This is a genomic window from Rhodoferax ferrireducens, from assembly GCF_031458075.1.
Lineage (GTDB): Bacteria > Pseudomonadota > Gammaproteobacteria > Burkholderiales > Burkholderiaceae_C > Rhodoferax_B > Rhodoferax_B ferrireducens_A.
In genome coordinates, this window is record NZ_JAVDXT010000005.1 from 168,796 (window position 1) to 278,827 (window position 110,032).

At 64.3% G+C, this 110,032-nt stretch carries 111 protein-coding genes and 1 tRNA gene (2 of these 112 running past the window's edge); 48 read left to right on the forward strand and 64 right to left on the reverse strand.

The features are described from left to right. The 4 genes from slmA to J2X19_RS21800 form a co-directional block, all read right to left on the reverse strand. A protein-coding gene (gene slmA / locus J2X19_RS21785) for a nucleoid occlusion factor SlmA (protein ID WP_116606831.1) crosses the window boundary here: on the reverse strand, nucleotides 1-310 show its beginning. 317 nt of this gene lie to the left of the window's left edge; the window shows 310 of its 627 coding nt (coding positions 1-310); its start codon is at nucleotides 308-310; the stop codon falls past the left edge of the window. A gap of 6 nt (nucleotides 311-316) precedes the next feature. After that, nucleotides 317-1,201, reverse strand: coding sequence for an acetylglutamate kinase (argB, locus tag J2X19_RS21790; RefSeq protein WP_310376470.1), 885 nt, complete (start codon nucleotides 1,199-1,201; stop codon nucleotides 317-319). A 53-nt stretch (nucleotides 1,202-1,254) separates the two neighbouring features. Further along, entirely contained in the window at nucleotides 1,255-1,731 is a 477-nt protein-coding gene (locus tag J2X19_RS21795; protein ID WP_116606829.1) for an FKBP-type peptidyl-prolyl cis-trans isomerase, read from the reverse strand. Nucleotides 1,732-1,869: 138 nt separating this feature from the next. Beyond that, nucleotides 1,870-2,892, reverse strand: a complete 1,023-nt coding sequence (locus tag J2X19_RS21800) for a pirin family protein (RefSeq protein WP_310376884.1) — start codon at nucleotides 2,890-2,892, stop codon at nucleotides 1,870-1,872. A 134-nt stretch (nucleotides 2,893-3,026) separates the two neighbouring features. Between J2X19_RS21800 and J2X19_RS21805 the strand changes: the two genes are divergently transcribed. From J2X19_RS21805 to J2X19_RS21820, 4 genes are all read left to right on the forward strand, one after another. Then, nucleotides 3,027-3,497, forward strand: coding sequence for a DUF4126 domain-containing protein (locus tag J2X19_RS21805; protein ID WP_310376473.1), 471 nt, complete (start codon nucleotides 3,027-3,029; stop codon nucleotides 3,495-3,497). Then, nucleotides 3,494-4,858, forward strand: coding sequence for an FAD-containing oxidoreductase (locus tag J2X19_RS21810; protein ID WP_310376475.1), 1,365 nt, complete (start codon nucleotides 3,494-3,496; stop codon nucleotides 4,856-4,858). Before J2X19_RS21805 ends, J2X19_RS21810 begins: the two co-directional genes overlap by 4 nt. 165 nt (nucleotides 4,859-5,023) lie before the next feature. Then, nucleotides 5,024-5,893, forward strand: coding sequence for an alpha/beta hydrolase (locus J2X19_RS21815; protein WP_310376476.1), 870 nt, complete (start codon nucleotides 5,024-5,026; stop codon nucleotides 5,891-5,893). A gap of 48 nt (nucleotides 5,894-5,941) precedes the next feature. Beyond that, nucleotides 5,942-6,463 carry a GFA family protein gene (locus J2X19_RS21820; RefSeq protein ID WP_310376478.1) on the forward strand — a complete coding sequence of 174 codons (522 nt, stop codon included), beginning with the start codon at nucleotides 5,942-5,944 and terminating at the stop codon, nucleotides 6,461-6,463. A 43-nt stretch (nucleotides 6,464-6,506) separates the two neighbouring features. Here the strand turns inward: J2X19_RS21820 and J2X19_RS21825 are convergent, their stop codons facing one another. Further along, nucleotides 6,507-7,379, reverse strand: a complete 873-nt coding sequence (locus J2X19_RS21825) for an oxidoreductase (protein WP_310376480.1) — start codon at nucleotides 7,377-7,379, stop codon at nucleotides 6,507-6,509. A 114-nt stretch (nucleotides 7,380-7,493) separates the two neighbouring features. Between J2X19_RS21825 and J2X19_RS21830 the strand changes: the two genes are divergently transcribed. Continuing rightward, nucleotides 7,494-8,486, forward strand: coding sequence for a LysR family transcriptional regulator (locus J2X19_RS21830; RefSeq protein ID WP_310376482.1), 993 nt, complete (start codon nucleotides 7,494-7,496; stop codon nucleotides 8,484-8,486). Here J2X19_RS21830 and msrA read toward each other — a convergent pair. Both msrA and J2X19_RS21840 read right to left on the reverse strand, forming a co-directional pair. After that, nucleotides 8,431-9,174 carry a peptide-methionine (S)-S-oxide reductase MsrA gene (gene msrA / locus J2X19_RS21835; protein WP_310376484.1) on the reverse strand — a complete coding sequence of 248 codons (744 nt, stop codon included), beginning with the start codon at nucleotides 9,172-9,174 and terminating at the stop codon, nucleotides 8,431-8,433. The two genes, J2X19_RS21830 and msrA, sit on opposite strands and share 56 nt — an antisense overlap. Nucleotides 9,175-9,280: 106 nt before the next feature. After that, entirely contained in the window at nucleotides 9,281-10,159 is an 879-nt protein-coding gene (locus J2X19_RS21840; RefSeq protein WP_310376486.1) for a LysR family transcriptional regulator, read from the reverse strand. 77 nt (nucleotides 10,160-10,236) lie between these two features. Here J2X19_RS21840 and J2X19_RS21845 point away from each other — a divergent pair, with 77 nt between their 5' ends. Further along, nucleotides 10,237-10,905: a glutathione S-transferase family protein gene (locus J2X19_RS21845; RefSeq protein ID WP_310376488.1), complete on the forward strand. Its 669-nt coding sequence runs from the start codon at nucleotides 10,237-10,239 to the stop codon at nucleotides 10,903-10,905. 3 nt (nucleotides 10,906-10,908) lie between these two features. Here the strand turns inward: J2X19_RS21845 and J2X19_RS21850 are convergent, their stop codons facing one another. Beyond that, nucleotides 10,909-11,475, reverse strand: a complete 567-nt coding sequence (locus J2X19_RS21850) for a DUF1439 domain-containing protein (RefSeq protein WP_310376490.1) — start codon at nucleotides 11,473-11,475, stop codon at nucleotides 10,909-10,911. A 463-nt stretch (nucleotides 11,476-11,938) separates the two neighbouring features. On the opposite strand from J2X19_RS21850, the gene J2X19_RS21855 reads away from it, so the two are divergent. Further along, on the forward strand, nucleotides 11,939-12,847 hold the full coding sequence (locus tag J2X19_RS21855; protein WP_310376492.1) for a proline dehydrogenase family protein: 909 nt from the start codon (nucleotides 11,939-11,941) through the stop codon (nucleotides 12,845-12,847). Nucleotides 12,848-12,858: 11 nt separating this feature from the next. Here J2X19_RS21855 and J2X19_RS21860 read toward each other — a convergent pair whose 3' ends face one another. The 5 genes from J2X19_RS21860 to J2X19_RS21880 form a co-directional block, all read right to left on the reverse strand. Further along, the gene (locus J2X19_RS21860; RefSeq protein ID WP_310376494.1) at nucleotides 12,859-13,692 is read right to left on the reverse strand and encodes a transglutaminase-like domain-containing protein; all 834 of its coding nucleotides are present in this window, start codon (nucleotides 13,690-13,692) and stop codon (nucleotides 12,859-12,861) included. Nucleotides 13,693-13,846: 154 nt separating this feature from the next. Then, nucleotides 13,847-14,551 (reverse strand): glutathione S-transferase N-terminal domain-containing protein, encoded by a 705-nt coding sequence (locus tag J2X19_RS21865; RefSeq protein WP_310376495.1) that lies wholly within the window; start codon nucleotides 14,549-14,551, stop codon nucleotides 13,847-13,849. Nucleotides 14,552-14,719: 168 nt separating this feature from the next. Continuing rightward, a complete protein-coding gene (locus J2X19_RS21870; protein WP_310376497.1) occupies nucleotides 14,720-15,337 on the reverse strand; it encodes a hypothetical protein in 618 nt (205 codons plus the stop codon). A 146-nt stretch (nucleotides 15,338-15,483) separates the two neighbouring features. Continuing rightward, nucleotides 15,484-16,236: a tRNA-uridine aminocarboxypropyltransferase gene (locus tag J2X19_RS21875; protein ID WP_310376499.1), complete on the reverse strand. Its 753-nt coding sequence runs from the start codon at nucleotides 16,234-16,236 to the stop codon at nucleotides 15,484-15,486. Between the two features lie 100 nt (nucleotides 16,237-16,336). Continuing rightward, a complete protein-coding gene (locus J2X19_RS21880; RefSeq protein WP_310376501.1) occupies nucleotides 16,337-16,579 on the reverse strand; it encodes a CDGSH iron-sulfur domain-containing protein in 243 nt (80 codons plus the stop codon). A gap of 286 nt (nucleotides 16,580-16,865) precedes the next feature. On the opposite strand from J2X19_RS21880, the gene J2X19_RS21885 reads away from it, so the two are divergent. The 4 genes from J2X19_RS21885 to J2X19_RS21900 all read left to right on the forward strand — a co-directional run bounded on the left by J2X19_RS21885 (nucleotide 16,866) and on the right by J2X19_RS21900 (nucleotide 20,326). Beyond that, entirely contained in the window at nucleotides 16,866-17,996 is a 1,131-nt protein-coding gene (locus J2X19_RS21885; protein ID WP_310376503.1) for a Fic family protein, read from the forward strand. Between the two features lie 177 nt (nucleotides 17,997-18,173). Further along, complete coding sequence (locus tag J2X19_RS21890; RefSeq protein ID WP_310376505.1) at nucleotides 18,174-18,860, forward strand: dienelactone hydrolase family protein; 687 nt, start codon at nucleotides 18,174-18,176, stop codon at nucleotides 18,858-18,860. A gap of 117 nt (nucleotides 18,861-18,977) precedes the next feature. After that, nucleotides 18,978-19,682 (forward strand): esterase, encoded by a 705-nt coding sequence (ypfH, locus tag J2X19_RS21895; protein ID WP_310376507.1) that lies wholly within the window; start codon nucleotides 18,978-18,980, stop codon nucleotides 19,680-19,682. A gap of 77 nt (nucleotides 19,683-19,759) precedes the next feature. Beyond that, the gene (locus J2X19_RS21900) at nucleotides 19,760-20,326 is read left to right on the forward strand and encodes a YdeI/OmpD-associated family protein (protein WP_310376509.1); all 567 of its coding nucleotides are present in this window, start codon (nucleotides 19,760-19,762) and stop codon (nucleotides 20,324-20,326) included. 484 nt (nucleotides 20,327-20,810) lie between these two features. Here J2X19_RS21900 and J2X19_RS21905 read toward each other — a convergent pair whose 3' ends face one another. Then, a complete protein-coding gene (locus J2X19_RS21905) occupies nucleotides 20,811-22,454 on the reverse strand; it encodes a TIGR02391 family protein (protein ID WP_310376512.1) in 1,644 nt (547 codons plus the stop codon). Next, the gene (locus J2X19_RS21910) at nucleotides 22,432-23,496 is read right to left on the reverse strand and encodes a DNA cytosine methyltransferase (protein WP_310376514.1); all 1,065 of its coding nucleotides are present in this window, start codon (nucleotides 23,494-23,496) and stop codon (nucleotides 22,432-22,434) included. The genes J2X19_RS21905 and J2X19_RS21910 overlap by 23 nt, the downstream gene beginning before the upstream one ends. Nucleotides 23,497-23,767: 271 nt before the next feature. Between J2X19_RS21910 and J2X19_RS21915 the strand changes: the two genes are divergently transcribed. From J2X19_RS21915 to J2X19_RS21940, 6 genes are all read left to right on the forward strand, one after another. Then, nucleotides 23,768-26,044 carry an FUSC family protein gene (locus J2X19_RS21915; protein ID WP_310376516.1) on the forward strand — a complete coding sequence of 759 codons (2,277 nt, stop codon included), beginning with the start codon at nucleotides 23,768-23,770 and terminating at the stop codon, nucleotides 26,042-26,044. Nucleotides 26,045-26,117: 73 nt separating this feature from the next. Beyond that, nucleotides 26,118-27,314, forward strand: coding sequence for an MFS transporter (locus J2X19_RS21920; protein ID WP_310376518.1), 1,197 nt, complete (start codon nucleotides 26,118-26,120; stop codon nucleotides 27,312-27,314). Between the two features lie 8 nt (nucleotides 27,315-27,322). After that, nucleotides 27,323-27,814, forward strand: coding sequence for a hypothetical protein (locus tag J2X19_RS21925; protein WP_310376521.1), 492 nt, complete (start codon nucleotides 27,323-27,325; stop codon nucleotides 27,812-27,814). A gap of 140 nt (nucleotides 27,815-27,954) precedes the next feature. Continuing rightward, nucleotides 27,955-30,051, forward strand: a complete 2,097-nt coding sequence (locus tag J2X19_RS21930; RefSeq protein ID WP_310376523.1) for an ATP-dependent helicase — start codon at nucleotides 27,955-27,957, stop codon at nucleotides 30,049-30,051. Continuing rightward, the gene (locus J2X19_RS21935) at nucleotides 30,048-30,521 is read left to right on the forward strand and encodes a hypothetical protein (protein ID WP_310376525.1); all 474 of its coding nucleotides are present in this window, start codon (nucleotides 30,048-30,050) and stop codon (nucleotides 30,519-30,521) included. Before J2X19_RS21930 ends, J2X19_RS21935 begins: the two co-directional genes overlap by 4 nt. Beyond that, on the forward strand, nucleotides 30,518-31,708 hold the full coding sequence (locus J2X19_RS21940; protein ID WP_310376526.1) for a phospholipase A: 1,191 nt from the start codon (nucleotides 30,518-30,520) through the stop codon (nucleotides 31,706-31,708). The genes J2X19_RS21935 and J2X19_RS21940 overlap by 4 nt, the downstream gene beginning before the upstream one ends. Before the next feature lie 120 nt (nucleotides 31,709-31,828). On the opposite strand, the gene J2X19_RS21945 is transcribed toward J2X19_RS21940, so the two are convergent. Continuing rightward, the gene (locus J2X19_RS21945) at nucleotides 31,829-32,230 is read right to left on the reverse strand and encodes a hypothetical protein (RefSeq protein WP_116606792.1); all 402 of its coding nucleotides are present in this window, start codon (nucleotides 32,228-32,230) and stop codon (nucleotides 31,829-31,831) included. A gap of 186 nt (nucleotides 32,231-32,416) precedes the next feature. Here J2X19_RS21945 and dbpA point away from each other — a divergent pair, with 186 nt between their 5' ends. Beyond that, entirely contained in the window at nucleotides 32,417-33,823 is a 1,407-nt protein-coding gene (gene dbpA / locus J2X19_RS21950) for an ATP-dependent RNA helicase DbpA (protein WP_310376529.1), read from the forward strand. A 217-nt stretch (nucleotides 33,824-34,040) separates the two neighbouring features. Further along, nucleotides 34,041-34,544: a PEP-CTERM sorting domain-containing protein gene (locus tag J2X19_RS21955; RefSeq protein ID WP_310376531.1), complete on the forward strand. Its 504-nt coding sequence runs from the start codon at nucleotides 34,041-34,043 to the stop codon at nucleotides 34,542-34,544. 73 nt (nucleotides 34,545-34,617) lie between these two features. Here J2X19_RS21955 and J2X19_RS21960 read toward each other — a convergent pair whose 3' ends face one another. From J2X19_RS21960 to J2X19_RS21970, 3 genes are read right to left on the reverse strand one after another with little or no spacing between them, the layout of a single operon-like run. Further along, nucleotides 34,618-35,079 carry a GNAT family N-acetyltransferase gene (locus tag J2X19_RS21960; protein WP_310376533.1) on the reverse strand — a complete coding sequence of 154 codons (462 nt, stop codon included), beginning with the start codon at nucleotides 35,077-35,079 and terminating at the stop codon, nucleotides 34,618-34,620. Continuing rightward, a complete protein-coding gene (gene htpX / locus J2X19_RS21965; RefSeq protein WP_116606788.1) occupies nucleotides 35,066-35,941 on the reverse strand; it encodes a protease HtpX in 876 nt (291 codons plus the stop codon). The genes J2X19_RS21960 and htpX overlap by 14 nt, the downstream gene beginning before the upstream one ends. 51 nt (nucleotides 35,942-35,992) lie before the next feature. Then, complete coding sequence (locus J2X19_RS21970) at nucleotides 35,993-36,745, reverse strand: DUF3025 domain-containing protein (RefSeq protein ID WP_310376536.1); 753 nt, start codon at nucleotides 36,743-36,745, stop codon at nucleotides 35,993-35,995. Nucleotides 36,746-36,827: 82 nt separating this feature from the next. Between J2X19_RS21970 and J2X19_RS21975 the strand changes: the two genes are divergently transcribed. The 3 genes from J2X19_RS21975 to J2X19_RS21985 are packed head-to-tail and all read left to right on the forward strand — an operon-like array spanning nucleotide 36,828 to nucleotide 38,855. Further along, nucleotides 36,828-37,532: a GntR family transcriptional regulator gene (locus J2X19_RS21975; protein WP_310376538.1), complete on the forward strand. Its 705-nt coding sequence runs from the start codon at nucleotides 36,828-36,830 to the stop codon at nucleotides 37,530-37,532. 23 nt (nucleotides 37,533-37,555) lie between these two features. Next, nucleotides 37,556-38,419, forward strand: coding sequence for an isocitrate lyase/PEP mutase family protein (locus tag J2X19_RS21980; protein ID WP_310376540.1), 864 nt, complete (start codon nucleotides 37,556-37,558; stop codon nucleotides 38,417-38,419). A 1-nt stretch (nucleotide 38,420) separates the two neighbouring features. Continuing rightward, entirely contained in the window at nucleotides 38,421-38,855 is a 435-nt protein-coding gene (locus tag J2X19_RS21985; RefSeq protein WP_310376542.1) for an HIT family protein, read from the forward strand. A 27-nt stretch (nucleotides 38,856-38,882) separates the two neighbouring features. Here J2X19_RS21985 and J2X19_RS21990 read toward each other — a convergent pair whose 3' ends face one another. Continuing rightward, complete coding sequence (locus tag J2X19_RS21990; RefSeq protein WP_310376545.1) at nucleotides 38,883-40,037, reverse strand: ABC transporter substrate-binding protein; 1,155 nt, start codon at nucleotides 40,035-40,037, stop codon at nucleotides 38,883-38,885. Between the two features lie 133 nt (nucleotides 40,038-40,170). On the opposite strand from J2X19_RS21990, the gene J2X19_RS21995 reads away from it, so the two are divergent. After that, nucleotides 40,171-41,577, forward strand: a complete 1,407-nt coding sequence (locus tag J2X19_RS21995) for an FAD-binding oxidoreductase (RefSeq protein ID WP_310376547.1) — start codon at nucleotides 40,171-40,173, stop codon at nucleotides 41,575-41,577. A 24-nt stretch (nucleotides 41,578-41,601) separates the two neighbouring features. Here the strand turns inward: J2X19_RS21995 and pyrC are convergent, their stop codons facing one another. The 11 genes from pyrC to J2X19_RS22050 all read right to left on the reverse strand — a co-directional run bounded on the left by pyrC (nucleotide 41,602) and on the right by J2X19_RS22050 (nucleotide 53,941). Next, nucleotides 41,602-42,645, reverse strand: a complete 1,044-nt coding sequence (pyrC, locus tag J2X19_RS22000) for a dihydroorotase (protein WP_310376549.1) — start codon at nucleotides 42,643-42,645, stop codon at nucleotides 41,602-41,604. 77 nt (nucleotides 42,646-42,722) lie between these two features. Beyond that, the gene (locus J2X19_RS22005; protein ID WP_092760389.1) at nucleotides 42,723-43,460 is read right to left on the reverse strand and encodes an amino acid ABC transporter ATP-binding protein; all 738 of its coding nucleotides are present in this window, start codon (nucleotides 43,458-43,460) and stop codon (nucleotides 42,723-42,725) included. Between the two features lie 21 nt (nucleotides 43,461-43,481). Continuing rightward, nucleotides 43,482-44,150, reverse strand: coding sequence for an amino acid ABC transporter permease (locus tag J2X19_RS22010; protein ID WP_092760387.1), 669 nt, complete (start codon nucleotides 44,148-44,150; stop codon nucleotides 43,482-43,484). Nucleotide 44,151: 1 nt separating this feature from the next. Beyond that, complete coding sequence (locus J2X19_RS22015; protein ID WP_310376554.1) at nucleotides 44,152-44,868, reverse strand: amino acid ABC transporter permease; 717 nt, start codon at nucleotides 44,866-44,868, stop codon at nucleotides 44,152-44,154. A gap of 126 nt (nucleotides 44,869-44,994) precedes the next feature. Then, on the reverse strand, nucleotides 44,995-45,894 hold the full coding sequence (locus J2X19_RS22020; protein WP_116606779.1) for a transporter substrate-binding domain-containing protein: 900 nt from the start codon (nucleotides 45,892-45,894) through the stop codon (nucleotides 44,995-44,997). Nucleotides 45,895-46,081: 187 nt separating this feature from the next. After that, nucleotides 46,082-46,975, reverse strand: a complete 894-nt coding sequence (locus J2X19_RS22025) for an amino acid ABC transporter substrate-binding protein (protein ID WP_310376556.1) — start codon at nucleotides 46,973-46,975, stop codon at nucleotides 46,082-46,084. A gap of 11 nt (nucleotides 46,976-46,986) precedes the next feature. Next, nucleotides 46,987-48,282, reverse strand: coding sequence for a dicarboxylate/amino acid:cation symporter (locus J2X19_RS22030; RefSeq protein WP_310376558.1), 1,296 nt, complete (start codon nucleotides 48,280-48,282; stop codon nucleotides 46,987-46,989). A gap of 109 nt (nucleotides 48,283-48,391) precedes the next feature. Continuing rightward, a complete protein-coding gene (locus tag J2X19_RS22035) occupies nucleotides 48,392-49,810 on the reverse strand; it encodes an aspartate ammonia-lyase (RefSeq protein ID WP_116606776.1) in 1,419 nt (472 codons plus the stop codon). A 156-nt stretch (nucleotides 49,811-49,966) separates the two neighbouring features. After that, nucleotides 49,967-50,899, reverse strand: coding sequence for a LysR substrate-binding domain-containing protein (locus tag J2X19_RS22040; protein ID WP_092760375.1), 933 nt, complete (start codon nucleotides 50,897-50,899; stop codon nucleotides 49,967-49,969). A gap of 21 nt (nucleotides 50,900-50,920) precedes the next feature. Further along, nucleotides 50,921-51,853: a 2-hydroxyacid dehydrogenase gene (locus tag J2X19_RS22045; protein WP_310376885.1), complete on the reverse strand. Its 933-nt coding sequence runs from the start codon at nucleotides 51,851-51,853 to the stop codon at nucleotides 50,921-50,923. 234 nt (nucleotides 51,854-52,087) lie between these two features. After that, nucleotides 52,088-53,941, reverse strand: a complete 1,854-nt coding sequence (locus tag J2X19_RS22050; RefSeq protein ID WP_310376562.1) for an ABCB family ABC transporter ATP-binding protein/permease — start codon at nucleotides 53,939-53,941, stop codon at nucleotides 52,088-52,090. Nucleotides 53,942-54,015: 74 nt separating this feature from the next. Here J2X19_RS22050 and J2X19_RS22055 point away from each other — a divergent pair, with 74 nt between their 5' ends. Both J2X19_RS22055 and J2X19_RS22060 read left to right on the forward strand, forming a co-directional pair. After that, nucleotides 54,016-54,426 carry an acyl-CoA thioesterase gene (locus J2X19_RS22055; protein WP_116606774.1) on the forward strand — a complete coding sequence of 137 codons (411 nt, stop codon included), beginning with the start codon at nucleotides 54,016-54,018 and terminating at the stop codon, nucleotides 54,424-54,426. 23 nt (nucleotides 54,427-54,449) lie between these two features. After that, entirely contained in the window at nucleotides 54,450-54,869 is a 420-nt protein-coding gene (locus J2X19_RS22060) for a hypothetical protein (RefSeq protein WP_116606773.1), read from the forward strand. Nucleotides 54,870-54,895: 26 nt separating this feature from the next. Here J2X19_RS22060 and J2X19_RS22065 read toward each other — a convergent pair whose 3' ends face one another. After that, entirely contained in the window at nucleotides 54,896-55,852 is a 957-nt protein-coding gene (locus J2X19_RS22065) for a chemotaxis protein (RefSeq protein ID WP_116606772.1), read from the reverse strand. A 153-nt stretch (nucleotides 55,853-56,005) separates the two neighbouring features. Continuing rightward, nucleotides 56,006-56,590: a chalcone isomerase family protein gene (locus J2X19_RS22070; RefSeq protein ID WP_116606771.1), complete on the reverse strand. Its 585-nt coding sequence runs from the start codon at nucleotides 56,588-56,590 to the stop codon at nucleotides 56,006-56,008. Between the two features lie 357 nt (nucleotides 56,591-56,947). Here J2X19_RS22070 and trpE point away from each other — a divergent pair, with 357 nt between their 5' ends. The 6 genes from trpE (at nucleotide 56,948) to J2X19_RS22100 (ending at nucleotide 61,969) form a co-directional block, all read left to right on the forward strand. Next, the gene (gene trpE / locus J2X19_RS22075) at nucleotides 56,948-58,450 is read left to right on the forward strand and encodes an anthranilate synthase component I (protein ID WP_310376566.1); all 1,503 of its coding nucleotides are present in this window, start codon (nucleotides 56,948-56,950) and stop codon (nucleotides 58,448-58,450) included. Between the two features lie 139 nt (nucleotides 58,451-58,589). Continuing rightward, nucleotides 58,590-58,913, forward strand: a complete 324-nt coding sequence (locus J2X19_RS22080) for a chorismate mutase (RefSeq protein ID WP_116606769.1) — start codon at nucleotides 58,590-58,592, stop codon at nucleotides 58,911-58,913. Beyond that, nucleotides 58,910-59,485, forward strand: coding sequence for an anthranilate synthase component II (locus tag J2X19_RS22085; RefSeq protein WP_116606768.1), 576 nt, complete (start codon nucleotides 58,910-58,912; stop codon nucleotides 59,483-59,485). The genes J2X19_RS22080 and J2X19_RS22085 overlap by 4 nt, the downstream gene beginning before the upstream one ends. Beyond that, complete coding sequence (locus J2X19_RS22090; RefSeq protein ID WP_116606767.1) at nucleotides 59,482-60,159, forward strand: LysE family translocator; 678 nt, start codon at nucleotides 59,482-59,484, stop codon at nucleotides 60,157-60,159. Before J2X19_RS22085 ends, J2X19_RS22090 begins: the two co-directional genes overlap by 4 nt. A 13-nt stretch (nucleotides 60,160-60,172) precedes the next feature. Then, a complete protein-coding gene (gene trpD / locus J2X19_RS22095) occupies nucleotides 60,173-61,192 on the forward strand; it encodes an anthranilate phosphoribosyltransferase (protein WP_116606766.1) in 1,020 nt (339 codons plus the stop codon). Nucleotides 61,193-61,255: 63 nt separating this feature from the next. Continuing rightward, complete coding sequence (locus tag J2X19_RS22100; RefSeq protein ID WP_116606765.1) at nucleotides 61,256-61,969, forward strand: class I SAM-dependent methyltransferase; 714 nt, start codon at nucleotides 61,256-61,258, stop codon at nucleotides 61,967-61,969. A gap of 78 nt (nucleotides 61,970-62,047) precedes the next feature. On the opposite strand, the gene J2X19_RS22105 is transcribed toward J2X19_RS22100, so the two are convergent. Beyond that, nucleotides 62,048-64,045 carry a methyl-accepting chemotaxis protein gene (locus tag J2X19_RS22105; protein WP_310376572.1) on the reverse strand — a complete coding sequence of 666 codons (1,998 nt, stop codon included), beginning with the start codon at nucleotides 64,043-64,045 and terminating at the stop codon, nucleotides 62,048-62,050. Here J2X19_RS22105 and J2X19_RS22110 point away from each other — a divergent pair. After that, on the forward strand, nucleotides 64,044-64,304 hold the full coding sequence (locus J2X19_RS22110) for a hypothetical protein (RefSeq protein WP_310376573.1): 261 nt from the start codon (nucleotides 64,044-64,046) through the stop codon (nucleotides 64,302-64,304). The two genes, J2X19_RS22105 and J2X19_RS22110, sit on opposite strands and share 2 nt — an antisense overlap. A 2-nt stretch (nucleotides 64,305-64,306) precedes the next feature. Here the strand turns inward: J2X19_RS22110 and J2X19_RS22115 are convergent, their stop codons facing one another. The 4 genes from J2X19_RS22115 to J2X19_RS22130 all read right to left on the reverse strand — a co-directional run bounded on the left by J2X19_RS22115 (nucleotide 64,307) and on the right by J2X19_RS22130 (nucleotide 66,871). Then, nucleotides 64,307-64,786, reverse strand: coding sequence for a DoxX family protein (locus J2X19_RS22115; RefSeq protein WP_310376575.1), 480 nt, complete (start codon nucleotides 64,784-64,786; stop codon nucleotides 64,307-64,309). Nucleotides 64,787-64,799: 13 nt separating this feature from the next. After that, nucleotides 64,800-65,549, reverse strand: coding sequence for an HvfC/BufC N-terminal domain-containing protein (locus J2X19_RS22120; protein WP_310376577.1), 750 nt, complete (start codon nucleotides 65,547-65,549; stop codon nucleotides 64,800-64,802). Next, the gene (bufB, locus tag J2X19_RS22125) at nucleotides 65,546-66,400 is read right to left on the reverse strand and encodes an MNIO family bufferin maturase (RefSeq protein WP_310376579.1); all 855 of its coding nucleotides are present in this window, start codon (nucleotides 66,398-66,400) and stop codon (nucleotides 65,546-65,548) included. The genes J2X19_RS22120 and bufB overlap by 4 nt, the downstream gene beginning before the upstream one ends. Before the next feature lie 165 nt (nucleotides 66,401-66,565). Next, nucleotides 66,566-66,871 (reverse strand): BufA1 family periplasmic bufferin-type metallophore, encoded by a 306-nt coding sequence (locus tag J2X19_RS22130; RefSeq protein ID WP_116606760.1) that lies wholly within the window; start codon nucleotides 66,869-66,871, stop codon nucleotides 66,566-66,568. A gap of 133 nt (nucleotides 66,872-67,004) precedes the next feature. Between J2X19_RS22130 and J2X19_RS22135 the strand changes: the two genes are divergently transcribed. The 4 genes from J2X19_RS22135 to J2X19_RS22150 all read left to right on the forward strand — a co-directional run bounded on the left by J2X19_RS22135 (nucleotide 67,005) and on the right by J2X19_RS22150 (nucleotide 73,223). Continuing rightward, entirely contained in the window at nucleotides 67,005-68,042 is a 1,038-nt protein-coding gene (locus tag J2X19_RS22135; protein WP_310376582.1) for an NAD(P)H-dependent flavin oxidoreductase, read from the forward strand. 261 nt (nucleotides 68,043-68,303) lie between these two features. Next, complete coding sequence (locus J2X19_RS22140; protein ID WP_310376584.1) at nucleotides 68,304-71,438, forward strand: glycoside hydrolase family 3 protein; 3,135 nt, start codon at nucleotides 68,304-68,306, stop codon at nucleotides 71,436-71,438. Nucleotides 71,439-71,456: 18 nt separating this feature from the next. Beyond that, entirely contained in the window at nucleotides 71,457-72,131 is a 675-nt protein-coding gene (locus J2X19_RS22145; protein WP_310376586.1) for a PEP-CTERM sorting domain-containing protein, read from the forward strand. A gap of 90 nt (nucleotides 72,132-72,221) precedes the next feature. Further along, on the forward strand, nucleotides 72,222-73,223 hold the full coding sequence (locus J2X19_RS22150; protein WP_310376588.1) for a LacI family DNA-binding transcriptional regulator: 1,002 nt from the start codon (nucleotides 72,222-72,224) through the stop codon (nucleotides 73,221-73,223). A 15-nt stretch (nucleotides 73,224-73,238) separates the two neighbouring features. Here the strand turns inward: J2X19_RS22150 and J2X19_RS22155 are convergent, their stop codons facing one another. From J2X19_RS22155 to J2X19_RS22210, 12 genes are all read right to left on the reverse strand, one after another. Next, nucleotides 73,239-74,384 carry a patatin-like phospholipase family protein gene (locus J2X19_RS22155; protein WP_310376590.1) on the reverse strand — a complete coding sequence of 382 codons (1,146 nt, stop codon included), beginning with the start codon at nucleotides 74,382-74,384 and terminating at the stop codon, nucleotides 73,239-73,241. Nucleotides 74,385-74,515: 131 nt separating this feature from the next. Next, the gene (locus J2X19_RS22160; RefSeq protein WP_310376591.1) at nucleotides 74,516-75,055 is read right to left on the reverse strand and encodes a pseudouridine synthase; all 540 of its coding nucleotides are present in this window, start codon (nucleotides 75,053-75,055) and stop codon (nucleotides 74,516-74,518) included. Nucleotides 75,056-75,153: 98 nt separating this feature from the next. Continuing rightward, nucleotides 75,154-76,401 carry an enolase C-terminal domain-like protein gene (locus J2X19_RS22165; RefSeq protein ID WP_310376592.1) on the reverse strand — a complete coding sequence of 416 codons (1,248 nt, stop codon included), beginning with the start codon at nucleotides 76,399-76,401 and terminating at the stop codon, nucleotides 75,154-75,156. Between the two features lie 12 nt (nucleotides 76,402-76,413). Continuing rightward, complete coding sequence (locus tag J2X19_RS22170) at nucleotides 76,414-77,448, reverse strand: L-idonate 5-dehydrogenase (RefSeq protein ID WP_310376593.1); 1,035 nt, start codon at nucleotides 77,446-77,448, stop codon at nucleotides 76,414-76,416. Nucleotides 77,449-77,472: 24 nt separating this feature from the next. Beyond that, nucleotides 77,473-78,441, reverse strand: a complete 969-nt coding sequence (locus J2X19_RS22175) for a Bug family tripartite tricarboxylate transporter substrate binding protein (protein ID WP_310376594.1) — start codon at nucleotides 78,439-78,441, stop codon at nucleotides 77,473-77,475. Between the two features lie 33 nt (nucleotides 78,442-78,474). Beyond that, nucleotides 78,475-79,242, reverse strand: coding sequence for an SDR family oxidoreductase (locus J2X19_RS22180; protein ID WP_310376597.1), 768 nt, complete (start codon nucleotides 79,240-79,242; stop codon nucleotides 78,475-78,477). Nucleotides 79,243-79,263: 21 nt separating this feature from the next. Continuing rightward, nucleotides 79,264-80,091, reverse strand: a complete 828-nt coding sequence (locus J2X19_RS22185; protein ID WP_310376599.1) for a 2-keto-4-pentenoate hydratase — start codon at nucleotides 80,089-80,091, stop codon at nucleotides 79,264-79,266. Then, nucleotides 80,088-81,071: a 2-hydroxyacid dehydrogenase gene (locus J2X19_RS22190; RefSeq protein WP_310376601.1), complete on the reverse strand. Its 984-nt coding sequence runs from the start codon at nucleotides 81,069-81,071 to the stop codon at nucleotides 80,088-80,090. Before J2X19_RS22190 ends, J2X19_RS22185 begins: the two co-directional genes overlap by 4 nt. 31 nt (nucleotides 81,072-81,102) lie before the next feature. Beyond that, a complete protein-coding gene (locus J2X19_RS22195) occupies nucleotides 81,103-82,275 on the reverse strand; it encodes an ABC transporter ATP-binding protein (RefSeq protein ID WP_310376602.1) in 1,173 nt (390 codons plus the stop codon). A gap of 19 nt (nucleotides 82,276-82,294) precedes the next feature. Beyond that, nucleotides 82,295-83,128 carry a carbohydrate ABC transporter permease gene (locus tag J2X19_RS22200; RefSeq protein ID WP_310376605.1) on the reverse strand — a complete coding sequence of 278 codons (834 nt, stop codon included), beginning with the start codon at nucleotides 83,126-83,128 and terminating at the stop codon, nucleotides 82,295-82,297. Next, nucleotides 83,125-84,051 carry a carbohydrate ABC transporter permease gene (locus tag J2X19_RS22205; RefSeq protein ID WP_310376607.1) on the reverse strand — a complete coding sequence of 309 codons (927 nt, stop codon included), beginning with the start codon at nucleotides 84,049-84,051 and terminating at the stop codon, nucleotides 83,125-83,127. Before J2X19_RS22205 ends, J2X19_RS22200 begins: the two co-directional genes overlap by 4 nt. Before the next feature lie 24 nt (nucleotides 84,052-84,075). After that, entirely contained in the window at nucleotides 84,076-85,320 is a 1,245-nt protein-coding gene (locus J2X19_RS22210; protein ID WP_310376609.1) for an ABC transporter substrate-binding protein, read from the reverse strand. A 280-nt stretch (nucleotides 85,321-85,600) separates the two neighbouring features. On the opposite strand from J2X19_RS22210, the gene J2X19_RS22215 reads away from it, so the two are divergent. The 3 genes from J2X19_RS22215 (at nucleotide 85,601) to J2X19_RS22225 (ending at nucleotide 88,273) form a co-directional block, all read left to right on the forward strand. Next, nucleotides 85,601-86,392, forward strand: coding sequence for a GntR family transcriptional regulator (locus J2X19_RS22215; RefSeq protein WP_310376611.1), 792 nt, complete (start codon nucleotides 85,601-85,603; stop codon nucleotides 86,390-86,392). Between the two features lie 88 nt (nucleotides 86,393-86,480). Beyond that, a complete protein-coding gene (locus J2X19_RS22220; protein WP_310376613.1) occupies nucleotides 86,481-87,413 on the forward strand; it encodes a DnaJ domain-containing protein in 933 nt (310 codons plus the stop codon). Next, a complete protein-coding gene (locus J2X19_RS22225) occupies nucleotides 87,389-88,273 on the forward strand; it encodes a J domain-containing protein (protein ID WP_310376615.1) in 885 nt (294 codons plus the stop codon). The genes J2X19_RS22220 and J2X19_RS22225 overlap by 25 nt, the downstream gene beginning before the upstream one ends. Nucleotides 88,274-88,340: 67 nt before the next feature. Here J2X19_RS22225 and putA read toward each other — a convergent pair whose 3' ends face one another. From putA to J2X19_RS22250, 5 genes are all read right to left on the reverse strand, one after another. After that, nucleotides 88,341-91,322, reverse strand: a complete 2,982-nt coding sequence (putA, locus tag J2X19_RS22230; RefSeq protein WP_310376617.1) for a bifunctional proline dehydrogenase/L-glutamate gamma-semialdehyde dehydrogenase PutA — start codon at nucleotides 91,320-91,322, stop codon at nucleotides 88,341-88,343. Between the two features lie 121 nt (nucleotides 91,323-91,443). Beyond that, complete coding sequence (locus tag J2X19_RS22235) at nucleotides 91,444-92,049, reverse strand: MarC family protein (protein WP_310376619.1); 606 nt, start codon at nucleotides 92,047-92,049, stop codon at nucleotides 91,444-91,446. Then, nucleotides 92,039-92,977, reverse strand: a complete 939-nt coding sequence (rocF, locus tag J2X19_RS22240) for an arginase (protein ID WP_116606738.1) — start codon at nucleotides 92,975-92,977, stop codon at nucleotides 92,039-92,041. The genes J2X19_RS22235 and rocF overlap by 11 nt, the downstream gene beginning before the upstream one ends. Beyond that, nucleotides 92,974-94,065 carry an ornithine cyclodeaminase gene (locus tag J2X19_RS22245; RefSeq protein ID WP_310376621.1) on the reverse strand — a complete coding sequence of 364 codons (1,092 nt, stop codon included), beginning with the start codon at nucleotides 94,063-94,065 and terminating at the stop codon, nucleotides 92,974-92,976. The genes rocF and J2X19_RS22245 overlap by 4 nt, the downstream gene beginning before the upstream one ends. A 282-nt stretch (nucleotides 94,066-94,347) precedes the next feature. Then, a complete protein-coding gene (locus J2X19_RS22250; protein ID WP_310376622.1) occupies nucleotides 94,348-95,358 on the reverse strand; it encodes a porin in 1,011 nt (336 codons plus the stop codon). A gap of 231 nt (nucleotides 95,359-95,589) precedes the next feature. Here J2X19_RS22250 and J2X19_RS22255 point away from each other — a divergent pair, with 231 nt between their 5' ends. The 3 genes from J2X19_RS22255 (at nucleotide 95,590) to dgcN (ending at nucleotide 97,881) form a co-directional block, all read left to right on the forward strand. Beyond that, nucleotides 95,590-96,015, forward strand: a complete 426-nt coding sequence (locus tag J2X19_RS22255; RefSeq protein WP_092760290.1) for an Lrp/AsnC family transcriptional regulator — start codon at nucleotides 95,590-95,592, stop codon at nucleotides 96,013-96,015. Between the two features lie 8 nt (nucleotides 96,016-96,023). Next, complete coding sequence (locus tag J2X19_RS22260; protein WP_092760288.1) at nucleotides 96,024-96,488, forward strand: Lrp/AsnC ligand binding domain-containing protein; 465 nt, start codon at nucleotides 96,024-96,026, stop codon at nucleotides 96,486-96,488. A gap of 88 nt (nucleotides 96,489-96,576) precedes the next feature. Further along, nucleotides 96,577-97,881 (forward strand): diguanylate cyclase DgcN/YfiN, encoded by a 1,305-nt coding sequence (gene dgcN / locus J2X19_RS22265; protein ID WP_310376623.1) that lies wholly within the window; start codon nucleotides 96,577-96,579, stop codon nucleotides 97,879-97,881. On the opposite strand, the gene J2X19_RS22270 is transcribed toward dgcN, so the two are convergent. Further along, the gene (locus J2X19_RS22270; protein ID WP_310376624.1) at nucleotides 97,838-98,551 is read right to left on the reverse strand and encodes a YggS family pyridoxal phosphate-dependent enzyme; all 714 of its coding nucleotides are present in this window, start codon (nucleotides 98,549-98,551) and stop codon (nucleotides 97,838-97,840) included. The genes dgcN and J2X19_RS22270 overlap by 44 nt on opposite strands. Before the next feature lie 36 nt (nucleotides 98,552-98,587). On the opposite strand from J2X19_RS22270, the gene J2X19_RS22275 reads away from it, so the two are divergent. From J2X19_RS22275 to J2X19_RS22290, 4 genes are all read left to right on the forward strand, one after another. Next, entirely contained in the window at nucleotides 98,588-99,631 is a 1,044-nt protein-coding gene (locus tag J2X19_RS22275; RefSeq protein ID WP_092760282.1) for a type IV pilus twitching motility protein PilT, read from the forward strand. 25 nt (nucleotides 99,632-99,656) lie between these two features. Continuing rightward, entirely contained in the window at nucleotides 99,657-100,289 is a 633-nt protein-coding gene (locus J2X19_RS22280; RefSeq protein WP_310376625.1) for a cyclic nucleotide-binding domain-containing protein, read from the forward strand. 13 nt (nucleotides 100,290-100,302) lie between these two features. Then, nucleotides 100,303-101,439 carry a PilT/PilU family type 4a pilus ATPase gene (locus tag J2X19_RS22285; RefSeq protein WP_116606732.1) on the forward strand — a complete coding sequence of 379 codons (1,137 nt, stop codon included), beginning with the start codon at nucleotides 100,303-100,305 and terminating at the stop codon, nucleotides 101,437-101,439. A 135-nt stretch (nucleotides 101,440-101,574) separates the two neighbouring features. Continuing rightward, nucleotides 101,575-102,489, forward strand: a complete 915-nt coding sequence (locus J2X19_RS22290) for an NAD(P)-dependent oxidoreductase (RefSeq protein ID WP_310376626.1) — start codon at nucleotides 101,575-101,577, stop codon at nucleotides 102,487-102,489. Nucleotides 102,490-102,553: 64 nt separating this feature from the next. Here J2X19_RS22290 and J2X19_RS22295 read toward each other — a convergent pair whose 3' ends face one another. Genes J2X19_RS22295 through J2X19_RS22305 form a run of 3 tightly spaced genes read right to left on the reverse strand, consistent with a single transcriptional unit; the run spans nucleotide 102,554 to nucleotide 104,247 of the window. Continuing rightward, a complete protein-coding gene (locus tag J2X19_RS22295; protein WP_310376627.1) occupies nucleotides 102,554-103,213 on the reverse strand; it encodes a BON domain-containing protein in 660 nt (219 codons plus the stop codon). Next, the gene (locus tag J2X19_RS22300) at nucleotides 103,210-103,809 is read right to left on the reverse strand and encodes a phosphoheptose isomerase (RefSeq protein WP_116606729.1); all 600 of its coding nucleotides are present in this window, start codon (nucleotides 103,807-103,809) and stop codon (nucleotides 103,210-103,212) included. The genes J2X19_RS22295 and J2X19_RS22300 overlap by 4 nt, the downstream gene beginning before the upstream one ends. 48 nt (nucleotides 103,810-103,857) lie before the next feature. Then, nucleotides 103,858-104,247: a YraN family protein gene (locus tag J2X19_RS22305; RefSeq protein ID WP_310376628.1), complete on the reverse strand. Its 390-nt coding sequence runs from the start codon at nucleotides 104,245-104,247 to the stop codon at nucleotides 103,858-103,860. Between J2X19_RS22305 and rsmI the strand changes: the two genes are divergently transcribed. Next, nucleotides 104,247-105,161, forward strand: a complete 915-nt coding sequence (rsmI, locus tag J2X19_RS22310; RefSeq protein WP_310376629.1) for a 16S rRNA (cytidine(1402)-2'-O)-methyltransferase — start codon at nucleotides 104,247-104,249, stop codon at nucleotides 105,159-105,161. The two genes, J2X19_RS22305 and rsmI, sit on opposite strands and share 1 nt — an antisense overlap. Nucleotides 105,162-105,216: 55 nt before the next feature. Here the strand turns inward: rsmI and J2X19_RS22315 are convergent, their stop codons facing one another. After that, complete coding sequence (locus J2X19_RS22315) at nucleotides 105,217-107,193, reverse strand: site-specific recombinase (protein ID WP_405048731.1); 1,977 nt, start codon at nucleotides 107,191-107,193, stop codon at nucleotides 105,217-105,219. A 37-nt stretch (nucleotides 107,194-107,230) separates the two neighbouring features. After that, nucleotides 107,231-107,306 (reverse strand) — tRNA-Arg (locus J2X19_RS22320). 131 nt (nucleotides 107,307-107,437) lie between these two features. On the opposite strand from J2X19_RS22320, the gene J2X19_RS22325 reads away from it, so the two are divergent. Beyond that, nucleotides 107,438-108,022, forward strand: coding sequence for a c-type cytochrome (locus tag J2X19_RS22325; RefSeq protein ID WP_310376631.1), 585 nt, complete (start codon nucleotides 107,438-107,440; stop codon nucleotides 108,020-108,022). A 99-nt stretch (nucleotides 108,023-108,121) separates the two neighbouring features. Here the strand turns inward: J2X19_RS22325 and J2X19_RS22330 are convergent, their stop codons facing one another. The 3 genes in view from J2X19_RS22330 to J2X19_RS22340 are tightly spaced (at most 53 nt apart) and all read right to left on the reverse strand, a layout consistent with a single transcriptional unit that may run on beyond the window. Beyond that, a complete protein-coding gene (locus tag J2X19_RS22330) occupies nucleotides 108,122-108,670 on the reverse strand; it encodes a DUF2946 family protein (RefSeq protein ID WP_310376632.1) in 549 nt (182 codons plus the stop codon). A 3-nt stretch (nucleotides 108,671-108,673) separates the two neighbouring features. Continuing rightward, complete coding sequence (locus J2X19_RS22335; protein WP_116606723.1) at nucleotides 108,674-109,669, reverse strand: YheT family hydrolase; 996 nt, start codon at nucleotides 109,667-109,669, stop codon at nucleotides 108,674-108,676. Between the two features lie 53 nt (nucleotides 109,670-109,722). Continuing rightward, nucleotides 109,723-110,032 carry the 3' portion of a YybH family protein gene (locus J2X19_RS22340; protein WP_116606722.1) on the reverse strand. The gene runs 140 nt beyond the window's last position, so only the last 310 of its 450 coding nucleotides appear in the window; its start codon lies beyond the right edge, outside the window — the gene reads right to left on this strand; the stop codon is at nucleotides 109,723-109,725.

The window sequence follows — 110,032 nt, forward strand, 5'->3', positions numbered from 1 at the left end:
AGACGATGCGGCTGGCCTGGCGCAGGCCGTTGCCGTCGTCGTTCGCCATGATCTGGTTGACCAGCGAGAACACCGACTGCTCGATGAACTCGATCAGGCCTTCGAACATCTGCGCCTTGCTGGCGAAATGCCGGTACAGCGCGGCTTCGCTGACCTCCAGCCGGGCGGCCAGCGCGGCGGTGGTGATGCGCTCGGCTCCCGGCTGCTGCAGCATGGCGGCCAGGGTTTGCAGAATCTGCACCCGGCGCTCGCCGGGCTTGGGCCGCTTGCGCGGCGCAGCGGTGTCCAGCAGCTCGGCGTCGTGCTCCACGGCGGCCTAGCTCGAACGGATCATGGTGCCGAAGGCCTGGTCGCTCAGGATCTCCAGCAGCAGCGCATGCGGCACCCGGCCGTCGATGATGTGCACCGCCTTGACGCCGCTCTTGGCCGCGTCCAGCGCGCCGGCGATCTTGGGCAGCATGCCGCCCGACAGGGTGCCGTCGGCAAACAGGCCGTCGATGTCGGCCGCGGTCAGGTCGGTCAGCAGCTCGCCGGCCTTGTTCAGCACGCCGGGAATGTTGCTCAGCATCAGCAGCTTCTCGGCCTGCAGCTGGATCGCCAGCTTGCCGGCCACCACGTCGGCGTTGATGTTGTAGCTCTCGTTGTTCTCGCCAAAGCCGATCGGGCTGACCACCGGGATGAAGGCATCGTCCTGCAGCGACTTGACCACGCTGGCGTCTATCGATTCGATGTCGCCGACCTGGCCGATGTCGTGCTCTACGCTGGGGTCGGTGTTATCCGCCATGCGCAGCTTCTTGGCGCGGATCATCGCGCCGTCGCGGCCAGTCAGGCCCACGGCCTTGCCGCCGGCCTGGTTGATCAGGCCCACGATGTCCTGCTGCACCTGGCCGGCCAGCACCCATTCGACCACTTCCATGGTTTCTTCGTCGGTGACGCGCATGCCCTGGATGAACTGGCCCTTCTTGCCGAGTCGCCCCAGCGCGGCCTCAATCTGCGGGCCGCCGCCGTGCACCACCACCGGGTTGATGCCGACCAGCTTGAGCAGCACCACGTCTTCGGCAAAAGCCTTTTGCAGCGCTGGCTCGGTCATGGCGTTGCCGCCGTATTTGATGACCATGGTCTTGCCGTGGTACTTGCGGATGTACGGCAGGGCCTGGGCCAGGATGTCGGCCTTGTCACGCGGGGCGATGGGGGTGGTCATGGTGCGGTTTCCCAAAAAAAGCGGATTAAAGCAGGGCTGGATGACGGAACAGCTCAGTGGTGGTGGCCGTGCTCGCCGTGTACATGCTGGTGCGCCACCTCTTCATCCGACGCGGCACGCACGCTGACCACCGTCACGGTGAACTGCAGGGCCTGGCCGGCCAGGGCGTGGTTGCCGTCCAGCAATACCTCGGGGCCTTTGATCTTGACCACGTTGTAGATGTGCTCGCGGCCGTCGTCGCTGCGGCCCTTGAGCTGGCCTCCGACCTTTACGCCGGGCGGGAATTCGCTCTTGGGGATGCTGCGCACCAGGGTTTCGTCGCGCAGGCCGAAGGCGTCTTCAGGTTGCAGGTTCAAGGTGACCTGGTAGCCGGCCACACGGCCCTCCAGGGCTTCTTCGATCTTCGGCAAGGTGTTGTTGTAGCCGCCGTGCAGGTAGACCATCGGGTCTTTGGGTGCTTCAATCAGCTTGCCCTTGGCGTCCGCGACTTTGTAGCGCAGGGTGACGGCGGTGTTTTTTTCGATTTTCATGGAGGACTCGGTAAATAGCTCGATAAGGGGTTGCGTGGCTTATTTTCGCGCACGCCGCCCACTGCCCGAATTTTTACGCAAAATCGGCCACCAGCGCATATTCCACCTGCGCTAGCAGCTATCAAAAGTATTGCAGACTCAGGCCAAGACCTTGTCGCCACCCAGCATCTGGGTAAAGCGCGCGGGGTCACTGCCGTGCACCGGCGCTGCGTCGCCCCAGGGCCAGCCGCCGAACTGGGTACGCCGGTAATCGGCCATGGCCTGCTCGATCTCGGCCCGGGTGTTCATCACGAAGGGGCCGTACTGCGCCACCGGCTCGCCCAGCGGCCGGCCTTGCAGCAGCAGGAATTCGCTGAGCTCGGGGCCGTTGACCAGCTCCACATCCACGCCGGCGTCCAGGCCGACGACGGCATGGCTGGCCAGCGCCTGGCCGGCGATCTGCACCGACCCGCCCTTGAAGAAGTACAGCTGGCGCCGGGTCTGCGCGCCCGCGGCGGCCGGCAGGGTCCAGCGCGCGCCGGGCTCCATGCTGATGGTCCAGATGGCGATGTCGGCATCGGCCTGGGCCGCAAAGGAATCGGGTGGCGGCGCCAGTGGTTTGACATCGCCCAGCTGGCCGGCGGTGACCAGCACCTGGGTGCTGCGGCCCTGGGCATCGGTATGGCTGTAGCGCGGCACGTCCTGCTGCCAGAACATGGTGAAGTGCGGCTCCACCATCTTGTTGCGCGCCGGCAGGTTCAGCCAGATCTGGAACAGCTCCAGCGGGTTCGGCTGGGCTTGGTCGAGCAGCGGGAACATCTCAGCATGCACGATGCCGCGGCCGGTGGTCAGCCACTGCACATCGCCGGCGCCGTAGCGGGCGCTGGCGCCCAGCGAATCCGCATGGTCGACCAGGCCCTTGCGCACCACGGTCACGGTCTCGAAGCCGCGGTGCGGGTGCGGCGGAAAGCCGGGCACGGTTTCACCGTGGTACATGCTCCAGCCGTCCTTGCGGCTGAAATCCTGGCCGATGGCGCGGCCAGCCAGCGAGGTGGCCGGGCCGAGATTCGCATTCGCCTTCGGGTAGGCGTCGTCGTGGTAGGCGCAGAACAGGAACGGGTCCATGGTTTCCCAGGGGAAACCTAGCGGTTTGACATGCAGAACAGGCTGGCTGGCGGATATGTTGGTCACGGCGGGCTTTCCTTCAAAACGGATAAATGGGGTCGGCAGGCCGGGATTCAACCGGCGGCAGCGGCTGGGCTAGCGCTAACCCAAACTCGACGATACACTGCCCCGGCAACCAGGAGACCCGTCTTATGGCAGTCTATGTTTTGGCATTGCTGATCGGCGTGATCGCAGGCCTGCGCGCCATGACGGCGCCGGCCGCCGTCAGCTGGGCCGCGCAGCTGGGCTGGTTGCCGGTCACGGGCACGCCGCTGGCCTTCATGGGCTTTGCCTACACACCCTACATCTTCACCCTGCTGGCCGCCATCGAGATGGTCACCGACCAGCTGCCCCAGACCCCGAGCCGCAAGGTGCCCATGCAGTTTGGCGCGCGCCTGGCCAGCGGCGGTCTGTGCGGCGCCACCATAGGCACTTCGGTCGGCGCCCTGCTGCCCGGCCTGGTGGCCGGCGTGGCCGGGGCGGTGATCGGCACACTGGGCGGCGCGCTGGCCCGCGGCAAGCTGGCCAAGTCCTTCGGCAAGGACCTGCCGGCGGCGCTGCTGGAAGACCTGGTGGCGGTCGTCGGAGCCATCGTCATCGTGTCTACACCGCTCACGCTATGAACCACAGTTTCGACGCCATCATCGTCGGCGCCGGCCAGGCCGGGCCCCCGTTGGCCGGGCGGCTGACGGCTGCCGGCCAGCGCGTGGCGCTGGTGGAGCGCCAGCTGTTCGGCGGCACCTGCGTGAACACCGGCTGCATGCCGACCAAGACCTTGATCGCCAGCGCCCGCGCCGCCCATGTAGTGCGCCGCGCGGCCGAGTTCGGCGTGCAGATCGCCGGCAACCTGGCCATGGACATGCAGGTGGTCAAAGCCCGCAAGGACAAGGTGACGCTGGACGCGCGCCACGGCGTCGAGTCCTGGCTCAAAGGCATGGCCGGCTGCACCGTGTTCGAAGGCCATGCGCGCTTCGAATCGGCGCGCAGCCTGCGCGTGGGCGATGCGCTGCTGAGCGCCGAACGCATCTTCCTGAACGTCGGTGGGCGCGCCTCCATCCCCGAGCTGCCGGGCATCCACGAGGTGCCCTATCTGACCAATACCTCGATGATGGCGCTGGCCGAGCTGCCGCGGCACCTGGTCATCGTCGGCGGCAGCTACATCGGGCTGGAATTCGCCCAGATGTACCGGCGTTTCGGCAGTGCAGTGACGGTGGTCGAGCGCGGCCCGCGCACCATCTCGCGCGAAGACGCCGAGGTGTCCAGCGCGGTGCAGGCCATCCTGGAGCGCGAGGGCATTGCCTTCCATTTGAACGCCGACAGCATCCGCTTCGCCCGGCGCGGCAGCGACATCGCGGTCGGCACCACGGCCGGGGCCGAAGTCGTTGGCTCGCACCTGCTGGTAGCCGTGGGCCGCCGGCCGAACACCGACGATCTGGCGCTGGACAAAGCCGGCGTGGCGCTGGATGCGCGCGGCTACATCGCGGTAGACGAGCAGCTGCAAACCAATGTGCCCGGCATCTACGCGCTGGGCGACTGCAATGGCCGCGGCGCCTTCACCCACACGGCCTACAACGACTTCGAAATCGTCGCCGCCAACCTGCTGGACGGCGCCAACCGCAAACTCAGCGAGCGCATCGACACCTATGCGTTGTATATTGATCCCCCGCTGGGCCGCGTAGGGCTGAGCCCGGCGCAGGCACGCAAGGCCGGCCATGGTGTACGCATCGGTATGCGGCCCATGGCCCGGGTGGGCCGGGCGGTGGAAAAAGCCGAGACCGACGGCTTCATGCAGATCGTGGTGGACGCGCAGACCCAGGCCATCCTGGGCGCCACCATTCTGGGCGTGGGTGGTGACGAGGCCATCCACAGCATTCTCGACATGATGGCCGCCAAGGCGCCGTACCCGGTGCTGCAGCAGGCCATGCACATCCACCCCACGGTGGCTGAGCTGATCCCCACCCTGCTGGGCGAATTAAAGCCCTGACGCCGGAAGGCTTGTGCCGTGGCAGACACCGCGGCACAGGCAAACAAGAGTACAAAGCCTGGCATGCCGTGACCCGTTCACAGGCAGACGAAATCAGGCGTTGGCGCTGATAGGTCCTACGCTATCAGCTATCTTTTAAAGAGCAAACTATCTTTGGGAGACACTATGCACCAGCCTACCGACGCGCAGTTCCAGTACCTGACGGGACAGTCGCGCCCGAGCTTTGCGGCCCTGCTGCCGCATTTCGACATCCTCAGCGCCGACGTGGCCAGCGCCGGCATGCTGGACATCCGCTACGGCGACGGCCACCGCGAGTGTTTTGACTTCTTCCCGGCGCGCGGCCGGCCGCGGGCCACGCTGCTGTACTTCCACGCCGGCTACTGGCAGTCGCGCGACAAATCGACCTTCCGCTTCATCGCCCCGGCCTTCACCCGGCGCGGCCTGCATGTGGCCCTGGTCAACTACCCGCTGTGCCCGCAGGTCTCGCTGGGCGAGCTGGTGGACGCCACACGGCGCGCGGTAGTGGCCGTACACCGCCATGTGCTGGCGCGCGGCCAGGGCGATCTGCCGCTGCTGGCCAGCGGCCATTCGGCGGGCGGCCATATCGCAGTGGAACTGGCGCTGACCGACAAGCTGGCCCATGGCGATACCGACCCCAGCCCGCGCATCCACGGCGTGCTGGCCATCAGCGGCGTCTACGACCTGGCGCCGCTGGTCGACACCACCCTGAACCGGGCGCTCGGCCTGGATGCCGAAAGCGCCCGCCGGCATTCGCCTATAGGCCGGGTCGGCGCGGTGGCGGCGCCCGCGCTGTTCGCCGTGGGCGGGGCCGAGACCCGGGCCTTCCTGGTCCAGACCCAGCGCATGCACACGGCCTGGCAAGACGCCGGCCACCCCAGCACCCAGCTGATGGTCGACGGTGCCGACCACCTGACGGTGCTGGAAGACCTGGTGGCCAGCGACAGCAGCCTGCACGGTGCGGTGCTCGACTGGATCGACCAGGCCGTAGCCCAGGCGCAGGTCCAAACGGCTTAGGCCCGGCCCACTTGGTTGTGGGCGAACCTACGCCCTAGGAGAGACAGCATGCATCTGGAAGGCTCCTGCCACTGCGGCAGCGTGAAGTTCTCGGTCGAGTCGCACGAGCCCGTGCCCTTCATGCGCTGCTACTGCAGCATCTGCCGCAAGACCGCCGGCACCGGCGGCTACGCCATCAACCTGGGCGCCGACCACCGCACGCTGCGCTTCACCGGCAAGCGCTATCTGAGAATCTACCAAGCTACCATCCAGCAGGGCGACGCGGTGCGCCACAGCAGCGGCCAGCGCCACTTCTGCAGCCGCTGCGGCACGGCGCTCTGGCTGTGGGACCCGGCCTGGCCCGACCTGGTGCACCCGCACGCCGGCGCCATCGACACACCGCTGCCGACGCCGCCCGAGAACGTGCACTGCCTGCTGGATTCCAAGGCCCCGTGGGTGCAGGTCGAAGGCCGCAAGGGCGACCCGCGCTTTGGCGGCTACCCCGACTTTTCGCTGGCCGAATGGCATGCGCAGCGGGGGCTGACGTCGGGTGCGCAGGCCGCCAAAACTCCACGCAAAACCAAGCGTTAGCGCAGGAAGAACAAGCGCAAGAAGCTGCTATTTTTATAGCAAATCAGACAACCGCCGCTGCAACCTGTTTGGGGAAATCCGTCGACGCAGCCAATCCGCGCCACTGCGCGGTTTCGCGCTCTACGAACGCATGCTTGTCGGCAATGGTTTGCAGCGTGTCGGTGCCCAGTGGCAGGCGCAGCGGCGGGGTTGGCGATGTCACCAGGGCCAGCAGCGCCTGGGCCAGCCGCAGCGGATCGCCGGGCTGCTGGTGGTTGATCTGTGTCGCGGCCACGCGCACCTGGCCGGCGCTGGCGGCGTAGTCGTCCAGGATGCGCGGCGACACGGCCAGCGATGCGGCATCCAGAAAGTCGGTGCGGAAGTAGCCCGGCTGCACCGCCGTCACGTGGATGCCCAGCGGCGCCAGCTCGGCGTGCAGGGCTTCGGTCAGGCCTTCGACCGCGAACTTGGTCGAGCAGTACAGGCCAAAGCCCGCCGCCGACTGGTAGCCGCCCAGCGACGAAATGTTGATGACGTGGCCCTGGCGGCGCGCGCGCATGGCGGGCAGCACGGCGCGGGCCACGTTCAGCAGGCCGAACACATTGGTCTCGTACAAGCGGCGCACCTCGTCGGCGCTGGCTTCTTCCACCGCACCCAGCAGGCCGTAGCCGGCGTTGTTGACCAGCACGTCGATGCGGCCAAAGCGGTCCAGCGCGGCTGCCACGGCGCGCGCGGCCTGGGCTTCGTCAGTCACGTCCAGCGGCAGAGCCAGCAGCGCGGCGTTGTGGCCGAAGCGCTGCTGCAGCGCAGCCGCGTCACGGGCGGTGGCGACCACGGCGTCGCCCTGGGCCAGCGCGGCCTCGGTGATGCGCGCGCCTATGCCGCGCGATGCGCCGGTGACCATCCAGATGCGGGGAAAAGAAGTGTTGCTTGTCATGGTGACGTCCTTGAATCAATGTTGCGGTAGGGCAATGTAGTTTTTGCATCCGCATCTGAATAGCTGGCAATCGCTGGCTTCATAATCAAGAAATTCATGACAATGTAGAACCCCATGGCTATCAACGAACTGCGCGCAGTTGCCACCTTCGTCAAAGCCGCCGAACTCGGCAGCCTGCGCCAGGCCGCCGCGGCGCAAGGCATCAGCCCGCAGGCCGCCAGCCAGGCGCTGGTGCAGCTGGAGCAGCACCTGGGCGTGCGCCTGTTCCACCGCACCACGCGCAGCCTGAGCCTGACGGAAGAGGGCGAACAATTCCTCCACGCCGCCCAGCCCGGCCTGTCCACGCTGCAGCGCGCGCTGCATGGGGCACGCCGTGGCCGGGAGGAAATTGCCGGGCCGCTGCGCATCGTGGCGCCGCGCTCCCTCATGCTGGAGGTGCTGTGGCCGGTGCTGGAGGAATATTGCCGCCGCCATCCGCAGATCGAACCCGATGTGCAGATGGACGACCGCCTCAGCAACTGGGTGGAAGACCGGGTCGATGTCGGCTTCCGCGCCGGCCAGCCCCCGGAGGGCGGCGTCATCTCGCGCCGGCTCATGCCCTTGCAGCTGGTGGTCTGCGCCGCCCCGGCCTACATCGCGCAGCATGGCGCACCCACCAGCATCGATGCACTGGCCCAGCACCGCTGCAGCGGCTTTCGCCATGCGAGCACCGGCAAGCCCATGCCCTGGGAATTCAAGGTGGGCGATGAGGTGGTGGCACGCAATATCACAGCCGCGCTGCTCAGCAACGATGTAGAGCTGGAAGCGCGCGCCGTGGTGGCCGGCCAGGCGATTGGCCAGCTGGTCGGCACAACGGCCGCGCCGCTGGTGCGCGCCGGGCAGCTCGTGCCCTTGCTCACCGCCCACGTGGCCGACCACCTGGGCCTGTACGTGTACTACGGCAGTCGCAGCGCCCAACCGTCGCGGGTGCGCGCCTTCATCGACCTGGCGGTGGAGCGGCTGGTGGGTAATACGCAGTTCGTGCTGCAGCCGCACGAGCTGGCGGCCGGCGTCAGTTCGCCACCAGCACCGGCTGCTCGCGGTAGACGCCGGGCAGCAAGGTCTTGAGGTTGGCGATCTTGGGCAGGTCGTAGCGGGCGATGTACAGCGCGTCGGGGTGCAGGGTCGCGTAGTTCTGGTGGTATTTCTCGGCCGGGTAAAAGCCGCTGAGCGGGCTCAGCTGGGTGACGATCTTGGCCGGAAAGACTTTGGCCGCATCCAGTTCGGCGATGTAGCGCTCGGCCAGCGCCTTCTGGCTGGCATCCGCGTAGAACACCGCCGAGCGGTACTGCGGGCCCACATCCGGGTACTGGCGGTTCAGCTGGGTCGGGTCGTGGGCGACCGAGAAGTAGATCTGCAGCAGCTGCGCATAGCTGATCTGCCGCGGGTCGAAGCGCACCTGCACCGCCTCGGCATGGCCGGTGCCGCCGCCGCTGACGCGCTGGTAGTTGGCGTCGGCCGGCGTGCCTCCCGCATAGCCGGACACGGCCTGTAGCACGCCCGTGGTGTGCTGGAACACCGCCTGTATGCCCCAGAAGCAGCCACCGGCGAACACCACGGTGTCCTCCGCCGGGCTGGCCGGTGCCAGGCCGGCCAGGGCCTGGGCTGATGGCGGCGGAATCGGCACCGGCTTCTCGGCCACGGCGCTCGGGCTCCAGTACAGCGCGGCCAGCACCACCACGCCGGCCATGCACAGTAGGCTGGCCTTGGAGATGGCAAAACGGGAAGCGGTTGGGGATACGGTCAAGCGTGCCATGGTGGATCTTGGGTTTGAGTGGGATGCGGAACACCAAGTTCCGCACATGGCCATTCGTCGGCGCAGCGTTCCAATCCTTACATGCGGCCAGCGAAGGCCTTGCGCACTACAGCAACACCAGGCTCTGCGCCAGATGGCTGTACACGGCATGCACGCGGCGCAAATGGCGCGATTCGGTGTGCGTCAGCAGCCAGAGCTCGGTCTGGGCTTCGTCCAGCACATCGCCGAGCTGGCGCAGGTCATTGCGGCGCTGCGCCAGGAACAGCGGCAGCACGCCAATGCCCAAGCCCTGGGCTACCAGCTCGGCCACGGTGAGGATGCTGTTCACCCGGTAGGCGGGCGCCACCTTGGGGAAATGCTTTTTGCGCCAGAGCACCGACGGATGCTCGGGCAAGGCATCGTCGGGCGCGATCCAACTGGCCTGGCCCGCGGTATCCAAGTCCACCACGCCAGCCTGCAGGCCGGCAAACAACGCCACGCGGATCGGGCCTATGTGCTTGCCCACCAGATGCGGCGGCGGGCGCTGGGTGGCACGCACCGCAATGTCGGCATCGCGCCGGGTCAGGCTGGCCAGCTCGTTGCCCGCATGCAGCTCGTAGCTCAGCAGCGGATGGAGCGTGCGCAGCTGCGGCAGCGCCGGCGCCACCAGCGCGTGCAGGACGGTATCGGTGCTGGTGATGCGCACCGCGCCCGCGACCTGCTCGGGCCGGACCTGCGCGGCCGAGCGCGCAGCCTCCAGCTGGGTTTCCATCTGCTCGCCGCGGCTGGCCAGCTCCTGCGCCAGCTCGGACGGCAGATAGCCAGTGCGCGAGCGCGCGAACAGGCGCTGGCCCAGGCCTTTTTCGACGCGCTGGATACTGCGAAACACGGTGGACGCATCCACCGCCAACCGTTCACCCGCCGCCGCCAGGGTGCCGGTGCGGACCAAAGCCAGCAGCGTTTCCACATCGGCCGCGCTCAGTTTGTATTGCGTTGGTGCATGCATGGTTTGTAGCGCTGCCTATTTTCATTGTGCTAGCGCAATCCTACATTTCCTGCATCTCCACTGCATAGGCCCCCACCATGCTCACCCTTATCAGCCACCCGCTATGCCCCTATGTACAGCGCGCCGCCATCGTGCTGGCAGAAAAGAACCAGCCTTTTGAACGCATCCACATCGACCTGGCACACAAGCCCGACTGGTTCTTGCAGCTCTCGCCCCTGGGCAAGACGCCGGTGCTGCAGGTGGACGACCAGCCGATTTTTGAATCGGCCGTGATCTGCGAATACCTGGACGACACCGCCGGGCCACGCCTGCACCCCGGCGACGCTCTCGAGCGCGCGCAGCACCGCGCCTGGATGGAGTTTGGCTCCGCCATGCTGAACATGATTGCCGGCTTCTACAACGCGCCCGACGAGGCCGCACTGGACCGCAAAGCCGCCGAGCTACGCGCCCAGTGGGCACGCTTGGAGGCCGCATTGCAGGACGGCCCCTACTTTGCGGGCCAGCAGTTTTCGATGGTGGATGCGGTCTTCGGTCCGGTATTCCGCTACTTCGACGTGTTCGACAGCCTGGGCGACTTCGGCTTCTTTGCCGCCACGCCCAAGGTCAGCGCCTGGCGCCTGGCTTTGGCCGCCAGGCCATCGGTGGCTGGCGCCGTGGGCAGCGACTACCCCGCGCTGCTGCGCCGGTTTGTAAGCCAGCGCCCCTCTGCCCTGGCGCGGCGCCTGGCTGCGCCGGCCCTGGTTTAAACATCAGGCCGGCTTGTTCACAAAACCCACCACCAGCCCCTTGTCGGTCACCGTGATGCTGCCCGGCTGCAAACCCATGGTGTCGGCCAAGGCCAGGTCTTGCGGGCGCAGGGTGTCCAGCACCACCTCTTGCAGGGACTGCGCGGCCAGGGCCGGGCCGTAGGCGTTCAGCAGCTCGGCCGCCGCGGGCTGCAGGCCGGGGAACTGCAGGTTCTTGAACTGCAGCTGGTGGGCGCGGATGCTGCGGTCGCTGGCCTCGTAGCGCAGCGCAAAGTCCACGTCGAAGCTGCCGGTATAGCTGCGCCGCAGCGCCGGGCCTGCGGCCTCGACCTGCATGGCCGCCGCCAGCCGGTTCTGCGCGGGCAGCAGGCCCAGGCGCGGCGCCTGCAGGTCCAGGTTCAGCAGGCCTTCGACCGGGTAACGCAGCGGAAAACGCTGGGCCACGGTCTGCTGCAGGACTTGTATCGACACGGTGTAGCTGGGCTGGGCCAGCGCCTGGCCTGTAACGGCTACACCCACCCCCAGCAGCGCCAGCCGGGCGCTGGCCACCAACAAATATCTGCGTTGCATAAGTCTCCTTGCCCCCGTTGGGGCCGCCGGGCGGGCCAGAGTTCCGGCACGGGTCGCCACGGTCGTCACTTTTACAAATAAAAACTGCCTCTGGCGCAGGCAGAACAAGCGCAACATGCTATCGATACAGGAGCACATGAACACCCCCTCTCACACCAGAGGTCGGAATACACTGTGCATTGTTTTGAACCTGATGCCATGAGAGCCTCGCCATCGCCGAGCTAGCCCATCAGGTCCACCACCCGAGAAATCCCCATGCACCGCGCCGCCTGGCCTCCATTGACAAATAACTGAACGCAGATTGCTGTGGTGCCCGCATTTCGCTGAAGTGCGCGTGACCCCGCCTGCTGCTTCGCGCCTGCGGGACTGCGCTCCTGCAGGTACCCCCTTGCCTCTTTCAGACGCCTCCTATGCACCGCATCGGACGGGTCGGGGCACCCTGTTATTTGTCTTGGATACCCACATGCAGTTTTTAAACACCCTGGTGGCGCACGCCATCCCCTGGCTTCCGCGCGCGCTGGTCCAGAAAATCTCCCGACGCTATATCGCTGGCGACGACCTCGCCCAGGCGGTGGCACGCATCCGCCAGCTCAACGCCCAAGGCTTTAGCGTCACGGTCGATGTGCTGGGCGAGACGGTTGCCACCGCACAGCAAGCCGAAAACACCGCCCGCGCTTACCAGCAGGTGCTGCACGCCATCCAGCACCATGGCTTGGACGCCGGCATTTCCGTGAAACCGACGGCCCTGGGCTTGCTGCTGGACCGGCAAGAGTGCGCACAGCGGCTGGAGCGCCTGGTGGCATCGGCTGCCCAGCGCCAGACGACCGTATGCATCGACATGGAAGATGTGCGCTGCACCCAGCTGGAAATCGAGCTGTTTTCCCAGCTCACCAAGCACTACGGCAACATCAGCATGGCCCTGCAGGCCTACTTGCGGCGCAGCTACCAGGACATAGAGCCGCTGCTGCGCCCCGGAAACAGCCTGCGCATCTGCAAAGGCATTTATCGGGAGCCGCCAGCGCACCTGGTGGACGCGGCCGGGCGCGACCGCAGCGCCATCAACCCGCATTTCCTGGCCCACGTCGCGCGCTGCCTGGACACCGGCACCTTCGTGGCTATCGCCACGCACGATGCCGCCCTGCTTGAGCAGGTCGTCGCGCTGGTACGCAGCAAGCGCGCCGATCCCGCGCAATTCGAGTTTCAGATGCTGCTCGGTGTATGCGAACCCTTGCGGGACCGGCTGCTGGGCATGGGCTTCAAGGTGCGCATTTATGTGCCCTACGGCAAGGACTGGTATGGCTACAGCATCCGGCGCATGAAGGAGAACCCGCGCATCGCCGGGCATGTGGCAAGGGCCATGGTCGGCCTCTAACCCCCGGCGGTTTACACCGCGTTGCCTTGCGCGTCGACCTCGTAGGTCGTGACCTCGAACTTGGCCAGGGTGTTCTGCCCAAAGGCCATGGTGATGGGCACATCGCCGGCGTCCCGTCCCCGGGCCATGACCACGCGGCCGATGCGCGGCGTGTTGTGGCGCGCGTCAAAGGTGTACCAGCGGTCGCCCAGGTAGACCTCGAACCAGGCGCTGAAGTCCATCGGGTAGGGCACCGGCGGGATGCCGATGTCGCCCAGGTAGCCGGTGCAGTAGCGCGCCGGAATGTTCATGCAGCGGCACAGGGTGATGGCCAGATGCGTGTAGTCGCGGCACACGCCCGTGCCTTCGCGGAAGCCCTCCACCGCAGTGCGCGTGGCACGCGCTGCCATGTAGTCGAAGCGGATATGGTTGTGCACGAAGTCGCAGATGGCCTGCACCCGGGCCCAGCCCTTGGCGGTCTGGCCAAACTGGTTCCAGGCGAACTGCAGCAACTCGCTGTCCACCTCGCAGTAGCGGCTGGGCAATAGAAACTGCAGGGTCGATGTGGGCAGGCCCGTGGGGTCGTGCTGCCAGGCGTTCCAGTTCACCTCGTCGGGCAGGCCGTGGTCGCGCACCACGGCCTGGCTCTGGAAGCGCACCTGGTTCACCCCGGCCGGCGCATTCACCCGGCCGCACAGGTTGCCAAAGGCGTCGTAATACTCCTCGGGCACCAGGCCGGGCTCCACCTGGATGTGCTGCGGCGCCCACAGGTCGCCTCGGCGCGAAGGGTGTACGTGCAGCAGATAGATGAACGCCATCGGTGCAGTGATGGCGAGTTCAATGTCGAAACCAATTTTGATGTGCATGGGGCCATCCGGTCAGGGCGCGGTGTGTGACGACCTCGACCTGTTCGAACTCGCAGATGCACAGTGTGCGCCCGCATGCTGCACTGCAACAGGGGGGCAGCGGCCCGCAGGCGTGTAAGACGCGTCCTACGTAGCCGCCCCCTTGGATGGCGAGCTAGCCGCGGGCCGGAATCGCCAGCCCCCGGACCACCGCTGGCCGCTCCACAAACGCCGCCAGCACGCGCTGCACATTGGCGAACTCGGCAAAGCCGACCAGCTCGCCCGCGCCGTAGAAGCCCACCAGGTTGCGCACCCAGGGGAAGATGGCGATATCGGCAATCGTGTAGTCCTCACCCATCATCCAATTGCGGCCTTGCAGGTGCTGGTCCAGCACGGTCAGCAGGCGCTTACTTTCGGCCAGGTAGCGGTCGCGCGGGCGCTTGTCTTCAAAGTCCTTGCCGGCAAACTTGTGGAAGAAGCCGACCTGGCCAAACATCGGCCCGATGCCGCCCATCTGGAACATCAGCCACTGCAGACATTCGTAGCGCTGGGCCGCGTCGTGCGGAATGAACTTGCCGGTCTTCTCGGCCAGGTAGACCAGGATGGCGCCCGATTCGAACAGCGCCAGCGGCTTGCCGCCGGGTCCGTGCGGGTCCAGGATGGCCGGGATCTTGTTGTTCGGGTTCAGCGACAAGAAGGCCGGCGAGGTCTGGTCGTTCTTCTCGAAGCTCACCAGGTGCGGCTCGTAGGCCATGCCCATTTCTTCCAGCAGGATCGACACCTTCACGCCGTTGGGCGTGGGCAGCGAATACAGCTGCAGGCGCTCGGGGTGCTGGGCAGGCCATTTCTGGGTGATGGGGAAGGCGGAAATATCGGTCATGTGCGGGGTCCTGTGGGAGTCAAAAGCTACGGCGAAAAGCTATGGCGCATTCGCCGCATGGAACATTTTGGCGGCAGCCTGGCGCGGCCGCGCTTTACACACAAAAATGTCCATTCGCGCAATCCGGGTGTGCACCAGCAGCTATGCAATCAGGAGTGATCTGTGCACTCAATACGGCAAGGCAAAGCCGTTGCGGCCGGCGCTGATGCGCGAAATGGTCGGCTTGTCGCCCACCATCTGCGCCGTCAGCGACACGCTGGCGCCGGGCACCAGCAGGCTGCGGTCGCCGGGGCGAAAGCTGACGATGGGCGCGTCCGGTGGCACCACGATGGCCCGCGCGCCGTCCTTGTACTTCAGCTGCAAGGTGCGTCCATTGGTGGCGGTGACCACATCGGCCACCGTGGCATTGGTCATGGTGCTCTGCGGCAGCAGGTCGAACGGCCGGTGCCCCTCGCCCACGCCGCGCGCGGATTCGGGGAACACCATCACCGCAATGGCGCGCTCAGAGCCGTCGGCCTGCGGCATGGCCGCCGTGCCGATGAAGCTGCCGGGCTGGATGTCGCCCATGGCCAGCGGGTAGACCTCGGACACCGGCAGCGCATCGGGCAACACCAGTTGCACCACCTCGCCGCCGCGGTCCTTCACCGTCAACAGGCCCGGCGCCACGCTCTGCACCGTGCCACGCACCCGCACGCTGGCCGCCGGCGGCGCCACCGCCTGGGCTAGACACAGGTTCGCAGCCAGACACAGGGCCAGTACCGCAGTGCGGCGGGTCGTCAAAAGCATGGGGGGCTCCAAGGTGATGAAGCTGTGCAGTGTAGGCAGGCCCGCGCAGATACCGGAGTGCAGGGCTATTCGGGCACCGGGTCTACATGGAATCGGGCTCTGGCGCAGGTAGATCCTGCGGCAGCCGCTAGCAAAATAGTAGTAAGTCAGCCCAGCAGCAAACCCTGCAAGCGCTGGTGCGCCGCGTTGTCGACCTCGGCGGGTTGCTGCTGCTTGGCCTGCAGGTAGCGGTGGGTAAAGACGTCCAGATAGGCCTCCAGCGTCTGCGCGGCGTGCGGCTCGCCGGCCAGCTCCAGGCACAGGGCGGCCACCTCGGAGGTGCAGAAGTGGTCGTCGCGCCGGGACCGGCGCAGCTTGTAGCGCGAGATGCGGTCGGCCTGCAGGCTCAGCACCGGCAGCCGGTCGAGGTACGGGCTCTTGCGGAACATCTTGCGCGCCTCGGGCCAGGTGGCGTCGAGCAGCACGAACAGCGGGCGTTTGGCCTCGGCGTGTGCCACGGGTGGCAGCAGCTCGGTCACCACCCGCTCGGGCGCCACAAACTCGCCGGGGAACACCAGGTAGGGCTGCCACTGCGGGTCGGCCAGCAGGGTGAGTAAATCCGGGTCGACCTCGGTGCGGGCCCAGCCAAAGGCCGAGGTATCGGCCACCACGTCGGCAATCAGCCAGCCGGTGTTGCTGGGCTTCAGCGGCTCGATGTCGGCCATCAGCAGGCAGACGCCGGCCTGGCTCGGATGCCTGGGCAGCGCCGGGCGCAGCGCGCACATGCAGTGGCTGGGCGCCAGGCGGCAGCCCGTGCAGCGCTCCACCTTCGAGCCACCGCGGGCGAGAAAGGGCTTGGCGCTGCGGGCCAACCGGCTGGTGCGCAGGCGGGAGACTGCGTGGGGTGGGAGGTGGGACATGGGGACGGTGGGTGACTCGGCAGGGTCTGCATTGTCGACGCTGCGGCTGTCCCGCCATACGGCCCGGCCTCCCGCCGCTTGCCAGGCGGTGGCGCCAGCTTCACACCGGCTGGTTGTGGCTGCCGTCGCACAGCGGCTTGTGGGCAGAGCCTTTGCAGCCGCAGAAGTACACCTCGCGGCTGGCGGTGGCGCTGTACTTCACGGGGCTGAACGGGCCGTTCTGGTGCGACCCGTCGCAAAACGGCTGGTGCTTGCTCTGCCCGCAGGCACACCAGTAGTAGTCCTTGCCCTGTTCGACCACGACGGCGAACGGCGTATCCGAAGCCCGGACTGGAGAGGTCATTGGGAGCCTCCTTTGCATTGTGTGGAATGCATGGGGGAGTTTGCTACCAAAGCGGGCTGTGCACCATGGCCTGGCCGGGCATCACCCTACAGACGGAAGGGGGCGAACACTGCGATGGGCTGGATTTAAAGGAAATCGGGCCCTGGCGCAGGTAATACATGCGCTAGCAGCTATGGATTTGGGAGCAATGCGGTTGCATACGCATTCCATCCCGCCACGGTCGGTGCGGTTATTGACCCGCATATTCGCCGCACTTTATGCGGCGAATAAACCGCATAATCGCCGCATGCTGAGAGAAAAAACGCCCCGCCGCCGCAGCTACATCTGGCAGCGCCCCGACTGGCCGCAATGGCACTGGGATGCCGCTGCCCTGGCTGCACCGCTGGCCCAGGTACACCGCGCCCAAAGCAACTTGACGGGCCGCATGGCTGCGCTGGGGCTGGCACAGCGCGACCAGGCCACCCTGCAAGTGCTGACCCAAGAAGTCATCACCACCAGCGCCATCGAGGGCGAGCTGCTGAACCTGGACGCCGTGCGCTCATCCATCGCCCGCCGCCTGGGCGTGGACATTGGCGCGCTGGCGCGGGCCGACCGCCATGTGGATGGCGTGGTGGACATGGTGCTGGACGCCACCCAGCAATATGCGCAGCCCCTGACCGCAGAACGCCTGTTCGGCTGGCATGCGGCCCTGTTTCCCACCGGCTACAGCGGCCGCGTGCGCATTCAGGTCGGCACTTGGCGAAACGACGCGGCAGGCCCCATGCAGGTAGTGTCCGGGCCGGTGGGGCGGGAGAAAGTGCACTACGAAGCCCCCCCGGCCACCGCGCTCGCGACCGAAACCACCGCATTTCTACAGTGGTTCAACACTGCGCCGACAGGCGATGCCCTGGTCCGCGCCGGGCTGGCCCATTTGTGGCTGGTCACGCTGCACCCGTTTGACGATGGCAACGGCCGCATCAGCCGTGCCGTGGGCGACATGGCCCTGGCCCGCGCGGAAGGCACGGCTCAGCGCTTCTACAGCCTGAGCGCCCAAATACAGCGTGAGCGCAAAGCCTATTACGACCAGTTGGAAGCCACCCAAAGCGGCGCGCTGGACGTCACGCCTTGGCTGACCTGGTTCCTGGGTTGCCTGCTACGCGCAGTGCAGGGCGCAGACGTGTTGCTGGCCGGCGTACTGGGGAAAGCACAGTTCTGGCAACGCTGGGCCGGCACGCCGATGAGCCCACGGCAAACCCAAGTGCTGAACCGCGTGCTGGACGGCATGGACGGCAAACTCACCAACGCCAAGTGGGCCAGCATCGGCAAATGCTCGGCAGATACGGCACTGCGGGATATCAACGACTTGGTGGAACGGGGTGTGCTGCGCAGACTGGAGGGCGGCGGGCGGAGTACGGGCTATGCGCTACAAGTCCAATAGGCTTCTATCGCCTGTGAAGGCTGCGCTAACAGCTCTTAAATCCATAGTATTTTCACCTTGGGCAGACGGTACACAGCAGCGATGGTGTTGCCAGCCAGCCCAATCCCCCCACAGCACCCTCGGCCACGCGTTCTGCCCACAATACCGCGCTGACCCTCTCAACAACAAGGAGCAAAGATGGGAACCCTCGTCAACTACGCACGACCTGATGGCAAAACCGTGCAGGGCTATCTGGCCGAACCGTCCGCCAGCAATGCCCCGGCCATTGTGGTCATCCAGGAATGGTGGGGCCTGAACGACCAGATCAAGGGCGTGGCAGACCGCCTGGCCGCTGCCGGCTTCCAGGCCCTGGTGCCGGACCTGTACCGCGGCAAAGCCACGGTAGAGCAGGAAGAAGCCCACCACCTGATGACCGGCCTGGACTTCGGCGACGCCGCCAGCCAGGACATCCGCGGGGCCCTGCAGTTCATGAAGGCCCGCGCCCCAAAGCTGGGCCTGACCGGCTTCTGCATGGGCGGCGCCCTCACCCTGCTGGCCGCCCAGGCGCCTGAGCTGGACGCCGCCGTCGTCTGGTACGGCTGCCCGCCGCTGGAATACATCGACGCCAGCAAAATCAAGATCCCCCTGCAAGGCCACTGGGCCACGCAAGACGAGTTCTTCAAGATCGACACCGTGGCCGCGCTGGAAGACAAGCTCAAGGCCGCAGACGTGAGCTTCGAGTTCCACCGCTACCTGGCCCACCACGCCTTCGCCAACGAAGAAGCCGTAGGCCCCGGCCGCATCCCGGCCACGCAGTACGACCCGGTGTGGGCGCAGCAGGCCTGGGACCGGGCGCTGCGGTTCTTTGGCAAGCACCTGGGCTGAGCTGGCGCATACGCCATGGCTCTGCAATAGCGCTGAAATAGACCTGAAGAAGGACTCCATCGCCTTCTTCAGGGCCATTGCCGCAGAAAATGCCAGCATCTTCCACAAGGACCCGTTTTGTCAGACTCCATCGTCATCCAGCAACCCGCCCTGCCGGCCCAGCAACTCATGGTGCTACACCACGGCGAGGGCGGCAGTGCGCGGCATATGGAGCCCCTGGGGCGGCGCCTGGCCGCGCATTTCCCCCATGCCTTCATCGTCAGCGTGCAGGCGCCGTACCGCTACGACACGGCCGCCCCCCAGCCTGCCGACGCAGAGGTGGGCGGCCAGTGGTACCCCACGCAAGACATCGATGACGACCAGCGCGCCGCACGCGTGGCACAGGCCGTGCCCGCCTTTGTGCACAACCTGCGCTACTGGCAAACCCAGAGTGGCGTGGGCCACGGTGCCACGGCCATTTTTGGCTTTGCACAGGGCGCCACCATGGCGCTGGAAGCCGCGCAGGTCGAACCCGCGTTGGCGGCCCGCATCGTCGTGCTGTCCAGCCGCTATGCGCAGCTGCCCAGCAGCGCACCCGAGAAAACCACGCTGCATTTCATCCACGGCAAGGCGGACCCCGTCATCCACTACGGCCACTGCGTATCCGCCGCAGAGCGCCTGGTGGCGCTGGGCGGCGACCTTACGGCAGACGTCATCCCCTTCCTGGCACATGAAATTACTGACGAAGTCATGGACCTGGTGCTCGAGCGCCTGACAGGCCATATTCCCAAGTACCAATGGGAAGAAGTGCAAAAAGCGGCTGCACAGCAGCAGGGCAGCTAGCCTGCCGCCCACACCGTAGCCTGTATGCCAAACAGGCCACTGGCGTAGGTGGAATCTGCGCTAGCAGCTATCAAATCATGAGCAAATCAGCACACCACAGCTTTGAAACGCCCGAGCAGCTCCACGCCTGGCTGCAGGTAAACCACGCCAGCGAGACCGAGCTGTGGGTGCGCATCTTCAAAAAGGCCACCGGCCAGCCCTCCGTCACCTGGGACGATTGCGTGGTGGCCGCCATCGCGTGGGGCTGGATCGACGGGCTGCGCAAGGGCTTGGACGACACCTCATTCCTGCAGCGCCTGACGCCACGCCGCGCGCGCTCCAACTGGTCGCAGAAAAACGTGCAACACGCCGAACGGCTGATAGCGCAAGGGCACATGCAAGCCGCCGGCCTGGCGCACGTAGAGGCCGCGCGCAGCGACGGACGCTGGGCCACCGCCTACGCCGGCAGCGCCACCATGGTGATGCCCGAAGACTTTTTGACGGCACTGCAACAAGACCCCGCTGCCCACGCCTTTTACGCCACGCTCAAACGCCAGAGCCAGTTCACCATCTACCACCGGCTGCACAGCGCCAAGCGGCCGGAAACGCGGCAGAAGCGGATGGCGGAGTTGTTGGCGAAGTTGACGCGGGGCGAGAGCCCTTGAAATGTGTCGCCAGCGCGAGGTGGGTGCTAACGCTTCCGCAGCAACCGATCTTTGAGCTGCACCACGGGCGGGGGCCCGGCGGACGCGTGGCACTGAGCGTGTGGGGCTAGAGCGCGCATTGCGGCCGGGCAACGCTTTTCGAGATCGCGCAGGACGAAGTGCTCACCAACGGATGCCCGATGTGATCCCGGCTCGGGTAGGCCGGGGTCCTGAATCGCGCCTGCCGCAACGCCGGATTCACCCGCTGTGAGAGCCGCACCTTGCCTACGCTTCTAAGCTATGCCGATGCCGACGAAGCCTGACGCGCCGCATTCGTCGGCGACCCGGTAAGCCTCGCGCGACGCGGAGCCGGGTCATGCTGCGCTACGGCAATCCCATCGAAATGCGGCGAACAGGACCAAAGCCGCGACAGCTAGCAAGATTGCGACTTGGTGCAAAACATCTACAAAAACCGAGTCAGTAAACTTTCAAACGTTGTTTTATTCTATTTTTTATCTTTTGATAAATTTTCCGAATAATCCAATTTCGCAGCCAAATAAGATAATAAACTTAATATGTTTAAACAATCTAATTCTGAAATCATAGAAGGAACCACGGCCGACATCGGAGAATGATTAATTGGATTCCTAAACCCCTGCATCAGACCTCTTGTTAAATGTTGATGGCCATCTTGAATATTTCTTAGCGATTCGCTACTGCCGTCATTTATTTTAACAATTGGGGGCCTGTCATAAGAGCTAGTCTTGGGCTCATAATGAAACGAAAATACACCTGCCAAATCGACACCATCTTTATCTTGCCCAGACAAATCTCTAACTTTCTGAGCAAACAGTTTAGCGCCTTGATCAGCTGCATGTCCATATTGACCGGCATTATAATATTGCTGCACATCGTCTTTAATCGTTTTATGCAAATGCCTCCAATGAAGCAATGGATACTCCGGTACTATATCGTATAAAGCGCGTATTACAGGAGCAAAGGTTTCAGATACCTCTTCACTCTCTCCCATTTTTTTAACAATTATCTCAACGGATTTCCTGACATCCTCAGGCAAAGTGCCAAACCACTTGTTTTTATCGATACCCGTCACGGCCTTCATTTCATCTTCTTTTTGTCCTGCACGCTTTTTTCTCCAATCAGATCCGACTTCAGCAATTATTTTCGACAAATAATCTCTAAACTTCGCCATTTCTGGATGTTCCCAGTTCAAAGCTTGTCTATTTGTAGAAATCACATCCTCATCCAAAAGATCAATGAAGTCAGCTTTGATCCAGCCTGTTAAGTACTGATAAAAATGGCTGGATGTGCTTTCAGAAAAATATTCAGGCGCATTAATTAACTTTCCGCGAGAAAATAATGCAACGCCTCTTAATCCAGAACTAGGTGGAATTGGAGTCTTTGAAGTGATTAGATGCATCTTCACAAGACCAAAATATGGATGCTCTTTAAGTATTAGCTGATCTTCACTCCAGTTAAACTGCTGTTCTATGGCCGCATAACGTCTGGCGTCAGATACGGAAGCCAATTTACCATTAGGCCCCTTAAGATCAATTTTAAAACCAGAATCAACTATAAATATTCTGGAAAGACTATCCGCCAACGCCTCAATGTCAAATGAACTTCTTCTTTTTAATTCGGACAACTGAATAACAGTTCCGTCTTTATTAGAGACTCTTTCGTCCGCAATATCAACCCTAGGATTATATGTATCCGACGAAGCCAAAAGGTCGTCCCAATTCAAATGGAACCTATTGCGCAACCCCTTTTTAACTGTGTCAACAGTAATTTCTTTCGCTAAACCAAATAGGGCCAACTTACCTAGTCCTTTTTTTCCAGTAGGCAATCTCCTATAGGTAGGGGAAGGCTCGTCGCCTTCTTCTTTTCTGCGATTTCTTCCGATTACCAAGAATTTCTCCTGGATATCCTTCAAACTCATGCCCAAACCATTATCAAAAATCGTTATGGCAACCGGATTTCCATTTTGCTCCAAGAGTTCTATCAGAACCTCACCAGCGTCAGCATCGTAGGAATTTGAGATTAATTCAGCGAGTGCGGGTGGAAGAGTTGCATACATCTTCACACCTAGATGCTCAATCGTCTTGGGATCAAATTTGAGCAACAGATTCAAGTGAATTCTCCTTCAAGTGATTGAAATATTGTTCGGCGTGCTGTCGAATGAATTCGGGCGGCAATGCATTTCCAATCATTAATCCAATTGCATCTTTTCCAATTTTTATTAAAAATTTGTATTTTTCCGGAAAAGTTTGAAGAAGCGCTGCCTCCCTGAGGGTAATTGCTCGGTCTTGATCAGGATGGATGAACCGACCTTTAGACGGGTTATGACATCCGCCAGTAATTGTTGGAGCGACCTTATCCCAAGACATACGGCCATACACATCGAGATATCCACCTAAATTTCTCTTGTGACAATCAAGCCAAAAATCCATAGGTATTTCTGATCTAGAACCGCCATTTTTTGGAACCAGGGATATTATTTTCTTTACTTTATCGCTCCTGTTTTCCGCAAGATCATGTAGTTCATCCCCACTAAACCCTGGTATAGGTAAATGTGCAATGGCACTTCTTACCGTCCGTTTAGGTTCAATAGAAACGGGATCAGGAATCGAACCCATCCTTGAAACCTTTATCAACAATCTTTTTCTACGCTGCGGAACCCCATAATCAGATGCATCTTTCACTTGAGCGAATTGTGCATCCACTTTATAACCAAGCAATGCCAGTTTTTTCCGTAAAACATCCACCCTCCAATCTTTTGCAAGCGCAGGAACATTCTCTAGCATTATTGTTTTTGGTAAAGCCAACTCAACAAAACGCAAAAAATCGAATATCAGATTATTTCTATCATCCTTAATAGAAATCGTCTTATTTCTAGTTCGCTGAGAAGAAAAACCCTGGCAAGGAGGGCATCCTGCAAGCAAATCCAGATCTCCTGGTTTTAAATTTAAATCGCGCAAGACATCACTAACCGAAATTTTTCTTATATCTTCAATATACAATTTAACTCTTGGATGATTTTTTTTATATGTTTTAGCTGCATTTTGATTTATTTCAACTCCTGCAATAACTTTAAATCCAGCTTTCTTGAGTCCTAAAGTTAAGCCGCCAGCCCCGCAAAAAAGGTCAATAGCAGTATATTTTTTCTTTGTCATATTTAATAAATTCAACGTTTATTCCAACTCACTAATAGCCACTACAGACAAAGTGCAAAGATGTTTCCAATTGTTGCCTGCGCATGATGCCCGCCACTGAAATAAAAGCAAGCAACGCATCATCTTTATGTATGAAGCAACTACTCTCTTTGAACGAATATCTCATAACACTATTTCTGCTAAATTGCCTGCCATGATCGTCTTCACGCCAAGCCTCATCAGGCCACGGCCCTTCATGGTTTTTTAAGACGGGACTACACCATCCCACCGCATGCCCAGCACCCCCATCCCCCCGCCCTTCAGCCGCGCCAGCCAGCGCCCCACCCTCGCTGACCGCCTATTCGCCCGTGGCGACCGCTTCTTGCGCATCGCCCTCAGCCACTACGTAACCAACGGCCTGAGCGTGACCCTGGGGCTGGTAGTGATCATGTTGCTGGTCTTCGAATCGGCGGGGCTGGCCGGGGCGTCGAGTGCGGCGGTGGGGGTGATGATCACCAGCCTGCCGGACGTGCCGGCGCCGCGGCGGCGCAAGTTCATGCAGATGCTGCCGGCGCCGCTGCTGGGTACGCCGCTGTTCATGCTGGTGCAGCTGGTGCGCGAAGACGTGCTGCTGCTGGGCGTGGTGCTGGCGGCCGGCACCTTCTTGGCGGTGATGCTGATGGCCTGGGGCAAGCGCGGCGGGCCGCTGACGTTTTCGCTGTTGTTCTCGATGCTGTTTTCCATGGCCGCGCCGCCGGTGGGTTCGCTGGAGCAGATCCTGGAGCACGGCGGCTGGTTTGCGCTGGGGGCGGCGCTGTACCTGGTGTGGGGCGTGCTGACCACCCACTGGCTGAACACCCGCTTTCGCACCCAGCTGCTGGCCGAGTGCCTGCACAGCTTTGCGCAGATTCTGCGCACCCAGGCGCAGCGCTTTGCGCCCAACGCCGATCCGCAATCTCTGCTGGCCCGCATGCTGGAGCAGCAGGCCACGCTGGCCGACCATCTGCAGAACACCCGCGACGTGGTGCTCGAATCGCCCACCACGCCGGCGCGCACCCGGCTGGCGGCCATGCTGCTGGGCCTGCTGGAGGCGCGCGACCACCAGCTGGCCTGCGACCTGGACCTGGACACATTGCTCAAACACGAAGGCAGCACCGCCACCCTGCCGGCGCTGCAGCAGGTGCTGAACACCACCGCCCAGCAGTTGGAGGCGCTCAGCCTGTCCATGCTGCTGGGCCGCAGCATACAGGCGATTGCGCCGATTGCCGACCTGCGCACCGCGCTGGCCGGGGTGCTGCCGCCGCGGCCCGATCCGGCCATGCTGGTGCCCGGCCCGCTGACCACCGGCACGCCGGACGCGATGGCCCTGCTGCACAACATGGCCGACCGCATAGGCCATATCAACGACGAAGCCATGCACCTGGCGGCCCTGGCGCGCGGCGATGCGGCTCCCGAGCTGGCGGCGGTGCGCACCCAGTGGCAGCTGTTTGTGAGCCCCACGCGCTGGGCGATTGCGCCGCTGCTGGGCCAGCTGACCTGGCGCGCCCCCACCCTGCGCTATGCGCTGCGCGCCACGCTGGCGGTGGGCGTGGGCTACATCGTGTCGCTGCACCTGCCGTGGGCGGCGCACAAGTACTGGATCTTGACCACCATCGTGGTGGTGATGCGCGGCAACCTGGCGCAGACGCTGCAGCGGCGCGACGCGCGGGTGGCCGGCACGGTGCTGGGCTGCCTGCTGGTGATGGCGCTGCTGGCCACCCACCCGGGGGCGCGCACGCTGTTCCTGGTGATTGCGCTGGGCATGGGGCTGGCCCATGCGTTTGCGCTGCGCCGCTACCTGTACACCACCATCTTCGCCACCCTGGCCGGGCTGTTGCAGGCGCACATCCTGCTGGTGGGCGCGGCCCCCACTTTTGCGGTGGGCGAGCGGCTGGCCGACACCTTGCTGGGCGCGGCCCTGGCCTGGCTGTTCAGCTATGTGCTGCCGGCCTGGGAGCGCAGCCAGCTGCCGGGCCTGGTGCGGCGCAGCCAGCAGGCCCAGCTGCAGCACGCCAAGCTGGCGCTGGCGCTGGGCGAGCCCGCGCAGACATCCGACCTGCCCTGGCGGCTGGCCCGGCGCGAGGCCTACGACAGCCTGTCGGCCCTGACCCTGGCCACCCAGCGCAGCCTGGCCGAGCCCAGCGAGGTGCGGCCGGCGCTGGCGCCGCTGGAGGCGGTGCAGGCGCGCAGCTACCAGCTGCTGGCCCAGCTGACGGCGGTGAAGTCGCTGCTGCTGCTGCGCCGCGCCCAGCTGGACATGGCGGTGGCCACGCCGGCGCTGCAAGAGGCCGCGCGGCAGATCGCCCAGGAGCTGGCGGCCACGGCCGCGCCCAAGGACCCACCGGCACCCTCCGATGCGCCCACCATCGTCGGCCAGCCGTTTCTGCCCAAGCCCGACCCGCTGCTGGCCGACGACCTGACGCCCTGGCTGCTGCGCCGGCTGACCCTGGCCACGTCGATGGCGCGCGAGCTGCAGCAGGCATCGGCCCTGGCCCAGCTGCGCCAGCCGGCCGCGGGCACAGCAGCCTGATTGCTATGCAAAACGTAGCTACCTGCGCTGGTACTACCTGCGCCAGCGGCCGATTTGGCTCTAAGTTCACCACATGAACCCGCCCCCTAGCCCCCTGGGCCAGCTGCCGCGCGGCATCTGGGTGCTGGGCTTTGTCAGCCTGCTGATGGACATTTCGTCGGAGATGGTGCACAGCCTGCTGCCGCTGTTCATGGTGACGGTGCTGGGCAGCAGTGCCTTGACGGTAGGCATCATCGAAGGGCTGGCCGAGTCCACGGCACTGATCGTCAAGGTGTTCTCCGGCACGCTGAGTGACTATTTGGGCCGGCGCAAAGGCCTGGCGCTGCTGGGCTACGGCCTGGGTGCGCTGACCAAGCCGCTGTTTGCCATCGCGCCCGGCATGGGCCTGGTGCTCACCGCCCGGCTGCTGGACCGCGTGGGCAAGGGCGTCCGCGGCGCGCCGCGCGATGCGCTGGTGGCCGACATTGCGCCCGCGCATCTGCGCGGTGCGGCGTTTGGCCTGCGCCAGTCGCTGGACACGGTGGGCGCGTTCCTGGGGCCGCTGATGGCCGTGGGGCTGATGCTGCTGTGGGCGAATGACTTCCGCGCGGTGTTCTGGGTGGCGGTAGTGCCCGGCCTGCTGGCCGTGGCCCTGCTGTTCTTTGGCCTGCAGGAGCCCGCGCCCCAGCCCGGCGCCCAACGCAGCAACCCGATCCGCAGCGAGAACCTGCGCCAGCTGAGCCCGGCCTACTGGTGGGTGGTGGGCCTGGGCGCGGTGTTCACGCTGGCGCGCTTCAGCGAGGCATTCTTGGTGCTGCGCGCCCAGCAGGGCGGCATGCCGCTGGCCCTGGTACCGCTGGTGATGGTGGCGATGAACCTGGTGTATGCCGCGTCGGCCTACCCGTTCGGCCAGCTGTCGGACCGCATGGGGCACAAGCCGCTGCTGGCCATCGGCCTGCTGGTGCTGGTGGCTGCCGACCTGGTGCTGGCCTATAGCAGCCACTGGGGCGTGGTGCTGGCCGGGGTGGCGCTGTGGGGCGTGCACATGGGCATCACCCAGGGCCTGCTGGCGACCATGGTGGCCGACACCGCGCCGCCCGCGCTGCGCGGCACGGCGTTTGGCCTGTTCAACCTGGTCAGCGGCCTGGCGATGCTGCTGGCCAGCGTGCTGGCCGGCCTGCTGTGGGACGGCTGGGGCGCGGCGGCCACGTTTTACGCCGGGGCGGCTTTTTGCGTGCTGGCGCTGCTGGGCCTGGCCTGGCAGCCGGGCGCGCGCAGGGGCGGCGTTTAAAATTTCCCATGCCTAACGACACCCCGCACGACGAAGCCCCCGAGAAAATCCAGGAACCCCGGCTCTGGACCGGCGACGGCTGGACCGCCCAGGTCATCAAGAACGAAGACGACGACGGCTGGGCCGTGGCCATGCTGAAAGACGGCGAGCCCGAGCCGGCCCTGGTAGGGCCTTGGACCATGGGCCGCGACAAAAAGAACCCCAAGCCGCTGGACGGCAACGCCTTCAGCACCCTGGTGAAAACCGCCAACGAATTCGTGCGCCGGCACGAGCAGCAGTTGCACGCCAGCCTGCACCAGAGCATCAGCGTGGCCGCCGCCGCCGGCAGCATCACCGTGCGGCTGGACATCGTGCCCGACGAAGACAACCCCAGCGCCACCCTGAGCGCCGAGGACGCGGGCGGCGACACGCTGGCCGAGGTGCGCGTAGCCCCCAGCTTCAAGCTGAACCGCAGCACGGCGCTGGCCTGGATCGACGCCGGCTTCGCCAAACCGCGATAACGCTATTTAATTCATAGCTGCCTGCGCAGATATTACCTGCGCAAAATGCCAATTTCACCATAAGAAATAGCCCCGGTTTACCAGCCGGGCATGGTGGCTCTGTATGATCCGAAATTTTGTCTAAAGCATCCCCCCACACCATGTCCGCCGGAATGAACCCCGCCCAGCAAGAGGCTGTGAACTACCTGCACGGGCCCTGCCTGGTGCTGGCGGGCGCGGGTTCGGGCAAGACGCGGGTGATCACGCACAAGATCGGCCGTCTCATCCAGTCGGGCCTGGCGCCCAAGCGGATTGCCGCCATCACCTTTACCAACAAGGCGGCGATGGAAATGCGCGAGCGGGCCAAGGCGCTGATCGGCCGCGACGCCAAAGACGTGGTGATCTGCACCTTCCACGCACTCGGCGTGCGCATGGTGCGCGAAGACGGCCACCGCGTCGGCCTGAAGCCGCAGTTCAGCATTCTGGACGCCGACGACGTGACCAGCATCCTGAAAGACGCCGGCGGCAGCACCGACGTGGCCACGGCCCGCACCTGGCAGTGGACCATCAGCAAGTGGAAGAACATGGGCCTGAACGCCGAGCAGGCCGCGGCCCAGGCGGCGGACGACAACGAGGCCATCACCGCCCGCGTGATGGCGCTGTACGAAGAGCGGCTGACGGCCTACCAGAGCGTGGACTTTGACGACCTGATCAGCCTGCCGCTGCGCCTGCTGCGCGACCATGAAGAAGTACGCGCCAAATGGCAGAGCGTGCTCGGCCATGTGCTGGTCGACGAATACCAGGACACCAACGCCACCCAGTACGATGTGCTCAAGTACCTGGTGGGCGATGCTGCGCGCTTTACCGCCGTGGGCGACGACGACCAATCCATCTACGGCTGGCGCGGCGCCACGCTGGACAATCTGAAGAAGCTGCCGGTGGACTTTCCGCAGCTGAAGGTGATTACGCTGGAGCAGAACTACCGCTCCACCAGCGCCATCCTGCGCGCCGCCAACAATGTGATCGGCCCCAACCCCAAGCTGTATCCCAAGACCCTGTTCAGCGAACTGGGCGAAGGCGAGCCGGTGCGGGTGGTGGACGCCGACAACGAGGAGCACGAGGCCGAGCGCGCCGTGGCCCGCATCCAGAGCCTGCGCGCTGGCGCCGCCGTGACCCAGGGGCCGCAGTACCAGGAATTTCGCCACTTTGCCATCCTGTACCGCGCCAACCACCAGGCCAAGCCCTTCGAGAAGGCGCTGCGCAAGGCGGCGATTCCGTACAAGGTGTCGGGCGGCACCGGCTTCTTCGACCGGGCCGAAATCAAGGACTTGTGCGCCTGGTTCCGCCTGTGGATCAACCACGACGACGACCCGGCGTTCTTGCGCTGCATCACCACGCCGAAACGCGGCATCGGCCACCAGACCCTGGGCAAGCTGGGCGAGTTCGCCACCCAGTACAAGCTGAGCTTGTTCGAGTCGCTGTTCACCTCCTCGCTTAGCAGCCTGCTGCCGGCCAAGGCCATGGACGGCCTGCACGAGTTCGGCCGCTATGTGACCGACCTGGAATACCAGGCGCGCCGCACCGTGGGCGCCGAGGATTCGCTGGCCTTCATGCTGCAGTGGCTGAAGGACATCGACTACGAAAAGCATTTGTACGACGGCGAAGACAGCGAGAAAGTCGCCGCCGCACGCTGGACCAATGTGCTGGAGTTCTGCGACTGGATGGCGGCGCGTGCCGGCGGCCAGACCGACGAGGATTCGGGCACGACGACGGTACGCGAAACCAAGAGCCTGCTGGAAGTAGCGCAGACCATCGCCCTGCTGTCCACCATCAACCAGCGCGAGAAGGATGCGGACGTGGTCACCCTGTCCACCCTGCACGCGTCCAAGGGGCTGGAGTGGCCGCATGTGATCCTGGCCGGCGTCACCGAAGGCATGCTGCCCTTCAAGCTGGACGACGACGAAGGCCGGCAGCAGGTGGTCAGCGACGACATCACCCAGCGGCTGCAGGAAGAGCGCCGCCTGATGTACGTGGGCATCACCCGCGCCCAGCGCAGCCTGGCCGTCAGCTGGACCAAGAAGAAGAAAAAAGGCCGCGAGATGGTCTCCGCCCAGCCGAGCCGCTTCATCAAGGAGATGGGACTGGACCAGGCCACTGTGAAAGAAGACCCGCGTGAAAAGCTGCGTGCGCTGCGCGCCGAATTCGCCAAGAAGTCGCAAGACAACGCGGCCGCCGCCCTGGCCGCACAACAACCATGAAGACCTGGATCGCTACTCTTTTCATAGCTGCCTGCGCAATATGTACTGGCGCCAACGGCCAAAATCTTGTAAATCCACCTGCCAGCTGCCCGGCCATCAGCACGCTGGGCAATGCGCATTTGTACGGCCAGTGGCAGGCCCAGATCGACGGAGAACCGGGCCTGGCCAGCGTGCAGTTTCTGAAAGACCCCGACCAGGACGACAGCCTGGTCGGCAGCATCAACCGCGCCTTGCCCGCCGACCCTAAAGCGCCCAAGGCAGCCACCCCGAAACCGGCACTGCTGGCCGGCGACGTGCAGGACGGCGAATTCAATTTGGAAGAATCGGACGACGGGGTGCGCATCAGCGCCACCTGGTCTGGACAGCTGGTAGCCGCATCCTGCGGCAAGGAAATCAAGGGAATATGGACCAACGCACTCAACGACCAGACGCACCCCTTTGTGCTGCGCAGACAGGGCGGCTGGCAATGAAGCCAGCTGCCGGCAGCTTCACGCTGGGCCTGCTGCTGGCGGCCATGGGCGGCGGCGCGCAGGCGCAGTCGGCGCCCATCACCTCCAGCACCATCGTGGCGCCGGCCACGCCGGCGGCTACCGGGAGTGCGGCCGGTAACGTACCGTGGCTGTCTTGCGCGCGGCTGGTGAACGACCGCGAAGCCCGGCTCGCCTGCTTTGACGAGCTGGCCCAGCAGCAAAGCGCACCGCCGGCGCCGGCCGTGCCGGTGCTGGCCACCGCCAGCGCCGCCCTGCCCGAGATTCCGCCCCAGCCGGTGGCCGTAGCGCTGGCGATTGCCGCCGACCAGGGCTGCAAGGACACGCGCTATTCGGAGTTCTCGCGCTTCTGGGAGTTGGAGACCGGCAGCGACTGCGGCACCTTCAACATCCGCGGCTACCGCCCGATCAGCCTGTCGGTGGTGACCGCCGACAACGTCAACGAGCAGCCCAGCTCGCCCAGCGCCGGCCACACCGCGACCTCCGCCACCGTCTACAAGCGGGTGGAGAACCGCATCCAGGTGTCGGTGCGGACCAAGATCGCCCAGGGCATGCTGACCGACCGCGCCAGCGGCCTCAGCGATTCGCTGTGGTTTGGCTACACCCAGCAGTCGTACTGGCAGCTGTTCACGCCCTCGCTGTCGCGGCCGTTCCGCAGCACCGACCACGAACCCGAGCTGGTTTACGTCTACCCCAGCACCGTGGCCCTGCCCGGCGGCTGGAAGCTGCGCTACAGCGGCGCCGGCCTGGTGCACCAGTCGAACGGCCAAAGCCTGCCGCTTTCGCGCAGCTGGAACCGGATTTACGGCATGGCCGGGCTGGAGCAAGGCGACCGCTGGCAGCTGCAGGCGCGCGTCTGGAAGCGCCTGCCCGAGAGCAACGGCAACGACGACAACCCCGACATCAGCGACTACATCGGCCGCGCCGAACTGCTGGCCGCCTGGAACGTCAACAAGGACCACACCCTGGTCGCCACGCTGCGCCATTCACTGCGCAGCAACAACCGCGGTTCGGTGCGGCTGGAATGGCTGCAGTCGCTGGACGGCGACGGCCGCAAGAGCGGCCTGCGCCTGCACACCCAGCTGTTCAGCGGCTACGGCGACAGCCTGATCGACTACAACCACCGCCGCACGGTGCTGAGCGTCGGTTTGAGCTTAGTGGATTTCTAGAAACACCCCTGCCCCAGTCCAGAAACACCGCGGAACTGGCTTCGCCAGGCCGCTGGTGTTGCCCCCTGCAAGGGGGTTGGCGCCGCCACATGCAATGGGCAAGCCTGGGGGTGTGCCCAGCTAGGCTGCCTGGGGGCGGCCAGTTGGTTTGTAGGTGTAAGGCTTGGTGTTGAACTTGCCGTGCGGCAGGCTGGCCAGGCGTTTGAACATCCGGCAGCAATAGCCCTCTATGCCCAGGCATTTGTTCAGCTCATCGACCGGCAGCGGGCCGGAGACGACAACGATGTCGTTCGCGTAGTCCTGCGCTCCGGCCGCCCGCAGACGGCGCCGCGCGCCCATGGCCCAGGACTGGATGCGCACCGGGTTGCCGTGCTGGTGCAGTTCGCCGGTGCTCACGTCAAAAGCAATCGCCACAATGTCGGTCTTCAAACGGAACCGACGCTCGCCCGTGACCGCGCTCGGAGGCGTGTCCATGTCGTACAGGTAGTAGCTGCCGCCTTTGAGTTGGTATTGCAGTTCCATGGGGATTGCGGGCGATTGCGGGGAGGTAGCCCACATTGTGGATGATATTTTTCACGTCCAAGGCATTAATTAGCAGCCAAATGCGGCCCAACTGATGGCCAACAGCCGGCTTTTACCCGGCACTTACACATGGCCCCGCACAGGCATGCAAAAGGCCTGCCAGGGCCCGCCACCGATAATCGGGGCATGACTACACCGAACAAGACCCCTGCTGCCACCGATTTCAGCAGCCTGCCGCTGGCCCCCGCCATGCTGGCCAACCTCACGCAGCTGGGTTATTTACAAATGACGGCCATCCAGGCGGCCAGCCTGCCGCTGGCCTTGCTGGGCCAGGATCTGATCGCCCAGGCCATGACCGGCAGCGGCAAGACCGCCGCCTTCGCCCTGGCCCTGCTGGCGAATCTGAACCCACGCCGCTTCGCCATCCAGGCCATGGTGCTGTGCCCCACGCGCGAACTGGCCGACCAGGTGAGCACCGAAATCCGCCGCCTGGCGCGCGCCGAAGAGAACATCAAGGTCGTCACCCTGTGTGGCGGCGTGGCCCTGCGCGGCCAGAACGCCAGCCTGGAGCACGGCGCCCACATCGTGGTGGGCACGCCCGGCCGCATCATGGACCACCTGGAGCGCGGCAATCTGGACCTGTCGGCCCTGAACACCCTGGTGCTGGACGAGGCCGACCGCATGCTGGACATGGGCTTCTTCGAGGACATGGTGACCGTCATCAAGCAGTGCCCGAAAGAGCGCCAGACCCTGCTGTTCTCGGCCACCTACCCGGAAGGCATCGAAAAGCTGAGCCAGCAGTTCATGCGCACGCCCAAGACCATCACCGTGCAGGCCCAGCACGCCACCACGAAAATTTCGCAGCGCTGGTACCAGGTGGAAAAATCCGAGCGCCTGGCCACCGTGGGCAAGCTGCTAAACCACTTCCGCCCCGAAAGCACGCTGGCCTTCTGCAACACCAAGCTGCAGTGCCGCGCGTTGGTCGAAGTGCTGCAGGCCGAAGGCTTCAGCGCGCTGGCGCTGTACGGCGAGCTGGAGCAGCGCGAACGCGACCAGGTGCTGGTGCAGTTTGCGAATCGCAGCTGCAGCGTGCTAGTGGCCACCGACGTGGCCGCACGCGGGCTGGACATTGCCGACCTGGCGGCTGTGATCAACGTCGACGTGACGCCCGACTCCGAAGTCCACATCCACCGCATCGGCCGCACCGGCCGGGCTGGTGCCGAGGGCCTGGCGCTGAACCTGGCGTCCATGAACGAAATGGGCTTCGTCGGCAAGATCGAAGTGCTGCAGGGCCGTGAGTCCGAGTGGCACAAGCTGGACGAGCTGACGCCCACCAGCAAAGAGCCGCTGCGCCCGCCGATGATGACGCTGCAGATCACCGGCGGCCGCAAGGAAAAGATCCGCGCCGGCGACGTGCTGGGCGCGCTGACCGGCGACGCCGGCTACACCCGCGAACAGATCGGCAAGATCAATGTGAACGAATACTCCACCTACGTGGCGGTAGACCGCCGCATCGCCCATGAGGCCGAGCGCAAGTTGAACGCCGGCAAGATCAAGGGCAAGAGTGTGCGGGTGCGGTTGCTGACGGAATAAGCCTATGGGGAGGTGGGCCCGCCAGCGGTCCATCGGTTTTTTGGAAACTCACATTCCGCAAAGTGTGACAAATCGCACGTCGATTTAGTTTACAGAAATCCCCGTAAACATCTTCAAAAAACATTCAAGCCATTGAATAAAAACAATATTTTTACATTGGTCCAATAAATGCTTATGTAACAATAAGTTTGTTATAAGTTACATCATCGTTTTAACCATGTTCAAAAAAGCATTCGCAACTCTTGCCCTGTTAGCCACCGCCACCCTCTCCCAAGCCACTCCCGTTTACGTGGGTAGCTACCAGGTAGATGACGGCCCCAGCTGGACTACCAATCCCACCGTGTACTCCGCCACCGAAGCCGCCGCCCTGCTGTTTGGCGGCGTGGCCAGCGACTACGACATCTCCACCATCTCGTCGAATATTGCGAACATCAACCACCTGGGCTGGTACACGATTTGGGGCATTGGCGGCGGTACCGCTTTCAACGAAGACTTCAAGCTGGACCTGGGCTTGCCGGGCTACAACGCCCCCGGCGGCGCCAACACCGCCATCTCGGCCTATACCGACGACAACGCAATAGGCGCCCAGTACACCAACTACGTGTTCCGCGTCAGCAGCCTGGCCTCCGACAGCAACAACGTGCCCGAGCCCAGCTCGCTGGCCTTGTTCGGTGTGGCCCTGGCCGGTCTGGCGGCTGCACGCAAGAAAAAAGCCGACTAATCCGGTCTCGCAGACCTCAAAAAAATACCCCGCATCGGCGGGGTATTTTTTTGTCTGCTGCTTTTGCCAACGATCAGGCCGCGGGGCGCAGCATCTCCACGTGGGGGATTTCGTCTTCCTGGTAAACCTCGGACACCGGCGCAAAGCCGAAGCCCTGGTAGAACTTCAGCAGGTAGTGCTGGGCGCTGATGCGGTTCGGCTGGCCGGGCCAGGTCTGGGCGCAGCGCTGCAAGGCTTCGGTCAGCAACAGCTGTCCCAGGCCCTGGCCACGGAAGGCTGGCGCGGTCAGCACCCGGCCCAGCGAGGGCTCGGGGTATTTGCTGCCGGGGTCGGTGACGCGCAGGTAGGCCGCCAGCTGATCGCCCGACCAGGCCAGCAGATGCCAGCATTGCAGGTCGTAGTCGTCCACGTCGTGGTAGACGCAGTTCTGCTCGACCACGAAGACCGCCGAACGCAGCTGCAACGCGGCATGCAACTCCCGGGCGCTCAAACCATCCAGCCGCGCCCACTGGACGCGCAGCTCAGGACTGGGCATTTTGCAGAGCGGCGATACGTTGTTCGATCGGTGGGTGGGTCGAGAACAACTGGCCGATGCCGCCGGCGATGCCGAAGGCGGCCACGCTCTTAGGCAGCTCGCCGGTGTGCAGGCCGCCCAGGCGGGCCAGGGCGTTGATCATCGGCTGCTTGCGGCCCATCAGCTGGGCGGCGCCGGCGTCGGCACGGTATTCACGGTGGCGCGAGAACCAGGCGACCACCATGGCGGCGGCAAAGCCCAGCACGATGTCCAGCACGATGGTGCTGACGTAGTAGCCGATGCCGGGGCCGGAGCTGCGGTCGTCGCCCTTGCGCAGAAAGCTGTCCACCGCGTAGCCGATGACACGGCTCAGGAACACCACGAAGGTATTCATCACGCCCTGGATCAGGGTCATGGTGACCATGTCGCCGTTCGCTACGTGGGCGATCTCGTGGCCCAGCACGGCCTCGATTTCTTCGTGGGTCATGCTTTGCAGCAGGCCGGTGGAGACGGCGACCAGGGCCGAGTTCTTGAACGCGCCGGTGGCGAAGGCATTCGGATCACCTTCAAAAATACCGACTTCGGGCATGCCGATCTGGGCCTTGTCGGCCAGGCGGCGCACGGTGTCGACGATCCAAGCCTCGTCGGCATTCTGCGGCTGCTCGATGACGCGCACGCCGGAGGTCCACTTGGCCATGGGCTTGCTGATCAGCAATGAAATGATGGCGCCGCCAAAGCCCATGATGAGGGCGAAGCCGAGCAGCGAGCCCAGGTTCAGGCCGTTCGGCGTGAGGTAGCGGTTCACCCCCAGCAGGCTGGCGACGATGCCTAGCACCGCGACCACCAGGACGTTGGTCAGGATGAATAAAAGAATGCGTTTCATAGATGCTCCGTGGGAATAACTGGAGGATAGATGCGGATCGCGCGCCACAGTTCAAGCGATCTGCCGCGGCGGCCGAAAAACTTCGGCGTCCGCGTAGAACGCCGGCTCGGCATTCTCGGCCCACCAGCCCGGCACACCCAGCACCGGCAAGGGTGCAAAAGGCTTGCCGGCCAGGCCGGCTGCGCTGAGCTGGGCGGCCACTTCCGCATCCAGATTTGCTACTGAATAGATAGCTGCTGGCGCACAGTATACGTGCGCTACGATCGGTTTTCTTGGATAAACCAGCTTCTCCAGCAGCGCATGGCCGAACAGCAGCAGCTGGGCCTCGCTCCACAGCGGCCGCAGCGTGACGAACAGCCGCCGCCAGTCGCGCGCGCGCAGCGCGTCCCACAGCGGCGGCGGGGCCAGCAGGAAGGCCGCGTTTTCGTCGAATACCGTCAGGGCGTCGCGCACCGGGCCGCGCAGGGGCTGCACGCCGGCAGCGGCGATCTCGGCAGCCTGCAGCTGGTTCAGGCGGGTCTTGGTCTGCGGAAACTGCAGCCAGCACAGGCCGTTAAAGAAGTCGTGCAGGTTGTCGCGGGTCGGCACGCAGCGGGTCTGGTGGATGTAGCGCTCGTAGGGTTCACCAGGCGGCAGATCGGCTTGCGGCACAAAGCGCACCGGGGCGCTGCCGGCGGCGTGCAAGGTGGCGGCGACCGACTGGCCTTGCTGCAGGCGCAGGGTGGCGGGCTCGCCCAGCGCGCGCAGCGGCTGCAGCCAGGGCTGCGACCAATCCACGCCCCACGCCTCTACTGTACCTTGCATACGGAACCTTACGCCCTATAAAAACTACAATGCAGGCTTGCGGCCAACAAGCCCCCTTGCCCACCTTGAGGAATCTGACTCCATGGCCCAGAAATTTGATATCGAGATGCCCAAGTCGCTGACCGAAATCGTCGCCCAGCGCGTGCGGCAGGCGATTATTGACGGGGAATTCGCGCTCGGCCAGATGATCTCCGAGGAAACCCTGGCCGAGTCCTTCGGCGTCAGCCGCACGCCGGTGCGCGATGCGCTGACCTTGCTGCAAACCACCGGCCTGGTCGACATCCGCTCCAAGCGCGGCAGCTTCGTGTTCCAGCCGGATGAAAAGGATGTGCAGGCCATCTGCGACTTCCGCGCCATGCTGGAACTGCACGGCGCCATGCTGTCGCGGGCACTGCAGCGCGAGGCCACGGTGGCCGGACTGCAGGCCATCTTCGAGCAGATGCAGGCCGCCATCGCCGCCGACGACGATGTAGCCTATGGCCGCTGCGACTCGGCCTTCCACGAAGCCCTGTTCGCCCACTGCGGCAACGCCTATGTGGTGAATTCGTACGCGCTGGTGTCCGGCAAGATCGCCGCATTGCGCACCCATATGTCGCGGCAGTTTTCCAATGCCCGCAGCGTGTCCATGGAAGAACACGCACAGATCATCCAGTGCGTGGACACGGGCGACTTTACGCGGCTGGAGCAACTGCTGAACCTGCATGTAGGCCGTACGGTAGAGGCCTTCCGCCTGGCCAGCAGCGCCGCGCAGGATGCCAGCCCGGCCCCGTTGAAGTTGCGTGCCTGAACAACATCGCCCAGGAGACCCGTATGCACCCCGCCCACCGACTCCAACAACTGCTACAAACCGGCAAGATCGTGATGGCGCCCGGCGCGCCCGACGCCATCACCGCACGGCTGGTGCAAAAGGCCGGCTTTCCGACCGTCTACATGACCGGCTTTGGCGCCACTGCCAGCCGCCTCGGCACGCCGGACATCGGCCTGCTGAGCCAGACCGAGATGACCACCCATGCGCGCGACATGGCGCGCGTGGTGGACATCCCTATCATTGCCGACGCCGACACCGGCTACGGCGGCCCGTCCAACATCCAGCGCACGGTGCGTGAGTACATCCAGGCCGGGGTCGCGGCCATCCACCTGGAAGACCAGGTGGCCCCCAAGCGCTGCGGCCAGATGGCCGGCATCCGCCTGATGGACGCGCAGGAAAACCTGCTGCGCCTCAAGTGCGCGATGGAAGCCCGGGGCAGCGACCCGCTGCTGGTGATAGGCCGCACCGACGCCCTGCCCGCCATGGGTATGGAAGAAGCCATACGCCGCGCCCACCTGTACCAGGCGGCCGGGGTGGACCTGGTGTTCGTCGACGGCATCAAGAAGATCGCCGAGGTGGAGTCCGTGGCCAAGGCGGTGCCGGGGCCGAAGATCGTCTCCATCGTCGACGGCAACGAAACCACGGCGCTGACCGCCCAGGACCTGCAGGACATGGGCTTCTCGGTGGTGTTCTATGCAGTGACGGCGCTGTTTACCGCCGTCAAGGCGGTATCGGATGCGCTGGCGGAGTTGCAGCGCGCCGGCACGCCGCGTGGCAGCGCGAGCAACATGGTCAGCTACGCGGAATTCAGCGCCCTGGTCGACCTGGATTTCCACAAAGACCTAGACGACCGCTTTGGAGCCTGAAATGACCACACCCGCTTGCCGCTACTGCAGCGCCACGCTGGCGGAACTCGACAGCCTGATGGTCCACATACGCGACCTGGAACATTCGCGCGTGTTTCTGCTGCGCGACCAGACGCACCGCGGCCGCTGCATCGTGCTGCTGAAGCAGCATGCGCGGGAACTGTTCGAGCTGGCGCCCGAGGTGCTGGCGGGCTTCATGCAGGAGGTGGCGCAGGTCGCCGCTGCCATCGCTCAATTAGGCGATTGCGACAAGGTGAACTATGCGATCTACGGCGACCTGAACGAGCACATCCACATGCACCTGGTGCCCAAGACCCGCGGCGGGCCGAACTGGGGCCAGGCTTTTGTGCTGACCCAGGATGCGCCGCTGACACTGCCGGCGGCGGAATTCCAGGCTACGCTACAAAAATTGCAGCTGCTGCTGCAGACCGCATAAGCGCCAGCGGCCGATTTAGCCCTTAACTCAGCCCTTGCCCAGCGGCGGCAGGATTTCCTTCACCATGGGTTTGCCGCCCTTGATCTCGATGAGGAAGCTGTCGCGGTCGATGTCGCCCTTGTCGTCAAAGGTCACGTCCATCAGCACGCCGGGCTCGTCGGCCACCTTGATGGTCATGCCGTGCAGCTGCTTGGCCACGGCCACGCGGTCGAACTTGCCGACCTTCTGGATCGCGGCCTTCAGCATGTAGACGCCTTGGTAGCCTTTGATGCCGTTGTGGTCGGGCACGAAGTTATAGGCCTTGACGAACTTGTCGCGCACCATCTTGATGCCGGCGATCGGCGCATCGGCCGACATCTCGGTATGGCCGACCACGCCGTTGGCAGCCTCGCCGGCCAGGTCAATCACCTTCTGGCCCAGCAGGGTCACGTCGCCGACGATGGGCTTGTCCCAGACCTGCTTGCGCAGTTCGCGCAACGCGCGCGCCGACTCTTCTTCGTTCAGGTAGACGAACACCGCCTCGGCATTCGCCTGCTTGACCTTCACCACTGGCGCCGAAAAATCCACCTGGCCGACTTCGGTGGAGACATCGGCCACCACCTCGACGCCGTAGGTCTTCAAGGCGCTGACGATGGCATCGCGCCCTGGCTTGCCGAAGTCGTTGTTCACGTACATCACGGCGATCTTCTTGACCTTCAGGTTCTGTGCGATGTAGCGTGCAGCCTTGGGCATGGAATTGACCTGCGTCAGGCCGGTGCGGAAGATGTAGGGACTGCCCTGCTGCGTCACCAGCGCGCCGGCGGCGGCGGTGAAATTGGGCACCTCGGCGCGCCGGGTCTCGGTCTGGCTGATCAGGATGGAGCCGGTGAACACCGGGCCGAAGATGGCAAACGCGCCGTCATCAATCGCCCGCACCACCAGGCCCTTGGCGATGCCGGGATTGGTCTGGGTGTCCATATTCGTGACCTCGATCTTGCGGCCCAGGATGCCGCCGGCGGCATTGATGTCCTTGACGGCCAGCTCGATGCCCGACTTGAACATGGTGCCGGCGGTGGCACCCGCACCCGACAGCTCGACCACGTTGAAGATTTTCACAGGGTCGCCCTGGGCCCACACCGTGGCGGTGCTGCAAAAAGCGGCGGCCGTCGCGGCGGCGATGAGGGTTCTGCGCTGGAATTTCATTTTTGTCTCCATGGGTAGGGTAAGCAATCGAAGGATAAGGCTGCGGCTGCCCGGTGTTCCGGGCTATTTTCCATCCATGGCAATTAGTGTACAGTACCCAGTACCTTACATACATCAATTTTATTCTACCGCCATGACAGCCTCTACCGCCGCCGAACAAGCCCTGCAGGCCCTGCGTCAGCAGCTGGGTGCCGCCGTATTCACCGCCGACGAAGTGCCAGCCCGCAACCGCAACGACTACAGCGGACTGGCGCCGACCCAACCGCTGGCCATGGTGCGCCCTGCCGACGTTGAAGGCGTGGCCGCGGCCCTGCGCATCTGCCACGCGCACGGCATCGCCGTGGTACCGCAGGGCGGGCTGACGGGCCTGTGCGGCGGCGCGCGGGCGCAGAGCGACGAGATTGCGTTGTCGCTAGAGCGCCTGGTCGGCATTGAAGAAATCGACCCGGCCTCGGCCACCATGACGGTGCTGGCCGGCACGCCGCTGGAGGTGGTGCAGCAGGCGGCGGCGGCGGCCGGCTTCTTCTGCCCGCTGGACCTGGGGGCGCGCGGCTCGTGTGCGATTGGCGGCAACCTGTCGACCAATGCGGGCGGCAACCGGGTCATCCGCTACGGCATGGCACGCGACATGGTGCTGGGCATAGAAGCCGTGCTGGCCGATGGCACGGTGGTCAGCAGCCTGAACAAGATGATCAAGAACAACGCGGGCTTTGACCTCAAGCATTTGTTCATTGGCAGCGAAGGCACGCTGGGCATCATTACGCGGACCGTGCTGCGCCTGTTCCCCAAGCCGGCGTCGACCATGGTGGCGCTGTGCGCGGCCGAGGACTATGGCACGGTGCTGAAGCTGCTGACCGCGGCGCGCAATGGCCTGGGCCCTATGCTGTCGGCCTTCGAGGTGATGTGGCCCGACTACTGGGACATGGCGACCCAGAAGGTGCGCGGTGTGCGCAACCCGTTTGCGGCCGACGGCCGCAGCTATGGCGCCTATGTGTTGGTCGAAGCCCTGGGTACCGATCCGGCCCAGGATGGCCCGCATTTCGAAGCCTGGCTGGCCCGGTTGCTGGAAGATGGCACGCTGCCGAACGCAGTGGTGTCGCAGTCGCTGGCCGACGAAAAAGCCTTCTGGGGCGTGCGCGATGCCTGCGCCGAATTCCACCAGCTCTGGCCCGGGCACCTGGCCTATGACATTGGCCTGCCGGTGGTCAACATGGACGAATACGCAGTGCGCTGCAAGGCCGCCCTCAGCGCCCAGCTACCCGGTTGCGAAGCGGTGTTCTACGGCCATATCGGCGACGGCAATGTGCACATCGTGGCCTACCAGACCGGCGTGGCAGCCCAGCCCAAGGACGCGGCGGACGACATCATCTACGGCCTGGTGCGCGAATACGGCGGCACGGTATCGGCCGAGCACGGCATAGGCACGATGAAGCGCCGCTGGCTGGCCCATGCGCGCTCGGCCGAGCAGATTGCGCTGATGCGCACGCTGAAGGCCGCGCTGGACCCGAAAAACATCCTGAACCCCGGCAAGGTCATCTGACCGGCCGGGTCTCCAACACCCTGCTTAGACCAGGCGCCAAGGCAGGGTTTCGCCGGCGCGCAGCGGCTTGAGTTGCGCGTCGCCGAAGGCAAAGCTGTCGGGCGGAGTCCAGCTTTCGCGGCGCAGCGTGATCGTGCCCTGGTTGCGCGGCAGGCTGTAAAAGTCCGGGCCGTTGAAGCTGGCGAAGGCTTCGAGCTTGTCCAGCGCGCCGGCAGCATCGAAAGCCTCGGCATACATCTCGATAGCCGCATGGGCGGTGTAGCAGCCGGCACAGCCGGAGGCATGCTCCTTCAGGTGCGCGGGGTGCGGCGCGCTGTCGGTGCCCAGGAAGAACTTGGTGCTGCCGCAGGTCGCGGCCTCGACCAGCGCGACCCGGTGGGTTTCACGCTTCAGCACCGGCAGGCAGTAGTAGTGCGGTCGGATGCCGCCGGTGAAGATGGCGTTGCGGTTGTACAGCAGGTGGTGGGCGGTGATGGTGGCCGCGGTATAGCCATCCGCTGCAGCCACGTACTGGGCCGCTTCGCGGGTGGTGATGTGCTCGAAGACGATCTTCAGCTCGGGGAAATCGCGGCGCAGCGGGATCAGTTGGCGGTCGATGAACACGGCCTCGCGGTCGAACAGATCGATGTCGGCGCTGGTGACTTCGCCGTGCACCAGCAGCAGCATGCCGGCGCGCTGCATGGCTTCCAAGGTCTTGTAGATCTTGCGCAAATCGGTCACGCCAGCATCGCTGTTGGTGGTGGCACCGGCCGGATACAGCTTGGCGGCAACCACGCCGGCGTCTTTGGCGCGGGCGATCTCGTCGGGCGGCAAGCTGTCGGTCAGGTACAGCGTCATCAGCGGCTCGAAATCCACGCCGGCCGGCACCGCCGCCAGGATGCGTTCTTTGTAAGCCAGCGCCTGGGCGGTGCTGGTTACCGGTGGGCGCAGGTTCGGCATGATGATGGCGCGGCCGAACTGGGCGGCGGTGTGCGGCACCACAGTGTGCAGGGCGTCGCCGTCGCGCACATGCAGGTGCCAGTCGTCGGGGCGGGTGATGGTCAGGGAGTAGGGAGTGGCGGAGGTCATGGGCGGAATTGTCGCATTCCAGATTTGGGGCAAAAAAAATCCTCCGGTGAAGGAGGATTTTCTAGAGGTGGGCAGTATCAGTGCGCCAGGATCTTGTTCAGGAAGTCCTTGGTACGCGGCTGGCGGTTTTCCGGGTGGCTGAAGAACTCGTCCTTGGAGCAGTCTTCCAGGATCTTGCCGCCCACGTCAATAAAGATCACGCGGCTGGCGACCTTGCGTGCGAAGCCCATTTCGTGGGTCACGCACATCATGGTCATGCCTTCCTTGGCCAGGGTCACCATCACGTCCAGCACTTCACCGACCATTTCGGGGTCGAGTGCCGAAGTGGGTTCGTCGAACAGCATGACCATAGGGTCCATGCTCAAGGCACGGGCAATCGCCACGCGCTGCTGCTGGCCGCCAGAGAGTTGGCCAGGGAACTTGTCCTTGTGTGCCATCAGGCCCACGCGGTCCAGCATCTTCAGGCCACGCACCTTGGCGTCGTCGGGCGTGCGGCCCAGCACCTTGATCTGGGCCAGGGTCAGGTTTTCGGTCACCGACAGATGCGGGAACAGCTCGAAATGCTGGAACACCATGCCGACGCGGCTGCGCAGCTTGGGCAGGTCGGTCTTGGGGTCGTGCAGGGCAATGCCGTCGACGAAGATCTCGCCCTTCTGGAACGGCTCGAGTGCATTGACGGTCTTGATCAGGGTCGATTTACCCGAGCCCGACGGGCCGCAGACCACCACCACGTCGCCCTTTTTGATGCTGACGTTGCAGTTATTCAGCACCTGTACAGGGCCATACCATTTGGAAACGTTCTTAATTTCAATCATGTTTTACTCCACGGGTCTGCATCAACGGATGATGGCGATTTTGAGTTGCAGCTTCTTGACGATGTAGGACAGGCCAAAGCACATGATGAAGTACACCACGGCAGCCAGCAGGTAGGCTTCTTCCGGACGGCCATAGATCTTGCCGGCGGTGGTGAAGCCCTTGAGCAGGTCGTAGGCACCGATGGCGTAGACCAGCGAGGTGTCCTGGAACAAGATGATGGTCTGCGTCAGCAGCACCGGCAGCATGTTGCGGAAAGCCTGCGGCAGGATCACCAGCTTCATGTTCTGCGCATAGGTCATGCCCACGGCCTGGCCCGCATGCACCTGGCCACGCGGAATCGACTGGATACCGGCGCGCATGATCTCGCTGAAGTACGCGGCCTCGAATGCGATGAAGGTGATGGTGGCCGACAGCTCGGCACCGATGGGTCGACCGATGAGGGTCGGCATCAGCAGGAAGAACCACAGAATCACCATTACCAGCGGAATCGAACGCATGCCGTTGACGTAGAAGGTCGCGGGGTACATCAGGATCTTCTTGCCCGACAGGCGCATCAGCGCCAGCACGGTGCCGAACAGAATCCCGCCGACGGTCGCGATCAGGGTCAACTCCAGGCTGAAGAGAAAACCCGTCTGCACGAACTTGCGAATGATTTCCCAGTTGAAGAAGGAAAGGTCTAGTCCGCCCATATCAATGCCCCCCGCCTACGCCACCGGCGACGATGAAGCCGGGGATCTGCATTCTTTTCTCCACAAAGGCCATCACGCGGTTCACGGAAAAGGCCGAGATCGCATACAGCGCCGTCACCGCCAGATAGACCTCGACACCACGCGAGGTTTCTTCCTGGGCTTGCATGGCGAACATGGTCAGCTCGGAGATCGACACGGCAAATGCCACCGACGAGTTCTTCAGCAAATTCATCGACTCGCTGGTCAGCGGCGGGAAGATGATACGGAAGGCCATCGGCAAAATCACGTAGCGGTAGGTTTGCGGGGTAGTGAAACCCATCGCCATACCGGCGTAGCGCTGGCCTTTGGGCAAGGCCTGGATACCGGCACGCACCTGTTCGGCGATACGGGCAGAGGTGAAGAAGCCCAGGGCCATCACCACCAGCGCGAAACCGGGAATCTGCTGCATCGCCGGAAAAACTTTGGGCAACACGAAGTACCAGAGAAAAATCTGTACCAGCAGCGGTATGTTGCGAAACAACTCTACCCAGGCGTTGGCAAAGCGCACCAGCCAGGGGTTGTTCGGCAGAGTCCGCAAGGTCCCCATCAAAGCGCCAACCACCATGGCCACGACCCAGGAACTACCGGCCACAGCCAGCGTCCAGCGCCACGCCTCCATCATCCACTGCAGATAGGTGCGCCCACTGCCGTCGTCGTTCATAAAAAACTGTATATCCATATGGCCCTCCTCCAGAAATGTGCCGCCCACCTCCTACAGGGATGCTGCGCAGATGTTCCTAGCTTGAAACAAAAACCCCGTCCCTGCATGAGTGGGACGGGGTTGCGAGCATCCTATCTGCAGTGCTTACTTCTTCAAATATTCTTCCACGGGCTTGTCGTTCAGATTCGCCCAGGCTGCCTTGGTGGCTTCGCTAGCAGGCAGGCCGACCTTGGTGTTCTTGGGAGGAATCGGCTGCATGAACCACTTGTCGTACAGCTTGGCCATTTCGCCGCTCTTCACCATCGCTGCAATCGTATCGTCAGCCAGCTTCTTGAAGGCAGGGTCGTCCTTGCGGAACATGATGGCGATAGGTTCCACGCTCAGCACTTCGCCCACGATCTTGAAGTCGGCGGGGTTCTTGGCGGTGGCAATATTGCCAGCCAGAATCTGGCCGTCCATCACAAACGCGTCGGCACGGCCGGACTCCAGCAGCAGGAAGCTGTCTGCGTGGTCCTTGCCGAAGACTTCCTTGAAGTCGACGCCGCTCGCACGCTCGTTCTTGCGCAACAGTTGCACCGAGGTGGTACCCGTGGTGGTTGCCACGTTCTTGCCGTTCAGTTGGGCAATCGAGGTGATGCCGGAGTTGGCCTTGACGGCAATGCGCACTTCTTCCACGTAGACAGTGTTGGCGAAAGCCACGTCTTTTTGGCGCACGGCACTGTTGGTGGTGGAGCCGCACTCGATATCGACGGTGCCGTTCTGCACCAAAGGAATACGGTTCTGCGATGTCACGGGCTGGTATTTGATTTCCAGCTTCTTGCCGATCGCTTTGTCCAGGTTAGCGATGATGTTCTGGCACACGTCGTAGTGGAAACCGGTGTATTTGCCATCACCCAGGGTGAAGGACAAAGCGCCCGAAGAGTCACGTACGCCCATGGTGATGACGCCAGCAGCCTTGACCTTGGCAATCGTATCCGTGGCTTGCGCCAGCGCGCCTCCAGCGGCCAAAGCAGCAACAGCGAAAGCCAACAAATGTTTCTTCATGAAAAAGCTCCAAGGTAAAAGATAAGAACTACACAACGCAAATTTTAAAGACTCCGGCGCGCGGGATAACCCTTGTGCCCGATATTGGTGCGTTCAACAAGATCGAAAAATTCCGAATCACACCTACTATGCAGACTTTATGCCTGCCCTCCGAAAGTACCGGCCCCTTGCCCGGCAACCCCATGCCTTACTCCGGCTTCACCCCCATGGTTTGGATAATCGTCGCCAACTGCGGGCTCATCGGCAGATTGATGCTGACGCCCGAAGGCAGTCGGCGCAAAAACCAGCGCTTATATAGCCGCTCCAGATCACCCTCTTCCGCCAGGCTGCCGAATGTTTTGTTGACCAATGCGGCCAACTGCGCATCTCCCTTGCGGTACATGATGCCGTAGGGGTCGTAGGACAAAAAGTCGCCCACCACCGCATAGCCGGCCTGGCCCTTGTTCTGCGCCAGCAAGCCGTAGAGCAAGACATCGTCGGTGGCAAATGCATCGGCCTTGTCGGCCGCCAGCAGCGCAAACGACTCGGCATGGTCGTGCGAGACCAGCAGATCCAGGTTCAGTTTGAACTTCTCGGACAACTCGCGCATGGCCTTCTCGTTGGTGGTACCCGCGGTAACCACCACGCGCTTGCCCACCAGATCGCGGAACGACCGGACCATCGCCCCCTTCTTTACCATCAGTTTGGTGCCGGAAACAAAAGTGGTGGGCGAAAACGCCACCTGCTTTTGCCGCTCCAGATTGCTGGTAGTGGAGCCGCACTCCAGATCCACCTGACCGGACACGACGGCGTTGATGCGCGACTCGGATGTCACCGGCTGCCATTTGATCAGCAACTCACGCCCCATCTCCTCGCCCATCGCATCGACCAGCGCGCGGCAAATGTCCACCGCATAACCTATGGGTTCGCCGCGTGCCGACAAATAAGAAAACGGAATCGACGACTCGCGATAGCCCAAGGTGACGGCGCCGGTGTCCAGTGCCTTCTTCATGGTGCCAGTCAGCACCTGCGCCTGGGCCAGGCCTGCCAGCAGACATGCCAGCAACCCGGCTGCCAGCGGCTTGATCCAATGGGATTGCATGGCGTACAGCCTCAAGCCCGCGCCGGACTCGGCCGAGCTGCATCCATCACGCGGGCATTGCGCTCGGCATCGGCTTCGGGGAGCAGCTCGCCTTCCCATTTGGCGACCACGGCCGTGGCGATGGAATTGCCCACCGCGTTGGTGGCAGACCGGCCCATGTCCAGGAAGGTGTCCACCCCCAGGATCAACAGCAGGCCGGCTTCGGGGATATTGAACTGGTTCAGGGTGGCCGCAATCACCACCAGCGAAGCGCGTGGCACACCCGCCATGCCCTTGGAGGTCATCATCAGTATCAGCAGCATGGTGATCTGCGTCGACAGCGGCAGATGGATGCCATAGGCCTGGGCGATGAACAGCGTGGCGAAGGTGCAGTACATCATCGAGCCGTCCAGATTGAACGAATACCCCATGGGCATCACGAAGCTGGATATCTTGCGCTTGACCCCAAACCGGTCCAACGCATCCAGAATCTTGGGGTACGCGGCTTCCGAGCTGGCCGTGGCAAACGACAGCAGAAAGGCTTCCTTGATCAGCACCAACAGCTTGAACACCCGGGGGCCCAGGAACAGGAAACCGGCAAGGATCAGCACGCCCCACAGCAGGAACAGGCCCAGATAAAAGTCGCCCATGAACACCGCGAACTTCAGCAAAATCTCCAGCCCGTTCACAGAAACTGTAGCAGCCATCGCAGCCAGGACGGCCAGTGGAGCCAGTTTCATCACATAACCGGTGATCTTCAGCATGACGTGCGACAGCTCCTCGATGGCCGCCAACAGCACCTTGGCCTTGTCACCCAAGGCCGCCATGGCGACGCCAAAGAACATCGAGAACACCACGATCTGCAGAATCTCGTTGTTCGCCATGGCTTCGGCAAACGATTTCGGCACCAGGTGGTTGACGAAATCTTTCAGCGTGAACTTGGAGGTTGCCAAGCCGGCAGAGGCACCAATGTCGGGCAAAGGCAGGCCCAGGTTCTTGCCCGGCTCCAGCAGGTTGGCCATGATCAGACCCAGCACCAGCGAGATCAGCGAGGCGGTGAAGAACCAGCCCAGCGCCTTGCCGAAGACCCGCCCCACCGAGGACGCATCCCCCATGTGCGCAATACCGACCACCAGCGTGGAGAACACCAGCGGCGCGATCAGCATCTTGATCAGGCGTAAAAAGATGTCCGACACGATGGAGATGTAACCGGCGATCTCGGACGCCGATTTCTTGTCCGGGAAGCTGGTAAACACCATGTAACCCAGCAGTATGCCCAGCACCATGGCCAGCAGGATGGTGACTGCGGCGGGAAATTTCTTTTTCATTGTCATCCTCTCAACCCATTCAAACCCCAAAGTCGAGAACAAGACACATGCACACCAGCGAAATCTGGCATGTGGATGCGTGTGTTCTTCGCCAGATAGCCAATAATTTTTATAGACCGCCGCGCACCAAGGCGATGGGCTGGGTCAGTTTTTCGGGCACCAACAAGGCTTCGAGTTCGCTGCGGGACATGATGCCCAGCGACTCGGCCACCTCACCAATCGGCGCGCCCGTCTTCATCGCCGTCTTGGCGATCAAGGCAGATTTTTCGTAACCGATCAAAGGGTTCAGCGCGGTGACCAGCGTCACCGATTCGCGCACGCGCTTGGCCAGCAACTCGCGGTTCGGCTCGATGCCGGCTACGCAATTGGTCTGCAAAGTGCGGCAGGCCTGGCTCAGGTGCTCGATGCTCTTGAACAGGCTCCAGCCCATGATGGGTTCAAACGCATTCAGCTGCAGCTGGCCGGCCTCGGAGGCCATGGTCACCGTCATGTCGTTGCCTATGACCTCGAACGCCACCTGGTTCATCACCTCGGGAATCACCGGGTTCACCTTGCCCGGCATGATGCTCGAGCCAGCCTGGCGCGCCGGCAGGCGGATATCGCCAAAGCCGGCCTGCGGACCGCTGGAGAGCAGGCGCAGGTCGTTGCAGATCTTGCTGAGCTTGCAGGCCACGCGCTTGAGCACGCCGGACAGCTGCACGAAGGCGCCGGTGTCCTGCGTGGCTTCGATGAGGTTGCTGGCTTTTTCGACTGGCACGCCGCTGATCTCGGCCAGCAGTTGGCAGGCCCGGTCGGAATAGCCGCCCGGGGCATTGATGCCGGTGCCGATGGCGGTAGCGCCCAGGTTGATTTCCTGGATCAGCGCGCGGGCCTCGCGCAGCCGGGACTCGTCTTCGCCGATCATGATGGCGTAGGTCAGAAACTCTTGGCCCAGGGTCATCGGCACAGCGTCCTGCAGCTGCGTGCGGCCGATTTTGAGAATGTCTTTGAACTCCAGCGCCTTGGCTTCAAAGCCGGTGCGCAGAAAAGCCATCGACGCCAGCAGGCGCTCGATGCCCAGCCACAGCGCGATGCGCACCGCCGTGGGATACACGTCGTTGGTGCTCTGCGAGGCGTTCACATGGTCGTTGGGGTGCAGCACGTCGTAGCGGCCTTTGTCCAGGCCCAGCTTTTCCAGCGCCAGGTTGGCAATCACCTCGTTGGCATTCATGTTCGTCGACGTGCCGGCGCCGCCCTGGATCACGTCCACCACGAACTCGGCGTTCAGCGCACCGGCCGCCAGGTCCTTGCAGGCCAGCACGATGGCATCGGCCAGCTTGGCGTCCAGCACGCCCAGTTCCATGTTGGTGCGGGCAGCCGCCTGCTTTACAAAGGCCAAGGCGGTGATCAGATCCGGCATCGCCGAGATGCGGGTGCCGGAGATCGGGAAGTTTTCTACCGCACGCGCCGAATGCACACCCCAGTACGCATCTGCCGGGATCTGTTTTTCACCCAAAAAATCGTGCTCGACGCGGAAATTGGTAGACATAGAAACCCATGGCAGTTGTGGAGGTGGCGAACTGTAAATGTCCGTTTCCCCAAACACCAATGCTGTTTACAGGGTGCGTTATGCATAAGTGTCATAGATTTGACACGGGCCAAACGCATGCACCAAGCCGTAGAGCCTACCGCACCAAAACGGCCTCTATTTGCCCGTTTTCTGTGCTGCCAGGTAGGTCCACAAAGCCTGGGCCGTACCCTTGGCCGCCGATGGGCCGGTGGGCTTTTCGCGGTAGGCGCGTACGTCCATGGTCATCTCCAGCCCGGTCAAACCCGGCGGTGCGGCGCTGACCAGCTTGCGCGCGCGCAGCTCTTTCTTAACGGCGCTGTAGGGCAGGAAGGCAATGCCATGGCCTTCGAGCGCCATGGCTTTCAGGCCCTCGGCCATATCGGTCTCGTACACCCGGTCCAGGTGGATGGCCGTGGCCGACTGCTTGAGGATCATGTCCACGGTTTGCCCCAGATAAGCCCCCGGCGCATAGCCCAGATACGGCAGCAGTTGCCCGGGCTTGCCCGGCAACTGGAACAGCGGCGCGCCGTCGGCATCGGCCTTGACGTAGGGCGCGATCACCTCCTGGCCCAGGCTGACCATCTCGTAGCGGTCAGTTCCCAGCTGGAACGGCTGGGCGCTGTGGTGGTAGGCGATCAGCAGGTCGCAGCTGCCCTCGACCAGACGCATCACCGCGTCGTGCACGTTCAGCGCGATCAGCCGGCTTTTGATGGGGCCGAACTTCTCACGCAGCAGCGACACCCAGGCCGGGAAAAAGGTGAAGGCCAGGGTGTGCGGCACCGCGAACTCGATCACGTCCTGCCCGGCCGAATGGTGGCCACGCAGCATGGCGCGCGTGCTTTGCAGTGCCTGCAGCATCTCCAGCGACTGGGCGTACAGGGTTTCGCCGGCCGGCGTCAGCCGGGTCGGGTACGAGCTGCGGTCGACCAGGTCGGTGCCGGCCCAGCCCTCCAGCGCCTGGATGCGCCGCGAAAACGCGGGCTGGGTCACATGCCGCAGCTGGGCCGAGCGGCTGAAGCTGCGGGTCTCAGCCAAGCTGACGAAATCTTCAAGCCATTTGGTTTCCATGGGGCGGATTATGGACGCGGGCTAGATAGGGGAAACTACGGGTTGGCCCGCAAAATGCCGTGTGCTGTTGTCGATGAAGCGCTGCACCGATGCCTCGATGGCCTGCGGCGACCAGCCGCCCACATGCGGCGTAAGCACCACATTGCGCAGGCCCAGCAGCTCGGCCGGTGGCTGGGGCTCGCTCTCGTACACATCCAGGCCGGCACCGGCCAGACGGCCGCTGCGCAAGGCGTCGGCCAGCGCCGCGGTGTCCAGCACGCTGCCACGCGCCACGTTCACCACATAGCCCTGCGGGCCCAGGGCCGTCAACACCTCGGCACCGACCAGATGGCGGGTCGCCGGTCCGCCGGGTGTGGCCACCACCAGAAAGTCGGCCCAGGCAGCCAGCGACAGCACATCGGCAAAGTAGGCATAGGCCACATTCTCCTGGCGCTGGCGGCCGTGGTAGCCGATCTGCATGCCGAAGCCCAGTGCCCGGTGCGCCACCTTGTGGCCGATGCCGCCCAGGCCGACGATGCCCAGGCGCCGCCTGGAAACGCTGGCCGGCAGCGGCAGCGCATCGCGCCACACGCCCTGGCGGCACTGCTGGTCGAGCTGCGGCACATTGCGCACCACGGCCAGCAGCAGCGCAAACGCATGGTCGGCGACGCAGTCGTCGTTGGTGCCCGCGCCGTTCGCCAGCACCAGGCCGCGCGACCGCGCATGGGCAATGTCGATGTTTTCATAGCCCACGCCCAGCGCGCAGACGATTTCCAGCAGCGGCATGGCGTCCATCTCGGCCGCCGTCAGGCCCACGCTGCCGATGGTCAGCACAGCGCGAATCTGCGCACCGTCCTGCTGCACATGGGCGGCGCGCAGCTCGGCCGAAGGCGCGTACACCAGGTCGAAGAACGGCGTGAGCATCGCCTGGTGGTGGTCGGCCATATAGTTCAGCACAAGGACTCGGGGGCGCAGGGGATGCATGGGCAAAGCTCGCAAAAAGTAAGACGAAATACTATCAAATAAATAGCTTACAGCGCAGAAGGAATAAGTGCAAAAGACCTATTTCATACAAAACACAAACTGCACCGAGACACAAACCACGCCTTCCAGAAACACCGCAGATCTGGCTCTGCCAGGCTGCCGGTGTTGCCCCCTGCAAGGGGGTGGGCGAAAGATGCGCAGCACTGCAGCCTGGGGGTGAGCAACTTACTCAGAACTCTGCTGCAAGGCCCACATCGCCGCATAGCGGCCGTTCGCCACCAGCAGTTGGGCGTGGGTGCCACGCTCCAGAATCCGGCCGGCGTCCATCACCAGGATCTCGTGCGCATCGACCACGGTGGACAGGCGGTGGGCGATCACCAGCGTGGTCTTGTTGCGGGCAGCCGTCTGCAGCTCGGCCTGGATCGCGCGCTCGTTGGCCGAGTCCAGTGCCGAGGTGGCTTCGTCGAAGATCAGGATGGGCGGATTCTTCAGCAGGGTGCGGGCAATCGCCACGCGCTGCTTCTCGCCGCCCGACAGCTTGAGCCCGCGCTCGCCGACCATGGTGTCGTAGCCCTTGGGCGTGGCGCTGATGAAGCCGTGGATGCGCGCTGCGCGGGCCGCGGCTTCCACCTGTTCACGGCTGGCGCCGGGCTGGCCGTAGGCGATGTTGTATTCCACTGTGTCGTTGAACAGCACCGTGTCCTGCGGCACGATGCCGATGGCCTGGCGCACGCTGGCCTGGGTCACGTTCTGGATGTTCTGCCCGGCAATCAATATCTCGCCCTGCTGCACGTCGTAGAAGCGGAACAGCAGCCGCGCCAGAGTCGATTTGCCCGAGCCCGAGGGCCCGACCACGGCCACCGTCTTGCCGGCGGGGATGTGCAGGCTGATGTCCTGCAGGATGGGCCGCGCCGGGTCGTAGGCAAAGAACACATGGTCGAAGCGCACATCGGCATGGCCGTCACCGGGCTCCAGCTGCAAGGGCTGGGCGCCGGGCGCATCGGCGATCTCGCGCTCTTTCTCCAGCAGCGCGAACATCTTTTCCAGATCCGTCAGGCTTTGCTTGATCTCGCGGTAGATCACGCCCAGGAAGCCCAGGGGGATGTAGAGCTGGATCATGAAGGCGTTGACCATCACCAGGTCGCCCAGGGTCATGCGGCCATCCACCACGCCCTGGGTGGCGCGCCACAGCATGGCCACCAGGCTGCAGGCGATGATCAGTTGCTGGCCGGTGTTCAGCAGGCTCAGCGTGGTTTGGCTTTTGACCGAAGCGCGGCGGTAGCGCTCCAGGTTTTCGTCGTAGCGCTGGGCCTCGAAGGCTTCGTTGTTGAAGTATTTGACGGTCTCGAAGTTCAGCAGCGAATCGATGGCGCGGCTCTGCGCATGCGAGTCCAGCTCGTTCATCTGCTTGCGGAACTGGGTGCGCCACTCGGTCACGGTGACGGTGAAGGCGATGTAGGCCACCAGGGCGATCAAGGTGATCCAGGCAAACCACACATCGAACTTGACGGCCAGCAAGGTCAGCACAAAGCCGACCTCGATCAAGGTCGGCACGATGCTGTACAGCGAATACGAAATCAGCGAATTCACAGCACGGGTGCCGCGCTCGATGTCGCGGGTCATGCCGCCGGTCTGGCGCTCCAGGTGGAAGCGCAGGCTCAGGGCGTGCAGATGCTGGAACACCTCCAGCGAGATGCGCCGCGAGGCACCCGCCGTGGCCTTGGCAAACACCAGCTCGCGCAATTCGGTGAACAGCGAGGTCGACAGACGCAGCAGGCCGTAGCCGACGAGCAGCGCCACTGGCACCACGACCAGCGCGGGAACGCCGCCCAGTGCGTCGCCCGTGAGCTTGCCGCCGGTAGGGCTCATGGCGTCGACCAGCTTCTTCAGCAGCAGCGGCACGCTGACACTGGCCGCCTTGGCGCCGACCATGAAAGTCAGCGCAGCGATCACCCGCCACTTGTACTCCCACAGATAAGGAAACAGCCGGCGCAGGGTGCGCCAGTCGGACGAAGGCGGCGCGGCATGGGCCAGCGCCGGCATAGCAGCAGGAGGAGCGGTTTCGCCGTAGCGGCGCATGGGGGACAATCTCGTGGTTACATGGCTTGCACAATGCCCGGGCCATATTTTTTATATCCAACAGATTGTCCCCTATGCCCACAAATTCAATCGCCTCGGTGGAGTTACCCTCCGACATGGAGTTGGTACTCAAGGTCATCCCCCTGCCGGCCAACTGCAATTCCAGTGGCGACATCTTTGGCGGCTGGGTGATGGCGCAAGTGGATCTGGCTGGTTCGGTGATCCCGTCGCGCATCGCCCAGGGGCGCATTGCTACCGTGGCGGTGAAGGAGTTCGTCTTCAAGCAGCCGGTGCGCCTGGGCGATGTGCTGTCGTTCCTGGCCGCGCCGACCCGCCTGGGCCGGACCTCGGTCACCGTGCGGGTCGAGGTGTATGCCGAGCGCCTGAGCACCCAGGGCAAGTACATCAAGGTGACCGAAGCCTCGCTGACCTATGTGGCCATCACCGACCAGGGCGAACCCCGCCCGCTACCCGTACAGGCCTGAAGCCGCTCTCCACATCCATGCCCATGCAAAACCCCAGCTCCGCATTCAGCCAGGAATGGACCACCCTGCAGAACAACTACGAGCAGCACGAACGCAGCGCCCTGCTGCTGAAATTGGCGGCCGTGGTTTTGTGTGTCTGCGGCTATGTGCTGGCCATCCCCGACCAGCTGAGTGGGGGCATTGCCCTGCTACTGTGGGTGCAGGAAAGCATTTACCGCACCTACCAGGCGCGCTTGGGTGAGCGGATCTTGCGGGTGGAAGCCATGCTGCAGCGGGGCGCGCCGGCCAGCAATGCCTGCCAGCTGCATACCGAGTGGCTGGCCACGCGCAAAGGCGGCCTGGCCCTGGTGGCCGAATACGCAGCCCATGCGCTGCGGCCGACGGTGGCTTTTCCGTATGCCTTGCTGGTGCTGGCGGAACTGGTGTCCTACGTAGGCACCTAGCCCGCCCCGCTACCGCCATCGGAAGACTACTTGGACAGCACCCGGCGGATGGTGGCCGCCAGCTCTTCGGGCACAAACTTGCCCACATAGGCATCGGCGCCGACGCTCTTCACATGCACTTCGTTGGCCGAGCCGGACAAGGACGAGTGGATGATGACGGGCAAGGACTTGAAGCGGTTGTCCTGCTTGATCTTGCGCGTCAGGGTGAAGCCGTCCATCTCCGGCATCTCCAGGTCGGTCAGCATCAAAGCCACCTTGTCTTCGATCGACTTGCCTTCGGCCACGGCCGCGTCGGACATGGCTTGCAAGCGGTCCCAGGCTTCCTTGCCGGTCTTGCACATGACGAAAGGCACGCCAATCGCGACCAGGGCCTGCTCGACCAGGGTGCGCGCCAGGGCCGAATCATCCGCCGCCAACACCACGGCACCGGGGCGCAGCTTGATCGCCGGGCCCAGCACGTTCGGGTCTACGTCGGGCGCTGTCGGCGGCATCACGTTGCGCAGAATCTGCTCCACGTCCAGCACCTGGGCCAGGCGGGTGTTGTCCACATCGCCGTCCAAGCGGGCGATGCTGGTGATCATGCCGCCGGCGGTGTTCGACTCGGCCGACAGCACCTGGCTCCAGTCCAGGCGCACGATCTGGTCGACTTCTTCGACCGCAAACGCCTGGGTCGAGCGCGCGTATTCGGTCACCATCAGGATGTTCAGGCCATTCTTTGGCAGGCAGCCCACGGCGCCTGCCAGGTCGATCACCGGGATCACCTGGCCGCGGATATTGGTCATGCCCAGCATGTGCTTGGTGGAACCGGCGACGGCTGTGATGGTCGGCATGACCATGATTTCGCGCACCTTGAACACATTGATACCAAACAACTCGCGCTGGGCGGAGTGGGCAGCCTCACCCAAGCGGAACAGCAACAGTTCAAACTTATTGCTGCTGGTGAGATTGGTACGTTCGTCTACCTCTTGCTGGACTGTGGCCATGGTTTTCCCCTTAGATGCGTGCCATTAGAACTGGATTTAAATTTTTTACAAGTTTTAACACCTGCCATCTGGCGCCCAAAACGGCCCAATCCGGTGCAGAAGAATGTAACAGCATGATTCATGCCTTCAAGATGCGGCTGGCTGCCACGGCACTCAGCCTGGCTTGCCCAGCAGCGCATCCTTGAGCTTGAAGTCCGCCGGGCTGGGCCCAAGCCAGATGCGCAGCAAGGCGTTGAAGAATTCGGCTTCGGGAAAGGGCTCACCCTGCGGCTTGCCCTTGACCAGCAGCACCGTGCCCACACCGGGCGTCCATTCCAATACGAAGTTATCGCCGGGCACCAGCTTCTTTTGTTCCGCGAAGACCTGGCCCATGCGGAACAGGCTGGGCACCAGCTTGGACAGCTCGCCCCGGCCGGTGTTGTCTTCCACACCGCGGGTGAACAGCTTGCCCAGCTCGTTGGCGTCGATCTCACGCAGCATGTGGATGCTGATGCGCTTGGGGCCGGGCGCAGCCATTACCTCGTCGGGGGTGCTGGCCTTTTTACCCAGGTACAGGCCTGCGCTGTAGACCTTGAACACGGCCTTGTAGCGCACGCCCGCGCCATTCAGCAGCAGCGTCGTGCCGCCCTGCTCCACGCTGTCGGCGTAGGGCACGCCCGCCACCGTCACGGCGGTGGCCGGAAGCGCCAGGGCCAACAGGCCCGCCAGCGCGGCTGAACAAACAAAGCGAGATTTCATGCAGACCAATCTTTTGTACGGAGGAGGCATTCGCACCGAGGCCTGCATTTTCACCGTTCGTGTGGCGTTTTACCCCGGAATCCCCTGGTAGATACCCTGAACCCACAGGCCAGACCGGCCGGAACCCCGGTTCGGGTTTGCTACACTTTAGCCATGTCCACCTCACGCACGATCATTGCAGGCTGCCCATGCCAGGGAGCCTGGTCCTGGCGCAAGCCAACATCTGCGCGCACCTGATCGCACGGCACGGCCGTGCCCCCCGCGCCTCGTTTCCGAGGCAATTGGTTGAATTGGACACACAGCACTCCGTGCTGTCGCCTGGCCCCAGCGGCCCAGGCTCTCTTAAAAGGCAACTCCGTGATTACCGAACTCGAATTCAAAAGCCTGGCCCAGGACGGGTACAACCGCATCCCCTTGATGCTGGAAGCCTTCGCCGACCTGGAAACCCCACTCTCGCTGTACCTCAAACTGGCGCATAGCCGCAACGGCGGGGCCTATAGCTTCCTGCTGGAATCGGTGGTCGGTGGCGAACGCTTTGGCCGCTACAGCTTCATCGGCCTGCCGGCGCGCAGCTTTCTGCGTGCCAGCGGCTTCGGCGCCGAGGCCCAGACCGAAGTGGTACGCGACGGCACTGTCATCGAAACCCACCAGGGCAACCCGCTAGACTTCATCGAAACCTACCAGAAGCGCTTCAAGGTCGCGCTGCGGCCCGGCCTGCCACGCTTCTGCGGCGGCCTGGCCGGCTACTTCGGCTACGACGCAGTGCGCTACATCGAGAAAAAGCTGGAAGCCAGCTGCCCACCCGACACCCTGGGCTGCCCCGACATCATGCTGCTGCAGTGTGAAGAGCTGGCAGTGATCGACAACCTGTCGGGCAAGCTGTACCTGATCGTCTATGCCGACCCCAGCCAGCCCGAGGCCTACTCCACCGCCAAGAAACGCCTGCGCGAACTCAAGGAACAGCTCAAGTACTCTGTCAGCGCGCCCATCGTCAAACCCACGCAAGGCCACCCGACCGAGCGCGAATTCGCCAAGGCCGACTACATCGCGGCAGTCGAACGTGCCAAGGAGCTGATCGCCGGCGGTGACTTCATGCAGGTGCAGATCGGCCAGCGCATCAAGAAGCGCTATACCGAATCCCCGCTGTCGCTGTACCGCGCGCTGCGGGCGCTGAACCCTTCGCCCTACATGTTCTTCTACAACATGGGCGACTTCCATGTGGTCGCCGCCTCGCCGGAAATCCTGGTGCGGCAAGAGTCCATGCCCGGTGGCGAACAAAAAGTCACCATCCGCCCGCTGGCCGGCACCCGCCCGCGCGGATCTTCGCCCGAGGCCGACAAAGCCGCCGAAGCCGAACTCATCGCCGACCCCAAGGAACGCGCCGAACACGTGATGCTGATCGACCTGGCACGCAACGACATCGGCCGCATCGCCAAGATCGGCAGCGTCAAGGTCACCGAGGCCTTTGCGGTGGAGCGCTACAGCCATGTGATGCACATCGTCAGCAATGTCGAAGGCACGCTGCTGGACGGCATGAGCGCCATCGATGTGCTCAAGGCCACCTTCCCCGCCGGGACGCTGACCGGCGCGCCCAAGGTGCATGCCATGGAGCTGATTGACCAGCTGGAGCCCACCAAGCGCGGCCTGTACGGCGGCGCCTGCGGCTACATCAGCTACGCGGGCGACATGGACGTGGCCATCACCATCCGCACCGGCATCATCAAGAACCAGACCTTGTTCGTGCAGGCCGCGGCCGGCGTGGTCGCCGACTCGGTGCCCGAGCTGGAATGGAAGGAAACCGAGGCCAAGGCCCGCGCCTTGCTGCGCGCCAGCGAACTCGTAGAGGAAGGCCTGGAATGAAAAAGATCCACGCTCACCCCCAGGCTTGCCCGCTTCGCGTGGCCTCCTACCCCCTTGCAGGGGGCCATACCAGCAGCCCGGCAAAGCCGGTTCTGCGGTATGCCGTGAACCAGTCAATTCACACCGTGGAGCTTTGAACATGAGCGAATCCATTCCCCGTGCAAAACATTGCAACAACATGGCTGAAGTGCGCCAGCACATCGACGCGCTGGACGAACGCATCGTCGCCCTGGTGGCCGAGCGCAGCGACTACATGACCCAGGCCGCGCGCATCAAGCAGCGTGCCGACCAGATCGTCGACCTGGAGCGGGTCGAGTTCATCGTCGCCCGCGTCAAAGCCCAGGCCGCCCGCCTGGGTGCGCCGCCGGAAATTCTGGAAGCCACCTACCGCGCCATGATCGATGCGTCCATCGTCTATGAGCAACGCACGTTTGACAAAATCCACGCAGGAGAGTCCGCATGAAACTGCTGATGATCGACAACTACGACAGCTTCACCTACAACATCGTCCAGTACTTCGGTGAACTGGGCGCCGATGTGGAGGTGGTGCGCAACGACGAAATCACCCTCGAGGAAATCAGCGCGCGCAAGCCGGACCGGCTGGTGATCTCCCCCGGCCCCTGCTCGCCCAAAGAGGCTGGCATCTCCGTCGCCGCGATCCAGCACTTCGCCGGCAAGCTGCCCATCCTGGGCGTCTGCCTGGGCCACCAGGCCATCGGCGCGGCCTTCGGCGGAACCATCATCCGGGCCCAGCAGCTGATGCACGGCAAGACCAGTGTGATCACCACGACCCAGCAAGGCGTGTTCGCCGGCCTGCCCGAGCAGTTCACCGTGAACCGCTACCACTCGCTGTCCATCGAGCGCAGCAGCTGCCCGGCCGATCTGGAGATCACCGCCTGGACCGATGACGGCGAAATCATGGGCGTGCGCCACAAGACGCTGGCCATCGAGGGCGTGCAGTTCCACCCCGAGTCCATCCTCACCGAGCATGGCCACGCGATGCTGAAGAACTTCCTGGACCAGGGGGCGCGATGAGCCTGGACGCGCTGGGCATCGTCCACCTGCCGCTGTTCATCGCCGCCGGCTGGCTGCTGAACCTGACACCCGGCCCGGACGTGTTCTACATCCTCAGCAACGGCCTGCGCGGCGGCTGGCGGGCCGGCGTGGTGGCGGCCTTTGGCATCACCGCCGGCTGCTTCGTCCACATCTTCGCGGCCGCCGTCGGCATCAGCGCGCTGATCACCGCCTCGGCCACCGCCTTCACGGTGCTGAAGTGGGTGGGTGCGGCCTACCTGGTGTGGGTGGGCGTGCAGATGCTGCGTGCGCCCAAACCCCTGGATGCTACGGATTCGATAGCTGTCCCCGCAGATTCCACCAGCGCCAGCGGCACAAAAAGCTTGAAGATGGTATTTCTGCAAGGCTTCTGGACCAATGCGCTGAACCCCAAGGTGGCGCTGTTCTTTCTGGCCTTTCTGCCGCAGTTCATCACCCCGGGCAGCGCGCATCCCACGCTGTCCTTCCTGCTGCTCGGCCTGCTGTTCAACCTGAACGCGGTGCCGATCAACCTCGGCTATGCCTTGCTAGCCGCCTGGGCCGCCCGCCGCATGGGCGCGGTGCGGCGTGGCATGCACTGGCTGGAACGCGGTGCCGGCGCGCTGTTTGTCGGCTTTGGCCTGAAGCTGGCGCTGTCCAGCACCCCTAGCAATTGAACCGGAGCCTCCCATGATCACCCCCCAAGAAGCCCTGCAGCGCACCATCGAACACCGCGAAATCTTCCACGACGAGATGCTGCACCTGATGCGGCTAATCATGAACGGCGAGATGTCGCCGGTGATGATGGCCGCGCTGATCACCGGCCTGCGCGTGAAGAAGGAAACCATAGGCGAGATCACCGCCGCCGCCCAGGTGATGCGCGAGTTCTCCACCAAGGTGCATGTGGCCGACCCCACCCACTTGGTCGACATCGTCGGCACCGGTGGCGACGGCTCGCACACCTTCAACATCTCCACCTGCAGCATGTTCGTGGCCGCGGCCGGCGGGGCCAAGGTCAGCAAGCATGGCGGGCGCAGCGTCAGCAGCACCAGCGGCAGCGCCGACGTGCTGGAGCAGCTGGGCGTGAACATCAACCTGCCACCCGAGCGCATCGCCCAGTGCATTGCCGAGGTCGGCATAGGCTTCATGTTCGCCCCCAACCACCACCCGGCGATGAAGAACGTGGCGCCGGTGCGCAAGGAGCTGGGCGTGCGCACCCTGTTCAACATCCTCGGCCCGCTGACCAATCCGGCCGGCGCGCCGAACATCCTGATGGGCGTGTTCCACCAGGACCTGGTGGGCATCCAGATCCGCGCACTGCAGCGCCTGGGCGCCGAGCACGCGCTGGTGGTCTACGGCAAGGACGGCATGGACGAAGTCAGCCTGGGCGCGGCCACCCTGGTCGGCGAGCTGAAGAACGGCGAAATCCGCGAATACGAAATCCACCCCGAAGACTTCGGCATGACCATGGCCAGCCACCGCGCGCTACGGGTCGACACCCCCGAACAGTCGCGCGCCATGCTGATGGGCGTGCTGGACAACGACCACGGCGCGGCCCGCGACATCGTGATCCTCAACGCCGGCGCCAGCCTGTATGCCGCCAATGTGGCCGATTCGCTGCCAGCCGGCCTGGAGATTGCGCGCAAAGCTATCGAATCCGGAGCAGCCAAAGCCAAACTGCAGGCCCTGGTGGCGGCTACGGCGGGCTGAAGCACCGCCAACCACTTATGGGGCTGGGCCTGGAGGCCGCAGCCCGGCCCCTAGAATTCCTGCATGCACGCCACCCCTCTGTCTATCCCCTCGCCCGCCTACATCGAAGAAACCCGCTTCGGCAACTGGTTCCTGAACACCCCCACCTGGAAGATCCATGTGCTGGGCCGGGCACTCAACGATCTGCAGACCCTGCTACCCCAAGGCGCCGGGCCGTTTGACACCATCGTCGATGTGGGCTGCGGCTTCGGCCACTCGTTTCTCGAGCTGGCGCGGCGCTTTGCCCCGCGGCAGATCATCGGCCTGGACGCCGCCCCCGAACTGCAGCAGCGCACCGCCCAGGCCGTCGCCGACTGCGCCAGCGCGGTACAGCTGCTGGAATGCCACGCAGCGGCCATCGCGCTGCCCGATGCCTCGGTGGATATGGTGTTCTGCCACCAGACCTTCCACCACATCGTCGAGCAAGAAGCTGCGCTGGCCGAATTCTTCCGCGTGCTGAAACCCGGCGGCTACCTGCTGTTTGCCGAGTCCACCCGCTACTACATCCACTCGCTGCCGATCAAGCTGCTGTTCCGCCATCCCATGGACGTGCAGCGCACCGCCGACGAATACCAGGCCCAGCTGCGCGCCGCCGGCTTTGCCTTCGACAGCAGCCATGTCTCTCTGCCCTACCTGTGGTGGAGCCGGCCCGATCTGGGCTTCTTCGAATGGCTGGGCCGGCCCGTGCCCACGCAGCGCAACGAAACCATGGTGAACCTGGTAGCGCACAAGCCCTAGGCCGGGCAGCGCTATATCTTCAATAGCTGCTAGCGCAGATGGAGTAAGCGCCAGCGGCCGATTGACTCTGATTCCCGCTTAGAAGCTTTCCCAGTCCGACTCAGCCCCCGCCGCCGGCTTGGGCGCCGGGGCGCTGGGCTTGGGTGCCGACAGCTTGATGGGCTTGGCCGGCAGCGGCTTGCGGGCCGCTGGCGCGGGTGCCGACACAGGCCTAGTAGGTGCACTGCGCGCGACCGGCCGGGCTGGTGCAGCCACCGCAGGTGTGTGCCTAGGCGCCACGGTGCGTGCGGGTGCGGCGTGCGGGTGCTGGGCCGTATGCGCGCCGAGCTTGAAGGCGCCGACCACCTGCACCAGATCGCCGGCCTGGGTCTTCAGGCTGCTGGCCGCGGCCGCCATTTCCTCCACCAGCGCAGCGTTCTGCTGGGTCGCCTGGTCCATGTGGGTCACGGCCTCGCCGACCTGGGACACACCGGCGCTCTGCTCGGAGCTGGCCACGCTGATCTCGCCCATGATCTGGGTCACGCGCTGGATCGAGCCCACCACCTCGGTCATCGTCGTACCGGCTTGGTCGACCAGACTCGTACCCTGCTCCACCCGCTCGACGCTGGCGTTGATCAGCGCCTTGATTTCCTTCGCCGCCTCGGCAGAGCGGCCGGCCAGGCTGCGCACCTCGGAGGCCACCACCGCGAAACCCCGGCCCTGCTCGCCCGCCCGCGCGGCTTCGACCGCCGCGTTCAGCGCCAGGATATTCGTCTGGAAAGCGATGCCGTCGATCACGCTGATGATGTCGGAGATCTTCTTCGACGAGTCGTTGATGCCCTTCATGGTCTCGACCACCTGGCCCACCACCTCGCCGCCGCGTATCGCCACGCTGGACGCGCTCTGGGCCAGCTGGTTGGCCTGGCGCGCGCTGTCGGCGTTCTGCTTGACGGTGGCGCCCAGCTGCTCCATCGACGCCGAGGTCTGCTCCAGCGCGCTGGCCTGGCTTTCGGTGCGGGCACTCAGGTCGTTATTGCCCTGCGAGATTTCCACGCTGGCGATGGCCACGCCGTCAGCGCTGGTGCGTACCTGCAACATCACCGCATGGATCTTTTCGACAAACTGGTTGAAGCTGCCGGCAATCGCGGCCAGCTCGTCCTGGCCGGTAGTGGCCACGCGCAGGGTCAGGTCGCCGTCGCCCGAGCCCACGTCCAGCATGGCGTCGCGCAGCACGGTCAGGCGGCCCAGTACCTTGGTCAGCAGGGCGCTGATTACCGCCACCACCAGCAATGCAATCACCAGGCTGCCGACCAGCGAATACCAGACCATGGAGCGCACGCCAGCCAGCGCCTCGTCGCGGTGCAACGCGATCAATAGAGTCCAGTCGGTGCCGGCGATCGGTGCGGCATAGACCAGCCGGGCTTCGTCGCGGATGCGCACCTCGGTCAAGCCGCTCAGCGCCGCCAGGCCCGCCGAGTCCAGGCCCGGCGCGATGTCGGTGACTGGCTTGCGCAGCAGGGCCTGGTCTTCGTGCACCACGATCTTGCCGTCCTTGGCGACGATGAAGCCATAGGTGCCAGGCGTGGGGCGGATCGACGCGACATTGCGCGCCACCGTGTCCATCAGCACATCGGTGCCGATGACCGCCTTGACCGCACCGCTGTCCTTGACTGCGCTGGCAAAGGTGATCAGCAGCTTCTTCGACGAGGCGCCGATGTAGGGTTCGGTGACCACCGGTCCAGGCGCTGCCGCGGCCAACTTGTACCAGGGCCGTGCGGTTGGATCGTAGTCGGGTGCGCGATTGCGCACCTCGGAGAACACGGCTTTCTTGTCCGCGTAGCCGATGTAGGCCAGGTCCACCCCGCCGGCAATCTTGGCCTGGGCCAGCGACTTGACCGGGTCTTCGTCGGCCACCGCAGCGACCAGCGAAGCCACCACACGCTGGTTCTCCGCCACCCACTGGGCAATGCCCTCGGCATGCGACAGCGCCAGGGCCTTGGCCTGGCTGTTGAGCGAATCCAAGGCGAACTGGCGGGCGATCTGCAGATTGGTGGCCGACAGGGCCAGCAACCCGACCAGCACCAGCAGGCCCGTCATGGCCACGATTTTCCCGCGCAGGGATTTGGACAAAGACAACATAGAAAACCGCCTGACCTGGGGTGTGAAGAAGCCGGCGGCAAGGCCGGGCTACAGCGAGCGCAGGCGCAACCGGAGATGCCTGTGTTTACGCCTGGTAACAAATGCTAACGGCAGCGCCAGACTTGTCCAGCAGTTTCCTGGTGCACAGCCGCCATCTTTAAGGAAAACAGGGCTGCAGCGCTTATTAAACCTGCGTCAGCAGCTATTTTTTATATAGCATCAGAAACGACGGGCGATCCACTGGTCCAGCGACAGCTTGCCCGGCCCCTGCGCCACCAGGTACAGCAGCAGCGCCGCCCAGGTGCCGTGGGTGGGGTAGGCATCGGGGTAGACGAAGAGCTGGATGGTCAAGGTCATGCCCAATAAGGCCAGGGCCGAAAAGCGAGTCGCCAAGCCGACCAGCAACAGCAGCGGGAACACATGCTCGGCGCAGGCAGCCAGGGGCGCGGCGATTTCGGGCGGGACGAAAGGCAGCCGGTATTCGTCGCGGAACAGGGCGATGGCCGACTCCGACAGCCGCGGCCAGCCGAGCTGGAAGTCGCCGCCAACAATGTCGATGGCCAGGCCCTGGATCTTGGTCTGGCCGGATTTCCAGAACACCGCCGCCACCGAGAAGCGGGCCAGCAAGGCGATCAGCGAATGGGGGATGCGTGCACACAGCGCAATGCACTGCCGCAGCAGCAGGGAAACAGATGCCATGGTATTCATGGTGTTAGGCCTCGGTAGACATATGGGTGATGAGCTGCTGGCGGATCAGCAGGGCCAGGGTTTGGGGTAGGTCCAGCGCCGGGTCCACGCTGGCGGCGGCGAGCAGGCTGTCGCCCTGCTGCAGCGCCTGGATACAGGCGGCGCTGGCAGCCGGAATCTCCAGCACCTCCACCTCCCAGCCATTGCGCAGCACCAGCGCGGTCTGCGCCTGGTAGGGATCGATCTTGGCCATCGGTAGCAGGCCCTGGTGCGCAGCCCACAGGTCGCAGATGGCAAACGGCGATGCCAGCAGCTGCAGGCTGGGGTCCAAACCCAGGCGCAGCTGCGCCAGCAACTGCGGGTCGGCCAGGGCCGCCTGCAAAGCCTGGGGCGGCAGCGGCTCGGCATCGGCCGCGTGGTAGGCCCGCACGCGGGCCCGCTCCAGCCGCGCCACGTCGGCCAGGTAGGGCAGGCTGGCGGCCGGTGCAAAACCGGCGATGAAGTCCGGCAGCTCGGCGCCATACCAGGCCATGACCCGCGTGCGCGGCGGGTGCGCCTGGACGAACTGCCGCGCCATGGCCTGGAAGAAGTCGTCCCCCACCAGAGCCAGCACCACCGGGAAGCTGGTGGCCAGCGCATCGACCAGCGACACCACTACGTTGTTGCGGTAGACGTTGAAGCGCACCGCCGGGTCGGAGCCGTTCCAGGTGTGCAGGCCGGGCGGGCACGGCAGCGCGGGCTGGAACAAGGCCTGGGCAAAAGCCGCCTGGTTCATGCCGCCTCCGCCCATGCCAACAAATGCTGTTCGGCCGCATGCGCCTCGGCCAACAGCACCGGTAGCGCGGGGACTTCGTTGTCGCGTTCGATCAGCGTGGCCACCGGGCCGGTCAGGCGCAGCGCGGCGGCATACAAGTCCCACACCGGCTGGGCCACGGGCGTGCCATGGCTGTCGATCAGCAGCCGGTCGCCGGCGCCGTCCTGCTGCTCGGCAAAGCCGGCCAGGTGGATCTCGCCCACCTGGTCCAGCGGCAGTGCCTGCAGATAGGCCAAGGCGTCGAAATGGTGGTTGACGCTGCTGACGTACAGGTTGTTCACGTCCAGCAGCAGGCCGCAGCCGGTGCGGCGCAGCACCTCGCGGATAAAAGCAGTCTCGGTCAGCGTGGAGGCGCTGAACTGCACATAGGTGGCCGGGTTCTCCAGCAGCATGCGGCGCTGCAGCCGGCTCTGCACCTGGTCGATGTGGTCGCAGACGCGCTGCAAGGTTGCGGCGGTATAGGGCAAGGGCAGCAGGTCGTTGAGAAACACACCGCCGTGGCTGGACCAGGCAAGGTGTTCGGAAAAGGATAGCGGTGCGTAGCGGTCCAGCAACCGGGCCAGCGCGTCGAGGTGCGTGGTATCCAACGGGCCCGCGGCACCGATGGACAGGCCAACGCCGTGGATGGACAGCGGATAGCGTTCGCGGATGCGCGTCAGCGTCTGGTGAAAAGGCCCGCCGTCCACCAGGTAGTTTTCGGCATGCACTTCGAAGAAGCCCAGTTCGGGCGCGGTGTCCAGAATCTGCCGGATATGGGCGGATTTCAGACCGATGCCCGACCTGTTGGGCAGCGCAAACGCGGAATCAAACATGGTGGCTTGGGTCTCAACGTTGGGTGAAATGCCGAACAACACTGCGCGCCGCATGGAGAGCAACAGTGCCCCTGGGATACCGCGGAACCGGCTTCGCCGGGCCGCTGGTATCGCCCCCTGCAAGGGGGTTGGCGAAAACGCGAAGCGTGTAGCCTGGGGGTGTGCCTACATCTTGGCGGTGAAAGCCATCTTCTGGCCCATGCCGGTGGGTGAGGTGGGCGACTTCAGGGTCTCGCAGGTGCCAGCGGGCACATACTTCCAGGCATTCGCCTGGTAGTCCATCTTGGCCGTGCCTGCGCAGGTGGTGCCGGCACCGGCCGCGCAATCGTTCTTGGCCTTCATGGCCACGCCAAAGCATTTCTCCTTCTCGTCGGCAGCGGCGGCGGGGGCGGCAGCCATGGCCAGTGCCGAGCCGAGTGCCAGGGCCAGCACGGCGGTGGATGCGAAGGATGTGGGAGCGCGAGTGGTCATAAGAATCTCCGGTAGGTCAATGAAGAGGGGTTGGAATACAGCAGGGTGTTGGCCTTGCTGAGCAGTAGTCCGCGCAGCCGCTGGTTTCTTACAGGCAGGGGTATAGTTTTTGAAAATTCTTTCTGGAGCGCATATGCCACTCACGACTTTGCTGGGTACCCAGCTGCCCCTCATACAGTCACCCATGGCGGGCGCGCAAGGCAGTGCGATGGCCGTGGCGGTCAGCAATGCGGGTGGCCTGGGCTCGCTGCCCGCGGCCATGCTGAGCCTGGATGCACTGCGCGAGGAGCTGGAGAAAATCCGCGCCCAGACCAGCCGGCCCTACAACGTGAACTTCTTTTGCCATACGCAGCCGCAGCCCGACCCGGCGCGCGAAGCGGCCTGGCATGCGACCCTGGCGCCCTATTACCAGGAGCTGGGCGTAGACCCCGCGCAGATCGTGGCCGGCCCGGGGCGTGCGGCTTTCAATGCCGCGGCGGCGGACCTGCTGCAGGAGTTTCGTCCGCCGGTGGTGAGCTTCCACTTCGGCCTGCCGGCGCCCGAGCTGCTGACCCAGGTGCGCAGCTGGGGCGCCAAGGTGCTGGTGTCGGCCACCACGGTGGAAGAAGCGCTGTGGCTGGAGGCCCGCGGGGTCGACGCGGTGATCGCCCAGGGCCTGGAGGCCGGCGGCCACCGCGGCCACTTTTTGTCGCACGACCTGACGCGGCAGATGGGCACGTTTGCGCTGCTGCCGCAGATCGTGCGCGCGGTGCGCATACCGGTGATCGCCGCTGGCGGCATTGCCGATGCCCACGGCGTGGCCGCCGCCATGGCGCTGGGCGCAGCCGGCGTGCAGGCGGGCACCGCCTATATGCTGTGCGACGAAGCCACTACCAGCGCGTTGCACCGGGCCGCGCTGCAGTCACCGGCGGCGCGGCACACGGCGCTGACCTCGCTGTTCACCGGACGCCCGGCACGCGGCATCAGCAACCGACTGATGCGCGAGCTGGGGCCGCTGAATGCCAACGCCCCGGCCTTCCCGCTGGCCACCGCGGCCATTGCCCCGCTACGCGCAAAGGCCGAGAGCCAGCACAGCGGCGACTTCTCGCCACTCTGGTCAGGCCAGAACGCCAGCGCCTGCCAGGCCCTGCCCGCGGCCGAAGTCACGCGCCTGCTGGCCCAGGGCTTCTAGCCCTCCTCGCCCCCATATAGGCCGGGCCCGCGCAGGCCTGCGCCTTGCGCCTGAAGTTACGCCTGGAAACAAATGGGCGTGAGTTACAGCCCGTTACCGAGGGCAAGTACCAATGTTTGTAAAGCGCTTACACCGAAAATGTAACCGCTTACATTGCTGCAGCCCACCCTGCGCACCAGAGCAAAAACCATGCTGTATCCGCGTCTGCGGCTTTGTTGCGCGCAGGCCCCGGCACCGGTACGACCACCCGTTGGAGACCTTATGCATTACACATTTCACCTTTCCGGACGCCGCGGCCTGATCGCCGCCTGCAGCGCCGCTCTGCTGGCCGGCTGCGGCGGCGGATCGGGCTCCGAGTCACTGGCCGAGCTGCAGGCCAAGGCAGCGCCCACCACCCTGGTGCAGTACCCCGACTGGCCGCACATCAACAGCGACATCCCCAGCGATGCCGCCACCGAGGCCCACATCCAGGCCATCGTGGCGGGCATGAGCCTGGCCGAAAAGGTCGGGCAGATGACGCAACCGGAAATCAAGAGCATCACGCCGGCGCAGGTCACGCAGTACTACATAGGCTCGGTGCTGAACGGCGGCGGCTCCTGGCCGCAGAACAACAAGCATGCGCTGTCCAGCGACTGGGTCAAGCTGGCCGACGACTACTGGATGGCCTCCATGGCTACCGACGCGAAGGTGAAGATCCCGGTGATCTGGGGCACGGACGCGGTACACGGCCACGGCAATGTGTATGGCGCCACCCTGTTCCCGCACAACATCGGCCTGGGCGCCGCCAACGACCCGGCGCTGGTGCGGCGCATAGGCCAGGCTGTCGCCGTCCAGGTGGCCTCCACCGGCATCGACTGGAGCTTTGCGCCCACGCTGGCCGTGGTGCGCGACGACCGCTGGGGCCGCACCTACGAGGGCTACTCAGAAGACCCGCTGATCGTCAGCAAATACGGCTACGAGATGATCAAGGGCTTGCAAGGTGATTTCGCCCGGCCAGCCACGGTGATCGCCACCGCCAAGCACTTCATGGGCGACGGCGGCACCGACCAGGGCAAGGACCAGGGCGTCAACATGTCGACCAAGGCCGAGATGGTCAACATCCACGGCCAGGGCTATTACTCGGCGCTGGGCGCGGGTGCGCAGACCGTGATGGCCTCCTTCAACAGCTGGACCAACGAGGCCGCTGGCATCACCGTGGGCAAGATGCACGGCAGCAAGGAAATGCTGACCGATGTGCTGAAGACCAAGATCGGCTTTGACGGTTTCGTCATCGGCGACTGGAACGGCCACGGCCAGGTGCCGGGCTGCAGCGATGCCAGCTGTGCCCAGGCCATCAACGCCGGCGTGGACATGATCATGGTGCCCGACCAGTGGAAGGCCTTCATCGCCAACACCATCACCCAGGTGCAGAACGGCGCCATTCCACTCGCCCGGATCGACGACGCCGTGACCCGCATCCTGCGCGTCAAGATGCGCGCCGGCGTCTTCACGGCCAAGCGCCCGCTGGAGCGCCTGAACGCCGGTGACGCCGCCCAGCTGCAGCACCGCGTGCTGGCCCGCGAGGCGGTGCGCAAATCCCTGGTGCTGCTGAAGAACGACAAGCAGCTGCTGCCCCTGGTGCGCGGCCAGAAGGTGCTGGTGGTGGGCAAGTCGGCCGACAACCTGTCGAACCAGACCGGCGGCTGGTCGCTGACCTGGCAAGGCACGTCCAACACCAATGCCGACTTCCCCAACGCCGACAGCATCCTGGCCGGCATCAAGGCCGCCACCGGCGCGGCCAATGTGGTCTACAGCGAGACCGGCACCGACGTGAACATCAGCGACTTCAAGACCGTGATCGCCGTGATCGGCGAAACGCCGTATGCCGAGGGCGTGGGCGATATCGGCAAGACCGGCACACTGGAACACGCACGCCGCTACCCCGAAGATCTGGCGGTGCTGAACGCCGTCAGCGGCAAGGGCGTGCCCGTGGTCACGGTGCTGGTCACCGGCCGTCCCGTGCTGGTGAACAAGGAGATCAACCGCTCCGATGCCTTCGTGGTCGCCTGGCTGCCCGGCACCGAGGGCAAGGGCGTGGGCGATGTGCTCTACCGCACCTACAACGGCAAGGTCAATTTCGACACCGTGGGCAAGCTGTCCTTCTCCTGGCCCAAGGCCGGCTGCCAGACGCCGCTGAATGTGGGCGATGCGGCCTACGACCCGCTGTTTGCCTATGGCTATGGCATGCGCTACGCCGACCAGAAGATGCTGGCCAAGCTGGACGAAAGCGTGCCCACCCTGGGCTGCGGGCAAACCGCCGGCGGTGGCGGCACTGCCACGGTAGACCTGGAAATCTTCAATTCCACCGACAAGGCCCCGTTTGCACTGGGCATAGGTTCGCCGGAAAACTGGGGCGGCACCGCCATCGGCTCGGACCTGAACGCCGTGGTGTCGCACGCCACGATCAAGGTGGAAACCACCCAGGTCAATGTGCAGCAGGACGCCAAGAAGGTCAGCTGGACCGGCACCGGCCAGTTCTACTCGCAGGCGCCCAGCACCAGCGACCAGCAAAGCTATCTGAACGCCGATGGCGCACTGGTGTTCGACACCATCGTCCACAAGCTGCCGGACGGCCTGGTCAAGCTGCGCATCGACTGCAGCTACCCCTGCATAGGCGAAGTGGATGGCACAACGCTGTTCAGTACCCTGGGCCTGGATGCCAAGCGCACGGTGAAGATCCCGCTGGCCTGCTTTGCCGCCAAGGGCACGGACTTCTCGGCCATCAACACGCCCATCCTGGTCTATACCGAGAAGGCCTTCACCGCCTCGTTTGCCAACATCCGCTGGGTGCCAGGCGCCGCCAAGGACGCCGATGCCGTGGCCTGCGACAGTCTGGTGCCGCCCACCGCCGCGCTGCCCACGCCCAAGCCCGGCCCGAGCTACAGCGTGTTCAGCAATGGCCTGGTGTCCGACGGCTTCAAGATCAACACCTACTCGACCAACAATGTGCATACCAGCTACAGCGTGCTGCCCAGCGGCGAGCTGGCGCTGAACTTCGCGGCCGATGGCGGCGACGGCCTGCTGTTCTTCAACGACAGCGCCCCGATCAACCTGGTGAACTTTGCCAGCGGCAAGCTGGAGTTCGAGCTGAACGTCAGCAGCTACGGCAGCAACAGCGGTGGCCTGGTGGTGAAGCTGGAAAGCGCAGGTACCAACTGCACCACCGGCGACGTGCTGTTCGGCCGGCCCGCGGCCGGTGGCTGGCAGACCGTCAGCCTGCCCGTGGGCACGCTGACCGCCGCCAAGACCGCCTGCTTTGATCTGCGTCGCACCAGCGTGCCGTTTGCCATCTTCCCCAAATGGGGCGACCAGCAAGGCGTGCAGTTCCAGGTGCGCAACGTGCGCTTTACCCAATAAACCCACTGAGAAACCCATATGTTCAAAAAGACAAGCTCGAAAATCATCGCCGCAGCGCTGCTCGCCCTCGGCCTGGCCACGTCGGCGCAGGCCACGCTGGTCAGCTTTACCGGCGGCACGGCCACCCAGAACAGCGGCTCCACCGGTGCCACCAACAATGCCATCAACTGGGACGATGTGCGCAGCTACCAGGAGGCCGGCTACCGCTTCGAATTCTTCGGCACCGACTCGGCGTTCTCCAGCAATGTGGGCGACTTCTACGAGGTCGGCAACGACGTGCTGCAAGGCCACTGGGCGACCGGCAACTTTGGCTACCTGACGCAGATCCGGTTGACCCGCATCGACGGCGGCGCCTTCAGCCTGGGCAGCTTCGACATCGTTTCCAACACCGATACCGGTGGCGGCCCGGCATCCGGCAACGAGCAGGTCTACATCCATGCATCGGCCAACGGCATCTCCGACGATTACGCGCAGCTGCTGGCCAGTGAAGACTCGGACTTCCCCTCCACCAGCCTCGGGCTGGGCGCGCCGTTCGACAACGTGCGGGCCATCTGGTTCGACGTGAGCGGCGCTTCCGACAGCTTTGGCGTGGACAACTTCCTGCTGCAAACCGTGCCCGAACCCGGGTCGCTGGCCTTGTTCGGCGTGGCCGCCATCGGCCTGGTGGCCAGCCGACGTCGCCGCCCCGGCTGAACCGGACGGCCACCGGGCCGTGGTTGGTAAGATCCTGCGGCGGGCCTGGCTGACATCCAGCCAGGCCTAGCCACTTGCATCGCTACCACCATGTCCACCATCCATACCGTCGCGGCGCGGGCCGGCGTCTCCAGTGCCACGGTGTCGCGGGTCATGAACGAGCCGCACAAGGTGCGCGAAGCCACCCGCATTAAGGTCGAGCTGGCCATGCGCGAACTGGACTTTTCGCGCAACAGCTTTGCCGCGTCCCTGGCCAGCCGGCGTTCGAACTGCGTGGGCCTGGTGGTCTCACATCTGTCCAGCGCCTTCTTTGCCCCGCTGGTGAACGAGATCGAAGAAGCCGTCAGCGCCGTCGGCAGCTACCTGATCGTCACCTGCGGCAAGAACAGCGAGGAAGAAGTGGCGGGCGGCCTGCAGTTCATGCGCCAGCGCCGCTGCGATGCCATCATCCTGTACCCGGGCCAGCTGTCCGACCAGGCACTGGCCGAGATACTGCTGGGCAACCCGCAGGTGGTGGTGATCCACCGTACCGTGCCGGGCTTTGCAACCCGCTGCGTACAGCTGGACAACCACACGGGCGGCCGGCTGGCGGCCGAATACCTGCTGCGCTGTGGCCACCACGCGATTGGCGTGGTCGCCGGCCCGCACTCCAACCCCGAAAGCATGCAGCGGCTGAGCACATTCCGCGACACTTTGCAGGCCGCGGGCGTGGCCCTGCCGACCGAGCGGGTCATCGAGGGCAGCTTCCATTTCGAATCGGGGCGCCAGTGCATGGCCGAACTCTGGACGGCCCAGCCGGCGCTGACTGCAGTGTTCTGCCTGAACGACCAGATGGCATTTGGCGCGCTGAACTACTGCCGCTCCGCCGGCATCGACGTGCCGTCGCAGCTGTCGTTGATCGGCTTTGACGACGTGGAATACGCCGACCTGATCCATCCACGCCTGACCACCGTGCACCACCCGGTGGCCGCGCTGGCGCGGACTGCCGCCCAGTTGGCGTTGCGCCTGGCGGTGGGCGAGAGCCTGACCGAGCCGCAAGACCTGCTGGTGCCCCACCTGGTGGTGCGCGACTCGGTGCGGACGCTGTCCTAGAACGTGTTCTAAAGCTCAGTCCTTCTCGGGCCGCGTCAAGTCCAGCACGGTGATGCCGACCTGTGAGCGGCAGCGCTCGGCCCAGCGCGGATCGGCCAGGCTGCGCTCCACATCCTTGCGCCCCGCCTCCCAGTGCTCGCGCACCGTGGCGCGGGAGAACTCGTAGTCCTTGGACTGGGTTTCGTAGTGCTTGCTGCGGTGGATCAGGTGGACGATGGTCAGCGCCGCAGCCGTGCCGGCGTCCAGCAGCTGCTTCAGGTCCGGGTCGTTGGCAAACTCGGGCGGCAGCTTGGCGGCCAGGCGCTTGGCCGCGCTGGACAGCTTTTGCTGCGTGGCAATCAGGTCGGTGTTGAAGCGGGTGCGGCTGGCAAACTGGATGTCCTTGCCGCGTTCGGCCACCTCGCTCAGGTTGCGCGGCATGCGGCCGCGGGCGCTGAACAAGTCCACCTGGAACACCAGCATGTCGTCCGCTGCCGGCTGGTCGATTACGTACTGCAAGGGCGTGTTCGACACCAGGCCGCCGTCCCAGTAGAACGCGCCGTCGATCTCCACTGGCGCAAAGCCCGGCGGCAACGCGCCGCTGGCCATGATGTGCTGCGGCCCCACGGGCTGGGCGTCGGACGAATCGAAGTAGGCGAAATTGCCGGTGGTCACATGCACAGCCCCGACCGACAGGCGCACCTTGCCCTCGGGGTGCTTGGCGTTGATGCGCTCAAAATCCACCAGGCGCAGCAAGGTGTTGCGCAGTGGCGAGGTGTCGTAATAGCTCAGGGCCCCGGGCGTGCCCGAGGGCTGAAAAGGTGCCGGCGGCACGCGCGGGTTGAAGAAGCCCGGCACCCCGAACAGCGAGGCCCAGGCGGCACTGGACTCGTTGAAGAACTCGCGCGCCTCCACACCAAAGTGCGCAGGCAGCGCCGGCGCCAGCAGCTGCGAAGACACGCCTTCCCAGAACTCGCGCAGCCGCGCCACCCGCAGCTCGGGCCGGTTGCCGGCAATGATGGCCGCATTGATGGCGCCGATCGATACGCCGGCCACCCAGTCGGGGGCGATACCGTGGTCGTGCAAGGCCTCGTAGACCCCCGCCTGGTAGGCGCCCAACGCGCCGCCACCTTGCAGCACCAGGGTGCATTGTTCGGGATAGGGTACGGGGGACGCGCTCATGCAAACACCTTTCAGACGCAGAAAATGCTGCATTGCAGTATAGGGTGGCAGGGTAAAGCCAGGTTTACAGAAGACCTTCTTTTGCTCTCAAAAATATAGCTGTCTGAGAAGACAATACCTGCGCTACAGCCCTATGGGACTGCAAGCCGCCAGGCGCCCGGCGGCAGATCCCCTAGTTGGTAGTCGCCTATTTGCACACGTACCAAGCGCAAGGTAGGCAGACCCACCGCCGCCGTCATGCGCCGGACCTGGCGATTGCGCCCTTCGCAGATGCGGATCTCCAGCCAGGAGGTCGGCAGCTTGGCGCGGTAACGCACCGGCGGCGTACGCGGCCAGATCTCGGGCGGGTCAATCTGCGCGGCCTGCGCGGGCAGGGTCATGCCGTCGTTCAGCAGCACGCCCTCGCGCAGCGCCTGCAGCGCGGCCTCGGTGGGGATGCCATCCACCTGCACCCGGTAGGTCTTGAACTGCTTTTGCCGCGGCTGGGTGATGCGCGCGTTCAGCACGCCGTCGTCGGTCAGCAGCAGCAGGCCTTCCGAATCGCGGTCCAGCCGACCGGCCACGCGCAGGCTGGGGTCCTGGATGAACTGCGCCAGAGTCGCCCGGTCACCATCCGGGCGGAACTGGGTCAGCACGTCGAAGGGCTTGTTGAAGAGAATGATCTTGGCCATGGGCAGGCCCGATTTTAGTTCCCTGCAGATACAAGCCATTTAGGGCTCCGGCGCTTATTCCTTCAGCGCATGCAGCTACGTTTTCAATAGCAAACTGCTTACGGAGTCTGTAGCGTTCCGTCGCGCAGCCGGGTCTGGGTCCACAGCGTGGTGGCGTTGTCGCAGGGGTACTTGCGGGCCTCGGCCTCGTCGATGTCGACGCCCAAACCGGGCTTGTCGTTGGCGTACACATAGCCGTTGCGGTACTCGGGCAGGCCGGGGAACACGTCCAGCAGCGCATCGCGCGGGCCTTTGAGCTCCTGGATCACGAAGTTCGGCGGCTCGGTGCCCGACCATTCCTGCACCCCGAAATTGCGCGCCGCCAGATCGACATGGATATTCGCCGCATGACCCAGCGGCGACATATCGCCCGGGCCGTGCCAGGCGGTGCGCACGCCAAACTGCTCGGCAAAGATCTGCAGCTTGCGGCCGGCGGTGATGCCGCCGATCTGGCTGAGGTGCACGCGGATGTAGTCGATCAGCCGCTCGACGATCAAAAACTTCCACTCGGCCGGGTTGTTGAACAGCTCGCCCTGGGCCAGCGGCGTGGTGGTCTTGGCGCGCAGCTGGCGCAGCCACTCGCCCTCCTCCAGCGCAATCGCATCTTCCAGAAAGAACAGGTCGAAGGGCTCCAGCGCGCAGGCGAACTGGATGGCCTCGCTGGGCTTGAGGCGTTCGTGCACGTCGTGGCACAGCGCCACGTCAAAGCCGACCTGGCTGCGTATGCCCTCGAACAGCTTCAGCGTGTCGCGCATGTACTGTTTGCTGTCCAGGTAGATGCCGTCCAGCGCGCCCTGCGGCGCAGTCGCCGGCGCTGCGCCGAAGCCGCCGCCGCCGTAGCCGCCGTTCTGGCAGCGGATATGGGTGATGCCCTGCTCGCGGTACTTCTGGATGTTGTCGCACAGCTCGGCCAGGTCGCGGCCATCGGCATGGCGGTAGATAGGCACGCCCTCGCGGCACTTGCCGCCGAACAGCTGGTACAGCGGCATCTGGGCCATCTTGCCCTTGATGTCCCACAACGCCATGTCCACGCCCGAGATGGCGTTGTTCTCAATCGGCCCGTTGCGCCAGTAGGCGTTCTGGTGCATCAGCTGCCACAGCTCTTCAATGGCACTGGCGTCGCGGCCCAGCAGCAGCGGTTTCAGATACTGCTCCAGCAGGCACTGCACCGCCAGCTGGCGGTAGGCAAAGGTCGCGCAGCCCAGGCCGTACAGGCCCGGCTGGTTGGTCTCGATCTTCACCACCAGCAGGTTGATGCCTTCGGGCGCGGTGAGTATGACTTTGACGTCGGTGATCAGGGTAGCCATGTTTCTTTTCTCTCAATCGAAGTTCAGCAGCACCTTCATGGCCTGCGAGCGGTCAGCCGCCAGGGCAAAGGCCCGGGCCGAATCGCGGTAGGACAGCGTGGCCGAGATCAGCGGTTTGACATCCACCAGGCCCTTGTTCAGCAGCTCCACCGCCATGGCGAATTCCTCGTGGAAACGGAAGGCACCGCGCAGGTCGAACTCCTTGGCCACCAAGGTGTTGATGGGCAGCGTCATTTCGCCGCCCAGGCCCAGCTGCACCAGGATGCCGCGCGGCCGCAGGGTGTCGAGCGCACCGCGCAGCGCGCGTTCGTTGCCGCTGGCTTCGAACAGCACATCGAACTGGCCTTTGTCGGCCTTGAAGCGGGCCAGGCCCTCGGGCTCGTCGGCCACGTTGATGGCCTCGTCGGCGCCGACCTTGAGCGCCTTGCCCAGGGTGTGGTCGCTGACATCGGTGGCGACGATATGGGCGGCACCGGCACGCCGGGCCGCCAGAATCACCAGCGCGCCTATCGGCCCGCAGCCCGTGACCAGCACCGACTTGCCCAGCAGCGAACCGGCGCGGCGCACCGCATGCAGCGCCACCGCCAGCGGCTCGGTCATCGAGCCCTCGCCATCGCTGACGCTGGCCGCCAGCCGGTGTGCCTGGTGCGGCTCGACCACGATCTCCTGACGGAACGCGCCCTGCACATGCGGGTTGCGCATGGCGCTGCCGTAGTAGCGCATGTCCAGGCAGTGGTTCTGCAAACCCTGCTGGCAGTAACGGCACTGGCCGCAAGGTCTGCTAGGGCAGACGGCGATGCGCTCGCCCACGGCGAAGCCGCTCACCGCACTGCCCACAGCGTCGATGACGCCAGCGATCTCATGGCCTAACACCATCGGTTCCTGCAGGCGGATGGTGCCGAAGCCCCCGTGGTTGTAGTAGTGCAGGTCCGAGCCGCAGATGCCGCCGCAGCGCACCCGCACGCGCAGCTGGCCGGGGCCGAGCTCCGCGGTGGGGAAGGTTTCGACGCGCAAGTCGCCGGCGGCGTGGATGACGAGGGCTTCCATGGTGCTATGCCTTTGTGCGCGGATTTACTTCTGCAGATGGATGTCGCCGACCAGCTTCTTGAAGTGGTTGGAGGCGTTGTTCATGAAGACCTGGAACGGCTCGCCGTCCATATAGGCGGGCTGCAAATTGGCCTTTACCAGCGCCTCGCGGAAGGCCGGGTCTTCGCCAGTCTTGCGGGCGGCTTCACGCAGGTACTGCACGACTTCGGGTGCGGTGCCCAGCGGCACGCCCAGGCCGCGCCAGGTGCCCATCACCAGGTCCACGCCTTTTTCCTTGAAGGTCACCACCTTGTCGAACGGCGCGGGCAGGCGGCGCTCGGCCATGGCCACCAGCACGCGCACCTTGCCTGCCGCCACGTGCGAGCCGATTTCGGCCGGGCTGACGGTGATCGCATCCACATGTCCGCCGACCAGGGCCAGCACGCTAGGCGCTGCGCCTTGGAATGGCACGTGGTTGAAGCGCACCTCGGTTTTCTCTTCCACCGCGGCCGCCGCCAGGTGCCAGATGGTGCCGGTGCCGGCATTGCCCATGGACACCGTGCCGGGCTGCTTGCGTACCTGGGCCAACAACTCGTCGATCGACTGCCAGGGTGCATCGCTGCGCACCGCGATCAGGCCCGGGTCGCCGTTCAAGCGGGCGATAGGGATGAAGTCCTTGGTCGTTACCTTGCTGATGCCGACATGGGAAATGATGGCCAGCTCGGAGATCAGCACGCCGATCTTGTAGCCGTCGGGCGTGGCGCGCTGCACCTCGGTCATGCCGATGCCGCCGCCCGCGCCCGGCTTGTTGCTGACGATGAAGGGCTGGGGCACGTACTTCTTGGCTGTTTCGGCAAACAGCCGCGCCATCACATCGGTGCCACCGCCAGCCGAGGACGGGACGACGATCTCAATGGGGCGCGCCGGATAGTCGGCAGCGGCCACGGAGGTGGAGAACAAGCTGCTCGCCAGTACGGCGGCCACAGCGGAAATGCACAGGCGGATGGATGTCATGGTGGTCTCGAGAAGGGATGAAAAGAGGGGCCGTCACAGCACGGCGAGCATGCCGCCGTCGACGTAGATGATTTGCCCGCTGACATAGTCAGAGGCGGCGGAGGCCAGGTAGACCGCGGTGCCGGCCAGCTCATCGGCACGGCCCCAGCGGCGCGCTGGCGTGCGTCCCTTGACCCAGGCGTCGAAAGCCGGGTTCTGCAGCAGCGCGGTATTCATCTCGGTGGCCATGTAGCCGGGGCCGATGGCATTGGCCTGGATGCCGTGCTCTGTCCATTCGGCGGCCATGGCACGGGTCAGCATCTTGATGCCGCCCTTGGCCGCCGTGTACGGGCCGACCGTGGCGCGCGCCGCCTCGCTGGTCAGCGAACCGATGTTGATGACCTTGCCGCCGCGGCCGCGCGCAATCATGCGCTTGGCGGCCTGCTTGCCGACGATGAAAGCGCTGGTGAGGTTGGTGTCGATCACGCGCTGCCAGTCCTTGAGCTCCAGATCGACCAGGGGCATGCGGTGCTGTATGCCGGCGTTGTTGATCAGGATGTCGATCTCTATGCCTTGCTGGTCCAGCGACGCGAACGCGGCGTCGACGGCGGCTTCGTCGGTCACGTCGAACGGCAGTCCCAGCGCGTCGTGGCCCTGGGCGCGCAGCTGGGCCACGGCCTGCGCAACCTGCTCGGTGTTGCGCGCATTGATCACAACTTTGGCGCCCGCCTCGGCCAGGCCCTGGGCGAATCCGTAGCCCAGGCCGCGCGCGGACCCGGTGATGAGCGCCGTGCGCCCGGTCAAGTCAAACAATGGGGACATGGGGTTCCTCTATCAGGTGAATCAGGTGAAATCGATACGGTGTGCGGCGTGGACGGTTCCGCCGCGCAGGCCGACCTCGCCCAGGCCGGGAAAGCGGACCACGACATCGGCATCCTTCGGGCTGGGAATCGCGCCCACCCAGGAGCCGGTGGTGACCACGCTGTGCGCCGCCACCGTACGGTCATGGCGCGTGGCGTGGCGCAGCCAGATCGGCAGCAGCCACAGCGGATCGCCCAGGGAATAGGCGCCCGTATTGGCGATCACCGGCGTGCCGCCGAAGCGGACTTCGCAGCGTTGGTTCGCCCAATCGTGCGCGCGCCAGGGCATCCATGCACCCAGGACCAACGCGCCGTGCGAGCCCTGGTCGGCCAGCCGCAAGGCGGGCGGCGCCTGCAGCCCTTCATCCCAACGCGAATCGGCAATCTCAATGGCGACGGCCATTGCGTCCACCAGGGCCGGTGCATCGGCATGGGTCAGGCGCTGCGCGCGCTCGGGCGTCACATCTTCCGCCAGGCGCAGCACGATCTCGGCCTCCACGGCCGGCGTGTGGAAGGACACATTCGCCAGCGTGTCCCCGGCCACCCGCACGCCAGCGGACGGCAGCGCCGCATGGCTCAGCACGGACTCCCGGGACGCCCCGCCCGACTTCCAGTAGCGCGGCCCGCCATCGGCAAACCAGCCCAGCGCCTGGGCCACCGCCTCCTGGACGGCATAGGCCTCGTCATCGGTGCTCAGCGCGGCCCGCAAGATTGAGGCTGGGGCTGTTTGGCCGGAACGGCGCGCGGCGACCAAGGCGGCTACGACCTCTTGCGCGGCCGCGGGCAGGGTGAGAGAGGAATGTGTGTTCATGATTTAGGCCAGAGCACGTTGTTCAGCGGCTGGCCGTCCAGCCAACGCTGGATGTTGTCGGCCATGGTCTGCTGGCGCCGGCGCACCGTGCCGGAGGTCCAACCCGACATGTGCGGGGTCATGAGCAGATTCGGCAGCGACGCGAAATCCAGGCGCGACGGCGTGCACTCAGCCTGGTCGGGTGTCGGATAACGGTACCAGGTGTCGATGATGGCGCCGCCGATACGGCGCTGGGCCAGCGCGTCGTACAGCGCCTGCTCATCGATCACCGGGCCGCGCCCAACGTTCAGGATCAGCGCATCAGGCCGCATGGCGGCGAAGGCATCGGCACCGACGATGCCCGTGGTCTGGGCCGTCAAGGGCAGCGAGACCACGATGGCGTCGGCCGATGCCATGAAGGCCGGCAGCTGGTCCAGGGTGAAAGCCTGGTCTACCCGGTCATCCTGGATCGGGCTGCGGTTGGCCACCGTGACCCGCATGCCAAAGGCCTTGGCCCGTGCCAGGATGGCCTGGGAGATATGGCCGAAGCCCAGCAGGCCCAGAGTCTGGGCCCCGAGTTCGCTGCGCAGTGCGGTCGGCCGGCCGGCCCAGTAGGTCCAGCGCTGCTGGCGCAGATCGGCGTCGGCCTGCGCCAGCGGCACATGGCGCTGCAGCAAAGCCGCCATCACGTATTCGGCAATGGCGTGCTCGTGGCCAAAGCAGTTGCACAGCACGGTGCCGGGCGGCAGCAGGGCCGTGTCGATCGCATCCGTACCCGCGGATGGCGCATGGAACAGGCCCGCTTTCTTTGGTGTCGGCATCTCGCGGTTCAGCTTGATGCCGACGATGACGTCGGCGCTCTCGTAGTGTTCGCGCTCGCCGGGGCTGGCCAGCGTGTCGCTCAAATCGATGATCTGGTGCCGTGGGTCGATCAGGGTCTCGAAGCCCTGGCGAAAGTTGGCGGCGTTCTCGCCGTGGAAAGCAATCTTGAGAGTTTTCATGGGCTGTCCTGGTTGGGGTTTATGGCTGCGCTCAGACCGCGCGCGACAAGGCCGGCACGCGGATGCGCTGCCCGCCGCGCTCGAACAGCACGGCCTCGCCGAGATCGAGCGACAGCTGCACGGGCTGGCCGCTGCGCAGATCGCTATAGCCCTGGACCACGACCATCACGTCGTCGCCGCTCTCGCCGTCGTCGCTGTGGGCGGTATTCGCGTGGTCGAGTTTGATGCTGACGATGGACTCGGCCCCCACGTGCTCGACCAGTACCACCTGGCCGGCCAGCACGCCGTGGGCCAGGCCCAGCGCCTGCGGACGGATACCGAGCAACACATCGCGCGGCGCCTGTTGCCCCAGCGCGGCCAGATGTTCGGGCAAGGGCAGTACCGCCTTGCCAATCACCAGACCGCGCGGCTCGATGCGCGCCTCGATCAGGTTCATGGGAGGCGTGCCGATGAAGCGGGCCACAAAGGTGTTTGCCGGATCGGTGTAGATCTCGCGCGGCGTGCCGAACTGCTGCACCTCGCCGTCACGCATCAGCGCGATGCGGGTGCCCATGGTCATCGCCTCGATCTGGTCGTGCGTCACGTAGACGAAGGTGCCCCCCACTTCACGGTGCAGCTTGATGATTTCGGCGCGCATCGAGGTACGCAGCTTGGCGTCGAGGTTGGACAGCGGCTCGTCCATCAGGAACACATCGGGCTGGCGCACCATGGCCCGGCCCAGCGCCACGCGCTGGCGCTGGCCGCCCGACAACGTGCGCGGGTAGCGGTCGAGCATCTCGGTCAGCGCCAGCGTCTTGGCCGTGCGGTCGACCAGGTCACGCACCGCCGGCGACCGCTCGATGCGCCGCTTGGCCAGGCCGCCGATCAGTGGCAGATGGAACCACCAGCGGTGCTCGCGCATGATCAACGGGAAGCTGATGTTGCGCCGCACCGTCATGTGCGGATACAGCGCATACGACTGGAACACAAAGGCCATGTCACGGGCGCTGGGTGGCAAGGTGTCGACGCGGCGCGCACCCACGTGGACCTCGCCACTGGTGACCTGCTCCAGACCGGCCAGCATGCGCAGCAGCGTGGATTTGCCGCAGCCCGAGGGCCCGAGCAGCACGAGGAATTCGCGGTCGGCGACGTCGAACGTGATCTGGTTCGCGGCCTTCTTGCCGCCGAAGATCTTGGTGACGCCCTGGAGGGAGATGGATGCCATGGTGGGTGTCCGGAAAGGGTTAGCCTTTGACGCTGCCGGCGGTCATGCCAGAGACGACGTAGCGCTGCACGAAGAGATAAAAGATGACGGCGGGCAGGGTGTACATCAGCCCGATGGCCATCACGGTATGCATGGGCGTGCTGAGCTCGCCCACAAAGCCGGCCAGGCCGACCGAAGCGGTTTGCAGCCCCTGGTCGCTGATCAGGGTCTGGGCGAACACGTATTCGTTCCAGCCATGGAAGAAGGCGATCACCGCAGCCGCAGCCAGGCTGGGCGCCACCAGCGGCAGCACCATGGTCAGCACGATGCCCAGGCGCGAGCAACCATCGATGCCGGCGGCCTCCTCGATATCGATGGGCACGCCGTCGACCGCCCCCTTGAGGATCAGCGTGATCACCGGTACCGTGAACGCCGTGTTGGCCAGGATCAGGCCGGTCAGGCTATTCAGCAAGCCCAACTGGCCGAAGATCGCGTACAAGGGCACGACCAGCATGGCTTCGGGCAGCATCTGCGTGACGAACAACGCCACACCCAGGATGGCAACCGCCCGCATGCGGTAGCGCGACAGCACATAGGCCGGAAAAATGGCCAGCACGATGCTCAGCGCGGCCGTGCCGAAGGCGACGATGGCGCTGTTCTTCAGCCAGGTGGCGACGGCGGTGGCGCTGAAGGCGTGGCCGTAGACCGCCGCTTGCGACCAGTCGGGCAGCAGGTGCGGCTTGGGGGCGAACAGGTCCGACGACGAGGTCAGCGAGGTGACCAGCATCCAGTAAATTGGGAACGCAGCCACGCCCAGCAACGCCAGCACCAGGATCATGCGCAGCGCGTGGCTCCAGGACAAGGTGCGGCTCATCGCTGCCCCTTGGCGCGCTCGACGCGCTGGGTATAGCGGAAATAGACGATGGTGATGAGCAGCGCAATCGACAGGCCCACCATGCCGACGGCGGCGCCCTGCCCCAGATCGCGGTACACAAAGGCGCGACGGTACAGCTCAATCACCATGGTGTTGGTCGAACCGATCGGGCCGCCCTGCGTCATGAGCCAGATCAGGTCGAAGCGGCGCAGGGACCAGATCGTCAGGAACAGCGCGAGCAGCGCCACCGAGGGCTGGATGGTCGGCCAGACCACGGCGCGGAATACGCTCAGCCGGTCCGCGCCGTCGATCACCGCGGCCTCGCGCAGTTCCGAGGACACGCCCTGCAAGGCGGCCAGGATGACGACCGAGGCAAACGGAAAGATCTGCCAGATGGTCGTCAGCAACACGGCCGGCAAGGCCAGCGCCGGGCTATCGAGCCAGCTCTCCAGGCTGACGGCACCGCCGAGCGCACCCCGCAGATGGTTGAAGATGCCGTACTGGCCGTTGTAGATCCAGATGAAGATCAGGGCCACGGCCACCGGCGGCGCGGCCCATGGAATCGTCACCAGCGCCCGCGCCAGGCCGCGCCCGCGGAACGGCGCGTTGAGCAGCAGCGCGGCGCCCAGGCCCAGGCCGATCGCCGCCACCACGCAGACCACGGTGTAGACGGCGGTGATCAGAAAGACCTGCCGGAACTCCTCCTGCGTCACCAGATCGACGTAGTTCTGCAGCCCGACATAGGTGTGCTGGCCGGGCGACAGCAGCGCGGTCGAGGTAAAGCTCAGGTAGAACTCCTGCACCAGGGGATACCCCTGGAACAGCAGCAGATACAGGGCCACCGGCGCGGCGAACCAGTAGGGCGTCCAGTCGCGCTTGGCCTTCGGCGACGTGACGCCTACGGAAGATGCAGCAGCATGCATGGGGAAGGTCTGCAGTGGGCTGGCTTACTTGCGCAGCACGCGCGACAGGGCCGTGCGCTGGGCGTCGTCCATGGCCTTCTTGGGGTCCACGCCGCCCTGCAAGACCTTGAGTACCTGCTCCAGCACGATCTGCTGGATCTCCGGTGTCTTGACCTCCAGGCCCTGGACCAGCTGCGGCACGCTGTTCACGGCCTGGTCGTCATAGACCTTCAGCCAGGGCCGCTTGGCCATCATCTCCGGGCTGCGCTCGACGACCGTGGCCACGTTGCTGGCGCCCAGCAATTCCTGCAGGTCCTTCTGGTTCTCGGGCTGCAAGGTCCACTTGATGAAGGCTTCGGCGGCGGCCTTGTGCTTGGTGTTGGCATTGATGGTCAGCGCGGTCAGCACCATGCCCTGGGCCCGCGTCGGGAACGGCGACGGCGCGGCCGCAAACGCCAGTTCCGGTGCCTGCAGGCTAAAGATACCCGCCACACCGCCGTTGTCGACCTCCATCGCCACCTTGCGCTCCCAGAACATGCGGCGGTAGGTGGCGGCGTCCGCGCCCTTGGGAATCACGCTCGCGTCATAGATCTGCTTGTAGGCGGTAACGCCCTCGACCACCTTGGCATCGTTCAGGGTCAGATTGCCTTGCGCGTCGCTCCAGCGGCCACCAAAGCCGTAGACGAAGTTGCACAGATCCTGCCAGAAGCCATTGCCCTCGGCCATGGTGGCGCGGTAGGCGTAGCCATAGACACCATTCCCGGTGGCGGCCTTGGCGCTGGCCAGAAATTCGTCGAAGTTCGCCGGTGGCTTGCCGCCCTTGAGCAAGGCCGGGTTGTACAGCAGCACGTAGTTGCTGAGCTCAAACGGCACGCCAAAGCGCTTGCCGCCCACGATCATGTATTTGTCGGGCTCGGTGAACTTGTAGTTGCCGCCCTTGAGCAAATCGTCCAGCGGCAGGATGCTCTTGCTGTTCACGGCTGCGTAGTAGTCGATCGCGTCCATGCGCACCAGGTCGGGCCCTGCGCCGCCGCCCATCTGCGTGAAGACCGTCTTGGCAAAGCTGCCGAAGGGAATGGCGATAGGCGTGATTTCGGCGACAGCCTGGCTCTTGTTGAACTTCTCGACCCAGGCCTTGAGGCGCTCGCCCCGGCCCGCCTCGCTGAACGTGACAGCCGCAAAAGTCAGCGCCTCCTTGGTCTGCGCATGGGCCGCCAGCGGCAGGCCGCCAACCACCACGGCACCCACCAGCGCCGCCATACAGACCGACAACTTGGACAGTTTCTTCATGCTTGTCTCCATCAATGCGGGCCCATGGGCCGCGAAGTTATTCGAATGGGTGGTCTGCAGGCTGCGTCCGGCAATCGACCGAAATGAAGAATAACGTGATATTTCACAAAAGTTCTCGGTGCTTACCCGCATGCATAAGGAATCCGAACGCAATAGAAACTAGCCTCGTTTCCTCTATACAAGCGCTGTACGCCGCTGTGCTGCAGCTTACATATCAGGGTATGCTTGGCAGCTGAACGCATGCGGTAGGGCATGCCATTGCAATCGCAGAAAGAACACTATGGCTTCGTCCCCCGGCTCCCGTTCCGCACTGACGGCCGTTGCTGCGCCGTTGTCGGACGCACCGCGCCGCCGCAGCCAGGTCAACCTGTCCGACCAGGCCTATGAGCAGATCGAAAGCCTGCTGGTCAGCTGCGAGCTCAAACCCGGGCGCTTTCTGGCCACCCACGAGCTGCAGACCCTGGTGGGCCTGGGCCGCACGCCGGTGCACCAGGCCGTCAGCCGGCTGGCGGCCGACACCCTGGTCATCGTCTCGCCGCGCCACGGCATCCAGATCGCCCCGGTCGACCTGACCCGCGAGCGCGTGCTGCTGCAGCTGCGCCGCGACATGGAGCGCTTTGTGATCCGCCTGGCCACCGAGCGCTCCGGCGCCTCGCAGCGCAACCAGATGCTGCACCTGCGCCGCCAGCTGATGGAGCATGGCGCCGACATGACGATTGCGCAGTTCAACCAGGTGGACCGGCGCATCGACCAGCTGTTCCTGGCCGCCGCCAACGAGCCGTTTGTGGAAAGCACGCTGCGCCCGCTGCACACCATCTTCCGGCGCATCGGCTGGATCTACCACATGCAGACGCCCCAGCACACCAACCTGCAGAGCACGGTGGACGGCCATATCGCCGTCATCGACGCGGTGGCCAACGGCCATGTGGATGCGGCGATTGCCGCCTCGGACGGGCTGATGGACTTCGTGGAAAGCATGTTCAGCGTGCTGGAGCGCGAAGTCGCCCCGGCCCTGCTGGACTGCAGCCTGGACGCCATGGACGACACCTTCGCACCTATCGCCAGCGCCTAGACCTTCAAAATTCCATGCCCTGGACGCAGTATCCCGCGCCGTTTCTTGTAACAATAGCTTTACAAAGGCTTAGGGAAGAATGGACGTGGTGACAAAGAAGAAAACCCTGTACGAAATCCTGGCGGTGGCTGCCGATGCCTCCGAGGCCGAGATCCAGGCCGCGTTCGACGCCGCGTCCACCAAGCTGGAGTCGCAGAAAAACCGCATCAGCGCAGACGACTTCGACTTCAAGCTCAAGGTGGTCCAGCTGGCCTTCAAAACCCTGTCCAGCCCCAGCAGCCGCGATGCCTACGACGCCAAGCTGGCCGCGGCAGCCGTGCCGGCGCCAGCGCCAGTCGCCGCCGCGCCCTCGCTGGCCTTGGTGCCGCTGCAGGCTGATGCCGAAGCCTTGTCGCTGCGCGCCGAAGCCATGGCTTTGCGGGCCGACGCCATGACTCTGCGCGCCGATGCGATGGCGCTGCGCTCCGGCGCCGCGCCGTTCCGCGAGAGCCGCAGCTTCGCGTCCAGCAGCGAACCGGTGGTATCCGGCCTGGCGCCGCTGCTGCGCAAGATTCTGATGGTGCTGGGAACCCTGTTTGCGATTGCCGCAGTCGCCCAATCCGTCAGCCTGCTGCTGGCCAACCGCCGGGCCGAAATGGCCGCAACCGCGGCCGCCCAGGCCAGCGAGAAAGTGCTGCTGCAGGAGTACTACCAGGCCCACGGCGTGCGCCCGGCCAACAAGGCCGAACTGGATGCGCTGGAAGCCGAAAACCGCCGCAAGGAGAACGAAAAACGCACGGTGGAGCGCGAGAAAAGCAAGGTCGAACAGGACGCGCGCCGCTTCGAAGAAGAATCCCGGCGCCGCGGCGAACAGGTGGCCGCCGACCTGCGCATGGCCGAGCTGCAGGCCAAGGAACAGGCGCGGCGCGACGACGAACGCCGCGAATGGCAGCAGAAGGAAGACCAGCGCCTCAAGGAGCAGACCGAGCGCATGCGCATAGAGCGGCAAAAAGCCGAATGGCGCGAAGTGCTGCGCCGCTGACCCGCATGAACTACTACGAGCTACTGGAGGTCAGCCCGAACGCCAGCAAGGAGGTGCTGCGCGCCGCCTACAAAAGCCTGATGCAACGCCACCACCCGGACAAGCACCAGGCCGACAGCGCCATGGCCAACCGGGCCGCGCTGATCGCGCAAGCCTACGGCGTGCTGTCGGATGCCGGCCAGCGCGCGGCCTACGATGCGCAGCTGAAACAAGCCGCCGTGCGGCCCGCGCTGCCTACCGGATACACGGTGCCCCGGCCGCGCCGACCCGCAGCGCCAGCCCCCACGTCCAACGGCTACCTGTGGCTGCTGGCCATCGTGATCCTGGCGGCCGGTGGACTGATGTGGTCGCTATCGTCGAAGAAGAAACCGGCGCTGCCCACGGCGACAGCCGTGCTGGTAGCAGGCGCCCCGGCGCTGCCGGACAAGCTCCCCAGCGCCGAGCCGGCCAAAACCAGCCCCACCGCCGAGGTCCGCAAACTGTCCCTGCTGGGCTCCGAGCTGCGGGTGGTGCTGGCTAGCACCGAGCCGCTGGCAGACGGTGTGGAAAGCAGCCGGCACATCCTGTCCATCCCCGCCGTGACGGTGGAGATCGGCAACATCGAGTCCGATAAATTCGCCAGCCTGCTCACCCAGCACCAGGACGAGGTGATCCAGAAGCTGTCGGAAAAGCTGGCCTACGCCCCCTACGCCGAGCTGCGCATCGAGGGCGACAAGTTCCTGAACCGCTTTATCGCCGACGCACTGCGCGATATCACCGGCACGCAGGGCCTGGGCGACAAGGCCAACGCCGGCAGCCTGGACCCGAACCGCTACGGCGTGGTCGCGGTGTCGCTGCCCGCCTCGTTTGCATTGCGCTAGAAATAAAGCTTTTCAGGCTGCCAGCGCAGACTTCACCTGCGCCGGCAGCTCTCTATTCCATAGCAGATTAGGGCATGGAAGCCAGCAGCGCCGCGTTGCCACCAGCAGCCGTGGTGTTCACCGTCAGCGTCTGCTCGGCGCAGAAGCGGTACAGATAGTGCGGGCCGCCGGCTTTGGGGCCGGTGCCGCTCAGGCCTTCGCCGCCGAAGGGCTGGACGCCGACCACCGCGCCGATGATGTTGCGGTTGATGTAGACGTTGCCGATGTGGGCGGCCGCGGCCAGCGCGTGGGCCCGGCTGTCGATGCGGGTCTGTATGCCCAGCGTCAGGCCGTAGCCCAGCGCATTGATCTGCTCGATCACCGCCTGCGGATCGCCGGACCAGCGCACGATGTGCAGCACCGGGCCAAAGATTTCCTGCGCCACGTCGCTCACCTGCTTCAGCTCGAATGCCTGTGGCGCTATCAAATTAGCAGCTGCCCGCGCAGGTGCTGATTGCGCCAGCAAGGGTTTTGCCGTGGAGTGCAAGCGTTGGATGTGCTTCTGGATGCCGTCAAAGGCTTCCTTGTCGATCACCGGGCCCACGTCAGTCGCCCACTCTGCCGTGTTGCCCAGCACCAGTTCCTTGGCCGCGCCCTGGACCATTTCGATCACGTGGTCGGCAATGGCTTCGTGCACGCACAGCAGGCGCAACGCCGAGCAGCGCTGGCCGGCGCTGCGGAAGGCGCTTTGCACCACGGCGTCGACCACCTGCTCGGGCAGGGCCGTACTGTCGACCAGCATGGCGTTGATGCCGCCGGTCTCGGCGATCAGCGGCACGATGGGGCCGTCCTTGGCGGCCAGCGCACGGTTGATGGTGCGGGCTACCGGGGTCGAGCCGGTGAACACCACACCGGCAATGCCGGGCAGCGCCACCAGGGCCGCACCCACGGTTTCGCCCGGGCCGTGCAGCAGCTGCACCGCGGCTTCTGGCACCCCCACCGAGTGCAGCAGGCGCACGGCTTCCAGCGCGACGAACGGGGTTTGCTCGGCCGGCTTGGCCAGCACGGTGTTGCCGGTGGCCAGTGCCGCCGCGACCTGGCCCATGAAGATCGCCAGCGGGAAGTTCCAGGGGCTGATGCAGACCCAGACGCCGCGGGCGCTCAGGCGCAGCTCGTTGGTTTCGCCGGTCGGGCCGGGCAAGGCGACGGGCGCCATGATGCGCTCAGCCTCGTCGGCGTAGAAGCGCAAGAAGTCCACGGCTTCGCGCACTTCGGACACGGCGTCGCCCCAGGTCTTGAAGGCTTCTTTGACCAGGATGGCGCAGAAGCGCGGCATCTGGTGTTCCAGCGCGTCGGCGCTCTGGCGCAGCAGCGCGGCGCGCTCGGCGACCGGGGCTTTGCTCCAGATTTTGTAGCTAGTTGCGCTGGTGGCATATGCGCTAGCGGCCTGTTTGGCATCAAATTCTGGCACCGAGGGAACGGTCAGGTTGTCAAAGGCGGTTTGCAGCGCAGCGCGCTGGGTGGCGACTTCCAGGTCCAGGCCGGCGCTGTTCTTGCGGCCGGCACCGAACAGCTTGGGCGGCAGCACGAAGGCCGATTCCGGCTCCAGGCGCAGGGGCGACACCAGGATTTCTTCCATACCCACCGACTCGTCGGCCAGTTGGTGCACGAAGGACGAGTTCGCGCCGTTTTCCAGCAGACGCCGCACCAGGTAGGCCAGCAGGTCGCGGTGCTTGCCCACCGGGGCGTAGACGCGGCAGCCGATCAGCGGGTTCTTCAACACCTCGCGGTACACGCCCTCGCCCATGCCGTGCAGGCGCTGCAGCTCGAACGGATTGCCGCTCTTGGCCGCCAGGCTCAGGATGGCGGCGATGGTGGCGGCATTGTGGGTAGCGAACTGCGGATAGATGGCGTCGGGCGCGTCCAGCAGCGCCTTGGCGCAGGCCAGGTAGGACACATCGGTGTGGTGCTTGTGGGTGAACACCGGGTAGTGCGGCAGACCCAGCTCTTGGGCGCGCTTGATTTCCGAGTCCCAGTACGCGCCTTTGACCAAGCGGCACATCAGGCGCAGCTTGTATTTGCGGCCTATGCTGGCGATGTGTTCGATCAGCTCCAGCGCCCGGGTCTGGTAGGCCTGCATGGCCAGGCCGAAGCCGCGCCACTGCGGCTGGTGCTGGGCCACCAGGGCAGCCAGTGCTTCGAACACGTCCAGCGACAGCTCCAGGCGGTCGACTTCTTCGGCATCGATGGTCAGGTTGATGTTGGCGCGGGCGGCCTGCTCGCACAGGCTCCAGACGCGCGGCACCAGCTCGGCCAGCACGCGCTCGCGCTGGGTCCATTCGTAGCGCGGGTGCAAGGCGCTGAGCTTGATGGAAATACCGTCATTTTTCTCAGTAGCGCCCGTCTTGTCTGCGCGGGCAGCTATGGCTTCGATAGCATTCTTGTAGCTTTGCAGGTAGTTCAGCGCGTCGGCATCGGTGCGCGCGCCCTCGCCCAGCATGTCGTAGCTATAGGTCAGCTGGGCCTGCTTTTTGCGCGCGGCATCGGCCTCGTCCATGGCGTCGCCAATGGTTTGACCCAGTACGAACTGGCGGCCCAGCAGCTGGACGGCGCGCACGGTGGCGGCGACGACGGTCTTGGCACCGAGCTTGGTGAGCAGGCCTTGCGGGGCCTCGGCATCGGGCAGGAATTTCTTCGACAAAGCGATGGCGCTGCTGGACAGCTTGGCCAGGGTGGAGCGGCCCAGCACCTGGGCGGCGCCGGTTTCGTCCATGCCGTCAAAGTCGGCGCGGCCCAATTGGTCGGCGGTCAGGGCGATGGCGGTTTCGGCATCGGGCACGCGCAGCAGGGCTTCGGCCAGGCGCATCAGGGCCAGGCCCTCGGCGCTGGAGATCGGGTATTCGCGCAGCAGGCTTTCCATGGCCCAGAACGGCGGCGGGTTGTCGCGCACCGCCTGTACCCAGGGGCGCGCGGGGGCCGAGGCAACAGCCCATTCCAGCGCACCCGACAGGGCGGCAAGGCGGTGGGCGACGACTTCGGCCTCGGGCCGGTAGGGGGTGGGCAAGCGCATGGTGAACTCCGGTGGAAATTGAGGGTCTACAGATTGCAATATCCGCTAGTTTGCCGCGCCAATATCCGATAGTTTCACCAAATTTCTACGTCAAACTAGTTTTTAAAACTACAAACCAAGATTACTGCGCGATCATGGGAAAGGCGTTGCGCAGCCCCGAGATCAGCATCTGCACCGCCATCGCGGCCAGCAGCAAGCCCATCAGGCGTTCGAGTGCGATCAGGCCCGATTTGCCGATGCGCCGCGCCAGCCCATTGGCCGACAGCAGTACCAGCCAGACCACCACCATGCTCAGGGTGATGGCGCCGGCCCAGGTCCAGGCGCGCTCGGGCTGGCGCGAGGCCAGCAGCAGCACCGTGGCCAGCGACGACGGGCCGGCGATCATGGGGATGGCCAGCGGCACCAGCATGGGCTCGGCCTCTTGCTCGGGGCCGGAGAAGCTGACGCCCATGCTCGGGAAGGCCATGCCCATGGCGATCAGGAACAGGATCACGCCGCCGGCGATTTCCAGCGAGGCGTCGGTGAGGTGCATGACGTGCAGCAGCCGGTCGCCGACCAGCATGAAGACCAGCAGGATGGCCAGCGCAAACAGGCATTCGCGGGTGATGAGCAGAAAGCGCCGCTCCTTGGGCGTATCACGCAGCAGACTGAGCACGATGGGCACATTGCCCAGCGGGTCCATGACGATCAGCAGGACCAGCAGGGCGGACAGAAAGTCATGTGGCATCGGTGACTTGGCGCATCAGCGTGCTTTTGCCAAACAGACTTTCCACCAAGTCGACCGCCAGTTCGGCGGTCTGGTTGCGCACATCCAGCGCGGGGTTCAGTTCGACGATGTCCAGCGAGGCCAGAAGGCCGGTGTCGGCAATCATCTCCATGCACAGCTGGGCTTCGCGGTAGTTGGGGCCGCCGCGCACCGTGGTGCCGACGCCGGGAGCGATGACCGGGTCCAGAAAGTCCACGTCCAGGCTGACATGCAAGTGGGTATTGGCATCCAGGCCATCCAGCGCCATTTCCATGGTGTGGCGTATGCCCATCTCGTCGATGAAGCGCATGTCGAAGACTTCAATGCCCATCTCGTGGACAAAGCGCTTCTCGCCGGCGTCGACGCTGCGGATGCCGATTTGCACGATCTCGCGCGGGCTGATGGCCGGCACATGGCCGCCGATCTCGACCAGCTCGCGCGGGCCATGGCCGCACAGACAGGCCACCGGCATGCCGTGGATATTGCCGCTGGGGGTCAGCGCCGCGGTGTTGAAGTCGGCATGCGCATCCAGCCACAGCACGCGCAGCTTCTTGCCGGTTTCGCGGCAATGGCGGGCGACCGCGCTGATCGAGCCAATGCCCAGGCAGTGGTCGCCACCCAGCATGATGGGCAGGCGGCCGGATTGCAGTTCGAAATGCACCACCTTGTGCACCAACTCATTCCACTGCGCAACCTCGGGGAGATGGCGGTAGCCGTCGACCGGCTCCTGCCAGGGATTCGCCGGACCGCGGATATTGCCGCAGTCGCGCACGTCCAGACCCGACTGCTGCAGCGCGAGGGCCAAGCCGGCCACGCGCAAGGCCTCGGGGCCCATGCGCGCGCCGCGCACGCCCGCGCCTACGTCGGTGGGTACGCCAATCAGGCTTACGCCCATGCTGGTATTGCTCATGCTGCTATTGTTTCTGGTAGTGGGGCGGGTGCCACGGCGCGGAGCACGGTGGGGCGTACCAGACTATACAAATCTTTCGGGTCGGCGAGGTCGGGAATCAGCGCCAGGCGCTGGCCCAGGCCGAGTTCGCGGGCGGTGTCACGCATAAAGCGCAGGGCCGAATAGTCTTCCATCGCAAAGCCTACCGAGTCGAACACGGTGATCTGGGTGGCGCTGCTGCGGCCGGTGGCGGTGCCGGCCAGCACGTTCCACAGCTCGGTCACGGCGAAGTCGGTCGGCAGCTGCTGCAGGTCACCTTCAATACGGGTTTGCGGCTCGTATTCGACAAACACGCTGGCGGCACGCAGCACATCGGGGTGCAGCTCGGTCTTGCCAGGGCAGTCGCCGCCCACGCCATTGATGTGCATGCCAGGCTCCAGCATCTCGGGCGTGAGGATGGTGGCATTGGTCTTGTCGGCCGTGACCGTGGTCACGATGTCGGCACCACGCACGGCCTCGGCCGTGCTGGCGCAGATCACCACCTTGAGAGCGGTGGCACGCAGATTGTCGGCCAGCTTGGCGGTGGCCAACGGATCGGTGTCGAACAGGCGGACTTCCTGGATGCCCATCAGGTGGTGGAAGGCCAGGGCCTGGAATTCGCTTTGTGCGCCATTGCCGATCAGCGCCATGCTGCGGCTGTTCGGGCGGGCCAGTGCACGGGCCGCGACCACGGAGGTAGCCGCGGTGCGGATGGCGGTGGTCAAGGTCAGCTCGCTCAGCAGCTCGGGCACGCCGGTGGCCACATCGGCCAGCAGGCCAAACGCCATTACCGTGGGCAGGCCGTGCAGGGCATTGTTCTTGGGGTGGCCGTTGACGTACTTGAAGGCGTAGCTGTGCGCATCGGCAATCGGCATCAGCTCGATCACGCCATCCGCCGAGTGGCTGGCGACACGTGCGCATTTGTCAAATTCAGGCCAGCGCAGAAAGTCCGCATGGATCGCATCGGCCATGCCGCGCAGGCAGGCATCCAGGCCCTTGCGCTGGACGATGGTGGCCACATCGTGGGCGCTGAGAAAAGGGGTGGTGGCGAGTGAGGTGGTGCTGTTCATGGTGCGGGCCTTTGGCGTGCTTTGGCTTGGAGTGACCTGCATGCGCTTGGGGCCATCTGGCTTTCAGCACCTGCAGATCCGTGGAATGCAGCCAGTGTCGCAAGATGCCATGTCAATGTATATCGCCAACAATGCCATCTTTATGCTGAAATATTGACAATATGGCAAACATTTCTGCCAAAACATCAGCCACCTCTGTGCAGACCAAAAAAAAGCCACCCGACATGCCGGGTGGCTTTTTTACGATTGCTAAATGCAAACCGGCATCACGCCGGCAGGCAATTAGAACGCGTGGCGGATGCCCACAGAGTACAGGTTGCCCTTTTCCTTAACCGAAGCTTGCTTGATTTCGGTCAAGTTGAAGCCGGTGTACACGGAAGTACGCTTGGACAGGCTGTACGAAGCGCCCAGTGCGAAACCGGTGCTCTTGCGATCTGCAACGCCAGCATTTTCAGCATTGGCACGGGCAAAACCGGTCGAAACAACCAGGCTTGCACCGACTGGAACGTCCACACCGATTTGAACGGTATTTTCTTTGTCGTCACCCAGATCGGTGTTCTTCACGTTGCGGTAGCTGGCCAACAGCTTAGCCACGCCGAGGTCGTAAGTGGCGTTGATCAAGTTGTGCTTGGTAGCAATGCCGGGCGTGACATTCTTTTTGTCATTTTGGTAAGCGTAACCAACATACAGCGGGCCGCCAGCATACTGCACATTAAAGGCGTATACGTTGCGAGCGTTGGTAGTAGCTGTCTTGTTCTCACCCAGAGCGTAGCTAACAGCACCGCTGAAACCACCAAGGTTAGGGGTCAGGTACTTGATTTGGTTCAGAGGATTCGAAACGTAGCCAGCTTGGATGTAAGCGGTAGGCGACAGGATGGAGTCGAACACTGCATTGGCCGTACCGTGGATATCATCCAGAGGGGTATAGGAGTTACCCAGTTGAACTTCACCGAAACCACCGGACAAACCAACATACGATTGGCGATTGAACAGGCCAGCAGCTTTGCCCGTGCCGGTATCAATGTTGAAACCGCTTTCCAGAACGAAATTAGCCTTCAGGCCACCGCCCAGATCTTCGGAGCCCTTGATACCCCAACGGCTGCCAGAAACACCGCCGCTTTCCAGCAGCGTCTCACGCAAACCCTTAGAAATTGTACCGGTCGCTGGATCGTAAGTGACTGGCTTGCTGGACTGCAAGTTGATGTCGGCAATACCGTACAAGGTAACGGAAGACTGGGCCATTGCGGCGCCGGTGGAGGCCAAAACAGCCAAAGCAATCAGACTTTTTTTCATGGGTTTCCTAACGGGGTTGAAAAATTGGTGTTCGAAGTTTGCCGCAAAAGATTCAGCAACTAGCGATAACCCTATAAAAACCTCTTCCATTGTTGTAATAACCACACAATATGACGGCTTCTTTACATCGTATCGATTTGCAACAACATTTTTGACCTTCAAACTACTAATTTATAGAACTTATTGCCAGCCAGTTGACACATAGGCAATCGCTCATACCAGAATGGAAACATGGACGCAATTGACCAACAACTGATATCGCTGCTGCGCAAGGACGCCAGAACCACGGTTGCAACCCTGGCGCAAAAGCTGGATGTTTCACGCGGTACGGTGACCAATCGCATCACCAAGCTGGAAGATGCGGGCGTGATCGTGGGCTATACGGTACGGCTCAGACCCGATGCACAACCCCAGGGCATCAGCGCCTGGATGTCGATTGCAGTGGCCGGTAACGCCACCCGCGCCGTGATCAGCAGCCTGCTGGGCGAGCCCGGTGTTGCAACCCTGCATGACACCAATGGCCGCTGGGATCTGCTGGCCGAATTGCGAGCCGCCAACCTGTCCGAGTTGTCCCAAGTGCTGGAGCGCATCCGCTTGGTGCAGGGCATCAGCAGCACCGAAACCAGCATCCACTTAGAAACCTACCGCCTGTCGTGAGCACCACTTTGCTTGACCTGGACCGCATCGACCTGAAGATCCTGGATTTTTTACAGGAGGATGGGCGCATATCCAATCTGAAGCTGGCCGAAAAGGTAGCGTTATCGCCTACTGCCGTATTGGCGCGGGTGCAAAGGCTGACCAAGGACGGCTACATACTGGGCTACGAGGCGCGGCTGAATCCGTTGCAGCTGGGCGCATCGATGATGGTGTTTGTCGAGGTGCTGCTGGACCGCACCACCCCCAATGTCTTCGATGCCTTCAAAGCCGCCGTGCAGGTACGGCCTGAAATCATGGAGTGCCATATGGTGGCGGGCGGGTTTGACTACCTGCTCAAGACCCGCATGGCGGATATGCTGGCCTACCGAGAATTTGCGGGCACGGTGCTGTGGCAGCTGCCGGGCGTGCGCGAAACCCGCACCTATGCGGTAATGGAAGAAGTCAAGAACTCCACCCGCCTGCGCTTGCTATGAAATCAGAAACCCTGCTGGGCATTCTGAGTCATGGCCGCTGGCCAACCGCAGCGGTACATCGGTCCATCCGCTGCGACGGCAACCGCCCATGAAAACCACGGCCCTGAACGCCCCTGACGAGCAGACCAGCCTGCTCGCCACACTCCAGCAAGCCCACTTCAGAGTGGCCATGCTGATGGTGCTGGCACTCGGGTTCGCCCTGACCTTGGCCGCATTGATGGCCCTGCGCGCATCGGCCCAACACAACCTGCAGCACGTGGCGCGCTCCATCGCCTATGCCACCGAAGCAGCTGCCGCATTCAAAGACACGACGGCCATACAGGAAGCACTGGGCCAAATCGCCAGCCAGGAGTCCCTGGCCCATGCCCACGTCCTAGATGCCAAGGGCGCGGTGCTCGGCCAGTACCAGCGCAACTCCAACAGCCTGCTCAATACCGTGGGGGACCGCATGGTCAGCCTGCTGCTCACGCAGCCAACCACCGCTGCCGTGGTGTTCCAGGGCAAGCAGATTGGCGAGGTGCGGCTGCGAGGCGATGGCTCCAGCTTCGTCTGGTTCTTGTTCTCCGGCTTGGCCGGCATGCTGGTATGCCTGGCCTTGGGTGGCCTGGCCATGCGGCAGCTATCACGCCGCGTCCGACGCGACATCATGCAGCCGTTGCAAGCGCTGATCGCCCTCACCCATGCGGCCCGCCAGGAGCGGTCGACGCAGAGCCGCGCACCCGCGTCGAAAATTACCGAGTTGCACCAACTGGGCGAAGGCTTCAATGCGCTGCTGGAAGAAATCGAAGCCCATCAGACCCCACTCCACCAGGAAAGCCTGTCGCAAACGCATCTGGCCAACCATGACAGCCTGACCGGCCTGCCGAACCGCGCCTACTTTCGCCGCCGCCTGACGCGCGTACTGCAAGAGAACCAAACCGAGGGCCGTGGACTGGCAGTGCTGTACCTCGACCACGACCATTTCAAATCCGTCAACGACCGGTACGGGCACGCCACGGGCGACGCGCTGCTGGCAGAAGTGGCCAAACGGGTACGCGCCCAGATCCGCGATAACGACGTAGTAGCCCGCCTGGGTGGCGACGAGTTCGCGGTTTTGCTGACACCGCTGCCCAACGTTGAGGATGCAACACGCATTTCCGACAAGATCATTGCCAGCATGTCCGAGCCATTGCCGCAGCGCCCCGCAGACCGTATCGTGCCATCGCTAAGCATCGGTATTGCAATCTACCCTGTCCATGGCCAAACCGCAGAGCAGCTCTTGCGTGCAGCCGACAGCGCGATGTACCGCAGCAAAACCCAACAACGCGGCCGGCACCTTATTTCCAACACAGAGGTCGACACCTCAGACCTCAGGGAATCTCTGCAATACCGGCAACCCGGCCGCCAAAAATAGCCGTACCTACCCGCACCATGCTGCTGCCAGCCGCCACGGCCGCCTCCAAGTCAGCGGTCATGCCCATGGACAAAGTATCGAATTGCGCAGCCCCCGGCAGGCTGGCGGCCATCGCATCAAACAAGGCTTTGGCCTGCCGCAGCGCCACCAGCTGACCCTCGTAATCGCTGACAGGCTCAGGAATCACCATCAGGCCACGCAAACACAAGCGCGGCAGCTCCGCAACCTGGGCTGCCAGGGCTAGAGCTTCATCGGGGTGGATGCCCGACTTGGTCAACCCGCCGTCCACATTGGCCTGCAGACACACTTGCAACGGCGGCAAATGCGCGGGGCGCTGGTCGCTGAGCCGCTGGGCAATCTTCAGCCGGTCAATCGTATGCACCCAGTCAAAATGCTCGGCGACCAGCCGGCTTTTGTTGCTCTGGATCGGGCCTATGCAATGCCACTCCAAGGGCAGATCCCGCAAAGCGGTAATTTTGTCGACCGCCTCCTGGATATAGTTTTCACCAAACCGAGCTTGCCCGGCCGCAAAGGCCTCGCGCACCGCCTCGGGGCCCCAGGTTTTGGAAACCGCCAGCAAAGTCACACTATCGACGGGGCGGGACACCTGCGCGCAGGCTGTAGCGATACGTGCACGAACGCCTTGGAGATTGTTACTAATGGTAGTCATAATCAAACCCACAGCGTACCAAACATCGAGGGATCCGTGGACATCACCCAACTGCTCGCGTTCAGCGTAAAGAACAAGGCTTCGGACTTGCATTTGTCGGCCGGGCTACCGCCCATGATCCGGGTGCATGGCGATGTACGGCGCATCAACGTCGATCCGCTGGACCACAAAACCGTGCACGCCATGGTCTACGACATCATGAGCGACAGCCAGCGCAAACACTACGAAGAGTTTCTGGAAGTCGATTTCTCGTTCGAGATCGAAGGCCTGGCGCGCTTCCGGGTCAACGCCTTCAACCACGCCCGGGGTGCGGGCGCCGTGCTGCGGACCATTCCCTCCAAGATCCTGACGCTAGAGCAGCTCAATGCGCCCAAGATCTTTGGTGATCTGGCCCTCAAGCCGCGCGGCATGGTGCTGGTCACCGGGCCGACCGGCTCGGGCAAGTCGACCACGTTGGCGGCCATGGTGAACCACCTTAACGAAACCGAATACGGCCATGTGCTGACGGTCGAAGACCCCATCGAGTTCGTCCACGAATCCAAGAAGTGCCTGGTCAACCAGCGCGAAGTCGGCCCGCATACCCTGAGCTTTGCAGCCGCCCTGCGCTCGGCCCTGCGCGAAGATCCTGACGCGATTCTGGTGGGCGAAATGCGCGATCTGGAAACCATCCGCTTGGCCATGACGGCGGCGGAAACCGGGCATCTGGTGTTCGGCACCCTGCACACCTCCAGCGCCGCCAAGACCATAGACCGGATCATCGACGTGTTCCCGGCTGAAGAGAAAGAAATGGTCCGCGCCATGCTGTCCGAATCACTGCAGGCCGTAATCTCGCAAACCCTGTGCAAAACCAAGGACGGCCAGGGCCGGGTGGCGGCACACGAAATCATGCTGGGCACCAGCGCGATCCGCAACCTGATCCGCGAAGCCAAGGTGGCGCAGATGTACTCCACCATCCAGACCGGCAACAGCGTCGGCATGCAAACCCTGGACCAGAATCTGACCGACCTGGTGCGCCGCAATATCATCAGCCCTGCAGAAGCCCGGGGCAAAGCCAAAATTCCTGAGAATTTCCCAGGTTGACCATGACAGACCACTGGAGCACCCCATGAAGGGTATTCTCGACTTTCTACTCGCCAAATCGGGCCCGAAGCCGGAGTCCGCCATGCCCGACTCGGTGCTCTTCACCACGGCCTTCAACGGCCAGAATGTGGACCCGTCGATGCTGGTGCCCTGGGACGCCCGCGCGGTCGAGGTCGGCGCCAAGCGGCTTCCCTCCGGCAACAGCGTGAAACTGCTGCAAACCCTGTGGGCCAAGGACAAGAACATGGCGCAGCTGGATGCGGCGTCCATAGAACGCATGGAGCGCTTCTTCCAGTTTGCCCTGGTGCCGGGCGGACGCGACATCATCCGCCAGGGCGAATACGGCAACTTCATGGTGGTGCTGCTCAAAGGCACGATCGCGGTGGACCGCCTGCAGCCCTGGGGCGAGCACCTGCGGCTGGCCGAAACCAAGCCCGGCGACATCCTGGGCGAAATGTCCTTGCTCGACAGCGGTATCCGCTTCTCGGCCTGCACCACGCTGGACGACTGCGAAATCGCCGCGCTCAGCGCCGAATCGATGGACGACATGATGAACACCGACCCCCGGCTGGCGGCCAGTCTGATCGCCTTACTCGCACGTAAACTGTCTCTCAGGCTGCGCGCCATCAGCGCCCGCTTCAGCGACCGTCCCAACTAGCAGGGCCCATACGATGGAACGCGACCAAGCCAGCAAGTTCATCAACGATCTCCTGAAGTTGATGGTCAGCCGCAACGGCAGTGATTTGTTTATTACCTCCGAATTCCCACCCGGCATCAAGGTGGACGGGCGCCTGACCAAGGTATCGCCCCAGCCGCTGAGCGCCGCCCACACACTGGCGCTGGCCCGCGCGGTGATGAACGACAAGCAGGCGGCCGAATTCGAGCGCACCAAGGAATGCAATTTTGCGATCGCACCCGCCGGCATCGGCCGCTTCCGCGTCAATGCCTTCGTGCAGCAAGGCAAGGTCGGCATGGTGCTGCGGGTGATCCCGGTGGCCATCCCCACCATCGACGGCCTGGCTTTGCCGCAAGTGCTGAAAGACGTGGTGATGACCGCCCGCGGCCTGTGCATACTGGTCGGCGGTACCGGCTGCGGCAAGTCGACCACCCTGGCGGCCATGGTCGACTGGCGCAACGACAACTCGTTTGGCCACATCATCACCATCGAGGACCCGGTCGAGTTCGTGCACGCCCACAAGAACTGCGTGGTGACCCAGCGCGAAGTCGGCCTGGACACCGATAGCTGGGACAACGCGCTGAAGAACTCGCTGCGCCAGGCGCCCGACGTGATCCTGATGGGCGAAATCCGCGACCGCACAACCATGGAGCACGCGATCGCGTTCTCCGAAACCGGTCACCTATGCCTGGCCACGCTGCACGCCAACAATGCCAACCAGGCGCTGGACCGGATTCTCAACTTCTTCCCCGAAGAGCGGCGTCCGCAGCTGCTGATGGACTTGTCGCTGAATCTGCGCTCCATCGTGTCGCAGCGCCTGATTCCGCGGCAGGACGGCAAGGGCCGCGCCGCTGCGATCGAGATCATGCTGAACACCCCGCTGATCTCCGACCTGGTGTTCAAGGGCGAGGTCTCCGAGATCAAGGAGATCATGAAGAAGAGCCGCAACCTGGGCATGCAGACCTTCGACCAGGCGCTGTTCGACGCGTACGAAAACCAGCTGATCAGCTACGAAGATGCGCTGCGCAACGCCGACTCCCTCAACGACCTGCGGCTGCAGATCAAGCTCAACAGTCAGCGCGCCAAAACCCAGGATCTGGCGGCGGGCACCGAGCATTTCGCTATAGTTTGACTCACCCCCAGGCTCCACACTACGTGTTTCCGCCAACCCCCTTGCAGGGGGCAACACCAGCAGCCTGGCAAAGCCAGCTCTGCGGTGTTTCTGGAAGGCCGGCGTTCTGTCTTTTAGTTCCATCCTTTGATTGATATGTCTAGCACCAACCCCAAAACCTACGCTCCCGTCCCTTCCAAAAAAGTCGCCTTCCTCGGCCTGGGCGTCATGGGCTATCCCATGGCTGCGCACCTGGCGCTGGCAGGGCACCAGGTCACGGTGTACAACCGCACCACTGCAAAATCCATAGCGTGGTGCGCAGAGTATGTAAGCACCAACGCCCCAAAACATGCTGAAACGCCACGCCTGGCGGCCATCGGCGCCGACATCGTGTTCTGCTGCGTTGGCAACGACGACGATCTGCGCTCGGTCACGCTGGGGGCCGATGGCGCCTTTGCTGGCATGGCGCCGGGTGCCATCTTTGTCGACCACACCACGGCCTCGGCCCAGATCGCCCGCGAACTCGACAGCGCCGCCCGTACCCTCGGCCTGCGCTTCATCGATGCGCCGGTTTCCGGTGGCCAGGCAGGTGCGCAAAACGGCATGCTGACCGTGATGTGCGGCGGCGACCAGGCGGCATTTGATGCCATCGCCCCCACCGCCATGGCGTTCTCGCGCGCCTGCACCCGGGTCGGCGACAGCGGTGCCGGCCAACTGGCCAAGATGGTCAACCAGATCTGCATCGCCGGCCTGGTGCAAGGCCTGAGCGAAGCCGTAGCCTTTGGCCAGCACGCGGGGCTCGACATGCTGCAGGTGCTGGAAGTCATAGGCAAGGGCGCGGCCCAGAGCTGGCAGCTGGACAACCGCGGCAAGACCATGGTGGCCGGCCAGTTCGAGTTCGGCTTTGCTGTGGACTGGATGCGCAAGGACCTGGGCCTGGTGCTCGACGAAGCCAAGCGCAACGGCTCGCGGCTACCGGTCACCGCCCTGGTGGACCAGTTCTACGCCGACGTCCAGCAAATGGGTGGCCAGCGCTGGGATACGTCCAGCCTGATCAAGCGCTTGAAATAAGCCTCCCCTTGCCCGTGGCGGGCAGGGGGTGCAACGCCTACCGCCTGGCGGCGGCAGCGCGCACTTAATTAGCGGCTGGCGTAGGGGTCGCCGAGGTCACAGGCGCGGGCTTGGGGGTCAGGCCCTGCAGCTCTTCTTCGGTCAGGATGTCGAACACCCGCACCACTTTTTGCACACCGCTGACACTGCGCGCCAGGTCGGTGGCGCGGTTGGCTTCGCGCTGCGAAACACGGCCCATGAGGTAGACCGTGCCGCGCTCCGTGATGACCTTCATGGTGTTGGATTGCACATCGCGCGCGTCCACCAGCGTGGCCTTGACCTTGCCGGTGATCAGCGTGTCAGACGAGCGCTGCGACAGCGACGACGCGCCCAATACCGCTACTTCGTTGACGACAGAGCGCACGTTCTCCACCCTCAGCACCAGGTCTTGCAGCTTCGCCTGGTCGGCAGCATTCGGCACCTCACCGGTCAACAGCACCTGGCGGTTGTAGCTGGTCACGTTGACATGGGCGCGCTCACCCAGGGCCTGGTTGATACGGTTATTGGCGCGCAGCTCAATGCCTTCGTCTTCCAGCTGGGCGCCCGAGGTGCGCCGGTCGGTCGCCACCAGGGCGCCACCCACGGCAGCCCCGCCCATCACCAGGGGAATGCACCCGGAGATGCTGGTAGCCAGAACCACCGCCGTGGTGGCGGTCAAGAGAAAACGCTGCATGGTGACTTTCATTGGGGCGACTCCAGGTCGCCCAGTAGTTGGGAGTCCACGCCGTCGCACAAGCAGTGCAGTACCAGCAAATGGACTTCTTGGATGCGCGCCGTACGGTCGTGCGGCACGCAGATATGCACATCGGTTTCGCGCAAGGCGGCGCCCATCTTGCCGCCGCCCTTGCCGGTCAGCGCCACCACGGTCATCTCGCGCTCGTGGGCGGCTTCGATCGCCAGCAGCACGTTCTTCGAGTTGCCGCTGGTGGTGATGGCCAGCAGCACATCGCCGGGCTGGCCTAAAGCGCGCACTTGCTTGGCAAAGATCACGTCGAAGTTGTAGTCGTTGCCGATGGCGGTGATGATGGAGCTGTCGGTGGTCAGCGCAATCGCACCCAGCTCGGGCCGCTCGCGCTCGAAGCGGCCCACGAACTCGGCCGCGAAATGCTGGGCATCGGCGGCCGAACCGCCATTGCCACAGGCCAGCACCTTGCCGCCGCTGGTGACACTGGCCAGCATGGCCTGGATGCCCGCGGCGATGGGTTTGCTGAGCGGCTGCGCCGACTGGTACTTCAAGTCGGCGCTGTCAATGAAATGTTGCTGAATGCGTTGTTCAATCATGGTGCGGAATGATACCTGTGCTGTATGAGCCGGTTTGTAAACGAAAGTTCAGCCCGCGTCGAAGGCGGCGCGCAGCCACTCTATGCCCGCGTACTCGATCAGCACCACGTCGAACCGGCAGGGCGGCGGAGTGTGCAGGCGCAGCAGATAGCTGCGGGCGGCGAACACGATGCGTTTTTGCTTGGCGGCGCTGATGCTGGCTGCCGCCCCGCCAAACGCCGCGCTGGCCCGCTGGCGTACCTCGACAAACACCACGGTGCCGTCCGGTTCGCGCATCACCAGGTCGATTTCGCCGCCGCCGCGCCCAGGCGTCCGATAATTGCGCTCCAGCAGACGCAGGCCCTGGGCCTGCAGATGCGCCAGCGCCCGGTCTTCGGCCGCGTCACCGGCTTGCTTGGTGGTCGGCCTGGCCAGACCCATCTTTTTGAGGAATCCCATTGAGCGCTTCTTTCGCCTCCGCCTTGAGTGCCGCGCACGAGGCCGCAGCTTCGCAGCATTATCCGGCTGGCACGCTGTACATCGTGGCCACGCCGATCGGCAATTTGTGCGACATCAGCCTGCGCGCCCTGCATGTGCTGGGCCTGGTGGACGCGATTGCCTGCGAGGACACCCGCCACACCCAGGCCTTGCTGCGCGCTTACGGCATCGACAAGCCCAACGCCCAGCTGCTGGCCGTGCACCAGCACAACGAGTCCGAAGCCGCGCAGAACGTGGTGCGCCGGCTGCAGCAGGGCGAGCGCATCGCCTATGCCAGCGACGCCGGCACGCCGGCCATCAGCGACCCCGGCGCGCGGGTGGTGGCAGCTGCGCGGGCCGTCGGCATCCCGGTGGTGCCGCTGCCCGGCGCCAGCAGCATCACCGCCGCGCTGAGTGCCGCCGGCATCGTGCAGGACACGGGCTTTGTGTTCACCGGCTTTCTGCCCAGCAAGGCCACCGAGCGCGATACCGCGGCCCAGCGCCTGTTGGCCGAGCCGCGCGCCGTGGTACTGCTGGAAGCCCCGCACCGCATCGAAGCCCTGGCGCGCAGCCTGGCCTGCCTGGGCGAGCGCCCGGTGACGGTGGCGCGCGAGCTGACCAAGCAGTTTGAAGAAATCGCCACCGTGCCGGCCCAGCAGCTCAGCGCCTGGCTGGCCGCCCAGTCCTCGCGCACACGGGGTGAATTTGTGGTGGTGCTGCACCCTGCCCCACCGGCCGAAGCACCGGCGCAGGACCTGCGGGTGCTGAAGCTGCTGCTGGCCGCATTGCCGCTGAAAACCGCGGTGCAGCTGTGTGCCGACATCACCGGCCAGCCGCGCAAGGTCTTGTACAGCGCCGCGCTGGCCCTGAAGCCCGAGTCCACCGAAGACTCCTGAATTGATAGCTGCTGGCGCAGGTACTGCCTGCGCTACAGCCTCATTTCTTATAAATTTACTTGCGCGGCCAAAGAAAGCTTAACGGCTGGCGGCGCAGACGCTGCAACACGGCCGAACGCAGCCGCTGGCGGTCCAGCCCGCTGACACTGTGCGCGCCCAAGGCCAGCTGCAGCGCCAGGTAGAAGCTGACCGTCAGGTTCAGCAAGCCGATCAGTGGGATCGCGCCCACGCACCACCAGAAGATCGGCATCTTCCACACCGGCAGGCCGTAGGCCGCGGCAGCGGCGGCCAGCTGGCCGGTGGACAAGGTGACGTGGCGCGCTTCCAGCCCCAGGCCGACAAAGGCCAGCACCGGCGGCAGCAAGCCGAGCATCAGGCCCAGCGAGATATTCGAGGCAAAACCCGAAATGTGTTCGCGCATGAAATGCGCCCAGCGGTCGGCCCGCGCCGCGCCCAGCACCCGGGTGATGCGCGGGTTGTAGCGCAGCGCCGAGTCCAGACGGTGCAGCACAAACCAGTTCTCCACCGCGCCGGCGATCAGGCTGGCGGTGAACAGCAGAACGCCGGTAAAGGCGGCGAACAGCAAAGTGCTGGGGTTCAGCAGGCTCAGGGTCTGGAACACATGCTCGGCATCGACCCGGCTGATCATCGGCTTGCCGCTGGCCCACAGCATGGCGGCACTGATCAGCAGCACGCAGGGTGTGACCATGCCGACGTTGCCGATCACCGCAGCCACCTGGGAACGCACCAAATGCGTCACCTCGTCGACAAAATCTTCAATCGCGTTGCTGGTTTTCAGGTCCTTCAGCTTGGCGGCCATGGCGGGCGCAGTCATGGCCGGCTGCTTGGTGGCCAGGGTCCAGTGCATCAGCTGGATCATCACAAAGCTGGCCGCATACATCACGCCCGACAACATGCCGGCCCAGAAGGCCGTCATACCCATCGCGGTGATCAGAAACTTCAGCAGCGTGGTCAGCGAGGTGGCAGCGCCGCCGCCCGCCGCCTTGGCCAGCATGCCGCGGTACTCGGCACGGTCGCGGGTGATGTAGTGCTCGCCGGTTTCGGCGCTGCGCTCGGTTACCTTGGCGGCCAGCATGGACGCATTGGCGCGCACCAGCGAACGCAGACTGCGCCGCTCCTGCCCGGCCTCGGTCAGCCGCGACACCAGGCGCGCAGCACTGGCCTCGGGCGTGCTGGACAGCAGGCAGTCCATCAGGTCGCGCACGCGCAGCAGGCGTTCGCGCAGCTGGCGCAGGATGAACACCAGGTTGACCGAAATCCCGTGGTCGTTCAAATGCGGGTAGACGCTGGCCGCGGCCTGGCGGCACAGCTCCAGGCGTTCACGCAGGCGCTGGGCCGCCGCCTCCAGCTCGGGCAGCTCACGGGGCGTGGCGATGAAAGCCAGGCGCAGGGCTTCCACGTCGGCCGGCAGGTTGTTGAAGGGCTCGGCTTGTCGGGCCGCCACGCTCATGCGCAGGCGCAGCTCGGACGCCACCCCGGTCGCCAGAATCTGGCTGGCGCAGAACGTGATGGCCTGCAGCAGCTCGTCCTGCCACAGCGTGACGCCGGGCGTGCGCGAAGGCGATGACAGCAGGTTGCCGATGCGCTGCAGGCTGACTTCGTCCAGTACCGACAGCCAGGCCGCGTCCTCGGCCGACGTGAAGGCCAGGTTGAACAGCTCGCCCGCATCGGTGGTCTCGGGGGTGCCCGGCAGGATTTTGCAGCGCACCCGGTCGACAAACTCGCTGAAGAAAGCGGTACGCGGAGAAAAGCCGTGGTCCGACAGCACCATGGTGCTGTCCACGGTTTCGGCCAGTATCCGCCACCATTGGCGCAGGCGTACCTGCAGTTCGGGGCGGGACTGCACCGCTTCCAGAAAGCGCTGGACCCGGGCAACCGAGTCTTCCGGCGACAGCCTGTCGCCACGTATCCAGTCCAGCAAACCGATAAGCCACAGATGGCGCTGCGCCAGTGGCGCGTCGGCATCCAGTGCGTCTAAAAGCGAGGGAAGGGAATGTGTGGTCAATGCGATGGGTGTTCTCTAGGGTTTTTGCCTATTCTAGAGAAGATGGTGCGGCTGGCGGGGATCGAACCCACGACCCTTGGCTTCGGAGGCCAATACTCTATCCACTGAGCTACAGCCGCAACGCCAGCGATTGTAGCCGCTGGCCGGCGGTCCCCATTTCTACGCAGAAAGTGGCTTCCCATGGGGCTTGCCAAGGGGTGACGGTTATACTCGCGGGCTAATTAAAGCCCCCCGAATTTTTGAGGACACCATGAGCGCCAATCCCCATGATCATGCGGCCGAAGAAGCCCATACTGGCCCGATAAAAAACCCCAAGCAGCTGCTCGTCGCGGTGTTTTTCTCGTTTGTGGTGCCGATCTTCATCATCATCGGCCTGGTGTACTACGTCGTCTCCGACGCCAAGCCGGCCGGCACCAACTCCGCCGACACCATGGTGCTGGGCGGTATGACCGCAGAATCGCAAAGCCAGGCGGTCGCCGCCCGCATCCAGAAGGTGGGCGTGGTGGAAATCCGCGATGCCAACCGCGAACTCAAATCCGGCGAAGAAGTCTTCAAGGCCCAGTGCACCACCTGCCACACCGCAGGCGTGGCCGGCGCCCCCAAGTTTGGCGAAGCCAGCGCCTGGGCGGCCCGCATTGCCACCGGCTACGAGGCTTTGCTGCACTCCGCGCTCAAGGGCAAGGGCGCCATGGGTGCCCAGGGTGGTGGCGACTTTGAAGATACCGAAATCGCCCGCGCCGTGGTCTACATGGCGAATGCCGGTGGCGCCAAGTTCCCGGTGCCGCAAAAGCCCGTGGCCGCAGCACCCGCCGACGCGGCATCGGCGCCCCAGTAAGCACTCAGGCCCGCGAGGCCGTTCTAAAAAAGGCCGGCATCACCGGCCTTTTTTTATGACCCAATCGCCTTCTAGCGCTTACCAAACCTGCGCAAGAAGCTATTTTTTATGTAGCAACTGCGGGCTGAGCACGTAGCCGAACCGGCTCTCCAGCGTGGCAGCGTCGACGGGCTGCGGCACCCACAGGCCCTGCTCCACGGCTTCGGCGGCATAGGCCATGTCTAGGGTGTGCACCAGGCCGAAACCGAGGTTGGTTTCCAGGTACAGATGGCCGAATTCGTCCAGCACGCAGCGCTGCACCCGGGCCGCCTGCCCGGTATGGGCGCTAACGGCAAAGTCGCTCTGCACGCGCCAGACATAGGGCGCGATCTCCAGCTCCACATAGACCCGCTGCGGCCCGTTCTGGAAGAACCAGCAGCCGCGGGCATCGCTCTCGTAATTGCGCTGGATGAAGTCGATCAGCTTCTCGTGCTTGAGCAGCGAGCCCCGGCTCTGCGGCGTGCCGCCGGCGGACGCGGCAAACGGCCCGGCCGCCTGCGCCGGGTCGTCGCGCATATACCAGCCGCCGCGCGCATCCAGGCCCAACCAGCCGTAGCAGTCGGGCACATTCGGCCATTTGGCGATGGCTTGTTTGACGATGTCATCCATACGTTACTTCACCGATTGCAGCAGCCAGCCGCCGACGGCATCCGGCATGCTGCGCACATGGCCGGGCAGCGGCCCCTGCGGAAAGCCTACATGGCCGCCATGCGCAGGCTGCCACAGTGTGACCTGGCTGCCCACCTCGTCCTGCCGCGGCAGGCTCCAGGCCGGCACGAACGGGTCGTTGCGCGCATGGACCACCAGGGTCGGAATACGGATCTGCGCCAGATGCGGTTTGGCCGAGGCCCGGGCCCAATAGTCCTCGGTGCTGGAGAAGCCATGCAGCGGGGCGGTGAACACATTGTCGAACTCGTACAAATCCCGCGCAGCCAGCAGTGCTTCACGGCTGAACAGGCCGGGGTGCTGCTCTAGCTTGCGCAGCGCCTTGGGCTTCATGCTGCGAAGGAACATGCGGGTGTAGATCTGCCGGTTCATGCCGCGGCCGATAGCCCAGCCGGCAGCGGCCAGGTCAGTGGGCGCACACACGGCGGCGATCGCCCGCACCATCTGGCGCGCCTGGTCGCCCATTTCCTCGGCCCAGCGCAGCAAGGCGTTGCCGCCCAGCGAGATGCCCACCGCCAGCACCTTGCCGCGGTGCCAGGACTTGAGGCGCTTGAGGATCCAGCCGACCTCTTCAAAGTCGCCCGAATGGTAGGCCCGCGGCGCCAGGTTCAGCTCGCCGCTGCAGCCGCGAAAATGCGGCACCACAAAGCCCATGCCATGGGCGCGCGCAAAGTCGGCAAAGGCCTCGGAATAATGGCTGCCGGATGAACCCTCCAGCCCATGGAACAGCACCAGCAGGGGCCGGTCGGTATCGCTGGCTGCCGGGTCGGGCACCATGGCGGCGGCATCGCAGAAGTCGATGTCGATGAAATCCAGATCGGGGGTGATCCAGCGCTCGCGCCGGAAGTGCGGCTTGGGGCCGAACACGCGGCGCGAATACAGGGCCGGCCAAATGGTTTGCGCCTGCCCACCGGGCAACCACCAGGGCGCTACATAATTCATAGCTTATTGTGCTTTCAGCATATGCGCCAGAGGCTTATTTTTATAAAACCAGGTCAGTGCAATAAAGTCGATGCAGGGCTCTGCTCCAGCATGTCTCGTCCCGTGCCCGGGCTCGCGTGGTGGGCCACCATGCGCCAGCCTTGGGCGGTCTTGTGGTACACGTTGGTGGCGACGGCAAAGGCCTCGCGCGGGCCGTCGGCCGTCATCACCTCGATGCGCTCGACCAGGTTATGCACGGCGCTGCCCAGGGCCTCGACCTTGCGCACATGCTCGGGCCAGGCGCGGATGCGGCCCTGGCTGAACATCGCGTCAAACCCCGCCCGGACCGCCGCCACCCCGACCATGCGCGCACCACCCGGATGC

What these genes read in the sequence shown, in the direction of transcription:
- J2X19_RS22040 (WP_092760375.1), bottom strand. Translation starts at nt 50,899, where the DNA reads ATGGAAACCAAATGGCTTGAAGATTTCGTCAGCTTGGCTGAGACCCGC.
- J2X19_RS22280 (WP_310376625.1), top strand. Translation starts at nt 99,657, where the DNA reads ATGAAGGGTATTCTCGACTTTCTACTCGCCAAATCGGGCCCGAAGCCG.
- J2X19_RS22290 (WP_310376626.1), top strand. Translation starts at nt 101,575, where the DNA reads ATGTCTAGCACCAACCCCAAAACCTACGCTCCCGTCCCTTCCAAAAAA.
- J2X19_RS22170 (WP_310376593.1), bottom strand. Translation starts at nt 77,448, where the DNA reads ATGGAAGCCCTCGTCATCCACGCCGCCGGCGACTTGCGCGTCGAAACC.
- J2X19_RS21940 (WP_310376526.1), top strand. Translation starts at nt 30,518, where the DNA reads ATGAAGCCAGCTGCCGGCAGCTTCACGCTGGGCCTGCTGCTGGCGGCC.
- J2X19_RS21975 (WP_310376538.1), top strand. Translation starts at nt 36,828, where the DNA reads ATGGCCCAGAAATTTGATATCGAGATGCCCAAGTCGCTGACCGAAATC.
- J2X19_RS22010 (WP_092760387.1), bottom strand. Translation starts at nt 44,150, where the DNA reads ATGGGCGGACTAGACCTTTCCTTCTTCAACTGGGAAATCATTCGCAAG.
- J2X19_RS21855 (WP_310376492.1), top strand. Translation starts at nt 11,939, where the DNA reads ATGCAGTTTTTAAACACCCTGGTGGCGCACGCCATCCCCTGGCTTCCG.
- J2X19_RS21985 (WP_310376542.1), top strand. Translation starts at nt 38,421, where the DNA reads ATGACCACACCCGCTTGCCGCTACTGCAGCGCCACGCTGGCGGAACTC.
- rocF (WP_116606738.1), bottom strand. Translation starts at nt 92,977, where the DNA reads ATGAGCAATACCAGCATGGGCGTAAGCCTGATTGGCGTACCCACCGAC.
- J2X19_RS21815 (WP_310376476.1), top strand. Translation starts at nt 5,024, where the DNA reads ATGCACCAGCCTACCGACGCGCAGTTCCAGTACCTGACGGGACAGTCG.
- J2X19_RS22140 (WP_310376584.1), top strand. Translation starts at nt 68,304, where the DNA reads ATGCATTACACATTTCACCTTTCCGGACGCCGCGGCCTGATCGCCGCC.
- J2X19_RS22165 (WP_310376592.1), bottom strand. Translation starts at nt 76,401, where the DNA reads ATGGCTACCCTGATCACCGACGTCAAAGTCATACTCACCGCGCCCGAA.
- J2X19_RS21840 (WP_310376486.1), bottom strand. Translation starts at nt 10,159, where the DNA reads ATGCATGCACCAACGCAATACAAACTGAGCGCGGCCGATGTGGAAACG.
- J2X19_RS21845 (WP_310376488.1), top strand. Translation starts at nt 10,237, where the DNA reads ATGCTCACCCTTATCAGCCACCCGCTATGCCCCTATGTACAGCGCGCC.
- J2X19_RS21930 (WP_310376523.1), top strand. Translation starts at nt 27,955, where the DNA reads ATGTCCGCCGGAATGAACCCCGCCCAGCAAGAGGCTGTGAACTACCTG.
- argB (WP_310376470.1), bottom strand. Translation starts at nt 1,201, where the DNA reads ATGACCACCCCCATCGCCCCGCGTGACAAGGCCGACATCCTGGCCCAG.
- J2X19_RS22325 (WP_310376631.1), top strand. Translation starts at nt 107,438, where the DNA reads ATGAGCGCCAATCCCCATGATCATGCGGCCGAAGAAGCCCATACTGGC.
- J2X19_RS22200 (WP_310376605.1), bottom strand. Translation starts at nt 83,128, where the DNA reads ATGAGCCGCACCTTGTCCTGGAGCCACGCGCTGCGCATGATCCTGGTG.
- J2X19_RS21900 (WP_310376509.1), top strand. Translation starts at nt 19,760, where the DNA reads ATGAGCAAATCAGCACACCACAGCTTTGAAACGCCCGAGCAGCTCCAC.
- J2X19_RS21960 (WP_310376533.1), bottom strand. Translation starts at nt 35,079, where the DNA reads ATGCCCAGTCCTGAGCTGCGCGTCCAGTGGGCGCGGCTGGATGGTTTG.
- J2X19_RS22335 (WP_116606723.1), bottom strand. Translation starts at nt 109,669, where the DNA reads ATGAATTATGTAGCGCCCTGGTGGTTGCCCGGTGGGCAGGCGCAAACC.
- J2X19_RS22080 (WP_116606769.1), top strand. Translation starts at nt 58,590, where the DNA reads ATGAGCGAATCCATTCCCCGTGCAAAACATTGCAACAACATGGCTGAA.
- J2X19_RS22180 (WP_310376597.1), bottom strand. Translation starts at nt 79,242, where the DNA reads ATGTCCCCATTGTTTGACTTGACCGGGCGCACGGCGCTCATCACCGGG.
- J2X19_RS22155 (WP_310376590.1), bottom strand. Translation starts at nt 74,384, where the DNA reads ATGAGCGCGTCCCCCGTACCCTATCCCGAACAATGCACCCTGGTGCTG.
- J2X19_RS22270 (WP_310376624.1), bottom strand. Translation starts at nt 98,551, where the DNA reads ATGACTACCATTAGTAACAATCTCCAAGGCGTTCGTGCACGTATCGCT.
- htpX (WP_116606788.1), bottom strand. Translation starts at nt 35,941, where the DNA reads ATGAAACGCATTCTTTTATTCATCCTGACCAACGTCCTGGTGGTCGCG.
- J2X19_RS22330 (WP_310376632.1), bottom strand. Translation starts at nt 108,670, where the DNA reads ATGGATGACATCGTCAAACAAGCCATCGCCAAATGGCCGAATGTGCCC.
- J2X19_RS22295 (WP_310376627.1), bottom strand. Translation starts at nt 103,213, where the DNA reads ATGAAAGTCACCATGCAGCGTTTTCTCTTGACCGCCACCACGGCGGTG.
- J2X19_RS22190 (WP_310376601.1), bottom strand. Translation starts at nt 81,071, where the DNA reads ATGAAAACTCTCAAGATTGCTTTCCACGGCGAGAACGCCGCCAACTTT.
- J2X19_RS21805 (WP_310376473.1), top strand. Translation starts at nt 3,027, where the DNA reads ATGGCAGTCTATGTTTTGGCATTGCTGATCGGCGTGATCGCAGGCCTG.
- J2X19_RS22020 (WP_116606779.1), bottom strand. Translation starts at nt 45,894, where the DNA reads ATGAAGAAACATTTGTTGGCTTTCGCTGTTGCTGCTTTGGCCGCTGGA.
- J2X19_RS21825 (WP_310376480.1), bottom strand. Translation starts at nt 7,379, where the DNA reads ATGACAAGCAACACTTCTTTTCCCCGCATCTGGATGGTCACCGGCGCA.
- J2X19_RS21820 (WP_310376478.1), top strand. Translation starts at nt 5,942, where the DNA reads ATGCATCTGGAAGGCTCCTGCCACTGCGGCAGCGTGAAGTTCTCGGTC.
- J2X19_RS22145 (WP_310376586.1), top strand. Translation starts at nt 71,457, where the DNA reads ATGTTCAAAAAGACAAGCTCGAAAATCATCGCCGCAGCGCTGCTCGCC.
- J2X19_RS22205 (WP_310376607.1), bottom strand. Translation starts at nt 84,051, where the DNA reads ATGCATGCTGCTGCATCTTCCGTAGGCGTCACGTCGCCGAAGGCCAAG.
- J2X19_RS22100 (WP_116606765.1), top strand. Translation starts at nt 61,256, where the DNA reads ATGCACGCCACCCCTCTGTCTATCCCCTCGCCCGCCTACATCGAAGAA.
- J2X19_RS22090 (WP_116606767.1), top strand. Translation starts at nt 59,482, where the DNA reads ATGAGCCTGGACGCGCTGGGCATCGTCCACCTGCCGCTGTTCATCGCC.
- J2X19_RS22305 (WP_310376628.1), bottom strand. Translation starts at nt 104,247, where the DNA reads ATGGGATTCCTCAAAAAGATGGGTCTGGCCAGGCCGACCACCAAGCAA.
- J2X19_RS21925 (WP_310376521.1), top strand. Translation starts at nt 27,323, where the DNA reads ATGCCTAACGACACCCCGCACGACGAAGCCCCCGAGAAAATCCAGGAA.
- J2X19_RS22245 (WP_310376621.1), bottom strand. Translation starts at nt 94,065, where the DNA reads ATGAACAGCACCACCTCACTCGCCACCACCCCTTTTCTCAGCGCCCAC.
- J2X19_RS22235 (WP_310376619.1), bottom strand. Translation starts at nt 92,049, where the DNA reads ATGCCACATGACTTTCTGTCCGCCCTGCTGGTCCTGCTGATCGTCATG.
- J2X19_RS21870 (WP_310376497.1), bottom strand. Translation starts at nt 15,337, where the DNA reads ATGCTTTTGACGACCCGCCGCACTGCGGTACTGGCCCTGTGTCTGGCT.
- J2X19_RS21795 (WP_116606829.1), bottom strand. Translation starts at nt 1,731, where the DNA reads ATGAAAATCGAAAAAAACACCGCCGTCACCCTGCGCTACAAAGTCGCG.
- J2X19_RS21955 (WP_310376531.1), top strand. Translation starts at nt 34,041, where the DNA reads ATGTTCAAAAAAGCATTCGCAACTCTTGCCCTGTTAGCCACCGCCACC.
- J2X19_RS22110 (WP_310376573.1), top strand. Translation starts at nt 64,044, where the DNA reads ATGGCCACGATTTTCCCGCGCAGGGATTTGGACAAAGACAACATAGAA.
- J2X19_RS22285 (WP_116606732.1), top strand. Translation starts at nt 100,303, where the DNA reads ATGGAACGCGACCAAGCCAGCAAGTTCATCAACGATCTCCTGAAGTTG.
- J2X19_RS22105 (WP_310376572.1), bottom strand. Translation starts at nt 64,045, where the DNA reads ATGACGGGCCTGCTGGTGCTGGTCGGGTTGCTGGCCCTGTCGGCCACC.
- J2X19_RS21850 (WP_310376490.1), bottom strand. Translation starts at nt 11,475, where the DNA reads ATGCAACGCAGATATTTGTTGGTGGCCAGCGCCCGGCTGGCGCTGCTG.
- J2X19_RS22050 (WP_310376562.1), bottom strand. Translation starts at nt 53,941, where the DNA reads ATGCGCCGCTACGGCGAAACCGCTCCTCCTGCTGCTATGCCGGCGCTG.
- J2X19_RS22030 (WP_310376558.1), bottom strand. Translation starts at nt 48,282, where the DNA reads ATGAAAAAGAAATTTCCCGCCGCAGTCACCATCCTGCTGGCCATGGTG.
- J2X19_RS22300 (WP_116606729.1), bottom strand. Translation starts at nt 103,809, where the DNA reads ATGATTGAACAACGCATTCAGCAACATTTCATTGACAGCGCCGACTTG.
- J2X19_RS21945 (WP_116606792.1), bottom strand. Translation starts at nt 32,230, where the DNA reads ATGGAACTGCAATACCAACTCAAAGGCGGCAGCTACTACCTGTACGAC.
- J2X19_RS21980 (WP_310376540.1), top strand. Translation starts at nt 37,556, where the DNA reads ATGCACCCCGCCCACCGACTCCAACAACTGCTACAAACCGGCAAGATC.
- J2X19_RS22185 (WP_310376599.1), bottom strand. Translation starts at nt 80,091, where the DNA reads ATGAACACACATTCCTCTCTCACCCTGCCCGCGGCCGCGCAAGAGGTC.
- J2X19_RS22070 (WP_116606771.1), bottom strand. Translation starts at nt 56,590, where the DNA reads ATGAAATCTCGCTTTGTTTGTTCAGCCGCGCTGGCGGGCCTGTTGGCC.
- J2X19_RS22085 (WP_116606768.1), top strand. Translation starts at nt 58,910, where the DNA reads ATGAAACTGCTGATGATCGACAACTACGACAGCTTCACCTACAACATC.
- J2X19_RS22130 (WP_116606760.1), bottom strand. Translation starts at nt 66,871, where the DNA reads ATGACCACTCGCGCTCCCACATCCTTCGCATCCACCGCCGTGCTGGCC.
- J2X19_RS21990 (WP_310376545.1), bottom strand. Translation starts at nt 40,037, where the DNA reads ATGAAATTCCAGCGCAGAACCCTCATCGCCGCCGCGACGGCCGCCGCT.
- J2X19_RS21810 (WP_310376475.1), top strand. Translation starts at nt 3,494, where the DNA reads ATGAACCACAGTTTCGACGCCATCATCGTCGGCGCCGGCCAGGCCGGG.
- J2X19_RS21875 (WP_310376499.1), bottom strand. Translation starts at nt 16,236, where the DNA reads ATGTCCCACCTCCCACCCCACGCAGTCTCCCGCCTGCGCACCAGCCGG.
- J2X19_RS21995 (WP_310376547.1), top strand. Translation starts at nt 40,171, where the DNA reads ATGACAGCCTCTACCGCCGCCGAACAAGCCCTGCAGGCCCTGCGTCAG.
- J2X19_RS22055 (WP_116606774.1), top strand. Translation starts at nt 54,016, where the DNA reads ATGCCCACAAATTCAATCGCCTCGGTGGAGTTACCCTCCGACATGGAG.
- J2X19_RS22025 (WP_310376556.1), bottom strand. Translation starts at nt 46,975, where the DNA reads ATGCAATCCCATTGGATCAAGCCGCTGGCAGCCGGGTTGCTGGCATGT.
- dgcN (WP_310376623.1), top strand. Translation starts at nt 96,577, where the DNA reads ATGAAAACCACGGCCCTGAACGCCCCTGACGAGCAGACCAGCCTGCTC.
- J2X19_RS22120 (WP_310376577.1), bottom strand. Translation starts at nt 65,549, where the DNA reads ATGAACCAGGCGGCTTTTGCCCAGGCCTTGTTCCAGCCCGCGCTGCCG.
- J2X19_RS22015 (WP_310376554.1), bottom strand. Translation starts at nt 44,868, where the DNA reads ATGGATATACAGTTTTTTATGAACGACGACGGCAGTGGGCGCACCTAT.
- J2X19_RS22065 (WP_116606772.1), bottom strand. Translation starts at nt 55,852, where the DNA reads ATGGCCACAGTCCAGCAAGAGGTAGACGAACGTACCAATCTCACCAGC.
- J2X19_RS21910 (WP_310376514.1), bottom strand. Translation starts at nt 23,496, where the DNA reads ATGACAAAGAAAAAATATACTGCTATTGACCTTTTTTGCGGGGCTGGC.
- J2X19_RS21885 (WP_310376503.1), top strand. Translation starts at nt 16,866, where the DNA reads ATGCTGAGAGAAAAAACGCCCCGCCGCCGCAGCTACATCTGGCAGCGC.
- putA (WP_310376617.1), bottom strand. Translation starts at nt 91,322, where the DNA reads ATGCGCTTGCCCACCCCCTACCGGCCCGAGGCCGAAGTCGTCGCCCAC.
- msrA (WP_310376484.1), bottom strand. Translation starts at nt 9,174, where the DNA reads ATGGCACGCTTGACCGTATCCCCAACCGCTTCCCGTTTTGCCATCTCC.
- J2X19_RS22160 (WP_310376591.1), bottom strand. Translation starts at nt 75,055, where the DNA reads ATGGCCAAGATCATTCTCTTCAACAAGCCCTTCGACGTGCTGACCCAG.
- J2X19_RS22005 (WP_092760389.1), bottom strand. Translation starts at nt 43,460, where the DNA reads ATGATTGAAATTAAGAACGTTTCCAAATGGTATGGCCCTGTACAGGTG.
- trpD (WP_116606766.1), top strand. Translation starts at nt 60,173, where the DNA reads ATGATCACCCCCCAAGAAGCCCTGCAGCGCACCATCGAACACCGCGAA.
- pyrC (WP_310376549.1), bottom strand. Translation starts at nt 42,645, where the DNA reads ATGACCTCCGCCACTCCCTACTCCCTGACCATCACCCGCCCCGACGAC.
- J2X19_RS22035 (WP_116606776.1), bottom strand. Translation starts at nt 49,810, where the DNA reads ATGTCTACCAATTTCCGCGTCGAGCACGATTTTTTGGGTGAAAAACAG.
- J2X19_RS21935 (WP_310376525.1), top strand. Translation starts at nt 30,048, where the DNA reads ATGAAGACCTGGATCGCTACTCTTTTCATAGCTGCCTGCGCAATATGT.
- J2X19_RS22225 (WP_310376615.1), top strand. Translation starts at nt 87,389, where the DNA reads ATGGCGCGAAGTGCTGCGCCGCTGACCCGCATGAACTACTACGAGCTA.
- J2X19_RS22060 (WP_116606773.1), top strand. Translation starts at nt 54,450, where the DNA reads ATGCAAAACCCCAGCTCCGCATTCAGCCAGGAATGGACCACCCTGCAG.
- J2X19_RS22135 (WP_310376582.1), top strand. Translation starts at nt 67,005, where the DNA reads ATGCCACTCACGACTTTGCTGGGTACCCAGCTGCCCCTCATACAGTCA.
- J2X19_RS21860 (WP_310376494.1), bottom strand. Translation starts at nt 13,692, where the DNA reads ATGCACATCAAAATTGGTTTCGACATTGAACTCGCCATCACTGCACCG.
- J2X19_RS22215 (WP_310376611.1), top strand. Translation starts at nt 85,601, where the DNA reads ATGGCTTCGTCCCCCGGCTCCCGTTCCGCACTGACGGCCGTTGCTGCG.
- J2X19_RS21830 (WP_310376482.1), top strand. Translation starts at nt 7,494, where the DNA reads ATGGCTATCAACGAACTGCGCGCAGTTGCCACCTTCGTCAAAGCCGCC.
- J2X19_RS22195 (WP_310376602.1), bottom strand. Translation starts at nt 82,275, where the DNA reads ATGGCATCCATCTCCCTCCAGGGCGTCACCAAGATCTTCGGCGGCAAG.
- J2X19_RS21915 (WP_310376516.1), top strand. Translation starts at nt 23,768, where the DNA reads ATGCCCAGCACCCCCATCCCCCCGCCCTTCAGCCGCGCCAGCCAGCGC.
- J2X19_RS21970 (WP_310376536.1), bottom strand. Translation starts at nt 36,745, where the DNA reads ATGCAAGGTACAGTAGAGGCGTGGGGCGTGGATTGGTCGCAGCCCTGG.
- J2X19_RS21920 (WP_310376518.1), top strand. Translation starts at nt 26,118, where the DNA reads ATGAACCCGCCCCCTAGCCCCCTGGGCCAGCTGCCGCGCGGCATCTGG.
- J2X19_RS22115 (WP_310376575.1), bottom strand. Translation starts at nt 64,786, where the DNA reads ATGGCATCTGTTTCCCTGCTGCTGCGGCAGTGCATTGCGCTGTGTGCA.
- J2X19_RS22150 (WP_310376588.1), top strand. Translation starts at nt 72,222, where the DNA reads ATGTCCACCATCCATACCGTCGCGGCGCGGGCCGGCGTCTCCAGTGCC.
- J2X19_RS21865 (WP_310376495.1), bottom strand. Translation starts at nt 14,551, where the DNA reads ATGACCGATATTTCCGCCTTCCCCATCACCCAGAAATGGCCTGCCCAG.
- J2X19_RS22210 (WP_310376609.1), bottom strand. Translation starts at nt 85,320, where the DNA reads ATGAAGAAACTGTCCAAGTTGTCGGTCTGTATGGCGGCGCTGGTGGGT.
- bufB (WP_310376579.1), bottom strand. Translation starts at nt 66,400, where the DNA reads ATGTTTGATTCCGCGTTTGCGCTGCCCAACAGGTCGGGCATCGGTCTG.
- J2X19_RS22250 (WP_310376622.1), bottom strand. Translation starts at nt 95,358, where the DNA reads ATGAAAAAAAGTCTGATTGCTTTGGCTGTTTTGGCCTCCACCGGCGCC.
- J2X19_RS22175 (WP_310376594.1), bottom strand. Translation starts at nt 78,441, where the DNA reads ATGACATCCATCCGCCTGTGCATTTCCGCTGTGGCCGCCGTACTGGCG.
- dbpA (WP_310376529.1), top strand. Translation starts at nt 32,417, where the DNA reads ATGACTACACCGAACAAGACCCCTGCTGCCACCGATTTCAGCAGCCTG.
- J2X19_RS21890 (WP_310376505.1), top strand. Translation starts at nt 18,174, where the DNA reads ATGGGAACCCTCGTCAACTACGCACGACCTGATGGCAAAACCGTGCAG.
- J2X19_RS21880 (WP_310376501.1), bottom strand. Translation starts at nt 16,579, where the DNA reads ATGACCTCTCCAGTCCGGGCTTCGGATACGCCGTTCGCCGTCGTGGTC.
- J2X19_RS22255 (WP_092760290.1), top strand. Translation starts at nt 95,590, where the DNA reads ATGGACGCAATTGACCAACAACTGATATCGCTGCTGCGCAAGGACGCC.